General features: G+C 44.9%; 58 protein-coding genes and 1 pseudogene. 31 read left to right on the top strand and 28 right to left on the bottom strand.

Annotated elements, in window-relative coordinates; translation table 11 throughout:
• Window positions 1-148: 148 nt before the first annotated feature.
• The gene (locus H5300_RS03515; protein WP_054541129.1) at window positions 149-1,099 is read right to left on the bottom strand and encodes a LysR family transcriptional regulator; all 951 of its coding nucleotides are present in this window, start codon (window positions 1,097-1,099) and stop codon (window positions 149-151) included.
• A 149-nt stretch (window positions 1,100-1,248) separates the two neighbouring features.
• Window positions 1,249-2,136 (bottom strand): LysR family transcriptional regulator, encoded by an 888-nt coding sequence (locus H5300_RS03520; RefSeq protein WP_108122605.1) that lies wholly within the window; start codon window positions 2,134-2,136, stop codon window positions 1,249-1,251.
• Window positions 2,137-2,288: 152 nt separating this feature from the next.
• Here H5300_RS03520 and H5300_RS03525 point away from each other — a divergent pair, with 152 nt between their 5' ends.
• Window positions 2,289-2,894 (top strand): short chain dehydrogenase, encoded by a 606-nt coding sequence (locus tag H5300_RS03525; RefSeq protein WP_061022983.1) that lies wholly within the window; start codon window positions 2,289-2,291, stop codon window positions 2,892-2,894.
• Between the two features lie 76 nt (window positions 2,895-2,970).
• Here H5300_RS03525 and H5300_RS03530 read toward each other — a convergent pair whose 3' ends face one another.
• The 8 genes from H5300_RS03530 to H5300_RS03565 form a co-directional block, all read right to left on the bottom strand.
• Window positions 2,971-3,597, bottom strand: coding sequence for a LysE family translocator (locus H5300_RS03530; protein ID WP_017079152.1), 627 nt, complete (start codon window positions 3,595-3,597; stop codon window positions 2,971-2,973).
• A gap of 311 nt (window positions 3,598-3,908) precedes the next feature.
• Window positions 3,909-4,769, bottom strand: coding sequence for a delta-class carbonic anhydrase (locus H5300_RS03535; protein ID WP_182795428.1), 861 nt, complete (start codon window positions 4,767-4,769; stop codon window positions 3,909-3,911).
• A gap of 357 nt (window positions 4,770-5,126) precedes the next feature.
• Complete coding sequence (locus H5300_RS03540; protein ID WP_182795429.1) at window positions 5,127-5,606, bottom strand: hypothetical protein; 480 nt, start codon at window positions 5,604-5,606, stop codon at window positions 5,127-5,129.
• A 136-nt stretch (window positions 5,607-5,742) separates the two neighbouring features.
• Window positions 5,743-6,120 carry a VOC family protein gene (locus H5300_RS03545; RefSeq protein WP_108149634.1) on the bottom strand — a complete coding sequence of 126 codons (378 nt, stop codon included), beginning with the start codon at window positions 6,118-6,120 and terminating at the stop codon, window positions 5,743-5,745.
• A 191-nt stretch (window positions 6,121-6,311) separates the two neighbouring features.
• Window positions 6,312-8,330 (bottom strand): M4 family metallopeptidase, encoded by a 2,019-nt coding sequence (locus H5300_RS03550; protein ID WP_182795430.1) that lies wholly within the window; start codon window positions 8,328-8,330, stop codon window positions 6,312-6,314.
• Window positions 8,331-8,638: 308 nt separating this feature from the next.
• Window positions 8,639-9,700 carry a tryptophan--tRNA ligase gene (gene trpS, locus H5300_RS03555; RefSeq protein WP_182795431.1) on the bottom strand — a complete coding sequence of 354 codons (1,062 nt, stop codon included), beginning with the start codon at window positions 9,698-9,700 and terminating at the stop codon, window positions 8,639-8,641.
• 255 nt (window positions 9,701-9,955) lie between these two features.
• Complete coding sequence (locus H5300_RS03560; RefSeq protein ID WP_182795432.1) at window positions 9,956-10,756, bottom strand: hypothetical protein; 801 nt, start codon at window positions 10,754-10,756, stop codon at window positions 9,956-9,958.
• Window positions 10,757-11,023: 267 nt separating this feature from the next.
• Window positions 11,024-12,355: a D-serine ammonia-lyase gene (locus H5300_RS03565; protein WP_182795433.1), complete on the bottom strand. Its 1,332-nt coding sequence runs from the start codon at window positions 12,353-12,355 to the stop codon at window positions 11,024-11,026.
• Window positions 12,356-12,488: 133 nt separating this feature from the next.
• Between H5300_RS03565 and H5300_RS03570 the strand changes: the two genes are divergently transcribed.
• Window positions 12,489-13,682, top strand: a complete 1,194-nt coding sequence (locus H5300_RS03570) for an MFS transporter (protein ID WP_182795434.1) — start codon at window positions 12,489-12,491, stop codon at window positions 13,680-13,682.
• 14 nt (window positions 13,683-13,696) lie between these two features.
• On the opposite strand, the gene H5300_RS03575 is transcribed toward H5300_RS03570, so the two are convergent.
• Together H5300_RS03575 and H5300_RS03580 are read right to left on the bottom strand one after the other, a co-directional pair.
• On the bottom strand, window positions 13,697-14,509 hold the full coding sequence (locus H5300_RS03575; RefSeq protein WP_182795435.1) for a helix-turn-helix transcriptional regulator: 813 nt from the start codon (window positions 14,507-14,509) through the stop codon (window positions 13,697-13,699).
• Between the two features lie 96 nt (window positions 14,510-14,605).
• The gene (locus H5300_RS03580; protein ID WP_182795436.1) at window positions 14,606-15,139 is read right to left on the bottom strand and encodes a YbhB/YbcL family Raf kinase inhibitor-like protein; all 534 of its coding nucleotides are present in this window, start codon (window positions 15,137-15,139) and stop codon (window positions 14,606-14,608) included.
• Between the two features lie 243 nt (window positions 15,140-15,382).
• Between H5300_RS03580 and H5300_RS03585 the strand changes: the two genes are divergently transcribed.
• The 4 genes from H5300_RS03585 to H5300_RS03600 all read left to right on the top strand — a co-directional run bounded on the left by H5300_RS03585 (window position 15,383) and on the right by H5300_RS03600 (window position 20,710).
• Window positions 15,383-16,792 (top strand): DUF3404 domain-containing protein, encoded by a 1,410-nt coding sequence (locus tag H5300_RS03585; RefSeq protein ID WP_182795437.1) that lies wholly within the window; start codon window positions 15,383-15,385, stop codon window positions 16,790-16,792.
• On the top strand, window positions 16,770-17,420 hold the full coding sequence (locus H5300_RS03590) for a response regulator transcription factor (protein ID WP_182795438.1): 651 nt from the start codon (window positions 16,770-16,772) through the stop codon (window positions 17,418-17,420). Before H5300_RS03585 ends, H5300_RS03590 begins: the two co-directional genes overlap by 23 nt.
• Window positions 17,417-18,235 (top strand): DUF2861 family protein, encoded by an 819-nt coding sequence (locus H5300_RS03595; protein WP_019350986.1) that lies wholly within the window; start codon window positions 17,417-17,419, stop codon window positions 18,233-18,235. The genes H5300_RS03590 and H5300_RS03595 overlap by 4 nt, the downstream gene beginning before the upstream one ends.
• Before the next feature lie 120 nt (window positions 18,236-18,355).
• Window positions 18,356-20,710, top strand: a complete 2,355-nt coding sequence (locus H5300_RS03600; RefSeq protein ID WP_182795439.1) for a glycoside hydrolase — start codon at window positions 18,356-18,358, stop codon at window positions 20,708-20,710.
• Window positions 20,711-20,782: 72 nt separating this feature from the next.
• Here the strand turns inward: H5300_RS03600 and H5300_RS03605 are convergent, their stop codons facing one another.
• Window positions 20,783-21,685, bottom strand: coding sequence for a LysR family transcriptional regulator (locus H5300_RS03605; RefSeq protein WP_017097897.1), 903 nt, complete (start codon window positions 21,683-21,685; stop codon window positions 20,783-20,785).
• A 128-nt stretch (window positions 21,686-21,813) separates the two neighbouring features.
• Here H5300_RS03605 and H5300_RS03610 point away from each other — a divergent pair, with 128 nt between their 5' ends.
• The 5 genes from H5300_RS03610 (at window position 21,814) to H5300_RS03630 (ending at window position 28,022) form a co-directional block, all read left to right on the top strand.
• Entirely contained in the window at window positions 21,814-22,878 is a 1,065-nt protein-coding gene (locus H5300_RS03610; RefSeq protein ID WP_182795440.1) for an HlyD family secretion protein, read from the top strand.
• Window positions 22,879-22,881: 3 nt separating this feature from the next.
• Entirely contained in the window at window positions 22,882-24,432 is a 1,551-nt protein-coding gene (locus tag H5300_RS03615) for a DHA2 family efflux MFS transporter permease subunit (protein WP_004730582.1), read from the top strand.
• Between the two features lie 286 nt (window positions 24,433-24,718).
• Entirely contained in the window at window positions 24,719-26,308 is a 1,590-nt protein-coding gene (locus H5300_RS03620; protein WP_182795441.1) for a response regulator, read from the top strand.
• The gene (locus H5300_RS03625; protein WP_017079133.1) at window positions 26,302-26,634 is read left to right on the top strand and encodes an Hpt domain-containing protein; all 333 of its coding nucleotides are present in this window, start codon (window positions 26,302-26,304) and stop codon (window positions 26,632-26,634) included. Before H5300_RS03620 ends, H5300_RS03625 begins: the two co-directional genes overlap by 7 nt.
• 491 nt (window positions 26,635-27,125) lie before the next feature.
• Window positions 27,126-28,022 carry an RNA polymerase sigma factor RpoD/SigA gene (locus H5300_RS03630; protein WP_182795442.1) on the top strand — a complete coding sequence of 299 codons (897 nt, stop codon included), beginning with the start codon at window positions 27,126-27,128 and terminating at the stop codon, window positions 28,020-28,022.
• A gap of 232 nt (window positions 28,023-28,254) precedes the next feature.
• On the opposite strand, the gene H5300_RS03635 is transcribed toward H5300_RS03630, so the two are convergent.
• Window positions 28,255-28,608, bottom strand: a complete 354-nt coding sequence (locus H5300_RS03635) for a hypothetical protein (protein ID WP_017072193.1) — start codon at window positions 28,606-28,608, stop codon at window positions 28,255-28,257.
• Between the two features lie 212 nt (window positions 28,609-28,820).
• Window positions 28,821-48,623, bottom strand: a complete 19,803-nt coding sequence (locus H5300_RS03640) for a tandem-95 repeat protein (protein ID WP_182795443.1) — start codon at window positions 48,621-48,623, stop codon at window positions 28,821-28,823.
• Window positions 48,624-48,809: 186 nt separating this feature from the next.
• Between H5300_RS03640 and H5300_RS03645 the strand changes: the two genes are divergently transcribed.
• The 11 genes from H5300_RS03645 to ggt all read left to right on the top strand — a co-directional run bounded on the left by H5300_RS03645 (window position 48,810) and on the right by ggt (window position 65,290).
• A complete protein-coding gene (locus tag H5300_RS03645) occupies window positions 48,810-49,172 on the top strand; it encodes a hypothetical protein (protein WP_102441160.1) in 363 nt (120 codons plus the stop codon).
• Window positions 49,173-49,174: 2 nt separating this feature from the next.
• Complete coding sequence (locus H5300_RS03650; protein ID WP_004730526.1) at window positions 49,175-50,524, top strand: HlyD family type I secretion periplasmic adaptor subunit; 1,350 nt, start codon at window positions 49,175-49,177, stop codon at window positions 50,522-50,524.
• Window positions 50,525-50,527: 3 nt separating this feature from the next.
• A complete protein-coding gene (locus tag H5300_RS03655; RefSeq protein ID WP_004730524.1) occupies window positions 50,528-52,759 on the top strand; it encodes a response regulator in 2,232 nt (743 codons plus the stop codon).
• Entirely contained in the window at window positions 52,734-54,158 is a 1,425-nt protein-coding gene (locus H5300_RS03660; RefSeq protein ID WP_182795444.1) for a TolC family protein, read from the top strand. Before H5300_RS03655 ends, H5300_RS03660 begins: the two co-directional genes overlap by 26 nt.
• Window positions 54,148-55,734 (top strand): ABC transporter transmembrane domain-containing protein, encoded by a 1,587-nt coding sequence (locus H5300_RS03665; protein ID WP_017081154.1) that lies wholly within the window; start codon window positions 54,148-54,150, stop codon window positions 55,732-55,734. The genes H5300_RS03660 and H5300_RS03665 overlap by 11 nt, the downstream gene beginning before the upstream one ends.
• The gene (locus tag H5300_RS03670; RefSeq protein WP_182795445.1) at window positions 55,731-57,869 is read left to right on the top strand and encodes an ATP-binding cassette domain-containing protein; all 2,139 of its coding nucleotides are present in this window, start codon (window positions 55,731-55,733) and stop codon (window positions 57,867-57,869) included. The genes H5300_RS03665 and H5300_RS03670 overlap by 4 nt, the downstream gene beginning before the upstream one ends.
• Window positions 57,870-57,976: 107 nt before the next feature.
• Entirely contained in the window at window positions 57,977-58,351 is a 375-nt protein-coding gene (locus H5300_RS03675) for a hypothetical protein (protein ID WP_182795446.1), read from the top strand.
• A gap of 213 nt (window positions 58,352-58,564) precedes the next feature.
• The gene (locus H5300_RS03680; protein ID WP_182795447.1) at window positions 58,565-61,744 is read left to right on the top strand and encodes a response regulator; all 3,180 of its coding nucleotides are present in this window, start codon (window positions 58,565-58,567) and stop codon (window positions 61,742-61,744) included.
• A gap of 9 nt (window positions 61,745-61,753) precedes the next feature.
• Window positions 61,754-62,230: a hypothetical protein gene (locus tag H5300_RS03685; protein ID WP_004730514.1), complete on the top strand. Its 477-nt coding sequence runs from the start codon at window positions 61,754-61,756 to the stop codon at window positions 62,228-62,230.
• 1 nt (window position 62,231) lies between these two features.
• On the top strand, window positions 62,232-63,299 hold the full coding sequence (locus tag H5300_RS03690) for a sulfate ABC transporter permease (RefSeq protein WP_102449444.1): 1,068 nt from the start codon (window positions 62,232-62,234) through the stop codon (window positions 63,297-63,299).
• A gap of 260 nt (window positions 63,300-63,559) precedes the next feature.
• Complete coding sequence (gene ggt, locus H5300_RS03695) at window positions 63,560-65,290, top strand: gamma-glutamyltransferase (protein WP_182795448.1); 1,731 nt, start codon at window positions 63,560-63,562, stop codon at window positions 65,288-65,290.
• Window positions 65,291-65,451: 161 nt separating this feature from the next.
• Here ggt and H5300_RS03700 read toward each other — a convergent pair whose 3' ends face one another.
• Window positions 65,452-66,510: a HEAT repeat domain-containing protein gene (locus H5300_RS03700; RefSeq protein ID WP_108123177.1), complete on the bottom strand. Its 1,059-nt coding sequence runs from the start codon at window positions 66,508-66,510 to the stop codon at window positions 65,452-65,454.
• 87 nt (window positions 66,511-66,597) lie between these two features.
• Complete coding sequence (locus H5300_RS03705) at window positions 66,598-67,929, bottom strand: anaerobic sulfatase maturase (protein ID WP_004730505.1); 1,332 nt, start codon at window positions 67,927-67,929, stop codon at window positions 66,598-66,600.
• A gap of 136 nt (window positions 67,930-68,065) precedes the next feature.
• Between H5300_RS03705 and H5300_RS03710 the strand changes: the two genes are divergently transcribed.
• Together H5300_RS03710 and H5300_RS03715 are read left to right on the top strand one after the other, a co-directional pair.
• Window positions 68,066-68,854 carry an SUMF1/EgtB/PvdO family nonheme iron enzyme gene (locus tag H5300_RS03710; protein ID WP_182795449.1) on the top strand — a complete coding sequence of 263 codons (789 nt, stop codon included), beginning with the start codon at window positions 68,066-68,068 and terminating at the stop codon, window positions 68,852-68,854.
• Between the two features lie 197 nt (window positions 68,855-69,051).
• Window positions 69,052-70,734 carry an alkaline phosphatase family protein gene (locus H5300_RS03715; protein ID WP_182795450.1) on the top strand — a complete coding sequence of 561 codons (1,683 nt, stop codon included), beginning with the start codon at window positions 69,052-69,054 and terminating at the stop codon, window positions 70,732-70,734.
• A 140-nt stretch (window positions 70,735-70,874) separates the two neighbouring features.
• Here H5300_RS03715 and H5300_RS03720 read toward each other — a convergent pair whose 3' ends face one another.
• Entirely contained in the window at window positions 70,875-71,969 is a 1,095-nt protein-coding gene (locus tag H5300_RS03720; protein ID WP_019350977.1) for a substrate-binding domain-containing protein, read from the bottom strand.
• Window positions 71,970-72,050: 81 nt separating this feature from the next.
• Here H5300_RS03720 and H5300_RS03725 point away from each other — a divergent pair, with 81 nt between their 5' ends.
• Together H5300_RS03725 and H5300_RS03730 are read left to right on the top strand one after the other, a co-directional pair.
• On the top strand, window positions 72,051-73,169 hold the full coding sequence (locus H5300_RS03725) for a substrate-binding domain-containing protein (RefSeq protein WP_004730499.1): 1,119 nt from the start codon (window positions 72,051-72,053) through the stop codon (window positions 73,167-73,169).
• Window positions 73,166-75,640: an EAL domain-containing protein gene (locus tag H5300_RS03730; protein WP_182795451.1), complete on the top strand. Its 2,475-nt coding sequence runs from the start codon at window positions 73,166-73,168 to the stop codon at window positions 75,638-75,640. Before H5300_RS03725 ends, H5300_RS03730 begins: the two co-directional genes overlap by 4 nt.
• 81 nt (window positions 75,641-75,721) lie before the next feature.
• Here H5300_RS03730 and H5300_RS28310 read toward each other — a convergent pair.
• The 10 genes and pseudogenes from H5300_RS28310 to H5300_RS03775 form a co-directional block, all read right to left on the bottom strand.
• Window positions 75,722-75,862: pseudogene (locus tag H5300_RS28310) on the bottom strand (lipid kinase YegS); the annotation flags it as partial.
• An 18-nt stretch (window positions 75,863-75,880) separates the two neighbouring features.
• Window positions 75,881-76,786 carry a LysR family transcriptional regulator gene (locus H5300_RS03735; RefSeq protein WP_182795452.1) on the bottom strand — a complete coding sequence of 302 codons (906 nt, stop codon included), beginning with the start codon at window positions 76,784-76,786 and terminating at the stop codon, window positions 75,881-75,883.
• Between the two features lie 78 nt (window positions 76,787-76,864).
• The gene (locus tag H5300_RS03740; protein WP_182795453.1) at window positions 76,865-78,232 is read right to left on the bottom strand and encodes a BatD family protein; all 1,368 of its coding nucleotides are present in this window, start codon (window positions 78,230-78,232) and stop codon (window positions 76,865-76,867) included.
• Window positions 78,229-79,953 (bottom strand): VWA domain-containing protein, encoded by a 1,725-nt coding sequence (locus H5300_RS03745; protein WP_182795454.1) that lies wholly within the window; start codon window positions 79,951-79,953, stop codon window positions 78,229-78,231. The genes H5300_RS03740 and H5300_RS03745 overlap by 4 nt, the downstream gene beginning before the upstream one ends.
• Window positions 79,946-81,025: a VWA domain-containing protein gene (locus H5300_RS03750; RefSeq protein WP_182795455.1), complete on the bottom strand. Its 1,080-nt coding sequence runs from the start codon at window positions 81,023-81,025 to the stop codon at window positions 79,946-79,948. The genes H5300_RS03745 and H5300_RS03750 overlap by 8 nt, the downstream gene beginning before the upstream one ends.
• Window positions 81,018-81,560, bottom strand: coding sequence for a DUF4381 domain-containing protein (locus tag H5300_RS03755; RefSeq protein ID WP_182795456.1), 543 nt, complete (start codon window positions 81,558-81,560; stop codon window positions 81,018-81,020). Before H5300_RS03755 ends, H5300_RS03750 begins: the two co-directional genes overlap by 8 nt.
• Window positions 81,561-82,523, bottom strand: a complete 963-nt coding sequence (locus H5300_RS03760) for a DUF58 domain-containing protein (protein ID WP_182795457.1) — start codon at window positions 82,521-82,523, stop codon at window positions 81,561-81,563. It lies immediately after the preceding gene.
• 12 nt (window positions 82,524-82,535) lie between these two features.
• On the bottom strand, window positions 82,536-83,519 hold the full coding sequence (locus H5300_RS03765; protein ID WP_004730485.1) for a MoxR family ATPase: 984 nt from the start codon (window positions 83,517-83,519) through the stop codon (window positions 82,536-82,538).
• Window positions 83,520-83,703: 184 nt separating this feature from the next.
• The gene (locus H5300_RS03770; protein ID WP_182795458.1) at window positions 83,704-86,112 is read right to left on the bottom strand and encodes a tetratricopeptide repeat protein; all 2,409 of its coding nucleotides are present in this window, start codon (window positions 86,110-86,112) and stop codon (window positions 83,704-83,706) included.
• A 209-nt stretch (window positions 86,113-86,321) separates the two neighbouring features.
• Window positions 86,322-87,869, bottom strand: coding sequence for an arylsulfatase (locus tag H5300_RS03775; RefSeq protein WP_004730481.1), 1,548 nt, complete (start codon window positions 87,867-87,869; stop codon window positions 86,322-86,324).
• A 347-nt stretch (window positions 87,870-88,216) separates the two neighbouring features.
• Here H5300_RS03775 and H5300_RS03780 point away from each other — a divergent pair, with 347 nt between their 5' ends.
• The 5 genes from H5300_RS03780 to H5300_RS03800 all read left to right on the top strand — a co-directional run bounded on the left by H5300_RS03780 (window position 88,217) and on the right by H5300_RS03800 (window position 94,911).
• Complete coding sequence (locus H5300_RS03780; protein WP_004730480.1) at window positions 88,217-89,779, top strand: arylsulfatase; 1,563 nt, start codon at window positions 88,217-88,219, stop codon at window positions 89,777-89,779.
• Window positions 89,780-90,195: 416 nt separating this feature from the next.
• Window positions 90,196-91,290: a cytochrome-c peroxidase gene (locus tag H5300_RS03785; protein ID WP_102441143.1), complete on the top strand. Its 1,095-nt coding sequence runs from the start codon at window positions 90,196-90,198 to the stop codon at window positions 91,288-91,290.
• Window positions 91,283-93,709 carry an ATP-binding protein gene (locus H5300_RS03790; protein WP_182795459.1) on the top strand — a complete coding sequence of 809 codons (2,427 nt, stop codon included), beginning with the start codon at window positions 91,283-91,285 and terminating at the stop codon, window positions 93,707-93,709. Before H5300_RS03785 ends, H5300_RS03790 begins: the two co-directional genes overlap by 8 nt.
• 12 nt (window positions 93,710-93,721) lie before the next feature.
• The gene (locus H5300_RS03795; RefSeq protein WP_182795460.1) at window positions 93,722-94,150 is read left to right on the top strand and encodes a hypothetical protein; all 429 of its coding nucleotides are present in this window, start codon (window positions 93,722-93,724) and stop codon (window positions 94,148-94,150) included.
• A gap of 107 nt (window positions 94,151-94,257) precedes the next feature.
• Window positions 94,258-94,911 (top strand): DUF2057 family protein, encoded by a 654-nt coding sequence (locus H5300_RS03800; protein ID WP_182795461.1) that lies wholly within the window; start codon window positions 94,258-94,260, stop codon window positions 94,909-94,911.
• The last annotated feature ends 83 nt before the right edge of the window (window positions 94,912-94,994 follow it).

Here is a 94,994-nt window from a genome sequence, read left to right on the forward strand (position 1 = left end):
CCCTCTCAGTTTCACTAGCAGAGGCCAAAACACTGTTAAAAGCCATCAATGATTCGCCCAAAACCCGAAGAACGCCGTTTAGGTTTAATTGGAATCTGAACTAAGCGGTCAACTTAACTAAGCTGCGGTGTTAGCAAAGACGTTGGGATCAACTGTCACAAACAACGTCTTCAATCACGGACACGACTAAGTTCTTGAACCATTGATGTGCTGGGCTGGTAACGGTTCTTTTATGCTCAATCAAAAACAGCTCGAACATTAACTCGGGTACATTATCTAGAGAGAATATCGGTACTATCTTGTCGCCTATTCCCTCTAGTTCCGTCAATTTATGGGTCGCAACCAAAATTGTATTCGAACTCTGCATCACTTCCACCAAAGTAAGAAGCTGCCCGCTTTTAAAGGCGATATCTCTCTGCATTCCATTCTTAACTAAGTAAGTGTCTACTGGGTGTTGCAGCCCGTAATTCGAGCGAATATCTAGCGTGAGGTCAACAAAACGAGATTCGAGGCACTGCTCAAGCGTTACATTTTTCGCTTTCGCTAAAGGGTGATGTTCAGAAACATAAAATACCGGATAGATCTGCCCAAGACTCACGTATGGGAATTCGATTGGATTACTTGGAGCTTCGATGTGAATGGTAAAATCCACATCTCGTGATAACAGCTGACTGGTGGGTGTTTTCGCAATCGGATATTCGATAAGGCTCGCGTTCGGCGCATCGTGCATGAACCGTTCAGCAAGGGGCACAGAAAGCATCCTACTCATTAATGGCGGTACAGAAACAACAAAGGTCTGAACGCATTCAGCAGGATCAAACGCAGATTTCGTTACTAGGCTTCGCATAGCCAATAGCAACTCTTCTAAAGGTGCTTGCAGTTCTAGCGCTTTTTGCGTGGGCACTAAGCCATTAGACTCTCGATAGAACAGCGGATCATCAAACAACTCTCGCAAACGACTTAACGTACGACTCATCGCAGGCTGAGACAGATACAAAGTATTGGCTGCGCGCGTTACGTTCCTCTCTTTGATTAAAACACTCAACGACACTAATAAGTTTAGGTCCAACCGAGAAAGCTGTTGTTCGATAGTCATCATAAGACATGCATCCGAGTAATATCACTCGTTAAATAATTGCACCATTGTGACTAACAAACAAGTAGTGATGATAACTGGCTAAACGTATCATTGAATAGTGCGAGCGATTCAGTAGATGCGCCCTACTTTACTGTCATTTTTAATACCCGTTATTCCTCAATCTTGAGCAAGGATGTGACCCATTTTTGTAGTGGATCTTCGTTATACCTCGGGTGCCAAGCAGCCACCACATCAAAGTTTTCTGGGGAACGCTCCATTGGAATCGTCACCAAATTGAACCCTACAATAGCTCTGGATGGCAAGAACGCAATAGAATCTGTGGTGTTTAAATACATAGGCACGATGGAGAAACACGGTGCGGAGACCACCACGTTGCGCTTTAACCCAAACTGACCAAACCATTCATCAATCGATCCTTTGAAATTTGGACGCGATGGTGAAGCAATAATGGTGGGATAAGTAGCCACCTCCTCCAATGAAGGTGTGGCTTGTGCTATTGAAGCATGAGGAGATGCAACACACACATGGTGCTCTTCAAACAGCTTGATTACTTTGTAGCTGCTTGGAATGTAGTCCGGAAACGCGATCGCTAAATTGACCTTTCCGCTTTCCATTAGCTCATGCAGATTATCGATTTCAAAATCACGCACAATCAGCTTTAAGTTCGGTGCTTTTTCCCTTAATTGCGCGATTAAGCTCGGCAAAATGATCTGCTGTGCGTAATCTGTCGCTGCAATAACAAATGTCCCTTTTGCTTTCTCTGGTACGAAGTTTGTTTTAGATAACAATAAATTGAAGTCGATCAGTAAACGATCGACACCGACAGATAACTCTTGTGCAAAGGTGGTCGGAACAAAGCCGTTGGTTTTTCTCACAAACAACCTATCATCAAACACTTCTCGCAGTTTCTTCAAATGCTCACTAACAGCTTGCTGGGTCATCCCCAATTGATTCGCGGCTTTGGAGGCGTTCTCTTCACGGATTAAAGCTTGGAAAACTCTAAGTTGCTTTATGTCTAATCGGTCTAGTTTGCTCACACGCACTCGCTCGGTGAAGTTGGATTCCATGTCAGTGTAACACTCAACAAGAAAAACCAGTAACACTCACAATTAAGCTTTGTTTCTACTTGTTTAGCTATTTGATTAAAGTTCTTCCATCGAAACGAAACACATACAGATCGGAGAACAACATGAAAACAATCATTCTAATTGGCGCACGTGGCAAGATGGGTCAAGCAGCACTAATGGGGTTAGGCAATCACAACGTAATCACAGCGGGTCGCTCTGGCGATGTCGACCACATCGTCGATATCACTGACCCGCAATCAATTGAAGCGCTGTACAAGAACGTGGGACACTTTGATGCGGTTGTGAACACCGTCGGCCTCTGCGAATACAATACCTTTGTGGATATGACTGAAGGTCAATGGATGACCACGGTAATGAGCAAAATGATGGGGCAAATCAACCTTGTTCGCATCGGCCAAAAGTACATTGCAGATGGCGGTTCATTTACTCTAATTAGCGGTATCTTGAATGTTAAACCCATTCCTTTTGCGATTGCTGATGCAACCACTAGCGGAGCAATTGATACCTTCGTTAAGACTGTCGCTTATGAAATGCCAAGAAACACACGTATCAATGTCATTAACCCGACCGTTCTTGCTGAAGCATGGGATGTTTACGGTGAAATGATGCCCGGTTTTGAACCTGTACCGAGCAAGCTTGTTGGCAAAGCATTTGAGCGCTCGGTCGATGGTTTTCTTACTGGTGAAGTGATTTTTGTAGACGCGTAATGCACGAACATTAGATACTTTCCTGCAACTAAAAAGGCGAACCCATCGGTTCGCCTTTCTGCTTAAGGAATCTTGTTTATCGATTTATCGCCAAATATGAGCCCGCAGCAATCATTATTCCACCAGCACTTTGATTTAATCTTCTATGCGCGCGTGGCGTTTTCAGCAAACCTGCCATTCTGCCCGCTCCTACAGCGATAAGCATTAAACCGGACATTAGAGCAACAGATGCTAAACCAGAAACCAAGACAATATCTTGTGAGCGCAGAACTGTCAGATCAATGAAAGTCGGCAAGAACGAAATATAAAACAGAATCACTTTAGGGTTTGAAGCTGAAATCAAAAAGCCTTGCGCGAAACTTGCGAGTTCGGATTTCTGACTCTGTTTGGCCGCAAGTTCCGCAGAGCCTTGCACTTCAGGTAAGCTCTTAAACATCTTATAGCCCAAGTAAATCAAATAAGCTGCACCGACGTAGCGAATCACCTCAAACGCAATCGACCAATTCTCGGCGATCGTTGCTAGACCGAAACAGGCAAGTGCAAGATAGATAAGATCACTGCATATCATCCCTAACGAAAGAGTGATGCACTTTCGCCAACCATTAACCATGCCTCGAGCTAAAATGGCAAATACGCCAGGCCCCGGAGTAATACCAAATATAAACATGGCAATAAAGAATGTAATCGCACCTTCTAGTGACATTAGACGGTCCTTACCTATAACCCAACATAATTGATCATGAACGTATCATGGAGCTTCGATTCGCGTAAAGAACGTTTTTGACTAAGCACGTTTAACACAACTCATGTTTTGAATAAGTGTGACACGTAATTTCTCCACCACACCTAAGCCCAGCCTTAACCCCAAACATAAACTTCAACTTAAACCAATCACCAATCACTAATCACCAGTCACCAGTCACCAGTCACCAAAGTGTTTTTCGTTAAGACACAAAAAAGGCGAACCTAGAGGCTCGCCTTCGAAAACAATGATAGAAAATCAACGTGACAAGATTAGTTAGCGATTGGAGACAGTAACTCTGGGTTTACGACTATATTTCTTACACCGTGGGCGTGATCTTCGTTAAAGTCATTACCTTCACACCAGCTACCCACTGTCGCGATATTTACTTTCGCGACTTGTGGTCTAACGCTCCATGTTACTTGGAAAGGTGAACCTTGCTCATTGTAACCAGGACCCGTTGTAAAGCCTGCGTATTGAATCGCTGAACCCGTATTTTGAGGAATATTTGGTGCTTGGTTTAAACCGTTCACTTTTGAATGTTTCGCTAATGCTTCAAAGTCGAGAGCTTTATCGTCATTAACTAATACATAGACTTGAGTTTCAACACGCAATTGTGGATTGGTAATCGCGTCGTTAAAACAAGCGCCCAGTGTTTCGCCCGGTTCGACTTGCGCCGTTGAATAAACATAGTGAACTTCAATGGTGTCCCCCGAATGCAAAGAACCATGATCGCTCGGACAAACCTTGCCCTCAAATGGTTTCAGCTCAGCTGAACTCAACTTGCCTGTGTATTTAAATCCACTCTGGAATCCCTTACCATCACCGTTGCCAGCGTATTGAGTAAACTCACCGCCTTTATGCTCAGCGTTCTTATGGAAGTGAATATTACATAAGTTCATTGCTGTTGAATCAGGGGCATCCGAAAACAGTCTGGTATTTGTTCCTTCTAATGAACCCAAATCTCGTGGGGCTTGCGGGCCAAAACCTTGCCCTTGGGTGTTTTCAGAAAGCTTAGCTCTTTGTTCTGCGATAACACCATCTGATACAGACTCATGGTTGGTGTCAGATGCATTTGCTTGAGCAGATAACATCACCACCGCGACGCTTAAAAAAACACTCTTATTCTTCATTTTTCTTCCCTAGAATATTGATAACTAAACCTAAACCGACTTAACAGCAAACATCTTACTATGCTCGTAAGTGAATATAAGACTTGTCTTTGTAAGATTAGATTTCATTGCTTACTTTGGGATGAGTATTAGAACCCTTGATGCATATAACAAGTCAAACAGGGTAAATTCGGCGAGTCCCTTCCAGAACTAATAATTTCCTATTTTCGTTAACCGTCGCCTGACTCAGCGCTCAGATAAGTGAGCACGATTCTTAGTTAGAACGGTGGCCAGATTTAGAAGATCAAAAAAGGCGAACCACTGGGCTCGCCTTCACGTTTCATTCTGTCTATTAGGTTGGCATTCTTGGTTAACGGTTTAACCGTTACCGGTGGCAAATATCCCAAACGTCATGACGTTCAAAGCATCTGTCACGCCCTCTAGTGATTTAATCACGGTCTTAGTCGGTTTATTATGACGAATAAAATAGCTTCCGATGCCTTTTTCACCGCCACTCTTAGCATCGCTTTCCGTTGTTTCTGTCGCTGCTACTTGAGAAGGCTGCACTGATTCTGGCTCTGCATTGGCGTGAGTTATCGTGTCATTATTTGAATCAAGGTTTGAGTTTGATTCATGATCGGTTATTGGTTGATGATTAACGAACGATTCATGGGAAGATTCAACGTTGGTCTCAGCACTTGTATCAGTTGCAACATCGATATTGCTCTCTTCTTCCAAGCTTTTCGACATTGCGTCTTCGTTGCTCAATGTATTCTCGTCTAGCTGATGATGACTCGTTGAAGAGCAAGCTGTTAAGAAAAACAGGCTAACGATGAATATGAGTAAGTTTCTCATCATAGTGATAAAGCACGAATTAATAAAACATCGTTCGATTGTAATTTATTTGGTTAACTACATCCAGCACCGAGCAGCGTAAAAGTGAAATGTCATGTACTTGAAGAGTAAAGAAAAGCGTACGATTGTAGGTCTAAAACTAATAATTCGAGACTTCAATCAGGTTGCCATCAGGATCTCGAATATAAACAGAGACAATGTTTCCCGTCGCACCAGTTCGCTGTACTGGTCCTTCTTCTATCGCGACGCCTTGCGCTTGGATATGTTCGGCGACTTCAGCAATTGGCATATTGGTAATAAAGCAGAGATCTGCACTACCGACCTGCACACGCCTCGCCTTTGGCTCGAACTCGCTACCACTGAGGTGTAAATTGATCTTCTGCGTTCCAAATGACAACGCCAACCTGCCCTCGCCAAATTTGATAGGCTTCATTCCAAGTACCCGTTGGTAAAAATCGACCGTAACTTGTAAATCTTTCACGGTTAATACCAAATGATCTAAATGACTGATTTCCAATTTAATCGTCCTTGTCTCGTCGTTACTAAATGTTGAATATTAAATGCTGAATAACGCTAAGTTACATACTCTAATGTTAGATTTACTAACACAAGATAAGCGTACATCTTCACTTCTCACTTTGAACGAATAAAGGGAGCACTGACTGCGCTCCCTTATCATAGGTATTACGTCACTTTAAACCGTTTTAACTAGTAACAAGCACCTTCAAATACCCAATACCAATAATTATCGAACGGATCTGCACCCCAATTGTCCGCCGATGCGGTGAATCGGTGGCCATAATATTGAACAGCCGCACCAGTAGGATAGTAGTAGTTTGGATTCCACTCTTGAAGGTTGTCACACAAGCCTTGTGGTTCTGGCTCAGGCTGAGGAGTTTCTATGTCAGCACTCACAGCAACATACGCATCCATCGAACCTTGAGTCCCAGCAGCCATCACGTATACGTCACTTCCCTGTATCCCACTAAAACCACAGTATTCACGGTTACCCTGATTGGTCGAAGAACAATCATAGTCATTGATCGTTGCTGCTCGACCGATTGCAACGTACATATCGACATCGCCGTAGCCATTATAAGTCTGAATCCACACTTCATCAGCCGGCGCGTTCTTAAGCACAAATTGTTGTTGATTCTCACTTTCGCCTTGTATGGGCGTTGGTGTATTGATCTCTAGCTCTACAACACTCGGAGTTGGCGGGTTAGGATTTGGCTGGCCCGCACCACAGTTTTGAACATCAATACCTACCTGACTAAACGCTGAACTTACAGCTGAGGTTTCATAACCAAGATCTTTAGCGGCTTTGCAGACACCGTCAGCACCTTGTTGAAAATCCGAGTTAGGTGTCCAGTAAAGCTGGTTAGCCGTCGCGTAGGCCTTAAACGCTTTTTTAATACCCCAGTTATTACTTGTCGACAAATAGTAGAACGCTTTATTAAAGACCCCTGAACTGTGGTGTACATCAATGCCGCTATAGTATTGGTTGACGTGGTCAATAGATATACCATCTTGGCTTGGTTGAATGAAGTAACGCATTGCATCACTATTTTTCATTACATGCTCGCCCATCTTCCAATTGAAGCTACCGTGCACAAATTCACTTAATGCGGCAGCGGCCACATCTGAGAAAGATTCATTCATACCGCCTGACATTCCACGATACTCAAGTCCGGAGTTTTGTTCAGTAAAACCGTGGCTCACCTCATGGGCAATTACATCCCATGTCGCTAACGGGTACATAGATTGGTCGCCATCACCAAATGTCATTTGGCGACCATCCCAAAATGCGTTCCCATAGTTTGAACCATAGTGAACACGCATCGTGAGTTTTTGCTTAATCGGACGTGTATTTAGCCAATCTTGGTACATGTCGAATACACGTTGTCCGAAATAATGAGCGTCATTCATCGGCGCATAAGCACCATTCACTGCGCGATAATTGTTAACGTTCACGCCATTGTTACCGTTACAACTAAACCGATGTATTTGTCCTGAACTCTGCTGATTGTTCATGTTCAGAGTGACAACATTCTGGCTGTCCATTTGGCAATTCGAGTTAACTTGAAATCCTCCAAATCCCGTATTTGAACCAAAGTAGTAACGACCGCTTTTCTCGTTTCCACCAGGCCCCTCAGCTTCAATGAAAGCAATGCCTTCCCACTGATCGAGTAACTCTCCCGATTTCGCATCAACAAGCGTAATTGGTCTTGAAGGCCCCATTCCTTTGGTTTGTAAGAAATCAATCTTGTAGATGAGGCGTGCTTGTTCCTGTTGATCAAGCCAGATAACAAGCTCGGTATTAGGGTCACGAATGGTCGCTGCTGCAATACCTTTGTGCTTTGATTTCGCAATTTCAACGGCTTGTTTAGCGTTAATCAGCGGTAGTGTTGAACCAATATCAGACTCGATGCCTGTTAAGACTTGGCCATCAACGGCTGTTGCAATACCTTGCTTAGAAAGATCCACGACCACAGATTGTCCGTAGACAGGTACTCCATAATGGAATTGCTTCTTACGTAACAGCGTTGTTGTATCTATGTTGACTTGGGTTATATCTTGATAAGAAAGCGGCTCGCTTACGGCTGTAAACCCTTGTTTTGTATTATTAAACACTTTAGACAAGTCAACTTTTGAATAGTCGACAACGTTGGCAGCTTGAGACGTGAAAGCTATCGGAAATAGCATTAGTAAATGTGTACTACGCATACATCACCTTTATAATTATGTTTTATAAATTCATCAACTCGATGAGCGCACATCTTAACGATAGATATTACACATAATAAAATTAACTTAGTTGCATATGCGATGTTAATTCAAAACATAATTAATGAAGGGTAGCTAATTGAGACATACAGTCAGAAAAATAAATGAAATCTGATGGTTAGTTAAATTTACTACTGGATAGTTTCGATAGATAGCATGCTTTCAGATCACCTCCTTTCTCATCAAACGAGAACCCAAAGACGCTAAATCGTCCGAGCATGACTTTGGGTTCAAAATAGTTCTCAAATTTACAAAATATTCAAACCAAAGACGCCTTTTACGTCGAACAATACCTTTTGCGTTCTTTCCCTACCGACTTCGCTACCATTTCGCAAAATATCGATCAGCTGCGCTTTGTCATCCAGTAACTCAGCTCTTCTTTCACGAATAGGACGAAGCATCTCTTGTAAGCACTCTTCCAATACTTTCTTAGTTTGTCCATCGCCTAGCCCACCTCTTTGGTAATGCTCTTTTAGTTGACTGACATAGTTAGCGTCACTGTGAAAAGCATCAAGATAAGTGAACACGATATTCCCTTCTACCTTGCCTGGGTCTTCAATTCGTAGATGATTTGGATCGGTATACATGGATTTAACGGCAGCTCTGATCTCTTTCTCTGTTGCACCCAAATTGATGGCGTTGCCCATCGATTTAGACATCTTACTTTTACCATCAGTACTAGGGAGGCGAGATGCATTGCTGAGAAGCGGCCTACATTCATTTAAGATTGGTTTACCAGCAAGCGAGTTAACCTTTCTTACTATCTCATTGGTTTGTTCCAACATCGGCAATTGATCATCGCCAACAGGCACTAAAGTCGCGTTAAAAGCAGTAATGTCTGCCGCCTGTGATATGGGATAAGTGAGGAAGCCTGCTGGAATAGAGCGACCAAACTCCTTGTTCTGAATTTCGCTTTTGACCGTTGGATTGCGTTCAAAGCGAGCGATAGAAACAAGATTGCTGTAGAACATGGTGAGCTCAGCTAACACCGGCAACTGTGATTGCAGACAAATCGTGGTCTTGGTCGGGTCGATACCCACCGCAAGATAGTCAGCGACTACATTGAGAATGTTGGAAGAAACCTTCGAAGGATTATGGGCGTTGTCGGTAAGCCCTTGCATGTCAGCGACCAATATCGTTTGGTCGTGAATATGCTGCAAAGAGACTCTTTGTTTAAGTGAACCGACGTAATGACCCAAATGCAAAGGCCCAGTAGCTCTATCGCCAGTCAGAATAATTTCTGGCTTGTTGGTATTGTTCTTACTGCCAATATTATTGCTGTCGGTATGGCTGTTTGAGTTGGTATTCATGGTGTATCTCCAAGTTAAAAGGCTACTGGAGATAAAAAGAGGCGACATTTTTGATGACATTCTTAGCTACCGTCCAGCAGCTAAAGAATGTAAGTATTCCGTGCTGCTCTATTGAGAGCACCACCAAAAGAAAATTGAAGTTGAAGTTGAAGCAGAATTAAATTTCATGGTTAAAACCTATCAACAATACAGACGAGCGACAACTGTTATTTACGCGCGCTAAGAAAATAGGTTTAAGATTAACGGTTTATAGGCTTAATCTTTACTGGAACACAGTTCAGTGATTCGGTCACACATAGCTTGGTTGACTGTGAAGTGGGTGTTGAGGAACGCTAATTGGGCAAGTGCCGATTCAGCCGTGCGCTCGTAACCTTGGATAAAGGTTGGTAGCAATTGAGCAAACTTAGGAAAGCGCGCTTCTAGTCTTCTATCCGACATAAACTCATCGACAAATTCAGGCTCAGAATGTTCAGTTTGATCCACAAGATCGATCAAACGATCAAGTGCGTAAGATTGAACGAACCGACTGCCCGACAGCTTTTCGCCTCGGTTATGACGAGACATACCCACATAAAGATTGGTTAATGCTTCGCCTATGATCCACTCTTGCGAATTAGCTTCTGCCGCCCTTTTTTGTGGTGGGATACAGCACTGAGTATCAAATTCAGGTTGCTGCCAAACAATGCGCCCTTCAGCAAATGGAATATGCGCTAACTCGTGGGGTTCAAACACCGCAAATTCGCAAAAGATTCCGTCAGCGTATAGGACTTTATAGCCATCGACGGTATTTCTCACCGCGTAGTCGATTGGGTGAATGTCTGATAGCCAATGTAAGCTGTCTAAGAAATATTGCTTGTGCCCTGTTTGTACTATCGCGAAAAAATCGACATCTGAATACTGATCAAGTCGTTCTGTTTCAATACCTACGGAGCCCAATCCCAGTAAAGCATGAGCCTTACCTGATGCTTCCAAAGACTCCCCAATCGCATCTAAACGCTGTAGTAATTTTTCTGGTGTGTTTATGTGTCTTGTCTGCATCACTTTATCCGTCTGCATTGCTAAATCCCTATCAAGTTGAATGCCACTCAACCTAACTGATAGTTAGAACATCTAAGAAGCCTAATTTATAAAATATGTGTTTCGGGTAACGATCTGCGCAAGTTATTGTTTGAATAACGACTGGATTTAGGAGTAAAAAAGAGTGCGTTCAACCGATAAACAGCACTCTTCTATCATGGCTTATCTTTTAACCGCTGATATTTACAACAGCTTATACTTATAAACACCTAGTTTACAAACAGCTAGCTTATAAACGCTTTAGGGCTAAACCGACGATTTTTCCAAGTAAGCGGCCATTTCTTCTTTCGGCACCATGCCTCCGCCAGTCGCCCACACAAGATGCGTTGCATTCGCTAGCGTCGGCTCATCAATATCGAGGCGATCAAGATATTCTCTATTCTGCTCAACATGAATCACACCCGGCATGCCTGCGAGTGCTGAAGGCTCAAGTTGAATACCCTCTGCTTGGTTCAGTTCGCCTAGCAATTGATACATACGTTCATCGGTTAATGTGTAATAACCATCAAGCAAGCGCTCCATCGCGCGCCCCACGAAACCTGAAGCCCGACCCACCGCCAAGCCGTCTGCGGCGGTGAGGTTATCGATACCAAGATCTTGCACCGCAATCTCATCATGCAATCCCGTATGAACACCGAGCAACATGCAAGGCGAATGGGTCGGCTCAGCAAAAATACAATGCACGTGATCACCAAAAGCCATTTTCAAGCCAAATGCTACACCACCGGGGCCGCCACCCACACCACAAGGCAAGTAAACAAACAAAGGATGCTGTTCATTAACCACAATCCCCTGTTGCTCGAATTGCTTCTTGAGCCTTTCTCCAGCCACAGAGTAACCAAGGAACAGTGTTTGTGAGTTTTCATCATCAATGAAGAAACAGCGCGGATCTTGCTCCGCTTCTTTCCGTCCTTGTTCTACTGCAACGCCATAATCTTGTTGATACTCGACCACGTTAACACCGTGCTCTCGCAGTTTACTTTTCTTCCAAGCTCTCGCGTCTGCCGACATATGAACGGATACTGTAAAACCTAGCTTGGCACTCATTATGCCAATCGACATTCCTAAGTTACCCGTGGATCCTACCGCAATGCTGTATTGTCGGAAGAAGTCACGAAATTCAGGTTCGAGCAACTTACTGTAGTCATCGCTCTCACACAGTAACCCCGCTTCAATCGCTAGCTTCTCGGCATGCGTTAGTACTTCATAGATACCACCGCGCGCTTTGATTGAACCTGAAATCGGTAAATGGCTGTCTTTCTTCATCATCAAACGCCCTTTTATTGGCTGCTGATAATGAGCTTCTAATGCTAACTTCATTGCAGGGATATCGATAAGCTCAGATTCGATGATGCCATTCATCACATGAGTTTCAGGGAATGCCTTCACCAGATAAGGGCCAAACCTTTGTAACCTCAAACTCGCATCATGAATATCTTGTTCGCTTAATCCCACATAAGGCAAACCGCGCTCCAGAGTCGTCACATTTGGGTTAAACCAAACCACCTCTTCCAATGCAATCAATTGTTGAAGTAATGGGAAATCTGAGATGAGTTTATGGACATTCAATATGGTCATGGATTACCTTTTTTGGTAAAGCGCGCGCGACGCTGGTTCAGTCATTAGTAAACCTATTTAAACGGTATTTGTGTAATCATTCAATGATCTGTAGGCTAGCCTGTCTTCTCATAAGCAAACAGTAGAACAACCTATGAGCGCCTCTCTTCGTAATAGCATTTTCGTCATGTTAGGGATTCTATTCCTAGCACTTAACCTTCGTGGGCCTTTTACGAGCTTGGCTCCTGTGCTTTCTCAGGTTATGGAAGGCCTCAACCTTACGTCGTCGGCTGCTGGATTCTTAACAGCTTTGCCACTGTTAACTTTTGCCTTATTTTCACCATTAGTCACCAAGATATCTCAACGAATTGGTCTAGAACCTAGCCTGCTCTTAGGCTTAGTTTTGATCACTACGGGTATTACACTGCGCTCTTTTGGAGCAATTCCGACGTTATACATCGGCACAGTAATGATTGGACTTGGTATCGCGATTGGTAACGTGTTGTTGCCCGTTGTAGTGAAAATTAGCTTCCCTACTCGTATTGCGACAGTCACTTCTTTGTACATTTTTACGATGGGCATCGGTTCGACGTTAGGCTCAAGTTTGATGGTGCCGTTTTCAAATCTAACCTTATTTACGATCACGGGTTGGCAATTAGCACTGTTAATGAACCTAATATTCCCAATATTAGCTTTGATGATCTGGTTGCCTAAAATCAGAAAACGCTCTTCTTCATCGACCAATAACAAGCATCAAGAAAAGCCAGTTCCGATGAAGAAGATGATCAAGAGTGGCGTTGCATGGCAAGTGACACTAGCTCTTGGGCTTAACTCATTTACCTTCTATTCTTTGGCAGGCTGGCTTCCACAGATCTTGAACGACCTTGGCTACAGCGAAATCGATGCGGGTTATATCTACGGATTTCTACAATTTTCGACTATGGTTCCGGGATTGCTTTTACTGCCGTTCTTAGGTAAAAGCGATAACCAACAATGGCTCATTACGCTTTGTACTTCGAGTGTATTTATTGGATTGATTGGGCTGCTGTATTTGCCTGAGTTTGCGATCTTTTGGGTGGGACTGTTTGGATTAGCCAACTGCTCGACGTTTATTATTGCGCTCTCTTTTGTCGGCTTACGTACAGCGAATAGCAGCCAAGCCGCATCGCTGTCGGGTATGGCTCAAGGAATTGGTTATGCTTTAGCAGCAACAGGCCCAACGCTGGTGGGTAAGCTTCATGCTCAAACCGACTCTTGGAGCGTTCCCATTCTGCTGATCGCATCTGTTGCATTTGCGTGCACGATTTTCGCGGCATTGGCAGCACGAGACAAAAAAGTGAGCGTTTAGGACAAACAGAATGGTCATGGCGTGGCGACTTTATTGCTCGCGACTGTATTGCTGACGACGGTTTTGATGTATTCACTTGGCGACAAACCAAACTTCCCTTTAAAGCGCTGACAAAAACGCCCTTCCGATTGATAACCGCAAGACTGAGCCAACATCGCCACATTCTGCTGTCCGTTTTGCATCAGATAAAGCGCATGACTCAACCGAACTTCAGCCAAAACCTCTCGATATTGCATGCCTTCAAGTTTCAATTTTCGGATAAGCGTGGCGCGGCTCATCGCAAAGCGCTCTGCTACCGACTCTAACGGATGTTTCTCGTCCGGTGAATGTGAAAGGTAATGGCTGAGCTTTTGGCTAAAAGAGACGTTGGCACTGACAAACAATCGATGCAACACCCCTTTTTCGGCTAATTGCTGGTATAAGCCCTGCAACCAAAACTGCTGGGTCTCTTTACTCATGCTTTGTCTATCAAAGGAAAACAGAGCATTGAGTGAATCTTGTAAGCTACGATCCGCTTGTACTTTAGGCAGCCCCAGATCATTCGAGCGTTCCTCACTTAAATCAAGCATCGCCTGAGAAGGTTGGAATTGAAAGCTGAACACTCGTGATAAGAAGCGCCCTTTGTGGGGCATATTCTCAAAGCTTAATGACGCTGATGCCTCACACAATAACAGCTCAGAATGTGAGAGTTCGGCCGCTGAGTCTTTCCAAAACAGGCGCTTACTACCTGTAATGATCTGAATGACACTAGGAGATAGAATCCTCACATTGCGCAGTTTTTGTAACTGCTCTGCACGAAAGATCGTCACTTGATATTGATGATTCATCTCATCCCCTTGTTTACTTGTTATCAACGACCAGCTATCGCATCAATAACTGGTCGCTTTATTAGCTTGTGTCAATTACTAACGTGTATAAAGCTATTAACGTGTGTAAGTTGTAGTCAGTTTCGCTTTGCCTAAAGCCATGCTGTTTAACGTGAATCCAACCACAGCCGACGGCGTGTTTTCGTCTAGGTTGAGCTTATCCGTTGGCAATGCCCAAACCGTGAATTGATAACGGTGCATACCATCTTTCTCAGGAGGACAAGCACCACCGAAACCTACCGCTCCATAATCGATACGGCCTTCTTTGCCACCCACTTTAGAGATATCGACACCACGAGGTAGCTCGCTCACTGTTGCTGGAATATCAAACGCGACCCAGTGCCAGAAACCACTTTCAGTTGGTGCATCTGGATCATAGGCCGTGATTGCAAAGCTTTTGGTTCCTGCTGGAGCATCTTTCCACATCAACTGCGGTGACAAGTTCTCGCCATCACAGCCCCAACTTGAATATTCAAACGTCTTCGCCATTGGGTGACCTTCTTGAATATCATTACTCGTTAATTCGAATGCCTGAGCCGAGCCCGCTGTTAAGATACTAAGTGCCAATACTGATTTAATGAGTGTTTTCATGGTGGTTCCTCTGATTAGGTATGAGCCCAGTATAGTCCCCTCCATCCGCCCAATGATAACAATAAGTACATAATTACCTAGTTTAATCCATTCAAATGATACTTACTGTATTTTCAATTTATTATTTTAAAACATGACCCACTCGACAATTTGTTGTTAAAGGAACACTTGTTGACATTCAGGTTACAAATCACGTCCAAAACTCTTTAGACTCGCCCCACGACTTTTAACGAGAATGATTGGATGCGCAGGTTTACCTTAGCCCTTGGCTTGATCTTTTGGCTCCCAACTCTAGCCAATGCCCAAAGTTTGCAAGACAAGTGGCAAACCCTGTATCAACTGAGCTGGCAATCATCCCCAATCCTAGTATCTCAACAAGAGTTGGCTCAGTATCCGAAAGTTCTGCTTCATGAACGTAGCCGCTATCCTGATTTCAACCAATTCAGTTGGGACGACATCGCAGCGTTAGCGTCAATACAAGATCACTGCCGAGCGATTGAAAGCAATAACCCTTCATTAGATGACGCCATCGAGTTTGAGCTCGCTTTGTGTCAGCAACAAGCATTGGATTCCATTTGGTTTGCAGCACACTCCAAACGACACCCTGCAGGTGGCAGTTTTGCTGATCGTTATTTAGCCGCTTACCCAGATGTGACCGAGCAGATACGCCCATTTTTGAGTCTTACCAACCCTCAGCACCCTTTATATAACAAGCTAGAAAACCTAAGTGCACAAGGCAGAGAAGCACTGCTCAGTGGATACCGAGCTTGGCAACAGGACGATGTGCTTTGGTTAAGTGGCGAGCAAGGCTGGAAAGCCATTCCCTTAGATGTTTGGCAACCTATTGCAGAGCGGCAAGAGGTATCTTTGACGGGTGAAACCTGTACTTTTCGTTACAGCAACGTGTGCTTAAGCGAGCCTAGCAATGACAATCTGATCATGAAAACCTTGATCTTTACATTGCTGTTAACGTTGCTTTCCGGACTCGGTAGAGTCTTATACCTAAGAACAAAACAACGAAAAGAGAGGCAGTTCGTTTTACAGCTTCTTACTCATGAACTGCGCACGCCAATTACTAGCCTAGGTCTAACCGTCGAGATGTTTAGAAATCGCTACGATGACTTTTCTGATGAAACTCAAAATGCGGTTTGGCGTTTAATCTCTGACTATCAAAGGCTCTCTCAACTCACCGAAAACAGCAAAGTGTATCTAAGTTCGGAGCAGTCGGAGCCTTTGTTGAAGCAAAATGCATCATTAGAAGAGTGGCTCGATCATGTCTGTGAGAAGCACAATATCGAGTATCAATGTGATTCAAGTGATGCTGAACTTAACCTACCGTATTACTGGCTAACCATCTGCTTAGATAACTTGATTAAGAACGCTAAACAGCACGGTATAGGTGAGGTTTTGGTCAAGGTAGAACTCGCTGATAAGCTCAGGATTGAGGTGCAAGACGAAGGTCACTTCCCTTCTTTTCTGCAACGGTTTGTATCTCGAGCAACACCGAATATCAATCACAGACAAGACAACATGGGCATTGGCCTCACTATTGTCGAACACTTGATGAAACAAGCGAATGGCCGTCTCATTATTCTTCGTAACCCAACCCGATGTATTTTGGAAATAGCTTATGAACACCCTACTGCTGATTGAAGACGACCATCTACTTGGACAAGGCCTCGTCAGCTTCTTTGAGTCCAATGGTTACCCATGCCTTTGGGCGATGGATTCAGAGAGTGCCAGTAAGCAATGGTTCCGCGCCGATCTAGTGATACTGGATCGACAACTCGAAGACGGTGACAGCTTGCGACACCTGCCGAATTGGCTACTCCTCAAAGCGCTTCCTGTGATTGTGTTAACGGCTAAAGTGGAAGTCCAGCAACGCGTAGAAGGCTTAATGGCAGGTGCCAAAGATTACGTCACTAAACCTTTCTCAAACGAGGAGTTGCTTGCTCGAGTCATTACCCAACTTCGTCCGTTAGGGGTGAGCCAACTAAATTACGCCAACATTGAAGTCCGCTTGTCTGAACGAATCGCTTATTTGGATGATAGCCCGATCACGTTAAAACCTAAAGAGTTCCAGTTATTGGTCTTGTTTATTCAGAACCAAAGTCGTGTGTTTCATCGTGATGAGTTACTCAATAAGATTTGGGGTTATCAAGCCTTTCCAAGTACCCGAACCGTGGACAACCACATACTGCGGTTACGTCAAAAGCTACCAACGCTGAATCTAGAAACGCATCGTGGAGTTGGTTATCGTTTGGCTGGGGAATCACAATGAAAGTAAGATCTCTAACAGCACTGTTCTGCGCATTGTCCTTTGCGTGTAATGCGGCATGGTTTACAGACACGCCATTGCAACATACGTATCAATCTCTACTTGATGAACAACCTCAAGTTGCGTGGCAAGAGCTTCAAATCGCACTCGATCAACAAACACTTGATAGTGAGCTTTGGTTGCCAGTTAAACAAGAGATACTGAGCCAAACTCAATGCGGAACTTCACTAAGACAAGACACTGAAACGAAACATCACATTCAAGTTAGCTTCATTCGACGTTACGGCCTGTCATCGCAAGGTTATCAAATCAAAGTCGCTGCAGAACAACTCAGTGAAGACATGAAAATCCAAACACAACCTATCTCTCTGGTTTCCCCAAGAGGTAAAATCCTTCTCGATGGACAACTCGCTTCTAACAATGAGTATCAAGAGATTGAGACCAGTGAAATGTTTATCAAACCCGAATCTGGTGTTTATCAACTAAAGATAGGTTCAAACCACTATCCTATTGTTGTCGCTTTAGACAACAGCAAGCGATGGTTAACACTCGAAAGTAAACTCAGCGAACCACATATCGTGATCACGCCACCGAAGGTGATCGACAACTGCCCTAACGCCAATGTGAGTTGGCAATGGTTCGATGAGAACTACAACCTGTTAGGCTACAAAGTGCCAATCAAGACAGCGCAAGCACCCGTTCCCACAGAAAGCCCGCTAGGGACTAATGCCAAACATTTGAGTGCCTCGGTTGAAATGTTTGAATACCAAGGCGCGATTGAAGTCCAATATGTACAGCGTGTCGCGGTGCCTTTCTAATGGAGTGCTTTCAGAAGAAGATTAGAAACTAGGTAATGCAGAAAATAGAGACATATAGGTGACAAAGCACTAGCGCTACTTGGGTGTAATAACCGTACTTACCCTTTACGGAATCTAGATATGCTCAGCGTACGTCACCCACTCAATCTTTCTACTTGTGCCATTGTAGCTTTAACAACAGCTTGTCTGTTTTCATCCAATACACAAGCGAGCCAAATAACGCTAACCAGTAATAGCAGCGTTAGCGCTAACACCAGTAACAACAATACAGTCTCTATTTCATCGAATACTTTAGAGATAGATTGGAACGGCTTAAGCGTTAACAGCGGCGCTCTCACCGTTGATAACCAACCACAGAAAGTGACCAATCTAGTCATTGGTCTTTCCGATAAAACTAACTCAGCAAAGACTGCAACTTGGACCTTAGTACCTAGTGGGATAAACATTGAGGCAGAGCTAAATCAAGATCAACTCACTTTTCAGTTCAGCTTCCCTTCAAATATGCAGGTGAAACGTAACCAGCCCGTAGAGTTGGCGTGGTTCGATCTTGCAGAAAAACAAACTCAGACCCTATTTCTTCCTTTTAGCGAAGGCATGCGTGTCCCTACAGATAACAAGCTTTGGGGTAGTTATCTAGTCGACAACCATTCTGGAAGCAACACCACTCAAGACCTAAAGATACCTTTTTGGACAGCACAACAGAACGACCACTTAATTAGCTATCAGATGATTAATGCAAGCAACAATCAACTGCTCTTTTCAGATGCATCCTCTAATGCTTCCTCAAATACAAAGACCAAAATTGATATGAAGGCATCACACCAATTTACGATGCTCAATCAGTCACAGCCTTTTATTGTTCGTATCACCCTCGGAGACTCGTGGTTAGATGGTGCCAAACAGTACCGAGATTGGCGCATCAATAATGACCAGTCTGAAACACTTGTAGCAAAGCAAAAGCGCAATCCAGATGTGAGTAAGTTGATCGGCGCGAGCCACGTTTATTTGTTTGGTAAAGATCCATTAAGCGTCCAGAATGTGAGCGACTGGTGGGGATTGAAAACATGGTATCTAGAGAGGTCTAAACTCAGCATTTCTGCGGAAGCGAAAAGAGAGCTGTCGTCACTGTCTAAGGGTAAAGATTGGTTCAGTCAGTATCACAAACAACTATTGTTGGACTCTATTAGCCAGTCATTGCAGGTGTTATATCCTGTTGGTAATCCGACACTCGAAAACAACACGATTAAAGCTCAATACGTGGCAGCGCAGAATAAGAAGAACTGGTTGCTAGAGCACGCTTCCCCTTACCTAAACTCGTCAGACACTTGGGGACAAGCGTTGTCTTCAGACATGGTCACCAACCTAAATAAGGCAGGCTTAAACAAACTGTGGCTAGGATTCGATAATTGGATGCCAGCATTCTATCAACCTAACGCCGTGGCTATGGCAAAACAGTCCGGATATCTAGTCGGTACTTACGATTCCTACAACACAGCCATTCCTGAGAAGCTCAATGACAACTGGCTAACCGCTCAATTACCAGAGCCAATGCGTCAAAGTTGTGCCATTGAACTAGCGGATGGGAGTTTGAAAAAAGGATTTCGTGGAAACGGCTTTTACTTAAACCCGAATTGCCATTTAGAATACGTAAAACAACGCGCTCAAGACATTATGAGATTCGGCAACTTCAACAGCTTGTTCTTAGATGTTGATGCGACGGCCATGGCACGTGAGGACTACCGCGATAACACCAGTGAGTCGGATATACTTTCTGCCTTCAATAACCGAATGCAGTGGCTTAGCGAGCAACCATCGTTAGTATTAGGATCTGAAGATGGCAACAGCCTAACAACAAAAGGCATCGCGTTTGCGCACGGCTTAGAAACGGTTGGTTTTGGCTGGACAGATAAAGACATGCAAGAGAATCGCCAATCTCCCTATTACTTAGGTCGTTGGTACCCAGACCACAAGCCTGACTTCTTCTTTAAACCCGCCGAGGTTAAAGAGCCCTACAAGTCGCTACTGTTTTCGCCACAATATCGAATCCCGTTATACCAAGCCGTTTTCCACGATGAAGTGATCAATACGCACCATTGGCACTCAGACAGCCTTAAATTCACTAATGTACAAGCAGAACGTGACTTAATCGCCATGCTGTACAACACACCCCCGATAGTTCACTTAACTAGAGATGAAGCGTTATCAAGTTCAAGCCCAAGGGTCAAAGCACTCAAACACTATCAAGATGGCTTTGAACCAATGCACGAACAGTTATGGGATAAACAGTTGGTCGATTTCGACTGGTTAGATAAGAACGGCGATGTTCAACAAACCGAGTTCAGTGACAGGAGTAAGATCATAGCCAACTTCTCCAACAAGGCATTTCGTCACAACGGTATCGATATTGCTGCCTTATCGGTCAAAGCTATATTAGTGAATGGACAAGTCGTCGACTGGCAGCCCAATCATAGTTAGCTTCAATACGGTTTAGACAAAAACGAATAATAGGAAGCTTAAGCACTTATTTAACCGCTAATGTTCAGCCCGTTACTTGTGCTTCCTATTTTGAAAGGCAGTCAGTAGATAGTCGATAAAGACCTTCTTACGTTTGGGCATCAACTGCCTGTCTGCATACACTAGGCTTACTGAAACTTCTGGCATCTCATATTCAGGTAACAAACGAATCAGCTTACCTGTCTTGAAGTGTTCCCGACAAATGAATTCAGGAAGCACCGCCAAGCCGAGCCCATCCACACACGCTGTTAGGCATGCCGTGATGGTATTCACCCGCAACTGACACGGTAGATCGATCAAAATCGACTCTCCGCCTTCTAATTGCAAATGCCACTTGGGTAAACGCGCCGCCTTGTTCACCACCTCAATCATTCTGAATGGCGGTTTAAGATCATCGGGTGAAGAGATTTCACCGAACTGTTCTAAATACTCAGGGCTGGCTACCAATACACGCTTCGATGTTGTGAGGTAGCGAGAAACCAAGCTCGAGTCCACTAGCTCACCAATTTGTGCGTAAAGATCGATCCCCTCCGCAATGATGTCGACTTCTCGATTCGACAGTTCTAAGTTCAAAGTCACGTTTGGGTGCTCTTTTAGGAAACTGTGGATGTATGTGGCTAATACTTGATGTCCCAATTCGACAGGCAACACAACATTCAACTGCCCTCGGATCAAATCCTGATTGGCAGAAACCTCTAACTCAGCTTGGTTCATGATCTCTTGCATCTGCATGCTCGACTGATAAAAGCGCTCACCCTCTGGCGTTAAAACTAAACTTCGTGTCGAACGAGTGATCAACCTCACACCTAGGTGCTGCTCGAGCTCGTCAAGCTTTCGGCTGACGGTCGACTTGGTCATGTTCAATGCTTCAGCTGCGTGCGTGAAACTCCCACAATCAACAACTTGTGTAAAAACAGTCACAGCATTTAAGTCCATCGTACTTCTCCCAAAGCTATATTAGTAAGATTTTTGCAACAGTGTTTCCCTTTTTTCCTATCTTATCAATCAATCGAATTCACTTACAATTCGTTACATCTAAATAAAAACAAAATGAGAAATAAAAAATGACAGAGAACAACAACGCTTCGCAATCAGTAAGCACAAAAAAACGTAAAAAAGCCCCGCTTATTGCTACTGCGATCATGCTGTCATTAGGTCTAGCTGGCGCCGGATATTGGTACGGCTATGGCCAATACTTCGAATCTACCGACAATGCCTACCTACAAGGCGACATCACGAATATAAGCCCGAAGGTGTCGGGTTATATTGTTAAGTCTTACGTGAGTGATAACCAATCGGTTAAACAAGGTGACTTGTTGGTTCAAATCGATGATCGTGATTACCAATCTGCACTTGCTCAGGCGAATGCGCATTTAAGCGTCGTTCAATCAAGCGTACACAACCTTATCGCTAAACAAACGTTACAACGTAGCCAAATAAATCAAGCCGAGAGCCGTGTTGATTCCGCACAAGCTGAATACGAGCGTGCAATCCAACAAGTCGTGCGTTCTCGTAGCTTATTAAAGCGTAACTATGCTTCGCAAGATGAAGTCGACAGCATGGTCGCACAACAAAAAGTCACCCAAGCAGAACTTGAAGAAGCAAAAGCAAACCTCGTCGCAAGTAATGATCAGCTAATCGTGATTGCGAGTGAAATCGAACAAGCAAACGCATCCGTGACTGAAGCTCAAGCACAAAGAGATCAAGCACAACTTAACCTTGATTACACCAAAGTTTACGCGCCAACAGATGGCGTGATTGGTAAACGTAGCGTCCGTGAAGGCTTGCTGATTCAAGCAGGCGCACCACTTATGAGCTTGGTACCAAACAACCAAGTGTGGATTGAAGCTAACTTCAAAGAAACACAGCTAAGCGGCATTCACAAAGGCCAAACGGTAGAAGTCGAACTGGATGCCTTTCCGGGACAACCACTCGAAGGCGTTGTCGACAGCTTCTCCCCTGCCACTGGTGCAAAGTTTGCGCTACTGCCGCCAGAAAACGCGACAGGTAACTTCACTAAAATCGTTCAACGTGTACCGGTGAAAATCATCATTCCAGATCAGCAAGAATTGAAAGGTCGACTGCTTCCTGGTTTGTCTGTGGTAGCGACCATCGATAAACGAGGCTAGACCATGAGTAACGCTGGTGTTGTCACCCACACTAATGATGATGGCGAGGTTTCAAGACGTCATTGGATCGCCCTATTTGGCGGTTTGATTGGCGCGTTTATGGCGATTTTGGATATTCAGATCACCAACTCGTCTCTCAAAGATATTCAAGGCGCGCTGTCTGCCACCTTAGATGAAAGTTCGTGGATCTCTACGTCTTATCTAGTCGCAGAGATGATTGCTATTCCACTCAGTGGTTGGCTTTCCAAAGCACTCGGTAAACGCCGTTATATCACGTGGACGACGGCCATTTTCACCATTTCATCTTTGTTGTGTTCGTTTTCTTGGAACATGACCTCGATGATCGTGTTCCGAGCGATGCAAGGCTTCAGTGGTGGCGCTTTAATCCCGCTTGCTTTCTCGTTAGTGATTCAGTTATTGCCTGTTAACAAACGTGCCGTGGGTATGGCACTGTTTGGCGTAACCGCGACCTTTGCTCCATCGATCGGCCCAACATTTGGTGGTTGGCTGACGGAGAACTTTTCATGGCACTATATTTTCTACATCAATATTCCGCCCGCTTTGCTTGTGATCACCATGATCCGATATGGCTTGGATGATGAAAAGCTCGACCTTGGCACCCTGAAAAAAGCGGACTGGTTTGGTATTGCCACCATGGCGTTAGGGCTAGGTTGTTTGGAAGTGGTACTAGAAGAAGGTAACCGTGAAGAGTGGTTCAGTTCGAGCTTTATTATTGGCTTGAGTATCGTGTCGGCGGTGAGTTTGGTTTATTTCGTTATAAACGAACTCCAACACAAAAAGCCATTGGTTAACCTGCGGCTATTGCGGGATGGGCAGTTTGCTATGTCCTGTATCGCCTATTTGATTTTGGGGATGGCGTTGCTTGGCTCTATCTATGTGCTGCCGATGTATCTCACTCAAATTCAGCAATATAACGCGATGGAAATTGGTGAAGTACTAATGTGGATGGGTTTCCCACAGCTTCTGATATTCCCAATTGTGCCCAAGCTAACACAGATAATTAAGCCTAAGTACTTGGTGACCTTTGGCTTCGCAATGTTCGGTTTCAGTTGTTACGTGAATACGCACATGACAATCGATTTTGGTGGGCAACAGCTGATTTTGTCTATGGTTCTGCGTGCTATCGGTAGCCCATTTATTATGGTTCCGCTGTCTTTGGTTGCCATGAAAAACATCAGTAAAATGGATACACCAGATGCATCAACGTTAACCAACGTGATGCGAAACTTAGGTGGTGCTTTCAGCATCGCGATTATCGCTACGCTATTGGATAACAAAACCCGTGAGCACTTAGCACACATCAAGGAGTCGTTGCCTTCTGTGAGTCAACTTGGTTGGCAGACGCTTCAGCAACAACAAGCGTTTTTCATTCAATCAGGAAGTGATGCCGCAACGGCGATGCAACAAGCGCAAGCAAGCTTACTTGGTACAATGCAACGTGACGCTGCCATCATGGCTTACAACGATGTGTTCTTAATGATGACGGCGTTCTTGGCTCTAGCGGCAGTATTGATTTTTAACATGCGTGATTAGCGCTAGTTTTTTAGTTAGTAAAGCTTCAAAAAAGGCTACATTTCGGATAAAAAATCGAGTAAAAAAACAGAGAGGTAAGCTTATCGGCTTACCTCTTTTTTATTTCTAAAACACGGATAACCCCACAAAAATAAGGTAAACGCAGCCTGCGTTTGAAGGCTTTCATAAATGTTATCGAATACTCTTTAATTACCAATAGTTTATTGAGTGTTTGTATGTGATATAGGCACCTTGACAATGTGCAACCTGACACCTAAATTAAACATAACATTTGGTATTGAGGAAAATGGATTTGACCTTACCAACAGACCTGCGGGTTTTGATTGTCGACGACTCTAAGAGCGCAACAATACTTATTAAGCAGCAACTCTCGAGCTTGGGCATTTCACATGATTGCATCTTTATTGCGACCGATTATCGACAAGCCATCAAGGCGGTCGAGACGCACTCATTTCATGTACTCCTCATCGATTACCACTTAGAACAATCCTTCACGGGGTTTGAGCTTTTGGGGATCCTCTATCGAAACAGGCTCATCGATCATACAGTCGCCACGATTCTTGTTTCTGGGGATATGCGTCAGGAAACCGTATTGACGGCCCTTTCTGGCGAAGCACATCACTTTGTTTCTAAACCGATCAATACTCAATCTTTAGGCAAGAAGATTCAAAGTGCTGTGTCCGTTTCGAAGAAACTCACCCAACTGAATGACTTATATCCGATCACTAATTTGGAACGATTGACACAAGCGTTAGCGATCTCCCCTAATGGCAATAGCGTTCAGTTTGAAGCGACATTGATTGAACACTTAATTGGAGGCAAAGAATGGGATTTGCTTTCAAGCACAATCGACAACTCGAACACGAAAATGCACCCGACCAAATTAGTCGCAGAGGCATTAATTCTAGACAGCTTGGGTAAACCGAACCTAGCCATAGAAAAGCTCCACAATTACCTGATTGCTCAGCCGTTGTCATTAAACGTTATTGATTGTTTAAGCTGCATTTATGAAAAACATAATATGTTACTGCCCGCGCTTAAACTGGCCATAAGAGCGTTTGAAATGACGCCTAGCATCAGTCACCGTGCGATAAGAGCAATCGACTTGGCAGAAAACGTCGACAACACCCTGATGCTTATCAAGCTTGGTGAGATGTACGCGACGCATATATCGTCTGCCGACATTGATATTATTCATTCCATTAGCGCTCACTTCAGTTCACTAAAGGCGACCTACCAACGTGAGACACAATTAAAGTACAAACGCATTCTGCTGGAACATGCTAATCAATTCACAGAGTTGGTAAACCTCAAACTTCCGGTAAAACAACAGCAACAAGTTCTGGCCAGCCTTGCCCTATTTCAAAGTAATATTTTACTCATTGAGAACAGCCCTCAAGTTGCTCACAAGAAAGTGATTCGAGCCTCGACACTGTTAGCAAATAACTTTTACAACCAACCCACTCACTTATTGCTTCAATTGCTGCCTCTCCTGACTCACTTTGGCGAGTACTCCCTGTACCACTTAGTTACAGAGTGCTTAAAAGCTCGAGGGGAGACAATAAACCACCAACTCGAATCAAAAGATGTAGACCCTTCTACTTGTGTAAATATCGAAAATTCCGATTCCATCCAAGAACTAAAGGACTACATTCACAATTACCCATATTCAATTGCGGCGAAACTTGACTATATATATGCCGTCCATAAAGCTCATATAGAAGAAAACCTTAGACACGAATACTTGAAACAGCTCGCGCAGCTAGAGCTTCCACCAAGATGGAGCCAATGGCTCAGTGATTCATTAAGATCTGGTTTTTCTACTAAGCCGCCCAGCCCATTTTCAACATACAGCCGACAGGAGTCTATATGCTAGATTTTGATGCCCTAAATGCCTACTTAGATAATGACAAAGAAGTGATTTTCGCTGTGTTGTCTGTGTATCAAGAAGACCATGGCAATTCATTAGAAGAGATACAAGAACTGGTACAGCAACAGGATTGGGGCAAGCTTCATTTTACCGTACACACATTAAAAGGCATATTAGCCAGCTTCGGCGAAGAAACCGCCACCGTGGCCTTAGAAAGAGTCGAGCAAAACACACTTAATAAGCTTGCACCTCAAGATGATGATCTTTCTGTTATCTACAGCGAAATGAAGATCATCAACAAACAAATCGATGAGGTGCTCAGCACTTATTAGTCAATTCAATGAGCTTTTAGTAATCACTTTCAGTCTTCAGTAATAGCTTTTAGTATTCCGTAACAGCTTTTAGTCTCCACTAATAGTTTTTATAGTTTTACGCAGCAAACAATGTCAGCTGAACAGGTTAAAGAGCTGAGGTACTTTGGCAACATGGAACCTCGACTCTTGCCACGTTCTCCTCATTTTCCCTATCAATTATATAGCCGCCCGCTCCTATAAATTCACTCGGTTTATCTACATACGCCAATGCATAACACATACTTTATAAGCTATGCATATTCATGTTTCCTATGAAAAATCGACACGTTCGATGAGATGTAAAATGGTTAAATATTTGTAGATCTTTTTGTGACATAAACATACGAAATTGCATTTTATTTATTGGTAAAGAAGAAACTGTTATCTACACTCTAATGAAACCAAGCGTTAATCACTTGGTGGCATAATAATAAAATAAAACGTTCAGTCGGCTAGATAAGGACAAGGAAATGAACAACGATAGTTTTGCTGCGTTTCAGGGGCTCACGGATGAAACACCCATTACCGAATCATTTTCTACCACTGCAGAACCTTATGCTCACTATCTAAAGGATATTGTGGGGATTGATCTGCTGTCGCGTGAAGATGAGGTGTATTACGCAAAATTGAATCGCGCTGGTGACAAGCAAGCACGTGACATCATGATCGAATCAAACCTGCGACTTGTTGTAAAAATCGCAAAGAGTTACCTAAAACGTAAAGGCAACAACTTCACGCTGCTCGACCTGATCGAGGAAGGTAACATCGGCTTAATCAAAGCAATCGATAAATACGACCCCGAACCCGGTTATCGCTTTTCGACTTACGCCGTATGGTGGATTCGAGAGAATATTGAAGCGGCATTGATGAACAAAGGTCGTACTGTCCGATTGCCCGCCCACGTATGCAAAGAAATAAACAGCCTCGCGTCCAAGAAGCTCGATGTAAGTAAAAAAATGAGTAAAGAGATTTCTATTTCAGAGTTGTCAGACAGCTCTGGCGTTAAGGCAAAACGTGTCGACCAACTCGTAGCGCTTAGCGGGTTTATTGACGTGACAACAACGGTTGGTATCAGCCACGCACCGATAGTACTTGAACAGTGTGAAAGTGAGTATATCCCTGACCCGCAAAAAGATTGTGAAGATCAGTCTTTTACCCAAGCTCTAGAGCAAATCATAAACACACTGCCACCCAAATTACAGAAGGTTCTCATTCACCGTTTTGGTTTCTTTGATAACAAGGTGAAAACACTGTCTGAGGTGGGACAAATGCAAGATGTGAATGTTTCTAATGAGCGTGTTAGACAAATGCAGAAAGAAGCAGTCGAGAGAATTCAAAAACGACTCAAATTTGATGGTTGGGTGTAAGTCTCAACCCTACTGAGAAGTAATAACGACAGGTAAAACAATAACGTTAGACAAAAGCATCGTTAATTGAGAGCAACAACGTTAATTAAAGAAAGAACCTTAAGGGTGAGCCTCAAAGCTTGCCCTTTTTGTTTGCCTGTTTTGTTTACCTAATTCGGTAGAAAAACAAAAAGATCGTAAGCACACGAACCCTAAATGGCTAATCGCTATTGGCAAATGCCACAGCATTCATTTACCTTAAAGAAGTGACTCGCTCACTGCGTAAAATGAGATAATTGATGTAAGTGGTTTCAAGGCAATCTTGTTCCCACACAGATAAAATCCGCTTAGCCGCAAAATAATAATCTTTGTTTCTCAACAGCATCCCAACGGTGCGGCTAAGCTTTTCAAATCGAACGTGATCGCTCGCAGAGATGTAGTCATCTTCACTTTCAATAATGGGCGCTAAACCATCAGCAAACCAATTGTTCAATATTTCTCGCATCTCTAATTCGGACTCAGGCACATCCACACTCGACAACTCACGATGTTGAGGCGGTGGCACTATGTACTTCGACGCTTGCGGTGAACTGACATAACGATACATGCCCTCACTCCTTTTTAACTCTCTCTATAGTAACTAAGAACATTCTTGTGGATTCTCAAGTTTTTTGAAGCCAAAGAATGAATCTCAGCGACAAACAAGAAAGCCATGCAAAGGTCACTCTACATGGCTTTGCTCAGGGCAACTTTACGCTGCCCTATCTACTTGTTGGTTTAGACTAAATGTCGGTTCAGACTAAAACTAAGCCCTCTCGATTAAATCGAGCTTTGGTCGAAGTCGTTGCCTTGATCGGTTCCAGTTTGAGAATCTGAATCGAAGCTTCCAGAGTCATCCGTGAAGTCAACACCTTGATCTTGACCACCTGAACTTGTCCAGTCGCTGCCTCCAGATTCCATACCTGCCATATCCGGTTGCTGCTCTTGAGTAGAACCTTGCATGGTGTATTGATCATCGACCTCAACTTCAACAGAACCGCTTGCTCCGTCTATTGAGCTACCCAACTCGTCGTAACCTTGGAATTGGATTTCGCTAGTCCCTTCGTAACCTTCTGGAAGTTCAACGGATACCGGTTGCTCTAAGTTGCCACTGATTGTGAAGCTACCATCACCGTTATCCAGTGCGTTGCTCACAGTGGAACCCTCAGGTAAGCCAGACATTTCAGCGTAATCAACCGATTCGTTACCACTCACCTCATCTGGAATCGAGATAGAAATAGTATCGCCCGGTGCCGCGGTTACATCTGCTGTACTGTCTTCAGTTTCAGCATCTTGAGCTTGGTCATCAGCTTGTTGAGCCACTTCCACTTGTTGCTCTTCTGTTTCTTGAGCAGCTTGGACTTGTGGTTCATCACTTTGCACTGATTCATCGGCCACTTGGATGCTTACGCTGTGGCTTGATACTTCACCGCCGTCGTTAACTTCAACATTCATCGCTAAATTGCCATCGAAGTCTTCGTTCGGCCAGTAAGTCCACTCACCTTCACCTGATTCGGCAAAGAAGCCAGCATCGTTCGCGTCTGCAACATCAACAACTTGTGCAGAATCACTCACGCCCAACTCATCCACCAGCTGTGCATCCGTGATAGTTAGTGAACCATCATCAGCTAAGGCATAACCTTCACTCGCCGCTGCTTCATCTCCGCCTTGGATATCCACATTGAAGAAGCTTTCGATGCGATTTTCGCCATCAGTCGCTATAAACCCAACTTGAACATCGCCGGTGTAGTCTTCAGCAGGTGTGAATTGATAGTTACCTTGGTTATCGCTCTCAATTACGCCCTGACCTTCCATCAAGCTCACTGACTCAATGCTCAAGCTATCGCCTTCTGCATCGGTCAGGTTCGCTAACATGTCTTCATCAGTGAACGACAAGGTTGCATCGGCTGCGATTTCAGTGGTTGTGATGCTGTTAACTTCTGGTGCTGCATTCTCTTGTGAATCGCCCTCTTTCACGACCACGCCAGTCTGCTCATCATGAAGCACGCCATCTTTATCAACTACGTAAGCAATGTCTGCTTCGCCCGTGAAACCTGGTGCTGGTGTGAACGTCCAAGTGCCATCGCCATTATCGACAATCTCACCTTGGCTGCGGTCGGCAAGATGAACCAGTTTCACTTCATCGTCGCTGTCAGCATCCACATTCTCAGCTAAACCGATTAGGTCATCAGCAGTTAGGATGATGGAATCACCCGCCACAGTTTCGAAGTCACCTGAATCGATGCCATCTTCAAACGCTTCAGGCTCATCTCCATAATCAACCGTTGTTGCGCTTACTGTTACGAAGAATTCACCATGGAAGTCTTCAGGCGGCGTCATTTGAATGTTTGAGATATCCCAGTCGAACAGGTCGATGTATTGACCCGGCTCAGTGATCATCACGGTATTCACACCATCGGTTACCTCGAATCCAACAGGGAAACCTGTCATCACTAGGTTACTTAGCGTTTCTGAATCATCGACTAGGCCAACATTCAATCCTAAGTGACCGGTTTCATCTTCACCGAACACCAATGGACCGTCATGGTCAGTTGAAATAACCGCACCATCTGCGACAGGACGTACGTACACAGGAACATCGAGAACCGTTTCAAACTCACCGTCACTCACGACCACTTGCAGGTCAGAGACGCCTGCAAAGTCGCCTGTTGGTGTGAATGTCCAAGTACCATCACCGTTGTCTGTTACTTCTCCGCCATCTTCACCGTCTGCGGTGATAATGCGAGAAACAACAAGGTCAGCGGTATCAATGTCACCGAACAAGTTCATCAAGTCGCCAGCATCGAAGGTGAACGCGCCATCTTCGTTTGTGGTCATCATTGCGTTGCCGACGTTAAACGGTGCGTCGTTAACAGGAATGACATCCACATTCAGCGAGCCATCAACCACTTCTTCACCGTCAGTAGCTTGATAACCGAGTTCTACTAAGCCATTAAAGTCTTGAGTAGTCACTAAGTGATACATACCGTCTGGTTGCTGAGTTAAGGTTGCGTTCGCTGGAGCTCGAACTGTGATGCTCTCGATGCTGATCTCGTCGCCATCAAGGTCTGTTACTTGATCTGCGATGTAAGCAGGGTCAATCACCATGACCACATCTTCTTCGCCTTGCATCTCAATCATTGGCGCTTCAGGTGCATCATTCACTGGTGTAACATCGATGTTGCCGTCGACTGAAATAGTCTCTTGGCCATCGCTAACATTAAACGTCATTGGCACATCGCCATTGAAGTTTTCGTTTGGCGTAAATGACCAAGTACCATCTTCGTTGTCTAGCAACTCACCTAAGCTAGGGTCGATTTGTAGACCCGAAGCTGACAGATCATCTGCGGTGTTATCGATGTCGGTAGCTTGAGCTAACAACATGTCTTGTGTGATAAGGATGGTGCTGTCTTCGGCTGTGGTTAGTTTCACTTCCTCAGATTCTGGTCCATCGTTCACAGCCAGAACTTCGATTCCTGCCGTTGTTGTTGCAGTTGCACCGTCATCGTCGGTCACAACCACATCTAGGCTGATATCACCATTAAAGTTCTCGCTTGGCGTGAAGGTCACAGACCCATTATCGTTTTGAATCAAGGTGCCGTCAGAGCCTGAGTAAGTCACGCTTTCAAGCGACACTTCGCCATCAACGTCAGAGCTATTAGCAATTAACTGCTCAGGGCTGATTGTGATGGTGCCATCTTCGTTCATTTGGTAAGACGTAGAACCCGCTACTGGCGCATCGTTAACATCCGTTACCGTCACACCAATATTCGCATCGACTGTCTCAGTGCCATCAGTCACTGTGAAGCCAAGGTTTACATCGCCATTGAAGTTCTCGTTCGGAGCAAAGCTATAAGTGCCGTCACCGTTGTCAGTGAACACACCCTCTGCACCCGTGTAAGACACATCCGAGATAGACAAGTCATCGCCGTCAATGTCTGCAGCGCCTGCTAGTAGGTCCGCATCCGTGAAGACTAGCGTTCCATCTTCCTCAACGGTAAAGTTTTGGTCTTCTGCTGTTGGTAGGTCATTGACTGGGTTAACCATTAGGTCGACGCCAGCTTGAACAGTTTCAAGGCCATCTGAAACATCGAAGCTTAGGTCTATGTCTCCGTTGAAGTCAGCATCCGGAGTGATAGTAAATGAACCATCTTCGTTCGCTGTTACAGTCGCATTATCACCCGCAGATAGGTTGCTTGCGGTTAGTGCATCACCATCAACATCGGATGCGTTCGCCAACAACTGCTCTTGAGATAGCGTAATTGAACCATCTTCATCAACCGAGTAAGCCACGTTTCCGGCCACTGGTGCGTCGTTAACTGCAATAACTTCAATACCAGCGGTGGTTTGAGCCGTTGCACCGTCGTCATCAATAATCGTCACATCAAGGTTGATGTCGCCGTTAAAGTTTTCGTTTGGTGCGAACGTTACCGAACCATCTTCATTTTGAACCAAGATACCGTCTGCACCTGAGTAGCTCACGCTATCAAGCGACACTTCACCGTCCACATCGGAGCTATTAGCAATCAACTGCGCAGGACTCAATGTAATAGTGCCATCTTCGTTCATTTGGTAAGACGTTGCGCCTGCCACTGGTGTATCGTTAACGTCTGTTACCGTGACGTCGATGTTTGCATCAACCGTCTCTGTACCATCAGATACCGAGAAGTCCAGACTTACGTCACCATTGAAGTTCTCGTTCGGTGCAAAGGTGTAAGTACCATCACCATTGTCAGTGAACACACCCTCTGCGCCAGTGTAAGACACATCGGCAACTGAAAGTTCGTCACCATCAATATCAGAGGCACCCGCTAGCAGTTGCTCGTCTGTAAAGGTAAGTGAACCATCTTCTTCAATGGTGTAAGCGACATCTTCTACAACCGCGATGTCATTCACTGGATTCACAGTAAGGTCGGCCGTTGCAACAACCGTTTCAGTACCATCAGAAAGGTCGAAGCTTAGATCAATGTCGCCATTAAAGTCGGCATCCGGGGTAATGGTAAATGAACCATCATCGTTCGCCGTTACCGTCGCGTTGTCACCTGCTGCTAGGTTAGATGCCGTTAGAGTATCTCCATCCACATCCGATGCTTGAGCAAGCAGTTGCTCTTGGCTTAGCGTGATGGAACCATCTTCATCCACTGAGTAAGCCAAGTCGCCCGATACTGGTGCGTCGTTGACTGCGATAACATCAATACCCGCAGTGGTTTCAGCCGTTGCACCGTCTTCATCTGCAACAGTGACATCGAGGCTGACATTGCCGTTGAAGTTTTCATTTGGAGCAAAGGTGTAAGTACCATCACCATTGTCACTGAAGATACCATCTGCGCCTGAGTAGGAAACATCGCTAACGGATACATCACCTTCAATGTCTGAGCTGTTCGCAAGGAGCTGCGCTTCAGAGATAGTAATCACATTATCTTCGTCAACGCTGTAGGTCGTTGAACCTGCAACTGGCAAGTCATTAACGGCAATGACGTCGATACCTGCGGTTGTTTCAGCGGTTGCGCCATCTTCATCCATAACAGAGACATCAAGACTGATGTCACCGTTAAAGTTTTCGTTTGGAGCAAAGGTGTAAGTACCATCACCATTATCAGTGAATACACCATCAGTGCCGCTGTAGCTTACATCGCTGACAAACACTTCCCCTTCAACATCCGAGCTATTCGCCAGAAGTTGTGCATCGCTTAGGGTGATACTGCCGTCTTCTTCAACGCTGTAAGTTGTAGAACCTGCTACCGGTACGTCGTTGATTGGAACTACTTGAACATCAATATTCGCCGATACAACATCTGTACCATCGCTCACATCGTAAGTGAGGTCGACATTACCATTGAAGTTCTCGTTTGGAGCAAAGGTGTAAGTACCGTCGCCGTTATCCGTGAACACACCGTCTGTGCCTTCGTAGTTAACCGACTCGACAGAAAGGTCGTCGCCGTCAATATCCGTTGCACCAGTCAGTAGCTGTTCATCGGTAAAGGTCAGCGAACCATCTTCATTAATGGTGTAGTCGTGGTCGTAAATTACAGAAAGGTCGTTAACTGCTGTTACGGTCACGTCTAGTTCCGCTGGAGTAACCCCACCGTTGCCATCGTCTACGTTGTAGCTAATCGAGAATTCACCATTGAAGTTCTCTTCCGGTGTAATGGTGTAAGTACCATCACCATTGTCAGTGATAAGAGCGTTCTCAATGGAAACATCTCCAACACTTGGTTCGTTTCCACCCGTATCACCAGAGTCATCACCTTCATCGCCCGTTAGCAATTCAGAGATATCAATGCCGTTTTCATTCGCGAGCGCTTCTTCTGCCGTTGGCAAGTCGAATGCATTTTGAGTGCCTACATCTTGGCTTGGAACAATAACGCCGTTCACGATATTGAATACATGCCAGTGGTCACCCGATGGGCTTTCAGATAAATCAGGGCTAAAGGTTTCAACCAATGTATCGCCAACAAATACCTGAACCTGTACATCTTCAACACCATCTACATCCCAACTTCTGCTGGTGTAGTTGTGTACTGAATAGTGCATGTCAGCATCTTGATAATTTGGAATAGTGATGGTTTCAGGACCACCGCCATTCGTGTCATCTACATCTTGCTGAACGACATTACCTTCACCCAAATCATGGCTCATGTCGCGATAGTAAATATGGTCTAGCTCACTGCCATTCTCTGTATCGTAGAGCCATAGGTGGTTGTCCATATCACGTGGACTGTCACCCCATGTGACCACGATACGCATATCTGTTTCTTCAAGGACTTCAGATATTGCAGTCACGCCACCATTGGTATCTTCGCCTGCTGGAACTAGGAAGCTGCTAGTAATTGAGCCTTCTTGTTCAATAGTGACGGTACCTTGGTCAACAACAGGACCGCTCACAGAGTAGTTACCGGATTGATCCGTCTCCGCCGTGTAAGAATGACCTGCGTTGTCGGTTAGCGTAACATCCGCACCTGCGATTGGATTACCAGTTTCAGCATCCAACACAGTACCGGTTACGGTTGTTTCATCACCCGGCTCTCCGATAATTGCGGTCATGTCATCGTCTTCGATGTCAGTCGCGAATTGTAGGAGTTCTTCTTGAGTAATGGTGTACGAACCATCCTCTTCAATGGTTATCGCCACATCAGCAGAAACAATTGGCGCGTCGTTAACTGGATCAACCGTCAAGCCTAAGTTAGCGGCAATTGGTGTGTCGCCATCACTGATGCTGTAGGCAACATCGATGTAGCCATTGAAGTTCTCGCTTGGAGTGATTGAGAACGTGCCATCGCCATTGTCGACAATCGTTGCATCGTCACCCACTAAGGTTAAGTCGGAAGCGACAAGCTCATCACCTTCAATATCCGCGGCATTCGCAAGTAACTGCTCCTGCGTGATAGTAATGGTGTTGTCTTCATCAACATTGGCATAAACATCGTCGTTAGTTGGCAGGTCATTAACAGGGTTAACCGTCAGATCGGCGTTCGCCACAATTGACTCAGCACCGTCCGAAATATCAAAGCTTAGGTCGATATCGCCATTGAAGTTAGCATCTGGCGTTACCGTAAAGGTGCCATCGCCATTATCAACAACGGATGCATTGTCGCCTGCGCTTAGGTTGCTTGCGGTCAGGTCATCGCCATCCACATCAGATGCTTGAGATAGCAACTGCTCTTGAGTCAGAGTAATCGAACCATCTTCATCAATGCTGTATGCCAAGTCACCCGATACTGGTGGATCGTTAATTGGAAGAACATCAATGCTTGCCGTCGTGGCCGTCGTTGCACCATCTTCATCGGTCACCACCACATCGAGGCTAACATCGCCGTCGAAGTTTGCGTTCGGTGCAAAGCTGAATGTTCCATCGCCATTATCAGTAAATATACCGTCAGCGCCTGTGTAGTTCACGCTATCAATCGCCACTTCACCTTCAATATCAGAAGAGTTCGCCAACAGTTGCTCTGCACTGATGGTGATAACTTCATCTTCGTTCACTGAGTAGCTGGTAGAACCTGCGATTGGCGGATCGTTCACCTCAAGTACGGTGATTCCTGCTGTGGTCGCTTCTGTTGCTCCTTCTTCATCGGTAACAACAACCGCTAAGCTCACATCACCATTGAAGTTCTCATTTGGTGAGAAGGTGTACGTGCCGTCACCGTTGTCTTCGAATACACCGTCACTGTCTGTGTAAGTCACGCTATCAATCGCAACTTCACCTTCAATGTCTGAAGAGTTGGCTAGTAGCTGTTCGTTACTGATCGTGATTGAGTTGTCTTCATGCACAGTGTACGACGTACTACCCGCCACTGGTGGATCGTTCTCTGGCGTCACACTCACATCAATGTTGGCTTGAACCGTATCTGTGCCATCTGACACATCAAAGCTGAAGTTCACATCACCATTGAAGTTCTCGTTTGGCGCAAAGCTGTAGCTTCCGTCGCCATTATCAGTAAGAACGCCATCAGCACCCGTGTATGTCACACCTTCTACCGTTAAGTCATCACCTTCAACATCCGTTGCACCTGTTAACAGGTCAGCGTCAGTGAAGTTAAGAACCCCATCTTCACCAATAGTGAATGCTTGGTCTTGTGGCTCTGGCGCGTCATTGACTGGTGTTACCGTCAAGTCTAGGCCAGCAGCGACCATCTCTTCCCCATCGGTGACATCATAACTAAATTCGATATTACCGTTGAAGTTTTCACTCGGAGTAATGGTGAAGCTGCCATCGTCGTTCATTTCAACGGTCGCATTTTCGTCATTAGTGGTTAGATTGATTGCGGATAGGTCATCACCATCAATATCGACAGCGTGCTCTAGCAACTGCTCTTGAGTTAGCGTGATACTGTTGTCTTCGGCCGTAACGGCACTGATATCACCATCAACTTCTGGCGCATCATTCGCTGGCGAGATATGAATCGTCACATCTTGCGTTGCCGTTGCGGTGGTGCCCGTATCAACATCCGTTGATGTCGCATTCACGGTTAGAACCACATCACCATTGAAGTCACCTGAAGGAATAAACTCTAACCCTTCTAGCTCACCTGGTTGCAATGACCATGTACCATCACCGTTATCGGTACCTGCAGAAAGCGAGCTGCCTTCTGGTACATCTTCAATCAAGATAGCGAGATTTTCTGAACCATCGGTATCGGTTAACGCCGCATCAATATCCAGTGGTACTGGCGTATCTTCGGTACCAATAATTTGGTAATCCGCATCAGACACTGTGATTTCAATGTTATCGATGCCAAACGACTCATCACTCACACCTTGGTTCAAGGTTGAACCGAAGCCTAACTCAAGTTGACCATCTTCAACGGGTACGGTTAGGTTGATTTGGTGTGCTTGGTCGTTCCAACCACTGAAGCCTTCACCTTGCGACACGCCGTGAACGACTTCACCCACTTCATTGCCCGCTGAATCGTACAACGTTGTCGTGCCATCTTGAGTTTGGAACGCCGAGTTGTCTAACGAAGTAAGCTCTTCGCCGCCGACAAAGATTTGGAATGACTCACCATCCCAAGAATCAATTTCGTAGAAACTGAACGAGATATTAACTTCGCTCACATCACTTGGAATGTCGTAAGTTTTGCTAACTGCTTCATCGCCACCAGTGCCACCAATACGACCTAGCATGTCACCTGATTCGAAGCCTTGTGAGCTTTCAGTGCCCGTATTCCAGCCGTTCGAGCCAGACTCGAAGTTGTCTGAAGCAATCACCAAGTCAGACGCAATCGACAGCTCTGGCATATCAACCACAGATTGAACATCAATCGTCGCATCTGCTGGTACTGTCGCTGTACCGTCATTCACGTCGAAGGTCACATTCACATTGCCATCGAAGTTTTCATTCGGAGCAAAAGTGTAAGTGCCGTCGCCGTTATCAACCAAAGTACCGCTATCTGAAGCCACATTTTCAACCGATAGGTTATCGCCATCAATATCGCCTGCATTTTGCAGCAGTTGCTCTTCTGTGAAGGTAAAGCTCGTGTCTTCTTGAGTCACAAACTGTGGCTCACCGACTGTTGGCAAGTCATTGACAGGGTTAACGGTAAGATCAGCCGTTGCTTGAAGCGTCGCATCACCATCGGTAATGTCGAAGTTCAAATCAATGTCGCCATTGAAGTTCGCATCTGGTGTGATAGTAAAGCTACCGTCATCGTTTGCAGTGACGGTCGCATCACCACCAACGGTTAGGTTAGCCGCTGTTAAGTCATCGCCGTCAACATCGCTCGCTTGAGCAAGCAATTGCTCTTGGCTCAACGTAATTGAACCATCTTCGTCCACACTGTACGCCAAGTCGCCCGATACCGGAGCATCGTTCACAGGCAGAACATCAATGTTTGCAGTGGTAGTTGCGGTTGCGCCGTCTTCATCAGTAACGACAACATCCAGGCTTACATCACCGTCGAAGTTTGCGTTCGGTGCAAAGCTGAATGTTCCATCACCGTTGTCAGTAAAGATACCGTCAGCGCCTGTGTAGTTCACGCTGTCAATCGCCACTTCACCTTCAACGTCTGAAGAGTTCGCCAACAGTTGATCTGAACTGATGGTGATAACTTCGTCTTCGTTCACTGAGTAGCTGGTAGAACCTGCGATTGGCGGATCGTTCACCTCAAGTACGGTGATTCCTGCTGTGGTCGCTTCTGTTGCCCCTTCTTCATCGGTAACAACAACCGCTAAGCTCACATCACCATTGAAGTTCTCGTTTGGAGAGAAGGTGTAAGTGCCGTCACCGTTGTCTTCGAACACACCGTCACTGCCAGTGTAAGTCACGCTATCAATCGCAACCTCACCTTCAATGTCTGAAGAGTTGGCTAATAGCTGCTCGTTACTGAACGTGATTGAGTTGTCTTCATGTACGGTGTAAGACGTGCTACCCGCCACTGGTGGATCGTTCTCAGGCGTCACGCTCACATCGATGTTCGCTTGAACCGTATCAGTGCCATCTGACACATCAAAGCTGAAGTTCACATCACCATTGAAGTTCTCGTTTGGTGCGAAGCTGTAACTGCCACCACCATTATCGGTAAGAACACCATCGGTGCCTGTGTAAGTCACACCTTCAACCGACAAGTCGTCCCCATCGATATCGGTAGCGCCCGTTAGCAGGTCTTCATCTGTGAAGTTCAAGATGCCGTCTTCGCCAATACTGAACATTTGATCTTGTGGTTGTGGAAGGTCATTAACTGGATTAACGGTTAGGTCAGCCGTCGCAACGAGCGTGTCTGTACCGTCACTAATGTCGAATGTTAGGTCAATCTCACCGTTGAAGTTCACATCTGGTGTGATGGTAAAGCTACCGTCATCGTTAGCCGTAACCGTCGCATCACCATCAACCATTAAGTTGGAAGCGGTTAAGTCATCACCGTCTACATCATTCGCTTGAGATAGAAGTTGCTCTTGGCTCAAGGTAATTGAACCGTCTTCCTCAACGCTGTATGCCAAATCTCCCGATACTGGAACATCATTGATTGGTAATACATCAACCGTAATATGAGTATCAACTTGAGCGCCGTCTTCATCTTGAATGGTCACATCCAACTCTACTTGGCCGTTGAAGTTTTCATTCGGTGCAAAGCTACATGTGCCGTCACCATTGATTGAGAAGATGCCGTCAGGGCCGTCGTAGTTGATCTCAACAAGTTGTACGTCACCTTCAATATCAGAGGCGTTCAGCAGAACTTGAGATTCATTAAAGGTCAGTACCGAGTCTTCATCGATAGTGTAAGACGTTGGGCCAGCAACTGGCGGATCGTTCACTTCTAGAACCGTAATGCCCGCAGTAGTCGATACGGCTGCATCGTCTTCATCCACAACAACCACATCTAGGCTAACTTCACCATTGAAGTTCTCGTTTGGCGAGAAGGTATATGTGCCGTCACTGTTGATTTCTAGAACACCGTCACTGCCACTATAGGTAACACTATCAATCGCCACTTCCCCTTCAATATCTGAAGAGTTCGCTAGCAATTGTTCGTTACTGATCGTGATGGAGTTGTCTTCGTGAACCGTGTAAGACGTGCTACCCACGACAGGTGGATCATTCTCTGGTGTCACGCTGACATCAATGCTAGCGGTTACCGTATCGGTACCATCTGATATATTGAACGAAAAGTTCACATCGCCATTGAAGTTTTCGTTTGGCGCGAAGCTGTATGTACCATCGCCATTATCGGTTAGGACACCATCTGCGCCAGTGTAAGTCACACCTTCAACGCTTAGGTCGTCCCCTTCAATGTCCGTAGCGCCTGTTAATAGGTCTTGGTCATTGAACGTTAACACACCATCTTCATTGATTGTGAACGCTTGATCTTGTGCTTCTGGACCATCATTCACAGGTGAAACTGTTAATTCTAGACTGGTAGAGACAACATCATCACCATCAGACACATCAAACGTAAAGCTAACATCGCCATTGAAGTCAGCATCTGGCGTTAATGTGTACGTACCATCACCGTTATCTGTGATAGTTACGCTCTCATCATTGGTTGCTAAATTCAGAGCCGTCAGCTGGTCGCCATCGAGATCACGAGCATTAGCTAACAAGTCTTCTTGCGTAATGGTGATAGAACCATCTTCTTCTACTGTTGCTGCAACAGGCAGCGCTTCAGGTGCGTGCTCAATGTGCGCGCCTGTCGCGTTAATGTAGATGGTTTGAGAGACCGTTTCAGAATCATCATTCGATAGCTCTGTTGCGGTTGCAGTTACATGAACTTCAAGCTGTTCGTTGAAGTCTTCTGGTAACTGGATTTGTAGTGAATTTTCGATAGCCGTTGTCGGTAAGTTCACCGTACCATCAGGGCCAACGGTCACTTCACCGCTGTAGATTTGGCTGTTCACTTCACCCACATCGATTGTGAAGTTGAAATCTGTGTAGTCAGCATCACCGCCGCCATACAAATCTTCAAAGCCGTAAACCAGTTCGCCGTCTTCATTAACCGTCGTGCGAGTATGTTCGATACCATCTTGGTTTAGCTGAGAGCTTGAACCACCATGGAAGATCGCGTCACCATTCTGCCCTTGCACCACGGTTTCAGTGCCATCAGCAGCAACAAAGACAAGTTGAGGATCAACCGTATCCATGTTCGCTGGTGAACCATCCTCAGCACGGAACTCGTACTGACCGTCTTGCATCGCGTCAAAGTCGTTGTGTTGATGCCCGTTTGGAATTAAGAACAGGTTAAAACTCTCACCTTCCTCGACTTGGAAGCTGAACTGATCTTGCCCAGGGACAAGGTCACCGCCGCCGCCAACTTGTGACGCGTTTTCGTAAACAACTTCAACACCTGTGATGTTGCCGTCTTCGTCAACTTTGTAGTAACCCGCTGCGTTTTGGTATCCCGCAGTTTCACCTTCAAACGTTACTGTAATTTCAGTGTCGTTGTAACTGGTGATGCCGTTCTCTTGGTCATTCAGAACGCCTTCGTTATCGTATTGAATAACCGAACCTTCTGGCACACCATCTACGGTTACGGTCAGTGTTTCAGACAAGTCTTGGTCGACAAGCGCCGCTGCAATGTTCAGTTCAACAATGCCGCCAGGCTCAACCAAAACAGCTTGGTCATCAACGTTAACGCCGTCGCCATCGGTTATCACAAGATCCGGTGCATCCGCGACTGCTTCAATATGAACGTTAAGGTCTTGTTCAACCTCATCCGTACCGTCTGTCACAGTAAAGCTGAACTGCAGATCACCACTGAAATGCTCTTCAGGAACGAAGCTAAACGTGCCGTCACCATTGTCGGTGACAGTACCTTCATCACCAGAGTAATTGATGCTGATAACGCTAAGGTCATCGCCATCAATATCAATCGCACCACTCAATAGATCTTCTTGAGTGAACAGGATGCTGCCATCCTCTTCGATGTGGTACATGCCTGGGGCAACAATTGGAATGTCATTCACCGGATTCACGGTCAATGTCATGTCATTGGCGGTACTGAGTTCACCATCACTCACTTCATAAGTGAATGCGATATCACCATTGAAGTTTTCCGAAGGTGTTACTGTGTAAGTACCATCGCCATTGTCTACGATACTTGCATTCGGATCGTTGGTTTCTAGCGCGCTCGCAAACAGTTCATCGCCATCTTGGTCACTCGCGTTCTCCAGCAACATCGCTTGTGTAACGAGAATTGAACCGTCTTCGTCGACATCCGCAACCATCGGCGTTGCTTCTGGCGCATCATTAACGAACTCAACTTTTAGGTCGATGTTTGCAGCCACCACGTCGGTGCCGTCACTCACATCAAACGTTAAGTCAACATTGCCGAAGAAGCCCTGCTCTGGCGTTAATGTGTATGTACCATCACCATTGTCTGTCACATCTACCGTATCACTCGCACTTGTCACGTTCAGTACGGAAAGCTCATCACCTTCAACATCTGTCGCTTGTGCTAATAGTTCAGCTTCTGTAATGGTGATCGCTTGACCATCTTCCGTTGTGAAAGACATGTCCGGCACATCTGGTGCATCATTGATTGGGTTTACGGTTAGATTGAGGTCAGCCGCAACAGTTTCGATCGCATCTGTCACATCGTAAGTAAATTCAATTTCACCAAAGAAGTCTGCACTTGGTGTGATAGTGAAACTACCGTCTGGGTTTTCTACAACAACCGCATTTGGATCGTTGGTCGCAAAGTTAACCGCTTCAAGGTTATCGCCATCGACATCCGTTGCATTCGCTAACAGATCCTCTTGAGTGATAGTGATTGAACCATCTTCATCAACAGCGGCTTCAATTGGGCCGCTAACTTCAGGGCCTTCGTTGACAATTTCAACGTCGACTCTAGCGGTACTTGGTGCACTCGCTTGACCATCACTAATATCGAAAGTCAGATTCACTTCACCGTAGAAGTCCTCTGCAGGTTCGAATGTGAAAGTATTGTCTCCATTGTCTGTTAATGTACCTTGTGATTGGTCAACAAGCAGTAGATTATCAACATGCAGGATATCGCCATCAACATCGGTCGCGCCAGACAATAGGTCTTTCGCTTCGATGATCATAGAGCCGTTTTCAAGCATTTGGGTGTGCAATGGCTCGCCCGGAACCGGCACATCATTAACAGGTACAACGGTCAGATCTAGATGGGTTGCAACTTCATCGGTGCCATCGAATACCTTGTAATCAATGTCGATTTCACCATTGAAGTTTTCATTCGGCATGAAGGTAAATGTACCATCACCATTGTCGACTAAATCACCGTCATCACCACCGTAAGTGATGTCAGAAATAGACAGCGCATCGTCTTCTACATCTGTGGTGTTCGCCAGTAAATCCTCAGCACTGAACGTAATACCTTGGTCTTCGTCTGTCGATAGAACCATTGGACCAGAAACGATTGGCGCATCATTCACCGACTCAAAGTTGATGTTAATGATGTTGTTATCAGTCAGTTCACCATCAGAAACTTGGTAACCCAGCTCAATTTCACCGTAGAAGTTTTCATCTGGTGTCACCGTCCAAGTACCATCACCGTTGTCAGTCAGTGTTGCATGCTCTGAGTTTTCACCCACCAGCTCAAGATTTTGAATATCAAGATCATCGCCATCGATATCTGATGCTTGTGCCAGTAACTGTTCTTCTGTAATCACAACAGAAGCAAATTGAGCAGAACCTTCAGTATCGATAGTGATATTAGGAAGATCAGCTGTTAGCTCAATTTCGTTGTCACCCGCATGGATGTTCAGTTCAACCGTTTCAGTGATTTCTGAACCGTCTACACCAATCGATGTGAACACGGCCTCATCATGACACGTTTGTGACACTGTCATGTTTTGCACGACGTAAGTACCATTACCTTGCACTGTACCCAGTTCAAAGTAAGACACTGGTTGGTCAACGGTTAGCGTGTAGTCTGTCTCGAAAGTACCACGGTCTTCTTTGTGGTAAGTCATCGAGTCAATTAGGTCACCGTCCTCATTGAACGCTTTGATTTCTACTTCTGTAAAGTGACGCGATTCTTCCATGAACCAACCACCTAAACCATCTAGGTGGAAACTGATTTCATTGATGTCTTGACCTTCAACCGAAACAGTCAGTTTTTCATCACCACTCAACCCTTGGCGATCGGTATCACCAAGGCCGTGACCTATGTGGGTGTTACCATTCCAAGCACCAAGCGGATCATCGTTACTTTGAACCGTAACCGTTAAATCACCATCCGAGAACTCACGAGTGTAAGGGTCAACTTCTGTACCCCAATCGTCTACGCTAGCGTTATCGTCGAAGGTACCAATTTGCGTAGTATGTGTGCCTTCAGCAAGAGCCCCCTCACTTGGAACAAAGCGTACTTCTGTATCAGCCGGTACTTCTTGCCCTACTTCCAGCACCACCCACTCATCATTAACATTCGCTTCAATGATGCCGTTTTCTGGCGCTTGGTCTAAACGTAGTGCAGGTTCTTCACGAAGCGTCACACCAACCGTTTGATCTTCTTGCGCTTGGATGAAGATCTCTTCGCCCGCTTCTGGCGCATCATTAACTGGATTAACCGTTAGATCGAGAGTGGTCAGAACTTCATTGTCAGCATCATTGATGCTGTATGTGAAGTCCAACTCGCCATTGAAGTTTTCTGTGTGCGTGATGGTGAATGAACCATCGTCATTCGCAACAATCGTCGCGTCAGGATCGTTGGTTTGTAGGTTAGTTGCCGTTAGCTCATCACCCTCAACATCGGTCGCATTCGCAAGTAACTGCTCTTGAGTAATGGTGATTGAATTATCTTCGTCGACTTCAGCCTGAATACCAGATGTTTCAGGGCCGTCATTCACAGCAATAACATCGATGCCAGCGGTTGTAGTTGCGGTTGCACCGTCTTCGTCAACGACAACAACGTCTAGTGAAATATCACCATCGAAGTTTTCATTTGGCGTAAAGGTGTAAGTACCATTGCCATTATCAACAAATGAGCCGTCATCACCGGAGTACGATACTCCAGACAATGATACATCGCCTTCTACATCGGAAGAGTTTGCCAATAATTGCTCATCACTGATCGTGATTTGGCCATCTTCTTGAACTGTGTAAGATGTCGAGCCAGCAACCGGTGGATCATTCTCAGGCGTTACACTGACATCAATAACAGCTGATGTTGAATCAGTACCGTCAGAGACATCGAACGAGAATTGAACATCACCATTGAAGTTCTCGTTTGGAGCAAAGCTGTATGTGCCGTCGCCATTATCGCGAAGAACACCATCTGCACCTGTGTAGAGCACGTTTTCAATCGACAATTCATCACCGTCAATATCCGACGCGCCTGCAAGCAGATCAGCATCGGTGAAGAGTAACGTACCGTCTTCTTCAATCGTGAACTGTTGATCTTCCGCTTGTGGCAGGTCATTAACCGGATTCACAGTAACGTCTAGGCCAACTTGAACTGAACCACCATCGTTATCGATGATATCGAAGTTCAGATCTAGGTCACCGTTGTAGTCTGCGTTCGGTGTGATGGTGTAGCTGCCATCATCATTATGTTGGATGGTCGCATTTTCATCAGTAGATAGATTGATAGCTTCTAAGTTGTCGCTATCAATATCACCTGCTCTTGCTAGCAATTGCTCTTGGCTTAGCGTGATGGAGCTATCTTCATTGATGGTGTAAGCCAAATCACCCGATACTGGCGCATCATTGATTGGCAATACATCAACGTTAATGTGTGTTTCAACCGTTGCGCCATCTTCATCTTGAATGGTCACACCCAGTTGAACCTGACCATTAAAGTTTTCATTTGGTGCAAAGCTGCATGTACCATCACCATTTACAGTGAAGATACCGTCAGAGCCATCGTAGTTAATGCCAACAAGTTCTACATCGCCTTCGATATCCGAAGCATTCACAAGAATCTGAGATTCACTGAACGTCAGAACCGAATCTTCGTCAATGGTGTATGACGTTGGACCCGCAACCGGTGGATCATTCACTTCTAGAACGGTGATGCCCGCAGTGGTTTCATCAATCGAACCGTCTTCATCGGCAACAATAACGTCAAGGCTGATATCGCCACTGAAGTTTTCATTAGGAAGGAAGGTGTAACTGCCGTCACCATTATCTTGGAACACACCATCTGTGCCGCTGTAAGTTACGCTGTCAATCGACACTGCACCTTCAACGTCAGAAGAGTTTGCTAGCAACTGCTCATCAGAAATTGTGATGGCATTGTCTTCGTTGACCATGTACGAGGTTGAACCCGCAACTGGCGGATCGTTCTCAGGCGTCACACTGACATCAATGTTAGCGCTGACCGTTTCTGTGCCATCAGACACATCGAAACTAAAGTTCACATCGCCATTGAAGTTTTCATTTGGCGCAAAGGTATAAGTACCATCACCGTGGTCGGTCAGTACGCCATCACCACCTGTATAGCTAATACCTTCAACGGTTAAGTCGTCGCCATCAATATCGGTGGCACCGGTAAGTAAGTCGGCATCTGTAAATTGCAGCGTACCGTCTTCTGCAATACTGAATTGTTGATCTTGAGGAACCGGCAAGTCATTAACTGGGTTAACAGTAAGATCGGCGGTTGCTTGAACTGTGTCAGTACCATCAGTGATGTTGAATTGAATATCAATGTCACCATTGAAGTTCTCATCTGGCGTAATCGTGAAGCTGCCATCGTCGTTAGCTACAACTGTCGCATCACCACCAACCGTTAAATCGCTTGCTGTTAGGTCTTCACCTTCAACATCAGACGCTTGAGACAACAGCTGATCTTGGCTCAGTGTGATTGAACCATCTTCGTTAACGCTGTAAGCCAAATCACCCGATACTGGTGCATCGTTGATTGGCAGAACATCCACGTTGATGACGGTATCAACTTCTGCACCATCTTCATCACGAATGGTCACATCGAGTTGAACTTGGCCATTAAAGTTCTCATTCGGAGCGAAGCTGCAAGTGCCGTCAACATTTACCGAGAAGATACCGTCAGGGCCGTTGTAGTTAATACCAACAAGCTCAACACCCCCTTCTACATCAGAAGCATTCAGTAGCACTTGTGACTCACTGAAAGTCAGTACTGAGTCTTCATCAATTGTGTAAGACGTTGGGCCTGCGACTGGCGGATCATTCACTTCAAGTACGGTGATACCCGCAGTTGTCGCATCGGTTGCACCCTCTTCATCGGCAACCACGACATCTAGAGCAATTTCACCATTGAAGTTCTCGTTTGGCGAGAAGGTGTAAGTACCGTTACCGTTGATTTCAAGGACACCATCACTACCCGAGTAAGTCACGCTGTCTATCGATACATCACCTTCGATGTCTGAAGATGTTGCCAATAATTGTGCATCAGAAATGGTAATCGAATTGTCTTCATTAACTGTGTAAGACGTAGAGCCAGCAACTGGCGGATCGTTCTCAGGAGTCACGCTAACATCAATGTTTGCAGACACCGTATCGGTACCATCTGACACATCGAAGCCGAAGTTTACGTCGCCATTGAAGTTCTCATTTGGCGCAAAGGTGTACGTACCATTACCGTTGTCGGTCAAGATACCGTCGCCACCGTCGTAGGTCACACCTTCAACCGTCAGGTTGTCACCTTCAATGTCGGTTGCACCTGTTAACAGGTCTGCATCAGTGAAGATGAGTGTGCCATCTTCCTCTATTTCAAACGTTTTATCTTCAGGAACCGGCGCGTCATTAATCGGACGTACCGTTAAATCAATTGCGCTGCTAATCGTTTCTTGGCCGTCACTGATGTCGAAAGTAAGGTCAAGTTCACCATTGAAGTCAGCTGAAGGAACTACTGTGAAAGTACCATCACCATTGTCTTGAACGGTTGCATCAGCACCAACTTGAACGTTAGATGCAACCAGTTCGTCCCCATCTACATCACTTGCGTATTCGAGTAATTGTTCTTGAGTGAATGTTATGGAGCCATCTTCATCCATGATGTAAGCCAGATCTTGTTCTGCTTCTGGCGCATCATTTTCACTTTCTACATTGATTTGGAAAGTTTCACTCGTCGTTTCAGAATCAAAATCATCTTCTACTTGATTCGTTGCTTCACCGCTTTGGTCCTGAACATCGACTGCAAACGTTTCTTCTGCGGTTTCCGAGTCTAGATGATCACCACCTTGTGACCCTTCAGAATCTGTTGATGAGCTTGATGCTGCTGAAGTTTGTACTGCTTGACCTTGGTCTTGATTGCCTTCTGCATCAACTCCCCCTTCAGATCCGGCTGCACCACCGCCTCCTACTGCCTGTGCGCCTGCACCAGAATCCCCACCACCACTTCCGGATGCGCTTTCAGCACTTCCTCCTTCCGAAGCCGCACCACCGACTACATTGGATTGTGCTGCGTCTGAATCTCCATCGCTTTCTGGCGTCTCTTCTTGAACAGCCGCACCAGAAGCCGACGCATCTTCAGCATTACCTGCGCCACTCGGATTGTCTTCTAAAGCCTGATTAACCTCGTCGGCCGCATCCGTGTTTTCAGCACCCGTCGCTATTGTCGACGCAATCGTATTTTGTTGATTTTGTTGATTCTGCTGCTGGGAGGGCGTACCCGCGTCGTTCGTGTCCGTTTGTTCTACCGCGTCATTGAGATCTTCATTTTGGTTGTTTTGGTTATTTTCGCCTGCCATTACAGCCTCCGTTGCTACTAGCTAACTGATCGTATTTAGAGGCATTAAAGGACACCATTTTGAAAAACCAAGTTTTTATACAACATTTTTCATATTTTCCTTTTTATGCATAAAGAATCAAAAAAAATTTGAAAACTACCTTTAAACATCCTTAGTTATTGTGATTAAAGCAATTACGGCGGTGGAATGATGATAGACATGACGAGTTTGCTGCGTTCAATCGACAACAGCCACAAAGGGCTTCAATTGCTATTAGGCGATTTTTATAAGGACTTTTCAGACGCAGCGATCAACATAGAAATGCTTCATAAAAGTGACCGTTTTGATGAGCTCAACAACTACTCAAAGAGATTAAAGACCATCTTAACTTTACTGTGCGATCAAGACTTACCACCCAAAATGGCCAAATTGGAACATTTGAGTAAGCACGAATTCCCTGCACCAGAAGATCTTTTAGAGGATGTAAAAACTGAATTGCACAACGTCAATCGACAAATCAATCACTTGTTGGACATTAAGGAAGTAATAGATGACAAGTCATCGAGGTAGTCATGAGCAATAACCAAATAGAACATCACTTAAGAAAAGCGCTCGTTTCTAATAATGAGGCTTCTAAGGTCACAGCTGATGACACCATTGTGCTTGCAAGTGCCATGACCAGTGTTCACAAAACGTTGCTCATCATATTCCTACTCGCTTTAGTCGCTATCGCCGTGGCATCACAAGCGCGTATAGACATCGTCGTTTCTGTACGTGGTGAACTGTTATTGGAATCTGACGTTGAGAAGGTGCAACACCTAGAAGGCGGCATATTGGAAGAGATGTTAGTCCGAAAAGGAGAAGTCGTTTATGAAGGACAGCCGATCGCACGAATTCGCTCACTAGACCGCAACACACAACTCGATACCGTGAATACTGAAATTATTCAGATAGAGCTCGATAAGATTCGTTATGAAAGCTTACGCGACATGGTAGAACCCAACTTCGCTTCTTATATCGAAAAATTTCCAGAACAAGTTCAGGTCAACATGAATACATGGCGACAAGAGTTCTCTAAAAACCGTTCAAATGAAGAGCTCATTACCCACGATATTAAACACAAAAACTCCCTGATTAAATCAATGCTTAAGCGTCGTAAAAGTTCAGAGAACCAACTATCGCTCATTCGCAAACAACTCAACATCAAAAATACGCTTTATAAAGAAGAGATGGCGTCTTATGTCGACGTCCTCAACATGAAAGTACAAGAATCCAATATGGTACGTGAGATTGAGAACCTTGATGAGTCGGTCATGAACGAACGTTTTCAGCTCGACAAACTGGAAAAACAACACCGTGACTTGGTTGAAAATCGAAACTCCGAGTACCAAGCACAAATCATTCAAGCGAATAAAGATCTCAAGCTAAAACGTATCTTACAACCACAACATTCCGACAAGGTTGATCGACTGGTTGTCTACTCTCCGGTGGATGGTGTGGTCGACAAACTGCACTTCAATTTCCGTTCAGCTGTGATTCCGCCAGGCGAGAGTATCGCCGATATTGCCCCAATAAATAATTCGCTACACGGCGAAGCGAAGATTCCACGTAAAGACATGGGATTTGTAGAAATCGGACAGGCTGTGAAGGTAAAAATGGATACCTATAACTTCGCTAAATATGGATTTGTTGAGGGAACCATCGCCTCAATCAGCCGCTCGTCTTATGAAGAAGAAGACGCCGAATTCTATTTAGCAGAGATTGAAATTGACCGAAACTTTCTTGAACGAGGAGGCACTCAATACAAATTATCACCTTATATGGAATTTACCGCCGATGTAAAAACAGGTTCGCGTCGCGTGATCGAATACGCAGCGAAGCCAGTGATGTCTGCCATCGAAGATGCTTTCGATGAGAGGTAATCAATGAGCGGAAAACCTTCGTACAATATTTCTGTACCCGCCCTGCGACTGAGCATATTGTTTAGCATCGTACTGGCTGCGCTCGCTTTCTATTTATACTTTTCTTGGTCAAAAGTAGATTCAGTCGCGCAAGTGCAAAGTGCCCCACTGCTCATACAAGCTCAGAAGCTTAATCAGACCATCGAACAAGATATTCAAACTCTGCAGCAGTGCTTAAGTAACGACACTTGTGGTACTAACGAATTCAATCTAGTTAACTTGAAGCGTGAAATAGATGAATTTCGATCTTTAGCCTCTTTGAACAAAACTGAGTTCAGCTTGGTTGGCGCTACTGAATACACTCAACTTGAATTAGCGATTAACCGTTTCTCCGATAGCGCTAAAGCACGTGCCGATGTACTCGATTTATATCTCTCACTGACCAACAACTATCTGCAGATGGATGACAACTACCGCACCATGTTTAACAACCATGCGAGCGATTTGATGTCTGAGAAAAACGAGTTCTTCGTTTGGTTGTTTATGGTGGTCGTAATACTGGCCGTGATAACGGTTCTATCTAACGCTGTCGCCATGTTGAAACTGAAGAAATCCAGCTCTAACGAACGCGAAATCGACTATGAGTTCGATGCTCTGTATCAAGAACTAAAACAGTTAGATTTACAAAGGCTTGAAGAGCTTCTTAATGAAGTGAGCATCAACCCTAAGCAGCGCCAGATCTACTCTCACTTGAAGCTAATCTTCGGTAAATTGGAAGACCAAAAACGTAATAACGATCTCTACAAACAGTTGTATGCGTTAATCGGTTATGAGATTCGCGGAATCACCAATACCATCAACGGTGGTGTCCAATATCTGGTTCAAGAAACCGATGAAAACGGCGTATTGATGGCAAAGGATATTACCTCTGCATGTAGTACATTATCTGAGTTAGCAGAAAACTATAATCGTTTGATTTCACAGGGTACGGAAAGTAAATCGAAAGAATTTTCATTACTCAACGTATTGTCGGAATTGATGATTCATATCAGCGCCAAAATTCAACGAAATGAAGGCGAACTTGACTGCTTTATCTCTGACAACTTACCCAATCGCGTAGAAGGACAATCCACCAGCTTGTTCTGGATATTATTCCTGCAGCTTTCCAATGCCATTCAACTCAAATCAAATAAGAAGCTATTTGTGACGATTGAATCGGGTGCGGCGTCAGACATGGAAAATACCCGTGTCACCATCAATCTCAACTTCTTATCAACGCTGGATGTCTCTGTTGCCAAGCTCAATAAACTCCATTGGAGCGCACACAAAGACCATACAGCCAATACAGATGACTTAGCAAAAAGCGTTCTGAAAGATTACGGCTATTACGAGAGTCACTGGTTCCAGTCAGGGGCACAGGAACGTTTTCAGATTGAGCTTGATCTCAAGGCGAAGAATTTCCACACAGAAAAGACTCGCTTCGACGGTAAGCGTTTACTGCTGTGCGCCAACACTCAAGTTCGCATCGATGTGATGAAGAAAATGCTCAGTAATTTGGGGCTGGACATCACCGAGATTCGCACTGCCAATGAGTTATTTTCAGCGGCGAAGACCTTTGGTGATTACGATGCGATTATGCTCACCGATACCTTTGAACCCAACAAGTTACCGTCACTGAGTAAAACGGTGAAATCTCAACTTAAGAACCACCCAAATACCAAGTTGCTGTTATCGGTAACCAACACTCAGCATGCGCAAGAGTGTCACAGCTTCGTCGATAAGATCATCAACTCCCCTGCGATTCCTTATGAGTTTATTCCTAACTTGCTCACCATTATGGAAGCGGAAGCATCAGAAGAACAAATGGAGAACAGCTCATTCCTAATCGTAGAAGATGACCGAGTTCAGCAGATTTTACTTAAACGAATCCTTACCAAGCAAGAATATGAACCAGAAATGGTTGGCGATGGCGCTGACGCAGTGAAACACTTCATGAATAAACGTTCTGACATCATCTTTATGGATTGCATCATGCCGGGTATGGGCGGCATCGAAGCAACAAAACGTATTCGCCAGTTTGAACAAGAAAACGAGAAGAACCCTTGTACCATCATAGGTGCAACCGCATTGACCAGCAGTAACGAACACCAGGCTTGTATTGAAGCCGGAATGGATTACGTGATCAGCAAACCTTATAAAAGCGACCAAATCATCAAGGTGATCAACAAGTATGTGGCGGTACAAAAACTTAACTAGCAGCATTATGGCTGCGCTTGTATTAAGCACGACACCTTCAGCATCGGCGACTACCCTGCTTGAAGCGGTAGAGCTCGGCCTGCAAAACAGCCTGTCTCTTCGTGCGAGTGATAAGGGCGTGGAAGAAAACGAGTACAACATAGGGATCAGCCGATCTAAGTTTCTGCCTTCACTCAATGGTGCTGCCGATACCACATGGAACGAGAATGAAACCTTGCTATCAAGCGTACCCGATGAAACCTCTAGCTATAACTCAAACAGCTACAGCCTTTCTCTTTCGCAATCCATATTCAATCTTGGCGACATTTTTAAATATGGGACGGCTAAGCTTGACTTCAATATCGAAGAAGTGAAGCATGAGAACAAAATCCAAAGCACTATTTCGGAAATCGGGTCTCAATACTTTGAGTATTTGAAAAACAACGCACAGATAAAAGCGACTAAAGTTGAGCTTAAATCGTCTGAGACGCGTGAACATCAAATGCGACGTAATGTAGAGCTAGGTAACACCGCAGCCAGTGAGCTGTACGAAGTAATTGCTCAGAAAGAAGGCGTGTCGAACCGATTAAGAACCTTGCAAAAAGATCGACGTGTCATTCTCAACGGGCTCTCTATTCAAATTCAATACCCTATCACTCCGTCGCAAGACATATACGAAAGCGTACCGCTAAAAGAGATAAACGAAACCGAGCAACGGACGATCATGGATCAGGCGTTAAAGCTGAATAACGACTTGTTGGTGGCAAAGAAAAACGTAGAGAGAAGCCGCAGAAGCTTAAAAGAGAGCGGTTCAAACTTCTTACCGACCGTTTCGCTTTCAGCCAGCTATCGACATGATGACGCCAATAACTACGATAAAACCGACATTACAGCCACAGGCGAAAGTAACTCAACCAGTGTTGGCTTAAACCTCGCAGTGCCTATCTTGTCGGGTGGTTCTGATTACTATGGCTATCAAAAATCATCGACGGCCATCGAACGTACTGAGCTGCTTTACCAAGATTCGCTTTATACCACACGTAACAGCGTGAATACCTCAGTGCTCAACATTAACGATTTCTCGCAGTCTATAAGCAGTTTCGAAAACATCATTCGCGCCAACTACGCATCTTATAAAGGGATCCAAAGAGCCTACCAATTAGGCACGCGTACCATCACCGACTTGCTGGCGGCGGAAAGTAAACTGTTCAGCGCTTTGAGAGACTATGAAAGCGCACGATACGACTACATCATCGAGACCATCAAGCTTGAGCAAATTAAAGGCATACTCTCAATTCAATCGATAGAGAGCATCATGCAATTGATGAGCGATATTGAAGGGCGAAACAATCAAGATTTGGTGCCGAAACACCTTCTCTCAACCGATTCATTGAGAAAAGGCGGTCGTAATGCAAACTGAACAATTTTCGCAAAAGATCAATATGGCAGATAAGTGTTATCTGACTTTCTCAACGATAATATCGACCTTGTTTGGCTTGGTGCTGCCCTTCTCCATTCTGATCATTTTTGACCGAGTGTTACCCAACCAAGCACAAGATACTCTGTTCTTATTGTTCGCGATTATCTTGATTTCCATCTTTCTCGACTATCATTTGAAAAATCAGGAAGAGAAGATTTCCTCTGTCATCATGAGGCAGTTTGAGACCAACTTAACCAACAAGGTATTTCAATCCATCTGTTTGGCTGAGATCTCTAAATTCCGCCGTTTAGAACCGGGCGAATACCTAGAACGAATCTCAACCATTCCTGAACTTAAGACTTTCTTTGGTGGAGAGTCGGTTCGAGCGCTTATCAACCTTGCCGTCAGCGTGATCACTATCCTCATCATAGGACTCATCAACATATGGGCTGGCATTACCCTTCTTATTGCCTCTGTCATCTTGGCTATTTTTGCGTGGAGCCTTTCCAAACAAAAAATTGGTAGTTTGCAGAATAAGTCAGACATCGAAGGGTTAACCACCTCCAAAATCATCGAGATCATCTCTAGCCCGCTTGATATCAAAGCTCGAAATATGGAATACCGCGTTGAAAGCCTGATGACACAAATGGTCGAAGAGCGCGAAGTTGAGAACATCAAATATGAGCAGATTGAATCGAACTTCAGCCTAATATTGGCGCTCATCCAACAGCTTTCTATAGCTTGTGTTGTTGTGGTACTAGCAACGGCCGTTATCAATATGGAATCTAGCCAAGGCATCATGGCCGCGATCATCATGCTAACCAACCGTTATTTTGCGCCTTACCAACAAGTGATGCGCACCGCGAGCCGTTGGGAGTTAAACAAACTCCATATACAACGTATCGCCGAACTGCTTGAGCTGGCGGCTTCGGTTGAACATCAGCATGAGACAACAGAGGTTGAACGTATTTCGGTTAAGTATTCTGAAAAACAGCGTATCGAGTTCGAACTTGGGCAAGCCTATTTACTGACAGGGAAAAGTGGCTCAGGCAAAACACACCTTGCCAACTGTATTACTCGCCAGAACAGCGATAACAAACTGGACATCATGATTAATGACACGCCTCTCGATGACGTCAACTACAACGTTTGGCGTAACAGCGTGCTGATGGTCGATAAAACAAGCTCATTCGTGGAAGGGACCATTATTGATAATCTAACCTGCTTCCGACCAAGTTTGAATAATACGGCGTTTGCACTGTGCGAGACCATGAACATCAAGGCACAAATCGATGGGCTTCCTGCTGGTTTTTACACAGAACTCAAAGGCCACATGCGCAATCCATTCTCACGCCAAGTAGGTTACGCCTTATTATTGGTTCGCGCCCTGCTCGCCAGTAAGCGTGTATTGATATTTGATGATATCGATTGTGTCTATGATGAGGAATTTGCACGAGTGGTGCTGACCAGTACCGCCTATCGTGCCAATGACAAAATCCTAATCATCGCCAGTAATAAGATGGACAAACTAAACCACCGCCTCAAACGCGTAAAACTTACCGGAGGTGATCAATGAGCATCCTAGTTGATTTCAACAATGTTCCGCAGCGGGTGTTGGACTTTGAAGCAAGTGGTTATGATGAACGCTACAGTCAGTCACCGCTGATTCGTGGCTTAGCTTACACCTTAATTGCACTGGAATGGGAAGGCACGCCGTCTATTCTCAGTGACGCTTTTATTCCCAAACAAAAAGACAGTGACAGTTTTACTGCGACCATAGAGCGTCTTGGATACCGCTGTGATGTGACCAAGCTAAAGACTCTCGAGAATATCGATCAGTACCCTCACCCATGCTTTATTGAGATAGAGAACCTTAGCGCCATTTTCTTAGGTACTAAGGATGGAAAGTTACTCTTGTTTGATTACACGAACAACAACACCATTGAATACCCAATGTGTAAAAAGCCCTGTTTGCTGATTTCGATTAGCGAATATTCTCGTCTATTCCGCGAACCACCGCCGGAATCGCAAGACAGAAGCAATTGGATAAAATACGCTTTCTATCGTTATAACAACGAACTTAAAAGCTTGATCATACTCAGTTTCGTCATCAGTATACTGGGCGCGTTACAGCCTTTCTTTATTATGAGTGTGTATAACTTCGCGCTCACTTCGAGTTCTCAAGCAACGCTCTATTGGCTCACTTTATTTGCCATCATTGTTGGCTTCTCGGAGTATTTCTTCAAAAAGATGCGGGTCAACATCATTGCCACGTCCGGTAAAGATCTCGCGGTGCACATCTCACAAGCCGTAATATCGAAACTTCTCTGGCTGCCCTACGCGATGACGTCAACCGCTGGGGTTTCGTCTCAGTTGGCTCGTTTGAAAGATATCGATACCTTCCGACGCTTAGTGACCGCAGAATCAACGCTTAGCTATTTTGATATGCCGTTTGTGATTGTATTTATCATCGCGATTGCCCTGATGTCTGGTACCGCGGCATTGGTGGTAATGGGTGGTTTAATACTGATGCTAGTGTTCTGTATTTACTCTCGCTATATCTACTCGCAAGCCACGTCCAAAAGCTCGCGCGCCAATGCGATGGTTTCGTATCAATGGAATGAAATTCTTCGTGGTATCAAGACTATTCAAGGCCTACCTTTACTTCGTGTCGTTCAATCTCGGTTCAGTGCTTCACATATGCAAAGTACCAGTGATGCCGAGAACGTTGCCGTAACGAACAGTAAGATTCAGGCCGCTGGCGGCAGTTTGATCCAGGTGATTGGTACTGCAAGTATCGTGACCGCAGTAATCGGCGTAATGGAAGGGACTTCTGACGCTGGTGCGATGCTCGCGACAGTGATATTGGTTTGGAAGGCGTTAGGTCCGATCATGGGTATATACAACTCAATTTCTAAATTCCAGTCGATTAAGGCTTCATCAGCACAGATCAATAACTTAATGTCGATGAATGACGATAAACTGACCTTAGAGAAGAGCCCGCCTATTCGCTTGTTCCAAGGTAGCATTGTTGGCAGTGGTGTCAGTCATCGTTACACAGGTGCGGCGACCGGCTTAACCAACCTTGGTTTTAAGATACCACCCAGTGGAAAAGTCGTCATTTGTGGCCCTACCGGTTGTGGGAAAACAACACTCATCTCAATCATTGCTGGCTTAGAGGATCGTTATCAAGGCGCAGTATCCGTTGACGGCTACAACATCAAGCAGTTCAATAGCTACCGTTATCGCACCTCAATTAACTACATCCCTTTTAACCTGCATATTTTTGAAGGCTCACTAGAAACCAACTTCATTCTGCATAACGGTCTCATTCCAACAGAGAAGATGCAAGAGATGGTGAGCTTCTTCGAACTGGACGAATGGCTACCAGAAGGCTTAGCGACTCAATTGAGTGTCGATAAGTGCAAAGGTCTTCCAAATGGAATTCAGCAAAAGCTTCGTTTGGCCCTTGGCTTGGGCAACTGTGAGCAATCTCTGATAATCATTGATGAGCCCTTCAATGGTGCCGAGCAAGAAAACGCGCAATACTTTAACCGTTTGTTTAGCGATAAGTTGCTGAATAAGACAGTCATTTTTTCGACCAATGATCCCGGCTTAATCGCCACATCCAACATGAGTTTGGTTCTAGAGCCAGATGGAAACTTGAAATATTTTGGCTTAACAGACAAATACTTAAACAGTTTGAGCTAAATCATAACGCTTACTCACAATTCGTCATTTCGCGACATGGATGTAATTGACAAAATCATAAGTGAGAGAGATGATTCGATCCAATACCACAGGTAACAAGGAAACAAATGTACACATTCGTTGCAGACAAGCTTGATGTTGCTTACTTATCCGCAATTCCTGAGAATCATATATTTCAGGGCTGTGACGTGCCTGAAGAAGAAATCGAACTTCGAGAGATCATTGAGATTTGGTACGAATGTTCATTCCTGCCTGCTTTCAATCTTCAGAAAATTGTTATCGAAAACAAAGCTGAGCTCACAGTTGTACAAACACATGTTTTGAGCAACGATACGAGCACGCTCGCCTTTCTACTCAAAAACAGAACATATCGCGCCGCGTTGAACAGAATGCTCGGTATTTGGACATTAGAACCCTCTGCAAAAACGGTTTTAGAGCAACTTCTTTTCGAACTAAGCCTTGATACAAAACGCCCTCATTAACACGAATTTTAAGTAATTCATCAATAAGCATAAAATTAAACAAACTGCCAAACGCTATAAATTACTAATAAAAGAACGTATATCAAAATAAGCTCTGGAATCACAAGAACTTATACCCCTCCCACACTTCTATTAAATTTGCGGTTTCAAAGTTTCCATATCGGCATTTTTATTCTACTGTTTTTATATAAAAACAGTTGGATGGATCCTTATATGGCGATTACGGTCTGGAATAACCTTTCAGTCAAACATAAACTCTTTGGCTTAGTTCTACTTCCCATTTCATTACTACTCTTCCTCGCAGGTAGACAAGCTTATATTTTAACGACTCAGTTGACCGATTTTGAGCGAACCAATCAGTTATCTGTGTATCTTCAAGATATCTCGGTTCTGTATCGAAGTACTTTGGCCTCAAGTCCGGAAGAGTTCGCGATACAGAGCGGTCAAGCAAAGGCAGAATTAGAGAACCTGTCTCCAATCATTTTTTTAGATGCTTCTGATGAGATTAATCAACTGGTTGCCGACTTCAGCGAAGCAACCTTATCGACAATGCAAGCCACTGACAGCTACGATAAATTGGATGCCCTTGAGTGGCAGAGCGACTTATACAAGCAGTTATTGCTCGAAATAGAAAAAGTCCCATTCGAAAACACCAAGCGGGGAATTCAACAACACCTCACCGCATTGCAGCAACTGGAATGGCTGATGTTCTGGTCAAACGAAGAATTTAAGCTGGGTACCTCTCTGATTGAGATATTCCAAAGCAGCCAAGAATACGATCCAGAACTTGCAGAACAGATTGAAACTTTGAGTGAAAGACAGCAATTGTTCTTAGAACGCTTTGTGTCATTGAATGCCAATGAACACCAAGTGTCGTTGATGGTTGAAGTTTTTCGAAATGATGTTTTTGCTCAAAGCCAAGAGATTAGAAGCGCGCTACTCGACCTAAACACAATCAGCCAACTGACTCCACAAGAAGTCTCAGTTGGATTAGAGGCGATGAGTGCTCGACTTAACTTATTACAAAGCCTTGGCGGCGTGATTAAACAAGAATTCCAACAAGAAGTTGAGCAAGCCATCTATAACGCACAAATACAGCGAACCCTGTTTATTTCAATCGTTGCTTTACTCGCAACCATCGTAATGGGGCTCACCTTAACGTTAGCGAGACAAGTGACTAATAACCTAAAATTGGTGTTGGACTTTTTGAAAAGTGAGAGCGACGAAACCCGCCCCTCTTTGGAGAAGCTAATACAAGGTAAAGATGAACTCAGTGTGTTTGCTCAGAAAGTCGAACGACTCACCATTGAACGAGAACACGCAAAAGAGAAATTAACCTTAGCCGTAGAAGACGCAGAGAAAGCCAAAGACCACGCAATACAAGCTAGCAAAGCGAAAAGCAGCTTCTTAGCCAATATTTCTCATGAAATTCGTACCCCACTCAATGGCGTTATTGGTATTTCCGAGATTCTTGCAGATACCCCACTCACACCCACACAGCGTGATTATGTGGATACGATTGAAACTTCATCCCAACTGCTACTGAGCTTGATCAACGATATCTTAGACTTCTCGAAGATTGAATCTGGCATGCTGTTAATCAGCCCGCACTCGGCGTCGATTAGAGAATCGATATACGACATAGCCTCTATTGTTGCGCCAAAAGCTAAAGAGCAAAAAATATCGGTTAACGTCGATATCAGCCCTGATACACCAGCTCGCGTGATGATCGACGATCACCGCTTAAGACAGATCCTAATGAACTTTATGTCGAATGCAGTGAAGTTTACGGCTGAAGGTGGCGTAACACTGTCGATCAAAACACTCGAACAATCTGATGATAATGTCACCATTCGATTTGCCGTTCGCGACACAGGTATTGGTATCGGCAAGCAACAACAGAAACAAATATTCGAGCCCTTTGCTCAAGAAGATGACTCAACTACACGTCAATTTGGCGGTACTGGTCTTGGCCTCGCCATCAGTACACAGTTGGTCGAACTGATGGGTGGCCAGATTCAGCTCGATTCAGTCAAGGGGGAAGGCAGTTGTTTCTACTTCGACTTAGAATTACCCGTTGACATGATGCTACCGAAACCAAGCACGGCAACCGCTGACATTTATGTTCTGGGTAACGAGAACATGCTTTCTACACGAATAGAATGCGACCTTAACCTTTATGGCTTAAAGGTAACTCAGCGAACGAATAACACTTCCGCGATGACCGAACAACTCGCGACTCAGAAACACAATAAACCGATTACTGTCGTTTTCGCTGAAGATGATGCATTCCTAGCTAATACCCACGCAGATAACTTAGCTAAGCTGCACCAAAATGGCATCACTATCTGTTTGATACGTTCTTTCTTAAGTGAGCCTGCGGATCTTGGCGACAACGTTACTGCACAAGTCGCACAGCCCCTACTCGGCTTACGTTTAATTAAAGCTATTGAGCTCTGTGATACGCAGGGTTTAGCCGAGCTTTCAGAGGCAAGCCAACAACCTCTAGAGATCCAACACAAGATACTCATCGTCGAAGACAACAAGATCAACCAAAAAATTGCTGGGCTTCATGTCGGTAAAAGTGGTTTTGAATTCGAGTTCGCTAATAATGGTCAAGAAGCTGTGGACATGTTCACCGCAAACCCTCATTACGCAGTGATACTGATGGACTGTATGATGCCCGTCATGGATGGCTTTGAAGCGACAAGCAACATTCGACGCGTTGAAAAAGAGACCAACGCCACGCGCCGTATCCCTATCATCGCCTTAACCGCCAGTGTGATTGATGATGATATTCAAAAGTGTTTCGACGTAGGTATGGATGACTATGTACCAAAGCCATTCAAATTTGAAATGCTAAAAGAAAAAGTACTTGCCGCCGTTGAAGCGATGCCACTTCCTGCTGCCTACAAAACTAAATCTACGAAAAAACCCGCGACCGTAACGCCGATTCTTAATGCTTCAGCTAAGCGAACATTGCCAGAAGAAAGAGTGCAAAACACGGTTCCGAGTAAATCTGAAAGAATACTGCTCGTCGAAGACAATCGAGTTAACCAAAAAGTCGCTTCTGTGATGTTAACAAAGGCCGGCTACGCGTTTGAAATCGCCGACAACGGACAAATCGCCGTCGACATGTACCAAAACGACAGTAGCTTCGACATTATTCTAATGGATTGCATGATGCCCGTTATGGACGGCTTCACTGCGACCAAAGAGATCAGAGAGCATGAGAAAAACCTAGGCTTAAGCAAAACGCCTATCATCGCGTTAACCGCCAGTGTTATCGACGATGATATTCAAAAGTGCTTTGATTCAGGCATGGATGGATATGTAGCGAAGCCCGTAAGAAAAGAAAAGCTATTCCATCAAATAGAAAGTGCGACTTGTTAGGAGATACCCATGGATTGGATTAGAACAATAAAAACACTTCCCCGCAGAGTCATGTTGCCAGTCACGGTAGGGCTATTAGGAAGCTTGCTTCTTCTCAGCCCTGCTCACGCCGCTGAAGATTATGCCATATTTTCTTTAGACTCCGGATTTGAAGAGATATCAATAAACAAAGCGCGAAAGCTCTATAGAGGGAAAACTAAACGCCTCAATGGCAAACGTGTTGAACTGTCTGATTGGCCTGAGAACAGTGCCGAAAGAGAGGACTTTTATCAGCTTTTGCTTGGAAAAAATGCAGCTCAAATGAATGCACACTGGGCTGGTTTATCTTTTTCAGGAAAAGCGCGTTATCCAAGAGAAATCAAAACGGCGTCAACCGACAGCTTAGTGGACTGGCTTGATGACAAACCAAACCGTATTGGTTACTCCCCACTCTCTTCGGTCCCTCAAAATGCCAACATTCTCTACGTTATAAGTTCGGAGAAATAATATGAAAAGAATAATTACGTCAGTACTGTGTGCTTCAGTTGCCTCTCCGGCTTTTGCGATTATTGAACTTACCGATAATTTTTCGTTAAGCGGATTCGGTTCTACTTCTTGGGCAACCTCAGATAACGATAATCCATTAATCATCAACCGCGGTTTTACCGATGAAAATTGTTACGACTGTGATACCACATTTGGGGTTCAGTTAGACTACTTCTACAACTCATTCAAAGCTTCTGTGCAAGTTGTCAAACCACCCCAATATGATTGGAGTGACCCTCAACTCGAATGGGCTTACCTCGGATACGAGTTTAACGACTTCGATGTAAGTATTGGACGCTTAAGGCTGCCACTGTTCCTTGCCTCTGAATACTACTATGTCGGCCAAGCCTATATGACGGCGAGACCCCCTACAGAGGTATATAACGCCGTATTAGGTATCACTGCCTTCAATGGTATCAAAGTGAGCTGGACTCATGATGTAAGCGATGAAGCTACCCTACTACTCTCTCCGTTTTTCGGAATTAAAGATAACAATGAAGTCGACTTCAATTCGACAACTGAGCTTGAATTTGAAACCAATCGAATGTTTGGTGCCAATCTACAATTGAGTGGAGAAGATTATCGTTGGAATTTGTCATTCCTCGATTCCAATTTTGACCAAACCGTAAAGATTAAAAACATCGGTTCACTTCCAACAGCAGACAACCAACACATCCAACTTTGGTCGTTAGGTGCTGAGTACGAATTCGGCCAAGCTGTACTTGCCAGTGAAGGGCAAATCAGCGACTTCTCTTCATCCATGTACGCAAGTCTTGGTTACCACTTAGGGTCATTCACGCCTTACGTCGTTTATGGCGCACAATTTGACTCCAATGAACACTTAGAGGGGAACAGCTACTTAATTGGCGTTGACTATGATGTGTTACCTAACGTGTCTATTAATGGTGAAGTGCAATATTTTGAGGCTCGTAAAGCAAACGGTGCCTTTGTTGAGGATTTCAATGCACTTACTGGTTTTGATGACAAAGATGCCGTCCTTTACACCATCATGTTGAGTTTCGTTTTCTAATCAAGCGTGAAAATAATCGACATTAGAAATAAAAGCCCAAGCTAATCAAACAGTCTGGGCTTTTTTATGTCTTTGAATTGTCATGCTTAACAAGCCATAACATTGGTCTTAACTCTCCTTTCATCCAGAAATATTGAGATGATTTCATTCCAATGTCAGCAGCGTCAGCATTGTGTAAGAAGGCTGCAAACTCACGAACTTCACCGCCTTTATTCAGTCAACCTAAGAGCGAATAAACAGATACCTTAAACGGAGAACGCATGCGAATAGCGACTTTATCTTTAAGTTTGGTTTCAGCGGTCGGTTTCGCGGCTGAGCCAAATCCTTTTCCAATTACGCCAGATGAAAGTGGCGAAGAGTTTATGGCAAGTGCAACGAATCCATATGTAAGCAGCACTGGGTATTCGATACTCAAAAAAGGCGGTAATGCGGTCGACGCGATGGTGGCGATGCAGATGACAATGTCGGTGGTTGAACCGGATATGACTGGGATTGGCGGTGGTACTTTTGCGCTGTTTTACCAAAAAGACAAAGATCAATTCCTCGCACTTGATGGACGAGATGAAGCCCCTTCAACTGCTACTCCAGACATGTTCATGGAAAATGGAAAAGCACTAAGTCGAAACGAGATTTTAGGGGCTCGTTCTGTAGCGGTTCCCGGCACACTTCGTTTGCTCTATAGCACTCATCAACAATACGGAAAACTGCCATGGTCTGAGCTTGTTCAACCCGCAATTGAACTGGCGAGTAAGGGCTACGCGATGAACAGCTACACCTACGACATCGTGGTTCGTGAACAAGAACGATTGATTGAAGATCCAGAAATCGAAGCCCTGTATTGGAATAGCGACCAAATCAAACCAACCGGCACATTGATGAAAAACCCTAAGCTTGCCGACACTCTGAGCAACATTGCCCAACAAGGCGATAAGTACCTTTATGGTGGCGAGTTTGGTAAGCACATCGTTGAAACTGTGAACAGCAGAATCGATGCCGACCACGCAAAGCTCTCAATAGAAGATTTTGAACAGTACCAAGTGAAACAACGTGAGGTTATCGAAAGCGACTATCGTGGCAACAAGATTGTCTCGTTCGGTTATCCAGCTTCTGGTGGCGTGATGGTTGCTCAAAGCCTTGAAATGTTAGAAGCTTATGACTTAGCCGATATGTCTAAAACCGATGTTGAACCTTGGCGCTTGATGACCGAAGCCATGAGAATAGCCAAAGCCGATCGCATCGCTTATGCCGGTGACCCAGATTACATCGAAGCGCCAGTTGCTGCCCTACTCGACAAAACCTACATCGATGAGCGACGTAAGCTCATTCCGGAAAGTGGCATTGCGAAAACAACGCCAAAAGCAGGCAAGCTAACCGATACTGATTACGCTCAGTATCAAGGTTTTGAGAGCCAAGATACCGGGCACATATCCATCATCGACAAAGACGGTAATGCCATTGCAATGACCAGCACCGTCGGCACAGGTATGGGATCAGGGGTAATGGTCGATGGTGTGATTCTTAACGCACAAATGGCAAACTTCTCCACCAAACCCACCATAAACGGTAAACCGACTCAAAACTCTATTGAAGCAGGTAAGCGACCTCGTTCCGCGATCACCCCGTTAATGGTTATGGATAAAAAAGACGACCTGCGTTTAGTGGTTGGTTCTCCTGGTAGCTCACAAATTCCGGGGTATGTGTTAAAAACCGTGGTTGGTGTTTTAGATTGGGATCTGTCTGCGCAGGAAGCAATTGACCTTCCAAACATCCAATACGGCACCAAGATAGATCGCACCAAACCTTATGACCCAACGGGTTTATTGGTCGAGAAGAAGACTTACGCTGAAATGTTGGTTCCAGAATTTATGCAGCTCGGTTACCCAGTACATGTCATTCCAGTGGTCAGCGGTTTGAACGCCATTGAAATCAAAGATGGCAAGATCCATGGCGCGACAGACAGACGCCGTGCATCCACCTCAATGGGCGAATAATTTAACTTAACGGGTGAGAGAATAAGCTCACCCACTTTAGATGTTTCCAACTTGTGCCTTGCTTTAATAGACATTCCAAACAGAACTCTAGATCCAAAAAAGCCAGTCGAATATTTCGACTGGCTTTTCATAAGCGGCTTATCAATTTACTCATTCAAATATTATGAGCTTGGCGCTACTCGCTTCTCTTTCAGCTGTTCAATAACATAATCAGGAGCCACTTTACCTAGCTCACTTAAGCAATCATCGGTCTTGTCGTTGCCGTATCGCACGTAGATATCACATACCGCGTATAACTGCTCTGGAGAACCAGAGATCAAATACGCCTTCTCGAACGATTTAGTCGACTTGTCGATATCCAACTCTTCTTGTAGTACCCCATTCAGATACCAGTAATAGCTGTTATCTTTTGCAAGTTCTGCTGCTACTTCAATCTCTTTGGCTGCTGCTGCCTTGTCTTCAAGGCGAACCAAAGTTAATGACTTAGAATAGTGCATCGCTGCATTGTCCGGCACGTTCTTCAAACCACGATCCAACACCTCGACCGCTTGTTGATCTTTATTCTGAGCTCGGAAGTTATCCGCGTAGCTCAGCCAAACTTGAGGGTCTTTCTGGTGAGTATTAATCAACTCAAGATAAATCGTTTCCGCTTTATCCCATTCATTGTGCCAACGGAGCACGTCAGCGAACAACAATTGAAACTTTTCAGATTCTTGTGATTCCAAGAATGTGATTAACTCAGCGACGGGTTGTTCAATTTGTGCTTTCTGTTCTTTATCTAACGTATTGTAATCACGTACTAAGTTCGATGTTGCCGAGTGACGAACCATAGAATCTGTATCGCTCAGCAAAGGCGAAACTAACGCCCAACGGTGCTCAAGTTGATATGGCGAAGAACCGATAATCGAAGCCTCTCGAACTTCAGGGTTTTGATCTTTCAAACCTCTTGCAACCGCCACCAGCGCATTCTGGCTTGGGTATGAAGCAAGCTCTTGCAGTGCACCAGTACGATTCTCTATAGATTGGTTCTGATCTTGTGCCATGTAAGACAACTGTTGAATACGGGTTTGTGTGTCCGTCATTTCGAGCACTTGATTGATATTTTTTGCCGGTGCGTCAACAGTTTGCTGAACGCTATTCGCTGCCATTGCTGACGTTGAAATCAATGCGGACGTTGAAACTAATAAAGCAACAGCCGTCGCTAAACTCTTCTTCATCATAGTATTACCTTAAACTGGAGAACTTAGCCTGTCCTTAGACTCGTATCTGATTAAATTTGTCTTAGACCTGTTGACCCAAAAAACGAGTTAAAACTTGGTCTCGAACGTAGTTTGTTGCGCCTGTTTTGCACGATGTGCCATCAATACTGAGTCACTGAATTTGCCATGAGCAACCGGATGCCCCATCGCACGAGCGATATAAGCCATCGACTTGTCGACATGAGAAAAGAACTTGTGCCAACCTGCACATAAGTAGTTCAAGCCCGGTTCGCCTGCGCGAGTTTTGATAAAGCGGTTTTTAGGACATTCACCATGACAAGCAAACTTGTAATCACACTGCTGACATTGACTGGTCATTGTGCGTGATTTAGCGAAACCAAACTTTTGCTGTGGTGCGCTGTACGCCAAGTCATCAAGCTTCTCGTGATGAATATTGCCAATCTTGTATTCAGGGTAAACATAGTGGTCGCATGAGAATACGTCGCCATTAGGCTCCATCGCGAGGCCTTTACCGCAGATTTCATTCAGAGTACAAAGCGGGTTAGGACGCCCTATCCATGTTTCTAAACTTGCTTCAAAATACTGAACGAACACTTTACCGATGTCGTTCTTCGCCCACTCATCAAATACAGAAATAAGGAAGTTACCCCAAGCCAAGTCCGACACACACCACGATTCCATGATCGAGTCTTTATGGCCTGGGATCAGACGTTTGTCGCCTTGTTTAAGCTGCTCACTCACTTGAGACGTTTGTGGCGCAACCGTTCTAAAGGTTTTTTGCTCAACGATAGGGATAAACTGCATTTGCGGTGACTTCACCACATCACGTAGGAAGCGATACACCTCAAGTGCATTTTGACTGGTGAGGTTATTCACACAAGTCAGCGTTGCGAATTTCACTTGATGTTTGTGCAGCAGTTCAACGGCCGCCATCACTTGTTTGAATGTACCACGGCCTGCTCTGTTGACACGATACGCGTTGTGTAGCATTTCAGGGCCATCAATACTCAAGCCGATTAGGAAATTGTTCTTTGCTAAGAATCGGCCCCAGTCGTCATTCAATAATGTGCCATTGGTTTGCAGATCATTTGAAATCAACACCCCTTCAGGTCGGTACTTTTTCTGTAGTTCAACCACTCTTTCAAAGTACGCTAAACCCAGCATGGTCGGTTCACCGCCCTGCCATGAGAAGATAATTTCAGGCGTATTTTGACCTTCGATGTATTGTCGGATGTAGGTTTCTAACGTCTCATCATCCATTCTTGGAGAACTGCCTTTCTTGTACTCCAACAAATCTTGCTTACTTAGGTAATAACAATATTTACAGTCAATGTTGCACGCTGCGCCAATTGGCTTAGCCATAACATGCAAGCGTTTAGACGCTTTACCATTGTATTGTGGACCTTGAGTAATGTGCATGATTTATCTACCTATCTTAGTGTCTGTAGCCATCATAATGCCTATTTCAGTCAGTGGCATGTTATACCCTTTATAACCAATAGGAATGACCTTAAACGTTAAAATTGCCCTCTATTTCGAACATTCGAGGCACGTGATGAAATTTTTCAATTACAAACAATTAGCGGCGATCAGCAGCGTCACCATGACTATTTTCCTAAGCGGCTGTGCGAGCGTGCCTACACACCCTATCGCCCAACAAATCGACCAAGAAATGGTGCTAGTTGAAGGTGGTACATTCACCATGGGTTCGAACGATCCTGAAGCGACCAAAGCAGAACGACCAGCGCGAGATATAACTGTAGATAGTTTCTACATTGCGAAGTTTGAGGTGACTCAAGAATTGTTCGAATCGGTGATGGGTTCATCTCTCAGTTATTTCCAAAACCCACAAGTTCCGGTCAATAACTTAAGTTGGCAACAGGCGAACTACTTCGTTCAACAATTGAACGAACTTACAGGTGAAGAATACCGTCTGCCGACTGAAGCTGAATGGGAATTTGCAGCGAAAGGTGGGAACAAGAGCAAAGGCTATACTTACAGTGGTTCCAATAACTTAGATGATGTTGCATGGTACTCAGCAAATTCTAAAAATAGCGCACATCCAGTCGGGCTAAAGAAGCCAAATGAACTAGGCTTATATGACATGACCGGAAACGTGGGTGAGTTTGTGATTGATGCCTTCGATGACACCTTCTACCGATTCGGTCCAACAGACAATCCTAACAACGCAAAACACAGCGACGTTGGTTTATCACATAAATCGGTTCGCGGTGGCAGCTTTGCTTATGACGAAAATGAATCTGAAAGTTACCGTCGTGACTTCGCAAGCCAATCGATCACTATGTCAGATATGGGTCTGCGTTTAGTTAAGGATACGAACTAGCTAAGGCTCTGAACTAGCTAGAGATGCGAACTAACTAAAGATGTGAACCAGCTAAATGTGCGAACTAGCTAAAGGTGCCGACGGTTATGACTCAATAATCTTCACAAACAATCCTAAAAATACGATTCGCACTGTACACACGTTAGAAATCTGACCAAACGTTAGAACTTTGCTGCAATACTGAATAAGGAAACTCTATGCAATACACCAAGCTTTCAGGACTGACACTCGCGTTACTCTGTGCTCTCCCAGCTTCGGCTGCAGAAAAGCCAGATCTAGTCCTTCAAATCACGGTAGATGGCCTGCGCGCAGATCTAATCGAACGATATAAGCATAACTTCGGTGAAGGTGGTTTCCGGTACTTAATGGATGACGGCACTTACTACACCAACGCGAACTACCAACATGGCAACACGGAAACGATCGTGGGCCATGTGTCGCTTGCAACCGGTGCGCCACCGAGCGTACACGGCATGGTAGGTAACGTTTGGTATGACCGTAGCGAAGAGCGTTTGGTGTATAACGTCGAAGACGGCAACTACAAAATGTTGACCTCTGGCGCAGGTGTCGACAAAGCAACTGAGATCGACCCAACGCAAAAGACAGCACAGGGCGATGGACGTTCTCCGGAGCCAATACTTTCCACCACGTTTGGTGACGAGTTGACGATTTCCAATAGTGGCAAGTCAAAAGTGTTCGGTGTATCAGTGAAAGACCGCGGCGCTATCTCATTGGCGGGACACAGTGGTAAAGCCTTCTGGTTCTCCAAAGCGCAATCTGAGTTTGTCACCAGCAACTATTACTACGACGAGTATCCAGATTGGGTATCACGTTGGAACGAGAAAGCGATTGCTGCTCAGTACTCGAAACAGAAGTGGGAGCTCTCGTTACCACGTGAGAAGTACACGCTTCAAGAACACGATACCGAACACAAAGTGAAACTCGGTGACTTCCAACGCACCTTCCCTCACCCTTATGGCCCTGCAAGTTACAAGTACTACAGCACAACGCTAACCGTTAGCCCGGCCGGTGACGAGATCACAGAAAACTTTGCAAGCACACTGTTGATGCAAGAGAAGCTAGGCCAAGGTGAAGTGACTGATTATCTGTCTGTGAGTTTCTCATCAAACGACTACGTGGTGCACTTATACGGCCCTGAAAGCCTAGAAACAGAAGACAACCTAATTCGACTTGATAAGACGATCGCCAAGCTTCTTAAAACCGTTGATAACCAAGTCGGGCTAAAAAATACATTAATTGTGTTGTCTGCCGATCATGGTGTCCCTGAATCTTCACCCGCGGCAAATGCGCTTGGCTTTAATCAAGCTCAATACTTCAATAAAGATACACTGCTCTCGAGTGGTGTTGAGAAACGATTGAAGAATGAATTTGGTCTAACCAAAGACGCAATTCGCTTGTACGCACAGCCTTATATCTATCTGAATCACGATTTAATCGCAGAGAAGAAACTTGACCTAGCTAAAGTGCAGGAAGCGATCGCCGATGAAATAGCGAAAGTGAAGGGTGTGGCGTTTGCAGTATCAAGCAGCGATATTGCAGCGAACCGAGTGCCTGATACTCATGTGATGCAGCTAATCAAAAACAACTACCACCCTGCTCGTTCTGGTGACGTGTATGTGGTATTTGCACCGCGTAGTTACATTAACGACATGGAAGGCCTTCAAATCGCCTCTACGCATGGCTCGCCATGGAAGTACGATACGCATGTCCCTGTAATCTTCGCAGGCTACGACGTTGAAGCTCAGAAGATCTCGCGGGCAATCACGCCATACGACATTGCGCCAACACTTTCAAACAAACTGGGTATAACCCAACCAAGTGGATCAATTGGAGAGGTGTTACAAGAGGTCACTGAGTAGAGTATATCTCTAAGGTTTCGTGAGCTAGATTTCGAATCCAGCACACACTCATTAAAAGAGTCGTTTATCATATTCAGACTGATTCAGTCGAAACAGATAAGCGGCTCTTTTTGATCGATAAAGGATAGGTTGAATCTAACCTAGTTCTTACCAGAATATCGAAACGCTTCTCTGGTCAGCTGATCCAACTGGTCATCATTCATCTTGTTGTGTACAACCGTGATACGACCTAAATAAACCAATGGGACTTCTGCTTCACGCTCTTCTAAGTGAAACTTGATCGCTTCGGCCGTTGCCACACCAAGGTCATCACTCATTCTCATTGGAGTCGCATCCAGTTCATCCGTACGTATCTTTTCAATCTCTTTCGCTGTACCGCCCCAACCCGTCACATAGATTTCAGACAACATGTCGGCATTGTTTAATGCATCCACCGCTCCCATGGTCATCGCAGTATTGGCATTGTGAACCATGGTCACCTCAGGGAAATTACCGAGCACTAAACGAATTCCATCGGCACCGCCTATCTTCTGGTATTGCCCAAAATGCTCATACACTGTTAGCCAATCACCTTTCTCTTCTACGCAATCAATGAAACCTTGCGAGCGTTGAGTATCTGTTATGCCCGGTATCCCACGATTCGCAGAAAATTCTACGTCGTTGCCGAGCTCTTTCACCACATGGTCACACAGGACATCGGCCCCCATCGCGCTTGAAAAATCGAACCAGCTATCCGGTTGATGTTTCCATTGTTCATTAGGCGTGTGAAAAGCCCAAATAAAGGTTTTGAACTCTGTCGAAGCAGACAGTTTTTGAATATTCTCAGCTTGAATACCCAGCTCAGAAGGGCCGAAAATAACGAAGTCGTAAGGGGTTTCAGAGTTCAACACTTGTTCGGTGTATTGGGTCTGCAATGAGTGCTCAATTTGCCTTGAAGTGAACTCGCTGATCTCAAATGGTAACTCCAAAGCGACGAGCCTTTGCTTCAATGCTATGTAATTTCTTGTCCAAAAGTCAGAAATATCTGCACTTGGGTAAATTAATGCAATTCTAACCGGTTTTTCTACCGACATTGGAGCCAAAAGAATCGGTTCGCCACTCACAGTCTCTTGAAATTTTTCGAGTTTCTGAGCATCAGCCTCCACCCTTACCCGGTCAGACTTGGCGTACAAAGGGAAGGAAAAACACGCTGTCAGTAGGGTTAGCAAGACGTTTTTACAAATTTGACCCGGCATAACTGTTACCAAATGTTTGAATGTTTATTAACATTATTATAAATATAGAGCGATTATAAGTTAAAGCGTTTTATAAGCCATATGAATAAGAGATTAAATTTTGCGAGTTTGTTGCTCGCTATTACTTGCTACTCTCAGAGTTTTGCGGGTAATCATGAAGACGATTTCTTCCAATATGCTGAAGAAAAAGTGATGCGTGCGGTTTCCAACCAGCGAACGTGGAATGGCCCCACACAAGGCCCTGCCGTGCGCCATGAAAAGAACGTTATTTTTGTCGCGTCTGATTTACGTAATGGTGGCGTTTATGGCGTTGGGAAAGGCATATCTGAAGCCATTTCTAACATCAATTGGCACCTTAGATTCATCGATGGATTAGGCTCAGAAGTGCGCCAAGGTGCAGCTATCAGGAAAGCGATTGGTTTTGAACCCGATGCCATTGTTTTGGGCGGCATTGACGCTGTCCGACACAAAACCATTTTGAAACAAGCTGAAGATCTGGGAATCGTTGTCATTGGATGGCACGCGACTGAACTTGTCGGTGGTAATCCAGAAATAGGTTTATACACCAACATCACCACCGACCCTCTCGATGTGGCGGAAGTGGCCGCGCTACTCGCGATTGTAAACTCAAACGGTCGAGCTAGAACCGTGGTGTTCACCGACCCTAACTATGAAATCGCGATGATCAAAGCCAACGCGATGGTCAATACCATCAAGCGTTGCAGCACTTGTGATGTACTTGAGCTTAACTATTTACCGCTCGATAAAATTGCCGAGCAAATGCCTGCGACATTAAAGAACCTAGATGAGAAGTACGGCGAGAAAGTCACTCATCTCCTGGCAATCAACGACCTGTACATTGATTATGCTATCCCTTCTTTGGAATCAAACCTAGAGGAGTACCGGTTGATACCACAAAACATCTCAGCGGGTGACGGTAGCAAGGCAGCGTACAAAAGAATCAATAGCGGTCAATTCCAACTAGCAACAGTACCTGAACCCTTATATCTACAAGGCTGGCAAATAGTCGACGAACTCAACCGAGCATTTAATCACATGCCGCCAAGTGGCTACTCTGCCCCTGTGCATCTCGTCACGCCCGATAATGTTGAAGAGCTCATCAGCCAGTCAGACAAAGGCATCTACGACCCTAAAAATGGCTACCGTGAAGCGTATCTGAAAATTTGGAAGCCACAATGAAATTACCTCAGATAAACATCACCCAACGACTCATTATTTCGAACCTGCTTTCGCTTTTGATTGTCAGTTTTGCTGTCATCATGGTGATTCGATCTCTCTATTACGTCGAATCGACGCTTAAAAACGAAACTTCTACACACGTATCAGACTTGATTGTTAACTCTGAAATCAGCCGACGCGTATTTACGCTCACCTCTCGAGTTAAGCTACTTGAACAGACTTTTTTGTTCAGTGAAACCACACTGTCGGAAGAAGCATTTAATGTCGATTTCCAGCTTCAACGACTCAGAGACCTATCAACTAACGAAGGTTTCTCGCAAAAAATTGATGCCTTTATCGATAACTTCCATCGTTTCTTAGGCAGTTCGCTCGCATTAAATCGAATTCTAAAGCAGACCAATCAAATCGACGCCGCCTTAGCCGAACAGCTTGACCAGCTCGAATTTGCGATAGCCGACAGCAAGCTTAGGCACTTAGACCAACCAAATTTCATTCGTTATAACAATGAATTAGATCTCATCAACATGTTGAGAGAGTCGTTTCTCACTTCAGGAAAAATGGTGGGAGACATTCACAGTCGCATCACGCCAGAAACGGAGAAAGTACTGCTTATCGAGGTCGAGAAAGAACTCGATATATTCTTACTCCACTTAGAAAACGTTGATATCGAAACGACAGCGGTTATTGCTGAGAAAAAAAGAATCAATCGAACGGTGAAACGATACAACGCCGCTTTAAAACGCATTAGAGCGAAATTGGAGCAGCGTTGGCTGGTAATGGCTTCGCTCTTAGTCGCTCAAAGCGACCTGTTAGAGATGGTAGAAAAAACCGAGTCACGCGTACAAAGCCAAGCCTTAGAATTAACCGACCAGCTTGAAAAAGAGATCGGTTTATCAAGAATGAACGCCATTATTATCAGTTTTTCAGCCGTTGTATTATCGATGTTGTTGGTTCACCACGTTGTTCGACACCACATTCGAAAGCCACTCAATGCACTGAGACATGGCTTCGATCGTCTAGAGTCTGGAAGCCTAAAAAATCCAATTAACTTGGGCCGAAGTGACGAATGGTCTCACTTGGAGAAAGCCTATAACGATATGGCTTCAAGGCTATCTAAAGCATACCTAGACCTCACGGAAGAAAAAAAGAACTTCGACTTCCTCGCCCACCACGATCCACTGACCAGTTTGGCAAATCGACTATTGGCAACCAAACAGTTAGATGAAGAGATCAGGAAATCCTATGAGAACAACGCCTCTTTCTTGCTGTTCTATCTCGACATTGACGAGTTTAAGACCATTAATGATTCTTTAGGGCATGCACCAGGTGACAACTTATTAGTCAATGTCGGGCACATATTGAATAACTTAGTGGGTGATAAAGGATTTGTTGCCCGAATGGGTGGAGACGAGTTTTTGGTTGTTTACTCAAACATTGGGTTAGACGAAGGCGAACCTATCGCAGACCGCTTAAATCAAGCGTTAAGAAAGCCTTATTACATCGATGATAATTCTATCTTTGTATCGGCGAGTATTGGTGTGTGTGAGTACCCTACTCATGGTTTAGATCGTGAAACCCTAATCAGAAATGCGGACACAGCAATGTATCACGCAAAGCGAAACGGCCGAGATCAATATCGCGTCTACGCGGACGAAATGACTCACGAGGTAAACGACTTGATTGAAACCAACATGGGGCTTCATCAAGCCATTGCCAATGACGAGCTTGAAGTCTTCTTCCAACCCAAAGTCAACTTAGACTCGCAAGACATCATTGGTGCCGAGGCTCTAATACGTTGGCGTCACCCTAAACTGGGCTTATTGCCGCCCGTCGATTTCCTTGAGGTTGCAGAAAAAAGTGATCTCATTATCGACATTGATAAATGGGTATTTAAGAAAGTAGCGAATCTGATTACCGAATGGCAACGCGCGGGAATGGACCTACAGGGCGTGATTTTTTCCATCAACTTCTCAGCGAGAATGTTCTATATGACCGATCTCGCAGACCAGTTACAAGTGATACTCGACGAAACGGATTGTCAGCCTCATCAGCTGCTTCTGGAAATCACAGAAAGGGATATGATGCGAGATTTCGAGACCTGTTCAAGGACCATCGAGGTACTTCATTCTAAGGGTTACAAGATCGCTATCGATGATTTTGGAACGGGTTATTCTTCGTTGTCGGTGTTGAAGAATCTTTCCGCCGATTGCGTAAAATTAGATCGAAGCTTTATTGAAGATATTAACTCGTCAAAAGTAGATTATGAGATTACTTGCGCGGTTCTCAAGCTCGCGCAAATACTCGATTTCTCAGTGATTGCAGAAGGCCTTGAAACCCAGAATCATGTAACGACTCTACGCCAGATCGGTTGTAAATACGCTCAAGGCTATTTCTTCGCGCGACCTTTGCCTATTGATGATTGGGTGTCCTACTTCTTGCTTAACTCAGAACAGAACCCAAAAGAGGCTTAGCATCCGTTACTTAAATCAAACAATTCAGTAAGTTAAGTTCCTTCACTGATTTATGATCAAACAAGGGCTGCCTTCGGGCAGCACCAAGCGAAACATATCTGAAGAGTCCCACATGACTCTAACTTGCAGGTCAATATCCCGCTCCCTTGTAGTAAACACCGCTTACCTTAGCTCAGGGATAGTGGCTTTCTTTCCATTTAAAATCGCGCGAATGCTTTCTATAAAAAAGCCCTTTAGAAGCTAACTTGATAACTCTTTTGCTGCCGCTTTGAGCTTAGTGCGCAACCACTTGTGGCTAGGTTCGTTAGTGCGACTGGGGTGCCAAATCATACACACATCGAGGTCTTCCAATTCGAATGGCAAAGGAAGAGTTTTAACGTCATATTTTTCAGAAAAGCAACGCACCGATGACATAGGTAGCACTCCAATGTAATCAGAGCCCTCAATAACAGGCAGCATCTCAACAACGCCAGCAGCTCGATAGACTATTCTACGTTTTTCAAGGTCACTGTAGTGTTCAGAACTCAATAAGCTTCTACGTGCATGCCATCTTGAAACAACCACATGATCAAGTGATAAAAACTGTTCCATATCGATAGTGTCACCAATCGTGGGATGGTCTTTACGACACACCACCACCAGTTCCTCTTTAGAGATCACCTCATGCTTGAGCATGGTTCTTCCTCTTGGCGTCATATCGATAATGACATCATGTCTTTGCAGCCTTAAATCAGACTCGTAATCTTCCGTAAATAGAGGATGAACTTCTAATGCGATACCAGGTGCGACTTGACTGATTAACTGCATGACTCTTGGCATCATTTCATAACTCGCTGCGGAAACGCAGGCAATTGAAAACACACGGCCAGAGGTTTTAGGGTCAAAATCTCTTGATGCGGATAAGGTAGAAGTAAAGTTTTTAAGCGCAGCAGCCATTGCTGGATAGATATCGATAGCGAATGTGGTTGGCTCTACGCCAGAAGTAGTTCGATGAAACAGTGGCTCGTCATAGATATCTCTCAACCTTGCAAGCGCTTTGCTCACAGCTGGCTGGCTTATATCCATGCGATTAGCAGCCCTAGATAAGTTCTGCTCTTCATAAATAGCGACAAATATAGGAATTAGATTGAGTTCGGTACTTTTCATACAGTTCCATATTAAAGAAGCAGGTTCCCTATAGTAGAGAACCTGCCGATTTTGTTCGATGCGAATAACTAAAGTTTGCTACTTAGTTCTATCTTTTAATTCTGGCAAGGCTTTAGGGATTTTCAAGCGGTCGAAAATTGAACGAGAATTGCTTGAGTTTGATTTATCACTGGGTAATTTACGTAAGCTTTTCCATAAACGAGTAAATACGTTTTTGTCTTCACGCCCTTGTTGGAGGGATTCACTGTCTTCTAGCCAACGCTTTTGTCCATTCAATTTACCAAGTTGTGCTTTATCCAGCTCTAGCTGAGAGGTTTCGTTTCGTAATTGACGATAGATAAAGGTTCTTAATGCAGGCCAATTACCTTGCTTAAGTAAACGACGTAGTACCAACCAACCTGGTGTTGGGCGGTTCGCATAATAACGTTTAACAGAAACAAAGCACGCCACACTGAACAACAGTGCCAGACCAACGCTAATAAACACTGACATGTAAGCCTTGATGAAAGATTGGACTGTGTGTTTGGCTTCAAACACATTCCCTTTTATCACCACGGTTTCTAGGCGTTGATTCTTGCTGTCCCACCACTGAAATGAAAACTCTGGCAACGTAAATTCACCGCCCTGCTGAATAACATAAACCGTCTCCTCAATTCGACTGGAACGGTAGTTACCACGATCTTGAGTATCATCTAAACGATTAGGCTGCGGGTAAGCTTGGTATTGCTGGGTCGACTCATTGTTCAACACGTCCGGCAGTAAAACAGACAAACTGTCTTTGGCCTTGATGGTTACCGTTCGAGTAATGGCATCGCCTACTTTTAAGTTTTCACTCGAGCGTTGCCATTGTTGCTCTATATCTACTTCTGTTGCAGAAAACCAAGGCGATTCATTATCAAGTAAACCTGAAGGCAACGAAGCTTCAAACTTAATTGGCTGCGTGTAAAGCGTGCCGCCAACGTTAGAACCATCAGGTGCAGAAACTTGGACGCGAACCGGCACGGTTGGAATGACAAACTCGCCAGAAGTCATCGGATAGAGCGTCACTTCCCATCGTTGACGCGACCATGTAGTGCCATTGACCCGTTCCGTGTAATTAGTCGCGAGTTGGTTACGTTGCTTAGCGATCACGTTAGGGATTTCGATACTGCCGATTCGAGTCCCTCCCGTTAACCAACGCGGCGTCGCCACCTCAATATTCAGAATTACCTGCTCATTAACGCTCACTTTAGTCGGCGTTATCTTATCGCCTGACTTTGGCTTTTCCCCTACCCAAGCGATAAGCTCAACGTCACCACTTTTTTGGAGATCGAAGATATCGGCAGCAGAAGCAACAAAAGGAGAAAACCAACTCAATATAAGAGTCATCGACAGTAACCACTTATGGGTTCTGAATCGCACTCTCTTTGATTGAATGGCTTCAAGAGCTAAATCATATCGACTCATTGGGTTTGCTCCTGTTTTGATGCCTGTTCCTGTTTTGACGCTTGTTCGATGGAAGGTGCAGGGTCTCGTAGCTGAATTTGGAATTTAGATTTTAAGAAGAACTTAGGGTCCGCTTCTACTCGTTTTAACCACTTATCGGCAAGCTCTTGGCTACCCAAAATTTCATTGGCATTAAGCGTTTCCTTGAGCATCAATTCCGCTACCGTTTCTTCTTCAGCGCCATCACCCGTTCGCGGCTGATCGTCTTCGAGTTCTAAAGACTCTTCAGGGCCATCTGTGGTCCCGGACTGACTTTCACTGGTTCGGTTTACCTCTTCGACAATCCCACTAAGCACAGCAAGATTGTTCTCCACATCCGTTCTTAGTTCTGGTGACAGATCCTCTTTCTCGCTTAATGATTTCAAAAGGTCTCGCGCGGCAAGGTATTCACGCTGCCTGGCTAATGCGCTCGCCGCGTTGTATAAACCAAGGTCAGTTTTGGTTTGTAGGAATGCACTGTGAGCGAGCTTAAAATCACGAGCATAGTAGTAAGCCGCACCTTTTCGCATTGGGTCAGTAAAATGTTTTGCCGCTTCAAGGTATTCTTTCTGATTCAACAGGCGTTGACCTTGCTGGTCGGGCGTTAACCATAAGTCCCACCACCATTGAGCTGTTTTGTCCCAAGCCGTAACCGACTCCACCACGACGGGTTTCTCAGCGGTTAAGTTGACTGTTTTCGCTAAAGTGTTTGGTGAATAAATACTGCCTGAAATCACTAGACCAACGACACACCACTGTACCAACCACCCTTTTCTGAACCATAGCAACATAATGAAAGCCATTGGAATAAGCAGTCCATAGCCCATGTCTTTCCAAGGCATTGAAGATTCGCCGTTGAGCTGCATGTTTCTTTCAACCGCTCTGTTCAGTTGTTGGATATCCGAATCATCAACGGTCACCTCAACCACTCGTCCACCCGTCTTACTCGCTAAGTTACGCAGTGAATCTAGGTCGACTGGGTTATCGCTCACCACATTACTGTTTCCTGCGGCTAGAATGAGCAACTGATACGGATTGTCGTTAAAGAAACTCTCGTACGCCCTAATGGTGCTTGGGTTTACACCATCTGATACCAACAGTACAGAAGAGCCTAACTCACCAGACAGTTGCTGATTAATCAATGGCAGTGCTTCTTCTGCTGACTTACCTGATACCGGCATGATATCGGGAGTGATAGCCGCTAGAAACGGTTCGAATACCTTGCTGTCTTGAGTGACGGGCATCGCGACGTGTGCGCTGCCTGCGTAAACCACTAAGCCCGTATTACCGCCTTTCCGAGCTGCCAATAAGTCTCTAATTTTCTGCTTAGATCGTTCCAAGCGACTCGGTGGTAAGTCTTTAGCGAGCATGGATTCACTGTTATCAAGCACAACCAACATCGACGCTTTGTCTTCACCAAAAGGCGAAGCCTCACGTTGCCATGTTGGGCCAGAACAGATAATGATGGCGATAGTCACAATCACTACCAATAGCTTCAACGGCAGTTGCTTACGCCAGCCTGTTTCGCCAATCGTCAATGCATCACGTAAGTGTGCAGGTAGAATGTCTTTCCACGTTGGTTTGGTCTCTTCTCTCCAACGAACCCATAACAGGAAGAACATCGGAATAAAGGCCAACAACCACAAAGGTCGGATAAAATAAAACTGGGTGAATAACTGTTGTAGAGTGAGAGAATCAGGCATCATCCTCTCCTTTCAATTTTTTAGTTTTAGAAGCCAAAAGCGACCTTCTACGTAAAGTCGCCAGACTAAAGGCCGTCAAATACATCACAACAACAATCGCCATTAAGTAATGGTGCAGTCCCTGTTTAGGACGATAAGTGGTACTTTCATATAACTGTGGTTCTAGCTCACCAATCTGAGCGTAGGCTTTGGTCAGTTCGTCGCGGTTAAGCGCCTCAAAGGCTTCGCCACCAGACTCTTGAGCCACTCGTTTGATGGTTTCCATATCCAAAGCCACTTCACCAACGGTTTGTGGGTCACCCATGGCGATCACGTGAATACGAACGCCTTTCGCATTCGCAACTTTGGCGGCATCAATCGGTTCAACAAAGCTTCCCGTATCATTACCGTCGGTTAATACGATCACGACCTTCTCTTTTTCGTTGGCATCAACACTTGAATCTTGAACGGCAACACTTTGCTTTTCGCTTTGTTCAAACACCTTAATCGCCAAGCCAATTGCATCACCTAAGTGCGTGCTTTGCCCTGCCATAGCGACATCGGTTTGATTAAGCAGTTCAAGCCATACATCTTGGTCCGCGGTAAATGGCGTTTGTACAAACGCTGCATCACCAAAAAGAATCAAACCGAGTCGATCCCCTTTTCGGGTAGTCGCAAAATCAGCCAGCACTTCTTTGGTCGCGTCCAAACGAGATATTTTATCGCCCCGCTTAGAGGTAAAGTCTTGTTCTGCCATTGAGCCAGACAAATCGACCACTACCATCACATCACGACCTAATTGTTCGCGAACTTGCGGCTCACCAAGAATGGTTGGTTTAGCGAGCGCACACACCACTAATGCCCAAGTAATAATGAGCGTGGTTCGTTGCCACCAGCTTGGTGTTAGCTGGCTTGCCCCTTCAGACGGCGCTTCACCAATAGCTTCAACCAATTCACTGAAAAATGGCACCTTGATGGCCATTTGCTTGGTTCGATAAGCTGGCACAGCGAAGTAGACCAACAAAGGCAGAGGTATCGCAATAAACCACAGCGGATGCGCAAATTCAAAGCTGGAAGATAAAACATCAAACATTGTCTTGCCCCTCAACCGTTACCTGTACATTCGGCTTGTGAAGTTTTAGCCACATCATCGCGGTTTGAATTACCTCTAATCGCTGTTCAAAGCTCAAACGCACATTAGGGTCAATTAGGCTTTGCATCCATAATTCCGAAACTTCATCGGCAAAGAACGCATTGCTGTTTTCACTTGTGTTAGCGCTAACAGGCAGATAAGCGTTCAGACGGTTTACATAGGCTTTTCCAAACAGCTTTGCATTACTGCTGTCTAGGTAACGAAGTACCACTTTCAGTACTTTGAAGGTTCGTTCTGCTGAATTTTTGTCTCGTGCATCCAATATCATGAGCTCTTGAAGCGCTTCTTTGCGATAACGGTTATTCCACCATTTCTGCGCCAAACGATAAGCCAGATAGATAGCGACCAATAACAGAATAACGCCAAGGATCTTCCAGCCGATCGTTTGAGGAGCCCAGCTCACACTGTCAGGAATCGCTACATCGTGCAGTTCGCGGAGGATATAGGTACTTGGAGGAGTATGTTCAACAGCCATTTAGCGCCCTCCCACTAGCTTCTGCAGCTGTGATATGTGATTGCCCGACGTGTCTAATTCTATATAAGGGAGGTTTTTCATCGCCATCAATTTAGCAAGGGACTGTTTCTGCAGTGCCGCTTTCTGAGCAAGACTTTCACTCGCGAGGTTTACCTTAGATTGGCTATCCAGATTAAGTTGAAAACGACCATCACCCACCACCCAGTTTGCGCTTGCAAGATCTTGAGGCAATGACTGTTCTAATGGATCGGTGACCATAATGGCCAAGATATCGTTGTGTTGCTGTAACTGCTTTAGTCGATCGAGATGTTGTTCTTGGCAGTCTCGCCAGTCACTAATGAATATCAAGGTTGATTGCTTGAGTCTCATTCGCTTGAGCAGCTCAATCCACTGGCTAAAACCAACACCCTCGCTGTCACTCACACTCACGTCTAAGCTTTGATTAGCCTTGGTAAGATGCTTTAACTGAGCCAGTAAATCAGACTGTGAACGTTGAGCTTTGGTATGAAACAGTTTTTGGTGCGAGGCCAAAACGAAGCCGACACGATCACCATCTTTAAGCACTCGCCACCCACACAGTGCCGCCACTTCGGCAGCCACAACAGATTTCATGGTGTTTTGAGAAGCAAAAAACATCGAACTGCGCTGATCGACACAGATCATCACATTACGGTCTTTCTCTTCGGTGTAACTGCGAACATGCGGCTTCCCCGTTCGCATGGTGACTTTCCAATCGAGATTACGGATATCATCACCCAATTGGTAATGACGTAATTCTTCGAAGTTCAAACCACGACCACGGAACAAAGAGTTATGTCTGCCCGAAAGTACGCTGCCCGCTTTTAAATGAGGTAACAGTGAAAATGACTCAGCTTGAGCCTGAATTCGCACTAACCTTGAATAGTCACAGTACAGTCGAGGATCAAGGCCTTGTGGTTTGGGAGCTTGTGTTGGCTTCGCCATGACGCCCCCTAGTTATCCGATCTCAACATTATCAAGCAGTTCTTCAACCACTCTTTGATGGTCAACACCATCGGCCAATGCATCGTAAGACAATGAGAATCGGTGACCTAATACGGTTGGCAACATGGCACGCACATCGTCTAACGTGACGTGGTCACGCCCTTGCAGCCACGCATAAGCGCGAGCACATTTATCCAATGAAATAGATGCACGAGGGCTTGAACCAATTTCAATCCATTTCGATAAATCTGATTCTGGATAACGCTCAGGTTTACGAGTCGCCATTACCAAAGCCACAATGTAGTTCTCTACTAAATCGGAAACGGCAATGTCTGGAAGTTGGCGGCGCGCTTCAAGCACCAATTCAGGTTCGATGTGTTGCGGTGTGACTAGCTCTGAGCTAGTTTCACTGCCAAGTTCTTCGCTGCGCACCAATCGAATGATGTCGCGTTCAGCTTCATCTTCTGGATAGTCGACCGTCACTTTCATAATGAAACGGTCCATCTGTGCTTCAGGCAGTGGATACGTACCTTCTTGCTCTACTGGGTTTTGAGTGGCTAGCACCATAAATAGATCTGGCAGAATATGAGTTTGACCACCCACCGTAATCGTCCCTTCCGCCATCGCTTCAAGCAGTGCCGCTTGCACCTTTGCAGGGGCACGGTTCACTTCATCGGCCAGAACAATGCTATTGAAAATAGGACCCGGTTGAAAGTGCAACTGAGGCTTTCCATCAAGCTCTTGATACACTTCTGTACCGGTTACATCTGATGGCAGCAGGTCAGGCGTAAACTGAATTCGACCAAAACTGGTGTTCAATAGATTCGCCAGCGATTTCACTGAACGAGTTTTCGCTGTACCGGGAAGTCCCTCTAAAAGCACATGCCCATTAGTCAATAACCCTATCACCAGAGCCCGAACGACGTGGCTCTGACCGATAACACTTTTCTCTGTTTGTTCAATCAGTTGGTTTATTGCTTGTTGCGCATGGTTCATAGGTCTTCCCTTAATTCAATCTGGCTGCGTACATCCTACTCACAAGCCCCATAACTATTAGTTATACACGTGATAATTGTTCATCAGCGCGATAAGTTATAAACGTGATAATTGCTCATAAGCGCGATAATTAGTTACAAGCGAAATAAGCAGCAAGCACAATAGCCAAGCTCACCTCATCGCTTTATTTAAACTTAGCTTTCAATTGGTTAATTGCCTCCGGCGGTGCCACTTTGCTCAATGATGAAATACATTGCTCAAACGCCTTTGGTACGCCCGGTATTTGGCTGTTTCGCGCCAACACTTCACACTGGGCATACAGGTGCTGTGGGTTACGGCTAAATTGGTAAGCCTTGTGCAGTGATTGACTTGCCGCAAGCACATCCGATTTCTCCAAAGCCAATCCGTACACATACCAATATTGTGGGTCGGTTTGCGCAGTTTCAGCGGCTTGTTTAAGGTAGTCCGTTGCTTGTTCGTAATCTTTCACACGAAGCAGAGATAACCCTGTACTGTAGGGCAATACACTCGATTTAGGCTGAGCTTCAATACCTTGCTTCAAGGTCGACAGCGCTTTTGCTTCGTTACCTTGCGCACGATACAAATCCGCCAAGTTGGCGTAGCTGTTTTCGAAATAAGGCTCGATTTCGATAGCACCTAGATAAAACTCAATCGCTTTGTCGTGCTGACCTAAATCCCGGTAGACGTTGCCTAGGTTAGTACGTCCAAATCCTCTATCGGCATTAAACTGCTGTATCTCAATGTACTCTTCCAATGCAGGCTTGATTTGGTCTTTCTGCAAAGGATTCATTTCTCCCCAGTAACGTACCAATGCACCTGCGGTTTCTGAACGAATCGACAATACAGGGTCTTTCAGCAGCGGCTCTAGAATCTGCCAACGGTCAGTGAATCGGAAACCAGACGAGCCTTGCACAACGCCCAAACGGATCATTTCATCATCATGTTTCACCGCTCTTGCTAGCGAGATAAGCGTATTCTTACCCGTATTGTCGCCCAAACGTTCTAAGCTCGATGCACGAATGATATTGCTTAAGCTGGAGTCCTGAGCCGAGTATGCCAACGCATCCTCTGCACCTCTGTGCCCTATTGAGTCAGCATAAAAGGCAACGGCAAAATGTTGTTGGTTACGATACTTAGAATCTGGGAACCACTCACCGATTTGCTTATCTGCCCACAGGTCAGTTTGGTCTTCATGACAGCTAGTACACACGTTCGGCGTTTTAATATGCTGGCTAATATCAGGACGCGGGATATGCCAACTATGGTCACGTCTTGGGTCGACCTCCATGTAAGTCGTTTCTGGCATGTGACAAGTGGTACATTGTGAAGCCTCAGTATTCGCTTCATGGAAGGTGTGCTTTTCAGGCGTGTATTCAGAAGCAATGTGACATTGGCTACATACAGCTTCCTCTGCAATTTTCAGTTCTGCGGTATGGGGATCGTGGCAGTTAGTACATGTGACGCCTTTTTCAGCCATCACTGATTGAAGGAAAGATCCGTAAACGTAATCTTCATCGTAGATTTGACCGTCGTTGTGGTAGAGCTCAGGAGTAATCAAACTTAGACGATACTTATCAAAGAAAGACCCGTTCACGTGGTCACCCGTTTCATTTAACTGAGTACGTCGGCTGTGGCATTGCGCACAGGTTTGAACTTGATTGGTATGGATGATGTCTTTTGGTTGCAGGGTTGAGTTGCCCTCTTGGTAGATCCACTCTTTGACCGACTTCGACAAGTCGCGATCAAAACCATAATGCGCCGAGACTTGAGCATCCTTTCCGCCGTTAGCTTTTGCTAGCTGGGCCTGCTCAACGTGCTCGCTTGCAGGCCCATGACAGGCTTCACAACCGACATTAATCTCAGACCAAGTAGTGTTGTAAGTATTACTTGCGCTGTCGTAGTTCTTTTCTAGGTTCGTTGAATGGCAATCAGCACACATGAAGTTCCAGTTTTGACCGCTATTGGTCCAGTAGAATTCATCAGTGTTGGTGGTATCTGGGTAGAGGTTAAACCAGCGTTGACCGCCTTCGCCCTCAGTGCGAGAGTCCCAAGCGAAAGGAATCAACTGTACTCGACCGTCTTCAAACTCAACCATGTACTGTTGTAATGGTTCAAAGGCAAAGGTATAGCTGATTTTGTAATCTTTGAATTGCCCGTCAGGCCCTTCGATATTGACCCAGAACTCTTCACCCTTGCGAAAAAATCGATTGGGTTTACCGCCATGAGTGACCGTTTGATCGTTGAAATCGCCTAATACAGACTCATCTGCAGCGTGTTTCATCGCCATGTCATGATGAGAGCCCTGCCACGCTTCGACTTCTTCACTATGACAATCAACACAAGCTTCTGATCCGACATAGGTGGCTTTAGAACCGATAGGTAAAACATCAGAGCTAGCGTGTGAAGCTACAGAACTGAGCTTTGAAGCCTCAGTGTTGCTATTAGGATCTTGCTCGTTGGCATAGGTGCTCAAACTGAACAGCGACAACATAAGTGGAGACAAGATTACGGATAATACTGCGACTCTCTGGTGTTTCAATCCGTTCACTAGCGAGCACAACCATGCAGACATAACATTCCTTGTTTTTATACATCCTTATGCTTACTAAGGTAGACGTAAAAACGACTAAAATACAATTATTTAGTGGCAATGAGCACGATAGTTGTGATTCATATTCACGACCGGGATTTACTCATCGATATGCGCATAAAAAAAAGAGCTCCTAGGAGCTCTTTCGTGTTATCAGTTTCATCAAGCTATCAGTTTCAATAAACCAAAGCTTACTTATTATGGTTCTCTTGAAGTTTCTCCATAACCTGATCCAAGCTAAAGCTTGCTGCTTTTTGGCGTGGTGGGTATTCGGCAAACGTTTCTAAGAACTCGCCTACATACGCTTGCGCAGGAACAAACATATAAGCATGGTCTAACAACCAGTCATAATAGGTATTCGAAGTAATATCTGCGTTTTCGTATGGGTCCATACGCAGGTTAAATAGCTTAGGAAGACGTAACGTCACGAACGGTTCTGACCAAATCTGCATGGTACCCGTTGCACGTTGCTCCATGAACACCGCTTTCCATTGGTTGTAACGAAGCGCCGCTAAATCGCCATCATCGGTAAAGTAGAAGATCTCTGAACGACGGCCTTTTTCTTCTTCACCCGTTAGGTAAGGAAGGAAGTTATAACCATCTAAGTGAACCTTAAACGTTTTATCACCGGCAGTATGACCTTTCAGCAATTTCTCTTTGATTTGGTCATCACCAGCAGCGGCAACGAAAGTTGGCATCCAGTCCATGTGGTGCATGATTTCATTGGATACTGTTCCTGGTTCAATCTTACCAGGCCAACGGACCATTGCTGGTACACGGTATGCGCCTTCCCAGTTAGTGTTTTTCTCACCACGGAACGGGGTTGTACCCGCATCAGGCCAAGAGTTCATGTGTGGGCCGTTATCCGTTGAGTAGAAAACAATCGTGTTGTCTTTGATTCCCAATTCATCCACTTGCTTCAATAGTTGCCCAACGTGTCGATCATGCTCAACCATACCATCAGCGTAATTACCGACACCGGTTACACCTTTACTATCGGCTTTCACGTGCGTTCTAAAGTGCATACGTGTTGCGTTCCACCAAACGAAGAATGGTTTGTCCGCTTTCACTGCGCGATCCATGAAATCAAGGGCCGCGTCTAGTGTTTCTTCATCGACCGTTTCCATACGCTTACGCGTCAGTGGACCCGTATCTTCAATCTTGCCATCAGCGAATGACTTAATGACACCACGCGGACCGAACTTCTTACGAAACTCAGGATCGGTTGGGTAATCTTCATTCTCTGGTTCTTCTTCAGCATTCAGGTGGTAAAGGTTGCCAAAAAATTCGTCAAACCCGTGTGCTGTTGGAAGGAATTCATCTTTGTCGCCAAGGTGGTTTTTACCAAATTGACCTGTCATGTAACCCATAGGTTTCAGCATTTCTGCGATTGTCGCGTCTTCCGCTTGCAAGCCAATGTCTGCGCCCGGCAAGCCTACTTTACTCAAACCCGTTCGTAATACACTTTGTCCCGTAATAAAGGTAGAGCGACCCGCAGTACACGATTGTTCAGCGTAATAATCGGTAAACATCATCCCTTCTTTGGCGATGCTATCAATATTAGGCGTTTTGTAACCCATTAAACCAAAGGTGTATGCGCTAACATTAGACTGTCCAATATCATCCCCCCAAATCACGAGAATATTTGGTTTTTCAGCTGCGAATGTGGTGGTGGAGGCCGCCATCATCGCCGTACCCAAAATCGCTAAACGACGTTTAACGCCATATTTCGCTGTCATAGAAACCTCTTCGTAAGTTATTTGCATCCTGCCCTACAACGTATAGTCCATTTTTTAAGCATGCGCGAGGTTCGCTAAGCTATTAATCTTTTTGTCATTTTTTATTCAGATACAGGTGCAGAAGTTATCGATAAGGTTTACGGCGACAAACATGATAAGGATCACACATGTTATCTAAGGGTTTCTGGTAACCATCAGCCTAAATTCAATTTAATCAGCAAGTTAACCATGCATCATAACGATTGGTTATAAGCACTATAAAAGGACGGAACGGAATTTTGGGAATAACATTTGCTCATCGATGTGTTGTTCTAACGCATTAATCTTAAAAGTGAATCGGAGTCCTTATGGGTACTAAAATTAATAAACTAGCATTAGGTGTTGGCTTATTAGCAGCTTCTTCAGCGGCAACAGCAGCAGAAAAACCAAACATTCTTGCTATCTGGGGTGATGACATTGGTGTATTCAACATCAGTGCATACAACAACGGTATGATGGGTTACGAAACACCTAACATCGACCGTATTGCTAACGAAGGCGCACTATTTACTGACCACTACGGTCAACAATCGTGTACTGCTGGTCGTGCTGCATTCCTAACCGGTCAAGAACCTTTCCGTACAGGTCTACTGACTATCGGTATGCCAGGTTCGGACCACGGTATCCCTGATTGGGCTCCAACGATCGCAGACCTTCTTAAAGAACAAGGCTACATGACAGCTCAGTTCGGTAAGAACCACATGGGTGACCAAGACAAACACCTTCCAACGAACCACGGTTTTGACCAGTTCTTCGGTAACCTGTACCACCTAAACGCGGAAGAAGAGCCAGAGACTTACTACTACCCTAAAGATCCTGAGTTCCGTAAGAACTTTGGCCCTCGTGGTGTAATCAAATCGACTTCTGACGGTAAGATTGAAGATACAGGCCCAATGACGCGTAAGCGTATGGAGCATGCGGATGAAGAGTTCCTAGAAGAATCTCTAGCATTCATGGAAAAAGCCGTGAAAGCTGACAAACCATTCTTCATTTGGCACAACACCACTCGTATGCACGTGTGGACTCGTCTGCAAGAAAAATACCAAGGCGCATCTGGTATCAGCATCTACGCAGACGGCATGCTAGAGCACGATGACCAAGTGGGTATCCTTTTAGACAAGCTTGATGAGCTTAAAATCGCAGACAACACTATCGTAATCTACTCTACCGATAACGGTGCAGAAACCGTATCTTGGCCTGATGGTGGTGCTACTTACTTCCACGGTGAGAAAGGTACAACTTACGAAGGTGGCATGCGTGTTCCTCAGCTAGTTCGCTGGCCTGGCACTATCAAACCGGGAACTAAGATCAACGATATCATGGGGCACCAAGACTGGATCCCTACTCTACTAGCAGCCGCTGGTGATGATAAAGTGGTTGAGAAACTTGCGTCTGATAAAGGTGCAACTTACAACGGTAAAAACTGGCGTGTTCACCTAGATGGTTACAACTTCCTGCCTTACTTCCAAGGCAAAGAAGAGAAAGGCCCTCGTGACAGCATGCTTTACTTCTCTGCTAACGCTGAGCTAAACGCAGTTCGTTGGAATGACTTCAAGATTTCGTTCGCAGTAATGGACGGTAACATTGTTGATGCAGTTCGCTTCCAACCAAACTGGCCTCAAGTAGTTCACCTACGTGCTGACCCATTCGAAAAAGCACCACACGAATCGGGCATGTACCTACGCTGGATGGCAGATAACATGTGGCTATTCGTACCAGTAGGCGGCAAAGTACAAGAGTTCATGAACACGCTACCTGACTACCCAATGCAGCAAAGCCAAGTGTTGAACCCTGGTAACTTCAACCAAAATGCTTACATGCTTCAAGGTAAACTTAAGCAACTAGAAGCGGCAGCAGCGCAAGCTAAATAAGCCCCTTTAGACCATGTAATTCAAGTAGTTTAGAAAGTACATGATGTAATACCAAAGCCGTGGTCACTCTATGCAGTTACCACGGCTTTTCTACGTCTGGCACTTGTTTTCTGTATCTGCATCAGTATCTGTATCTTAAAAATCCGAGTTTTATACAACAAGGTCTTTTCGAATTGACCGTTAGGTCCCTAACTTGCCCTACGTAACGCGTTGTTTCTAACGATACCTGTCCCTTGTCATCCAACGATTCAATGACTTCATCTTGCTCCTCTCCTCTTGTTACACCATCTTCTTGCAACATCACCAATATGAAACTAAGTTTATAAATATACACCTCTCATCCACAGGGTGAATAAGGTTTAAATCAGAAGGATTCTGACTTGCCAAAATTATCTAAACTAGATGGAACTAATACTATGAAAACGCCATATTTAGCAGTAATAAGCATCACTGTCATTTGCGTTTCAATAGGCCTACTGGTTTATGACGCGGCTTATTTAAAGATGCACGCCTCATTTGAGCACCAAGAAAATCACTCTCATGCAAACGACCATGATGATTCATACTCTTCAGAACACGACTCAAACACAGACTCACAAGATGCCCAACAAGCGGCATTTCCAGATCAACAAATCTTCCCAATTCCAGATTCGACCGAGATTAACAATGAACTTGCCAAGATAGGTTGGGCGCTATTCAAAGACCCTAACTTATCGTCGAACCGAAGTGTCAGCTGTGAAAGTTGTCATAGCCTGCAAACCAATGGCGCTGAAGTGATTCCTGTTTCCATTGGCGTAAATGGAGCGGGAATGCGAAATTCACTCACCGTTTTTAACGCTGCCTTTAACTACCGATTTTTTTGGGATGGTCGGGTGAATAACCTTGGCGATCAAATCGATGGTCCAGTACATAACGTTGACGAAATGGATTCAAACTGGAAACACATTACGGACTATGTATCTCAATCGGAGACTTACATCAGCCTATTCAAAGAACAATCGACAACCATCAACGAAGTTTCGATTAAGGCTGCACTTATTGAGTTCATGCAAGGGCTAACCACGCCTGATTCTCCTTTCGACCAGTACTTGCGAGGCGATCATTCAGCGCTGTCTGATAAGGCCAAGCGAGGCTGGGAGACCTTTCAAAAGCAAGGCTGCATTCGCTGCCACCAAGGTACCAATATTGGCGGAGGTATGGTGATGCGATTTGGCTATTTTGGGTTATCAAAAACGGGCTCAGAACGAAGTGAAGACCAAGGTCGATTTATGTTTACAGGACAACCACAAGACAAGCACCTCTTCCGTGTCGCCAGTTTAAGAAACGTGGCGATCACTGCCCCCTATTTTCATGATGGTCAAACTGAAACGTTAGAGGAAGCCATCAAAATCATGGGGGAAAGCCAACTCGGTAAAACATTTGAAAAGCAAACCATTAGTGAGATTAAAACATTTCTAGAAACCTTAACGGGCAGCCGCCCTCAGATGTTAGTGGAGTTTGAAAATGAATAAAATCAGACTCATCTTTTTGCTGTTTTTCTCGCTATTCTTGGCTTTGGTTAGCTTAATTATATTGACCTATTCTGAGCACGGGAAAGTATCGGAATATGGAGAATCTGTTCGAGAGCTGGGGCATGAAGTTTTAGAGATGCGCGATCAGATAACCAACGCTGCTCTCGCTGACATTTCGAATCCTTACCAAATGTCGGCTGATTTAGTCAGGCTAGAAATAGAACTGCAAGAGCTAAAGGATAGCTATAAGGGGGAAAGCATCCACTCAACGTTCTTTCAAGACTTACAAACAACCCAATTACTTGAGCGTTTCCACAAGGCCTCGATATCCAATGTCGATACGCTCGACAAGCTCGTCGGGTTGAGTGTCGCTCGTCAGTTCATACTGCAATCCCTAACGCTGCAACTCATTGATAGTCATTCAGCAAACCATCGAGAAGCAGCAAGGGGACATGATTCAGAAAAACTAAATGCTCTCTCTACACCGGAGCTCAACATTCAAAGTGAGGTACTTGCTAGCGTGTTATTTTCAGGGAGCCAAATTCAAGTTCAAGAGATTAGCTCAGAGTTGTCGGACCTGCCTAAAACGTTCGCTGAACTCAATCAGCAACAAAATGTACTGTTATCTCAAGTTCTTTCGGTGCATAACATGGAGTATCTTGAGCAAATTGAACATCAATTCACCGACCTTCAAGACCAATTAGAAGGCGTGATTGTCAAACTTATCATCACACTCGCGCTATTAACCTTCGCTTTCTCGTTCGCCATCTTTATCTTCCGAGTCTTTGAATTAAAACGAAACAACCTTGCCTATCAAGAAGCCGCAGACAAAGCAGAAAAAGCCAACGAAGCGAAGTCCTTATTCCTTGCCACCATGAGTCACGAGTTAAGAACGCCGATGAATGGCGTACTAGGAATAGCTCAAATAATCAAAGAGGATTCGCAAAGCGCCGATACTCGCCAACAAGCACAGATCATCATCGATTCAGGCCAGCATCTTGTCACCATATTGAATGATATTCTTGACTTTTCTAAGGTTGAGCAAGGAAAAATGGAGCTTGAATATAGCCCTTTCTCAGTGGCAGACGTGGTGACACATCTTGATAAAACCTTGACGCCTCTTGCAGAAGACAAAGGCCTCGCTTTTACGATTAAAGATAACATCCCTCCCCATATTCAGTTGATTGGTGACTCTGCACGTACACGTCAGATCTTATTTAATTTAGCAGGCAATGCCGTCAAATTTACTGAGTCAGGAAAGGTTGAAGTGGAATTCTTGATTGCACCAACCACCCCACCAAGCGTGAATATCTTAGTGACTGATACAGGTATTGGCATCGCAGAAGACAAGACCGACCATATATTCACGGCATTTGAACAAGCCGAGATCTCAACGACCCGTAAGTTTGGCGGGACAGGATTAGGGCTTTCCATTGTTAAGCAGTTAGTCGAACTGATGGGGGGCACCATCACGGTTACCAGCCGGCTTAATTTCGGCACTCGATTTACTATCTCGCTTCCGCTTGAAATGCGCGAACTTGAAGAACAAGTCGTCGTTCAAACATCAACAAGCGCCAATCAGACACTCGACAACTTCTCGGTATTGTTAGTCGAAGACAACAAGATCAACGCAATGGTGATTAGGAAGTTCTGTGAATCTATCAACTTAACGGTTGAGAACGCTTACGACGGTTTACAAGCCTTAGATAAGTTGGCGTCAAACCAATATGACCTGATCATCATGGATAACCACATGCCTAACATGAGCGGCATTGAGGCAATTCAAAAAATCCGTAACGAACTCAAGCTGACTACCGTAGTTTTCGCATGCACAGCCGACGTATTTAAAGAAGCACACGATGAATTTATCATGTCAGGGGCTGATTTTGTTCTCACCAAACCATTACAGAAAAACAGCTTACAAAACGCCATCAATGAGTTTCATGACCAATTTGAGGGTAACCGACATAACTTGGCCAACGCACATAACCTTTTAATTAAAGGTGAAAGCAACATAACCATGTTAACGCGTCATCCCAAAAATAAACTGCCACTCACTGAGGAAGAACTGTCGCGTAGCCAAGTATTGGCACAAGATAATCTCAAATCAGACGAGAAGCTCAAATGCTTAACGTCTCTCGTTGATGAACTAGAAAACGAAATTGATGAATTGATAGAACTGTTCTCGAGCGCCAGACCTGATGACTTAAATAAAACGTTAAACGCAGTAATAAGCATTGCGTCAAAGTTTGAAATGACGGAAGTACTGGAACTCGCAACTTTCGCTGAACAGATAGCAGAGCGTCACGTCATGCCAGAAGCCGAGTTGCTCCAACAACTGATCAACCGCCTGATGGTCAATAGCCACCAAGCTACGCGCCTAATAAACAAGCTCAATCAACAACGTAAAACGGGCTAAGTGAGATATAATATGACATGGAACTTTAATTTACCCAATACGCGATCAAATATGCTCTTAGCCCTTGGTGCAACCATCATTTTCGCCGTCGATTGTCATGTACCTTTAGGCATTGCTATGGCCGTTCCCTACATTACGATTGTGCTGCTCGCATCGACAACAAGAGAGTCGTTTTCCACGACCATATGGGCCATCATCTGCACTCTGCTGACTCTATTAGGTTACTACTTGTCGGGGACAGGTAGTGAAACCTGGTTCGTCGCCTTCAACCGAGTGATTACGATTTATGCCATTTGGGTATCTGCTATCGTTCCTATGTATATCACTCTGCAGTCGCTTCGAAGCGCTCAAGAGAGCGATTTAGATAATCCAGAAGAGAAAACGTTGAGGCCACACCATAATACGAACGAAAAAAATACGTTTCGTACGTTCAAGAATTAGGCTTAGGTTAAGTTTCGGTGAATTTTACCAAATCGAGACAAGGTAACTTGAAATACTTCGTTCTGCATGAGATTGTAATTTAACTATCCATAAACAACTGTATGATTATGAAAACATTACAATCCATCGCGCTGCTTTCCACAATTATCGTAGCACCACACGTGTTAGCTGACGTTGAGATCCAAGTTCCATCAAGTGTTGATATTCTAGCGGTCAACGAAGCTAAGCCAGATCTCGATGGTAGCTTATTCTCTTCTTATAAAACGCTAACCGTTCCAGACGGTCAAAATCAAATCGTATTCCAATATCAACTTGCTTTTGATAAAGGCAACGATCGTGAGTTCATTGATAGCGACGCTATTATTGCAACCTTTAGCGCGACTGACGCCGCATTAACGTTTGATATGCCTAAATACCGTAATACAGCTGAAGCAAAGAAAGGCTTGGAGAAGCTAGATTGGAAATTGGTTGATGAGAACCAAAACGCAATCAGTGTTAAGCAAGATAAGCTAATCAAAGATGGCATGCAGATTGGTCGTAAATACCCTCAAGAAGCTAAAGAATACAACCAGAAAGGCGGCATCGCAGCACTTACACTAGGTGCTAGCGCGGGTGCAGCGGCTGCTGTAGTACAACCCGTAACGCTTCCAGCAAAGATTGACGGAAATACGGCGACTACAGCTGAAGAAATGTTGTATTTCTGGTACGAAAAAGCGGATGCTGAAACCAAGCAGAAATTCAAAGACTACGTGAACAAGTAGCTCAATGGTCTTAATTTAAAAAAAAGAAGCTGGCGCACTGCCAGCTTCTTTTTTGTCTTCATCTAGATGATTTAGGCTTATAT

It is taken from the genome of Vibrio sp. SG41-7, from assembly GCF_014164465.1.
GTDB lineage: Bacteria > Pseudomonadota > Gammaproteobacteria > Enterobacterales > Vibrionaceae > Vibrio > Vibrio splendidus.

Coding starts and splice junctions, on each gene's coding strand:
- H5300_RS03640 (WP_182795443.1), bottom strand. CDS start 48,623: ATGGCAGGCGAAAATAACCAAAACAACCAAAATGAAGATCTCAATGAC.
- H5300_RS03730 (WP_182795451.1), top strand. CDS start 73,166: ATGAAATTACCTCAGATAAACATCACCCAACGACTCATTATTTCGAAC.
- H5300_RS03575 (WP_182795435.1), bottom strand. CDS start 14,509: ATGAATCATCAATATCAAGTGACGATCTTTCGTGCAGAGCAGTTACAA.
- H5300_RS03680 (WP_182795447.1), top strand. CDS start 58,565: ATGGCGATTACGGTCTGGAATAACCTTTCAGTCAAACATAAACTCTTT.
- H5300_RS03675 (WP_182795446.1), top strand. CDS start 57,977: ATGTACACATTCGTTGCAGACAAGCTTGATGTTGCTTACTTATCCGCA.
- H5300_RS03800 (WP_182795461.1), top strand. CDS start 94,258: ATGAAAACATTACAATCCATCGCGCTGCTTTCCACAATTATCGTAGCA.
- H5300_RS03775 (WP_004730481.1), bottom strand. CDS start 87,869: ATGACAGCGAAATATGGCGTTAAACGTCGTTTAGCGATTTTGGGTACG.
- H5300_RS03660 (WP_182795444.1), top strand. CDS start 52,734: ATGTGGCGGTACAAAAACTTAACTAGCAGCATTATGGCTGCGCTTGTA.
- H5300_RS03540 (WP_182795429.1), bottom strand. CDS start 5,606: ATGATGAGAAACTTACTCATATTCATCGTTAGCCTGTTTTTCTTAACA.
- H5300_RS03650 (WP_004730526.1), top strand. CDS start 49,175: ATGAGCAATAACCAAATAGAACATCACTTAAGAAAAGCGCTCGTTTCT.
- H5300_RS03700 (WP_108123177.1), bottom strand. CDS start 66,510: ATGATGAAGAAGAGTTTAGCGACGGCTGTTGCTTTATTAGTTTCAACG.
- H5300_RS03565 (WP_182795433.1), bottom strand. CDS start 12,355: ATGACCATATTGAATGTCCATAAACTCATCTCAGATTTCCCATTACTT.
- H5300_RS03585 (WP_182795437.1), top strand. CDS start 15,383: ATGCGCAGGTTTACCTTAGCCCTTGGCTTGATCTTTTGGCTCCCAACT.
- H5300_RS03710 (WP_182795449.1), top strand. CDS start 68,066: ATGAAATTTTTCAATTACAAACAATTAGCGGCGATCAGCAGCGTCACC.
- H5300_RS03790 (WP_182795459.1), top strand. CDS start 91,283: ATGAATAAAATCAGACTCATCTTTTTGCTGTTTTTCTCGCTATTCTTG.
- H5300_RS03670 (WP_182795445.1), top strand. CDS start 55,731: ATGAGCATCCTAGTTGATTTCAACAATGTTCCGCAGCGGGTGTTGGAC.
- H5300_RS03580 (WP_182795436.1), bottom strand. CDS start 15,139: ATGAAAACACTCATTAAATCAGTATTGGCACTTAGTATCTTAACAGCG.
- H5300_RS03515 (WP_054541129.1), bottom strand. CDS start 1,099: ATGATGACTATCGAACAACAGCTTTCTCGGTTGGACCTAAACTTATTA.
- ggt (WP_182795448.1), top strand. CDS start 63,560: ATGCGAATAGCGACTTTATCTTTAAGTTTGGTTTCAGCGGTCGGTTTC.
- H5300_RS03530 (WP_017079152.1), bottom strand. CDS start 3,597: ATGTCACTAGAAGGTGCGATTACATTCTTTATTGCCATGTTTATATTT.
- H5300_RS03765 (WP_004730485.1), bottom strand. CDS start 83,519: ATGAACCATGCGCAACAAGCAATAAACCAACTGATTGAACAAACAGAG.
- H5300_RS03525 (WP_061022983.1), top strand. CDS start 2,289: ATGAAAACAATCATTCTAATTGGCGCACGTGGCAAGATGGGTCAAGCA.
- H5300_RS03705 (WP_004730505.1), bottom strand. CDS start 67,929: ATGCACATTACTCAAGGTCCACAATACAATGGTAAAGCGTCTAAACGC.
- H5300_RS03630 (WP_182795442.1), top strand. CDS start 27,126: ATGAACAACGATAGTTTTGCTGCGTTTCAGGGGCTCACGGATGAAACA.
- H5300_RS03590 (WP_182795438.1), top strand. CDS start 16,770: ATGAACACCCTACTGCTGATTGAAGACGACCATCTACTTGGACAAGGC.
- H5300_RS03780 (WP_004730480.1), top strand. CDS start 88,217: ATGGGTACTAAAATTAATAAACTAGCATTAGGTGTTGGCTTATTAGCA.
- H5300_RS03560 (WP_182795432.1), bottom strand. CDS start 10,756: ATGCAGACGGATAAAGTGATGCAGACAAGACACATAAACACACCAGAA.
- H5300_RS03655 (WP_004730524.1), top strand. CDS start 50,528: ATGAGCGGAAAACCTTCGTACAATATTTCTGTACCCGCCCTGCGACTG.
- H5300_RS03685 (WP_004730514.1), top strand. CDS start 61,754: ATGGATTGGATTAGAACAATAAAAACACTTCCCCGCAGAGTCATGTTG.
- H5300_RS03645 (WP_102441160.1), top strand. CDS start 48,810: ATGATGATAGACATGACGAGTTTGCTGCGTTCAATCGACAACAGCCAC.
- H5300_RS03745 (WP_182795454.1), bottom strand. CDS start 79,953: ATGCCTGATTCTCTCACTCTACAACAGTTATTCACCCAGTTTTATTTT.
- H5300_RS03785 (WP_102441143.1), top strand. CDS start 90,196: ATGAAAACGCCATATTTAGCAGTAATAAGCATCACTGTCATTTGCGTT.
- H5300_RS03725 (WP_004730499.1), top strand. CDS start 72,051: ATGAATAAGAGATTAAATTTTGCGAGTTTGTTGCTCGCTATTACTTGC.
- H5300_RS03595 (WP_019350986.1), top strand. CDS start 17,417: ATGAAAGTAAGATCTCTAACAGCACTGTTCTGCGCATTGTCCTTTGCG.
- H5300_RS03760 (WP_182795457.1), bottom strand. CDS start 82,523: ATGGCGAAGCCAACACAAGCTCCCAAACCACAAGGCCTTGATCCTCGA.
- H5300_RS03610 (WP_182795440.1), top strand. CDS start 21,814: ATGACAGAGAACAACAACGCTTCGCAATCAGTAAGCACAAAAAAACGT.
- H5300_RS03720 (WP_019350977.1), bottom strand. CDS start 71,969: ATGCCGGGTCAAATTTGTAAAAACGTCTTGCTAACCCTACTGACAGCG.
- H5300_RS03605 (WP_017097897.1), bottom strand. CDS start 21,685: ATGGACTTAAATGCTGTGACTGTTTTTACACAAGTTGTTGATTGTGGG.
- H5300_RS03620 (WP_182795441.1), top strand. CDS start 24,719: ATGGATTTGACCTTACCAACAGACCTGCGGGTTTTGATTGTCGACGAC.
- H5300_RS03740 (WP_182795453.1), bottom strand. CDS start 78,232: ATGAGTCGATATGATTTAGCTCTTGAAGCCATTCAATCAAAGAGAGTG.
- H5300_RS03625 (WP_017079133.1), top strand. CDS start 26,302: ATGCTAGATTTTGATGCCCTAAATGCCTACTTAGATAATGACAAAGAA.
- H5300_RS03750 (WP_182795455.1), bottom strand. CDS start 81,025: ATGTTTGATGTTTTATCTTCCAGCTTTGAATTTGCGCATCCGCTGTGG.
- trpS (WP_182795431.1), bottom strand. CDS start 9,700: ATGAATACCAACTCAAACAGCCATACCGACAGCAATAATATTGGCAGT.
- H5300_RS03635 (WP_017072193.1), bottom strand. CDS start 28,608: ATGTATCGTTATGTCAGTTCACCGCAAGCGTCGAAGTACATAGTGCCA.
- H5300_RS03735 (WP_182795452.1), bottom strand. CDS start 76,786: ATGAAAAGTACCGAACTCAATCTAATTCCTATATTTGTCGCTATTTAT.
- H5300_RS03770 (WP_182795458.1), bottom strand. CDS start 86,112: ATGTCTGCATGGTTGTGCTCGCTAGTGAACGGATTGAAACACCAGAGA.
- H5300_RS03690 (WP_102449444.1), top strand. CDS start 62,232: ATGAAAAGAATAATTACGTCAGTACTGTGTGCTTCAGTTGCCTCTCCG.
- H5300_RS03600 (WP_182795439.1), top strand. CDS start 18,356: ATGCTCAGCGTACGTCACCCACTCAATCTTTCTACTTGTGCCATTGTA.
- H5300_RS03755 (WP_182795456.1), bottom strand. CDS start 81,560: ATGGCTGTTGAACATACTCCTCCAAGTACCTATATCCTCCGCGAACTG.
- H5300_RS03715 (WP_182795450.1), top strand. CDS start 69,052: ATGCAATACACCAAGCTTTCAGGACTGACACTCGCGTTACTCTGTGCT.
- H5300_RS03615 (WP_004730582.1), top strand. CDS start 22,882: ATGAGTAACGCTGGTGTTGTCACCCACACTAATGATGATGGCGAGGTT.
- H5300_RS03550 (WP_182795430.1), bottom strand. CDS start 8,330: ATGCGTAGTACACATTTACTAATGCTATTTCCGATAGCTTTCACGTCT.
- H5300_RS03535 (WP_182795428.1), bottom strand. CDS start 4,769: ATGAAGAATAAGAGTGTTTTTTTAAGCGTCGCGGTGGTGATGTTATCT.
- H5300_RS03570 (WP_182795434.1), top strand. CDS start 12,489: ATGAGCGCCTCTCTTCGTAATAGCATTTTCGTCATGTTAGGGATTCTA.
- H5300_RS03665 (WP_017081154.1), top strand. CDS start 54,148: ATGCAAACTGAACAATTTTCGCAAAAGATCAATATGGCAGATAAGTGT.
- H5300_RS03795 (WP_182795460.1), top strand. CDS start 93,722: ATGACATGGAACTTTAATTTACCCAATACGCGATCAAATATGCTCTTA.